This is a genomic window from Chitinophagaceae bacterium, from assembly GCA_016713085.1.
In the GTDB taxonomy this organism is placed as follows: Bacteria; Bacteroidota; Bacteroidia; order Chitinophagales; family Chitinophagaceae; genus Lacibacter.
In genome coordinates, this window is sequence record JADJPV010000001.1 from 1500344 (window position 1) to 1615686 (window position 115343).

The 115343-nt window shown below is 39.4% G+C and carries 113 protein-coding genes and 7 pseudogenes (2 of these 120 running past the window's edge); 53 read left to right on the top strand and 67 right to left on the bottom strand.

What is annotated here, in order from left to right; translation table 11 throughout:
* The 6 genes from IPK31_07285 to IPK31_07310 form a co-directional block, all read right to left on the bottom strand.
* A protein-coding gene (locus tag IPK31_07285) for a hypothetical protein (GenBank protein MBK8087747.1) crosses the window boundary here: on the bottom strand, nucleotides 1-69 show its start. The gene continues 180 nt to the left of window position 1, outside the view; only the first 69 of its 249 coding nucleotides appear in the window; it begins with the start codon at nucleotides 67-69; the stop codon falls past the left edge of the window.
* Nucleotides 70-247: 178 nt separating this feature from the next.
* Nucleotides 248-460 carry a hypothetical protein gene (locus tag IPK31_07290; GenBank protein ID MBK8087748.1) on the bottom strand — a complete coding sequence of 71 codons (213 nt, stop codon included), beginning with the start codon at nucleotides 458-460 and terminating at the stop codon, nucleotides 248-250.
* Nucleotides 435-2336 carry a hypothetical protein gene (locus tag IPK31_07295; protein ID MBK8087749.1) on the bottom strand — a complete coding sequence of 634 codons (1902 nt, stop codon included), beginning with the start codon at nucleotides 2334-2336 and terminating at the stop codon, nucleotides 435-437. Before IPK31_07295 ends, IPK31_07290 begins: the two co-directional genes overlap by 26 nt.
* Nucleotides 2270-2716, bottom strand: a complete 447-nt coding sequence (locus tag IPK31_07300) for a hypothetical protein (GenBank protein ID MBK8087750.1) — start codon at nucleotides 2714-2716, stop codon at nucleotides 2270-2272. Before IPK31_07300 ends, IPK31_07295 begins: the two co-directional genes overlap by 67 nt.
* Nucleotides 2717-2831: 115 nt before the next feature.
* Entirely contained in the window at nucleotides 2832-3518 is a 687-nt protein-coding gene (locus IPK31_07305; protein MBK8087751.1) for a response regulator, read from the bottom strand.
* Nucleotides 3515-4591: a DUF4118 domain-containing protein gene (locus IPK31_07310; protein MBK8087752.1), complete on the bottom strand. Its 1077-nt coding sequence runs from the start codon at nucleotides 4589-4591 to the stop codon at nucleotides 3515-3517. Before IPK31_07310 ends, IPK31_07305 begins: the two co-directional genes overlap by 4 nt.
* A 156-nt stretch (nucleotides 4592-4747) precedes the next feature.
* Between IPK31_07310 and IPK31_07315 the strand changes: the two genes are divergently transcribed.
* Nucleotides 4748-6718, top strand: coding sequence for a KUP/HAK/KT family potassium transporter (locus IPK31_07315; GenBank protein MBK8087753.1), 1971 nt, complete (start codon nucleotides 4748-4750; stop codon nucleotides 6716-6718).
* Between the two features lie 42 nt (nucleotides 6719-6760).
* Here IPK31_07315 and vsr read toward each other — a convergent pair whose 3' ends face one another.
* Nucleotides 6761-7174: a DNA mismatch endonuclease Vsr gene (gene vsr, locus IPK31_07320; GenBank protein ID MBK8087754.1), complete on the bottom strand. Its 414-nt coding sequence runs from the start codon at nucleotides 7172-7174 to the stop codon at nucleotides 6761-6763.
* Between the two features lie 255 nt (nucleotides 7175-7429).
* Here vsr and IPK31_07325 point away from each other — a divergent pair, with 255 nt between their 5' ends.
* The 6 genes from IPK31_07325 to IPK31_07350 all read left to right on the top strand — a co-directional run bounded on the left by IPK31_07325 (nucleotide 7430) and on the right by IPK31_07350 (nucleotide 12258).
* Nucleotides 7430-7765 (top strand): hypothetical protein, encoded by a 336-nt coding sequence (locus IPK31_07325; GenBank protein ID MBK8087755.1) that lies wholly within the window; start codon nucleotides 7430-7432, stop codon nucleotides 7763-7765.
* 551 nt (nucleotides 7766-8316) lie between these two features.
* Entirely contained in the window at nucleotides 8317-9063 is a 747-nt protein-coding gene (locus IPK31_07330; GenBank protein ID MBK8087756.1) for a histidine kinase, read from the top strand.
* Nucleotides 9056-9772 carry a response regulator transcription factor gene (locus IPK31_07335; GenBank protein ID MBK8087757.1) on the top strand — a complete coding sequence of 239 codons (717 nt, stop codon included), beginning with the start codon at nucleotides 9056-9058 and terminating at the stop codon, nucleotides 9770-9772. Before IPK31_07330 ends, IPK31_07335 begins: the two co-directional genes overlap by 8 nt.
* A 162-nt stretch (nucleotides 9773-9934) precedes the next feature.
* The gene (locus IPK31_07340; protein ID MBK8087758.1) at nucleotides 9935-10336 is read left to right on the top strand and encodes a hypothetical protein; all 402 of its coding nucleotides are present in this window, start codon (nucleotides 9935-9937) and stop codon (nucleotides 10334-10336) included.
* Between the two features lie 160 nt (nucleotides 10337-10496).
* Nucleotides 10497-11267: a fatty acid desaturase gene (locus IPK31_07345; GenBank protein MBK8087759.1), complete on the top strand. Its 771-nt coding sequence runs from the start codon at nucleotides 10497-10499 to the stop codon at nucleotides 11265-11267.
* 130 nt (nucleotides 11268-11397) lie between these two features.
* Complete coding sequence (locus tag IPK31_07350; protein ID MBK8087760.1) at nucleotides 11398-12258, top strand: HTH domain-containing protein; 861 nt, start codon at nucleotides 11398-11400, stop codon at nucleotides 12256-12258.
* Nucleotides 12259-12320: 62 nt separating this feature from the next.
* Here IPK31_07350 and IPK31_07355 read toward each other — a convergent pair whose 3' ends face one another.
* The 5 genes from IPK31_07355 to ybeY form a co-directional block, all read right to left on the bottom strand.
* Nucleotides 12321-13919, bottom strand: coding sequence for a TonB-dependent receptor family protein (locus IPK31_07355; GenBank protein ID MBK8087761.1), 1599 nt, complete (start codon nucleotides 13917-13919; stop codon nucleotides 12321-12323).
* On the bottom strand, nucleotides 13864-14781 hold the full coding sequence (locus IPK31_07360) for a TonB-dependent receptor (GenBank protein ID MBK8087762.1): 918 nt from the start codon (nucleotides 14779-14781) through the stop codon (nucleotides 13864-13866). The genes IPK31_07355 and IPK31_07360 overlap by 56 nt, the downstream gene beginning before the upstream one ends.
* A 154-nt stretch (nucleotides 14782-14935) precedes the next feature.
* Nucleotides 14936-16804, bottom strand: a complete 1869-nt coding sequence (mnmG, locus tag IPK31_07365; GenBank protein ID MBK8087763.1) for a tRNA uridine-5-carboxymethylaminomethyl(34) synthesis enzyme MnmG — start codon at nucleotides 16802-16804, stop codon at nucleotides 14936-14938.
* 20 nt (nucleotides 16805-16824) lie between these two features.
* On the bottom strand, nucleotides 16825-17547 hold the full coding sequence (locus tag IPK31_07370; protein MBK8087764.1) for a hypothetical protein: 723 nt from the start codon (nucleotides 17545-17547) through the stop codon (nucleotides 16825-16827).
* 13 nt (nucleotides 17548-17560) lie between these two features.
* A complete protein-coding gene (ybeY, locus tag IPK31_07375; GenBank protein ID MBK8087765.1) occupies nucleotides 17561-17995 on the bottom strand; it encodes an rRNA maturation RNase YbeY in 435 nt (144 codons plus the stop codon).
* Nucleotides 17996-18052: 57 nt separating this feature from the next.
* Here ybeY and IPK31_07380 point away from each other — a divergent pair, with 57 nt between their 5' ends.
* Nucleotides 18053-18280: a ferrous iron transport protein A gene (locus tag IPK31_07380; GenBank protein MBK8087766.1), complete on the top strand. Its 228-nt coding sequence runs from the start codon at nucleotides 18053-18055 to the stop codon at nucleotides 18278-18280.
* Nucleotides 18281-18298: 18 nt separating this feature from the next.
* Complete coding sequence (locus IPK31_07385; protein ID MBK8087767.1) at nucleotides 18299-18886, top strand: nicotinate-nucleotide adenylyltransferase; 588 nt, start codon at nucleotides 18299-18301, stop codon at nucleotides 18884-18886.
* Here IPK31_07385 and chrA read toward each other — a convergent pair.
* Both chrA and IPK31_07395 read right to left on the bottom strand, forming a co-directional pair.
* The gene (gene chrA, locus IPK31_07390) at nucleotides 18866-20083 is read right to left on the bottom strand and encodes a chromate efflux transporter (protein MBK8087768.1); all 1218 of its coding nucleotides are present in this window, start codon (nucleotides 20081-20083) and stop codon (nucleotides 18866-18868) included. The two genes, IPK31_07385 and chrA, sit on opposite strands and share 21 nt — an antisense overlap.
* Before the next feature lie 24 nt (nucleotides 20084-20107).
* Nucleotides 20108-21052, bottom strand: coding sequence for an isopenicillin N synthase family oxygenase (locus IPK31_07395; GenBank protein ID MBK8087769.1), 945 nt, complete (start codon nucleotides 21050-21052; stop codon nucleotides 20108-20110).
* A 70-nt stretch (nucleotides 21053-21122) separates the two neighbouring features.
* On the opposite strand from IPK31_07395, the gene IPK31_07400 reads away from it, so the two are divergent.
* Both IPK31_07400 and IPK31_07405 read left to right on the top strand, forming a co-directional pair.
* Entirely contained in the window at nucleotides 21123-21386 is a 264-nt protein-coding gene (locus tag IPK31_07400; protein MBK8087770.1) for a hypothetical protein, read from the top strand.
* On the top strand, nucleotides 21362-22171 hold the full coding sequence (locus IPK31_07405) for a DUF3089 domain-containing protein (GenBank protein MBK8087771.1): 810 nt from the start codon (nucleotides 21362-21364) through the stop codon (nucleotides 22169-22171). The genes IPK31_07400 and IPK31_07405 overlap by 25 nt, the downstream gene beginning before the upstream one ends.
* Before the next feature lie 9 nt (nucleotides 22172-22180).
* Here IPK31_07405 and IPK31_07410 read toward each other — a convergent pair whose 3' ends face one another.
* Together IPK31_07410 and asnS are read right to left on the bottom strand one after the other, a co-directional pair.
* Nucleotides 22181-22867 carry a hypothetical protein gene (locus IPK31_07410; protein MBK8087772.1) on the bottom strand — a complete coding sequence of 229 codons (687 nt, stop codon included), beginning with the start codon at nucleotides 22865-22867 and terminating at the stop codon, nucleotides 22181-22183.
* A 49-nt stretch (nucleotides 22868-22916) separates the two neighbouring features.
* Entirely contained in the window at nucleotides 22917-24353 is a 1437-nt protein-coding gene (gene asnS, locus IPK31_07415) for an asparagine--tRNA ligase (GenBank protein ID MBK8087773.1), read from the bottom strand.
* Nucleotides 24354-24645: 292 nt separating this feature from the next.
* Between asnS and rho the strand changes: the two genes are divergently transcribed.
* The 8 genes from rho to IPK31_07455 all read left to right on the top strand — a co-directional run bounded on the left by rho (nucleotide 24646) and on the right by IPK31_07455 (nucleotide 31662).
* Nucleotides 24646-26310: a transcription termination factor Rho gene (rho, locus tag IPK31_07420; protein ID MBK8087774.1), complete on the top strand. Its 1665-nt coding sequence runs from the start codon at nucleotides 24646-24648 to the stop codon at nucleotides 26308-26310.
* 9 nt (nucleotides 26311-26319) lie between these two features.
* On the top strand, nucleotides 26320-26643 hold the full coding sequence (locus tag IPK31_07425; GenBank protein ID MBK8087775.1) for a hypothetical protein: 324 nt from the start codon (nucleotides 26320-26322) through the stop codon (nucleotides 26641-26643).
* 55 nt (nucleotides 26644-26698) lie between these two features.
* Nucleotides 26699-27760 carry a tRNA 2-selenouridine(34) synthase MnmH gene (gene mnmH, locus IPK31_07430; protein ID MBK8087776.1) on the top strand — a complete coding sequence of 354 codons (1062 nt, stop codon included), beginning with the start codon at nucleotides 26699-26701 and terminating at the stop codon, nucleotides 27758-27760.
* Between the two features lies 1 nt (nucleotide 27761).
* A complete protein-coding gene (locus IPK31_07435) occupies nucleotides 27762-29270 on the top strand; it encodes a hypothetical protein (GenBank protein ID MBK8087777.1) in 1509 nt (502 codons plus the stop codon).
* A gap of 44 nt (nucleotides 29271-29314) precedes the next feature.
* The gene (locus IPK31_07440; GenBank protein ID MBK8087778.1) at nucleotides 29315-29719 is read left to right on the top strand and encodes a hypothetical protein; all 405 of its coding nucleotides are present in this window, start codon (nucleotides 29315-29317) and stop codon (nucleotides 29717-29719) included.
* Complete coding sequence (locus tag IPK31_07445) at nucleotides 29628-30176, top strand: hypothetical protein (GenBank protein MBK8087779.1); 549 nt, start codon at nucleotides 29628-29630, stop codon at nucleotides 30174-30176. Before IPK31_07440 ends, IPK31_07445 begins: the two co-directional genes overlap by 92 nt.
* Nucleotides 30177-30199: 23 nt before the next feature.
* Nucleotides 30200-31258 carry a selenide, water dikinase SelD gene (gene selD, locus IPK31_07450; protein ID MBK8087780.1) on the top strand — a complete coding sequence of 353 codons (1059 nt, stop codon included), beginning with the start codon at nucleotides 30200-30202 and terminating at the stop codon, nucleotides 31256-31258.
* A gap of 68 nt (nucleotides 31259-31326) precedes the next feature.
* Nucleotides 31327-31662: a hypothetical protein gene (locus tag IPK31_07455; protein ID MBK8087781.1), complete on the top strand. Its 336-nt coding sequence runs from the start codon at nucleotides 31327-31329 to the stop codon at nucleotides 31660-31662.
* Nucleotides 31663-31689: 27 nt separating this feature from the next.
* On the opposite strand, the gene IPK31_07460 is transcribed toward IPK31_07455, so the two are convergent.
* The 3 genes from IPK31_07460 to IPK31_07470 are packed head-to-tail and all read right to left on the bottom strand — an operon-like array spanning nucleotide 31690 to nucleotide 34046.
* On the bottom strand, nucleotides 31690-31920 hold the full coding sequence (locus tag IPK31_07460; GenBank protein ID MBK8087782.1) for a 4a-hydroxytetrahydrobiopterin dehydratase: 231 nt from the start codon (nucleotides 31918-31920) through the stop codon (nucleotides 31690-31692).
* A gap of 47 nt (nucleotides 31921-31967) precedes the next feature.
* Nucleotides 31968-32402, bottom strand: a complete 435-nt coding sequence (locus IPK31_07465) for an IPExxxVDY family protein (GenBank protein ID MBK8087783.1) — start codon at nucleotides 32400-32402, stop codon at nucleotides 31968-31970.
* A 3-nt stretch (nucleotides 32403-32405) separates the two neighbouring features.
* Nucleotides 32406-34046 carry a M28 family peptidase gene (locus IPK31_07470; protein MBK8087784.1) on the bottom strand — a complete coding sequence of 547 codons (1641 nt, stop codon included), beginning with the start codon at nucleotides 34044-34046 and terminating at the stop codon, nucleotides 32406-32408.
* A 192-nt stretch (nucleotides 34047-34238) separates the two neighbouring features.
* On the opposite strand from IPK31_07470, the gene feoB reads away from it, so the two are divergent.
* From feoB to IPK31_07490, 4 genes are all read left to right on the top strand, one after another.
* A complete protein-coding gene (gene feoB, locus IPK31_07475; protein ID MBK8087785.1) occupies nucleotides 34239-36359 on the top strand; it encodes a ferrous iron transport protein B in 2121 nt (706 codons plus the stop codon).
* 764 nt (nucleotides 36360-37123) lie between these two features.
* Entirely contained in the window at nucleotides 37124-39193 is a 2070-nt protein-coding gene (locus IPK31_07480) for a c-type cytochrome (protein ID MBK8087786.1), read from the top strand.
* A gap of 326 nt (nucleotides 39194-39519) precedes the next feature.
* Nucleotides 39520-40002 (top strand): hypothetical protein, encoded by a 483-nt coding sequence (locus IPK31_07485; GenBank protein MBK8087787.1) that lies wholly within the window; start codon nucleotides 39520-39522, stop codon nucleotides 40000-40002.
* A gap of 90 nt (nucleotides 40003-40092) precedes the next feature.
* On the top strand, nucleotides 40093-40890 hold the full coding sequence (locus IPK31_07490) for a DUF1080 domain-containing protein (protein MBK8087788.1): 798 nt from the start codon (nucleotides 40093-40095) through the stop codon (nucleotides 40888-40890).
* A 74-nt stretch (nucleotides 40891-40964) separates the two neighbouring features.
* On the opposite strand, the gene IPK31_07495 is transcribed toward IPK31_07490, so the two are convergent.
* Nucleotides 40965-41312, bottom strand: a complete 348-nt coding sequence (locus IPK31_07495; protein MBK8087789.1) for a hypothetical protein — start codon at nucleotides 41310-41312, stop codon at nucleotides 40965-40967.
* 106 nt (nucleotides 41313-41418) lie between these two features.
* Here IPK31_07495 and IPK31_07500 point away from each other — a divergent pair, with 106 nt between their 5' ends.
* Nucleotides 41419-41862, top strand: a complete 444-nt coding sequence (locus IPK31_07500) for a hypothetical protein (GenBank protein MBK8087790.1) — start codon at nucleotides 41419-41421, stop codon at nucleotides 41860-41862.
* A gap of 5 nt (nucleotides 41863-41867) precedes the next feature.
* Here the strand turns inward: IPK31_07500 and IPK31_07505 are convergent, their stop codons facing one another.
* Both IPK31_07505 and IPK31_07510 read right to left on the bottom strand, forming a co-directional pair.
* Nucleotides 41868-43010, bottom strand: a complete 1143-nt coding sequence (locus tag IPK31_07505; protein MBK8087791.1) for a hypothetical protein — start codon at nucleotides 43008-43010, stop codon at nucleotides 41868-41870.
* A gap of 214 nt (nucleotides 43011-43224) precedes the next feature.
* Entirely contained in the window at nucleotides 43225-43722 is a 498-nt protein-coding gene (locus IPK31_07510) for a hypothetical protein (protein ID MBK8087792.1), read from the bottom strand.
* Nucleotides 43723-43789: 67 nt separating this feature from the next.
* Between IPK31_07510 and corA the strand changes: the two genes are divergently transcribed.
* Together corA and IPK31_07520 are read left to right on the top strand one after the other, a co-directional pair.
* The gene (corA, locus tag IPK31_07515) at nucleotides 43790-44884 is read left to right on the top strand and encodes a magnesium/cobalt transporter CorA (GenBank protein ID MBK8087793.1); all 1095 of its coding nucleotides are present in this window, start codon (nucleotides 43790-43792) and stop codon (nucleotides 44882-44884) included.
* An 18-nt stretch (nucleotides 44885-44902) separates the two neighbouring features.
* Entirely contained in the window at nucleotides 44903-45421 is a 519-nt protein-coding gene (locus IPK31_07520; GenBank protein ID MBK8087794.1) for a RidA family protein, read from the top strand.
* 5 nt (nucleotides 45422-45426) lie between these two features.
* Here IPK31_07520 and IPK31_07525 read toward each other — a convergent pair whose 3' ends face one another.
* From IPK31_07525 to IPK31_07535, 3 genes and pseudogenes are all read right to left on the bottom strand, one after another.
* A complete protein-coding gene (locus IPK31_07525; protein ID MBK8087795.1) occupies nucleotides 45427-45768 on the bottom strand; it encodes a hypothetical protein in 342 nt (113 codons plus the stop codon).
* 6 nt (nucleotides 45769-45774) lie between these two features.
* Nucleotides 45775-46294: pseudogene (locus IPK31_07530) on the bottom strand (DUF2480 family protein).
* 161 nt (nucleotides 46295-46455) lie between these two features.
* Complete coding sequence (locus tag IPK31_07535) at nucleotides 46456-48591, bottom strand: SurA N-terminal domain-containing protein (GenBank protein MBK8087796.1); 2136 nt, start codon at nucleotides 48589-48591, stop codon at nucleotides 46456-46458.
* Between the two features lie 596 nt (nucleotides 48592-49187).
* Between IPK31_07535 and nadA the strand changes: the two genes are divergently transcribed.
* Nucleotides 49188-50198, top strand: coding sequence for a quinolinate synthase NadA (nadA, locus tag IPK31_07540; protein MBK8087797.1), 1011 nt, complete (start codon nucleotides 49188-49190; stop codon nucleotides 50196-50198).
* A 154-nt stretch (nucleotides 50199-50352) separates the two neighbouring features.
* Here the strand turns inward: nadA and kdsB are convergent, their stop codons facing one another.
* The 10 genes and pseudogenes from kdsB to IPK31_07590 all read right to left on the bottom strand — a co-directional run bounded on the left by kdsB (nucleotide 50353) and on the right by IPK31_07590 (nucleotide 56045).
* Nucleotides 50353-51072: a 3-deoxy-manno-octulosonate cytidylyltransferase gene (gene kdsB / locus IPK31_07545; GenBank protein ID MBK8087798.1), complete on the bottom strand. Its 720-nt coding sequence runs from the start codon at nucleotides 51070-51072 to the stop codon at nucleotides 50353-50355.
* Between the two features lie 53 nt (nucleotides 51073-51125).
* Nucleotides 51126-51623 (bottom strand): dCMP deaminase family protein, encoded by a 498-nt coding sequence (locus tag IPK31_07550; GenBank protein MBK8087799.1) that lies wholly within the window; start codon nucleotides 51621-51623, stop codon nucleotides 51126-51128.
* Nucleotides 51624-51654: 31 nt separating this feature from the next.
* Nucleotides 51655-52194 carry a hypothetical protein gene (locus IPK31_07555; protein MBK8087800.1) on the bottom strand — a complete coding sequence of 180 codons (540 nt, stop codon included), beginning with the start codon at nucleotides 52192-52194 and terminating at the stop codon, nucleotides 51655-51657.
* Between the two features lie 129 nt (nucleotides 52195-52323).
* Entirely contained in the window at nucleotides 52324-52809 is a 486-nt protein-coding gene (locus IPK31_07560) for a DUF4256 domain-containing protein (GenBank protein ID MBK8087801.1), read from the bottom strand.
* An 89-nt stretch (nucleotides 52810-52898) separates the two neighbouring features.
* Nucleotides 52899-53270, bottom strand: a complete 372-nt coding sequence (locus IPK31_07565) for a VOC family protein (protein ID MBK8087802.1) — start codon at nucleotides 53268-53270, stop codon at nucleotides 52899-52901.
* A gap of 294 nt (nucleotides 53271-53564) precedes the next feature.
* A pseudogene (locus IPK31_07570) lies at nucleotides 53565-53864 on the bottom strand (type II toxin-antitoxin system RelE/ParE family toxin).
* The gene (locus IPK31_07575; protein MBK8087803.1) at nucleotides 53857-54108 is read right to left on the bottom strand and encodes a type II toxin-antitoxin system ParD family antitoxin; all 252 of its coding nucleotides are present in this window, start codon (nucleotides 54106-54108) and stop codon (nucleotides 53857-53859) included. The pseudogene IPK31_07570 and the gene IPK31_07575 overlap by 8 nt, the downstream one beginning before the upstream one ends.
* Before the next feature lie 260 nt (nucleotides 54109-54368).
* Entirely contained in the window at nucleotides 54369-54827 is a 459-nt protein-coding gene (locus tag IPK31_07580; GenBank protein MBK8087804.1) for an RES family NAD+ phosphorylase, read from the bottom strand.
* Nucleotides 54828-55328: a DUF2384 domain-containing protein gene (locus IPK31_07585; GenBank protein MBK8087805.1), complete on the bottom strand. Its 501-nt coding sequence runs from the start codon at nucleotides 55326-55328 to the stop codon at nucleotides 54828-54830. It abuts the gene before it with no gap.
* Nucleotides 55329-55475: 147 nt separating this feature from the next.
* Nucleotides 55476-56045, bottom strand: coding sequence for a GNAT family N-acetyltransferase (locus IPK31_07590; protein ID MBK8087806.1), 570 nt, complete (start codon nucleotides 56043-56045; stop codon nucleotides 55476-55478).
* A gap of 493 nt (nucleotides 56046-56538) precedes the next feature.
* On the opposite strand from IPK31_07590, the gene IPK31_07595 reads away from it, so the two are divergent.
* On the top strand, nucleotides 56539-57516 hold the full coding sequence (locus IPK31_07595; GenBank protein ID MBK8087807.1) for an IS110 family transposase: 978 nt from the start codon (nucleotides 56539-56541) through the stop codon (nucleotides 57514-57516).
* Between the two features lie 6 nt (nucleotides 57517-57522).
* Here the strand turns inward: IPK31_07595 and IPK31_07600 are convergent, their stop codons facing one another.
* The 7 genes from IPK31_07600 to IPK31_07630 all read right to left on the bottom strand — a co-directional run bounded on the left by IPK31_07600 (nucleotide 57523) and on the right by IPK31_07630 (nucleotide 63358).
* Entirely contained in the window at nucleotides 57523-58389 is an 867-nt protein-coding gene (locus IPK31_07600; protein ID MBK8087808.1) for a hypothetical protein, read from the bottom strand.
* A 665-nt stretch (nucleotides 58390-59054) separates the two neighbouring features.
* Nucleotides 59055-61169 (bottom strand): DUF11 domain-containing protein, encoded by a 2115-nt coding sequence (locus IPK31_07605; protein MBK8087809.1) that lies wholly within the window; start codon nucleotides 61167-61169, stop codon nucleotides 59055-59057.
* Between the two features lie 661 nt (nucleotides 61170-61830).
* On the bottom strand, nucleotides 61831-61992 hold the full coding sequence (locus tag IPK31_07610) for a tyrosine-type recombinase/integrase (GenBank protein ID MBK8087810.1): 162 nt from the start codon (nucleotides 61990-61992) through the stop codon (nucleotides 61831-61833).
* Entirely contained in the window at nucleotides 61929-62279 is a 351-nt protein-coding gene (locus tag IPK31_07615; GenBank protein MBK8087811.1) for a tyrosine-type recombinase/integrase, read from the bottom strand. Before IPK31_07615 ends, IPK31_07610 begins: the two co-directional genes overlap by 64 nt.
* Nucleotides 62276-62548 (bottom strand): phage integrase N-terminal SAM-like domain-containing protein, encoded by a 273-nt coding sequence (locus IPK31_07620; protein MBK8087812.1) that lies wholly within the window; start codon nucleotides 62546-62548, stop codon nucleotides 62276-62278. The genes IPK31_07615 and IPK31_07620 overlap by 4 nt, the downstream gene beginning before the upstream one ends.
* 129 nt (nucleotides 62549-62677) lie before the next feature.
* Complete coding sequence (locus tag IPK31_07625) at nucleotides 62678-62926, bottom strand: hypothetical protein (protein ID MBK8087813.1); 249 nt, start codon at nucleotides 62924-62926, stop codon at nucleotides 62678-62680.
* Between the two features lie 81 nt (nucleotides 62927-63007).
* Nucleotides 63008-63358: a helix-turn-helix transcriptional regulator gene (locus IPK31_07630; GenBank protein MBK8087814.1), complete on the bottom strand. Its 351-nt coding sequence runs from the start codon at nucleotides 63356-63358 to the stop codon at nucleotides 63008-63010.
* A 293-nt stretch (nucleotides 63359-63651) separates the two neighbouring features.
* Between IPK31_07630 and IPK31_07635 the strand changes: the two genes are divergently transcribed.
* Nucleotides 63652-63870 (top strand): hypothetical protein, encoded by a 219-nt coding sequence (locus IPK31_07635; GenBank protein MBK8087815.1) that lies wholly within the window; start codon nucleotides 63652-63654, stop codon nucleotides 63868-63870.
* A gap of 59 nt (nucleotides 63871-63929) precedes the next feature.
* Here the strand turns inward: IPK31_07635 and IPK31_07640 are convergent.
* The 12 genes and pseudogenes from IPK31_07640 to dnaN form a co-directional block, all read right to left on the bottom strand.
* A pseudogene (locus tag IPK31_07640) lies at nucleotides 63930-67677 on the bottom strand (DEAD/DEAH box helicase).
* A gap of 171 nt (nucleotides 67678-67848) precedes the next feature.
* Nucleotides 67849-68569, bottom strand: a pseudogene (locus IPK31_07645) (2-phosphosulfolactate phosphatase).
* A 152-nt stretch (nucleotides 68570-68721) separates the two neighbouring features.
* A complete protein-coding gene (locus tag IPK31_07650; GenBank protein MBK8087816.1) occupies nucleotides 68722-70833 on the bottom strand; it encodes a matrixin family metalloprotease in 2112 nt (703 codons plus the stop codon).
* An 84-nt stretch (nucleotides 70834-70917) separates the two neighbouring features.
* Nucleotides 70918-71391, bottom strand: a complete 474-nt coding sequence (locus IPK31_07655) for an SRPBCC family protein (GenBank protein MBK8087817.1) — start codon at nucleotides 71389-71391, stop codon at nucleotides 70918-70920.
* 98 nt (nucleotides 71392-71489) lie between these two features.
* Nucleotides 71490-72575, bottom strand: a complete 1086-nt coding sequence (gcvT, locus tag IPK31_07660) for a glycine cleavage system aminomethyltransferase GcvT (protein MBK8087818.1) — start codon at nucleotides 72573-72575, stop codon at nucleotides 71490-71492.
* Nucleotides 72576-72699: 124 nt separating this feature from the next.
* The gene (locus IPK31_07665) at nucleotides 72700-73254 is read right to left on the bottom strand and encodes a hypothetical protein (GenBank protein MBK8087819.1); all 555 of its coding nucleotides are present in this window, start codon (nucleotides 73252-73254) and stop codon (nucleotides 72700-72702) included.
* Between the two features lie 108 nt (nucleotides 73255-73362).
* On the bottom strand, nucleotides 73363-73845 hold the full coding sequence (locus IPK31_07670) for a nuclear transport factor 2 family protein (protein ID MBK8087820.1): 483 nt from the start codon (nucleotides 73843-73845) through the stop codon (nucleotides 73363-73365).
* Between the two features lie 133 nt (nucleotides 73846-73978).
* Nucleotides 73979-76228 carry a PspC domain-containing protein gene (locus tag IPK31_07675; GenBank protein ID MBK8087821.1) on the bottom strand — a complete coding sequence of 750 codons (2250 nt, stop codon included), beginning with the start codon at nucleotides 76226-76228 and terminating at the stop codon, nucleotides 73979-73981.
* A 19-nt stretch (nucleotides 76229-76247) separates the two neighbouring features.
* Nucleotides 76248-76649, bottom strand: coding sequence for a PadR family transcriptional regulator (locus tag IPK31_07680; protein MBK8087822.1), 402 nt, complete (start codon nucleotides 76647-76649; stop codon nucleotides 76248-76250).
* A gap of 474 nt (nucleotides 76650-77123) precedes the next feature.
* Nucleotides 77124-77948 carry a sterol desaturase family protein gene (locus IPK31_07685; protein ID MBK8087823.1) on the bottom strand — a complete coding sequence of 275 codons (825 nt, stop codon included), beginning with the start codon at nucleotides 77946-77948 and terminating at the stop codon, nucleotides 77124-77126.
* Between the two features lie 39 nt (nucleotides 77949-77987).
* On the bottom strand, nucleotides 77988-78404 hold the full coding sequence (locus IPK31_07690; protein MBK8087824.1) for a DUF2007 domain-containing protein: 417 nt from the start codon (nucleotides 78402-78404) through the stop codon (nucleotides 77988-77990).
* 70 nt (nucleotides 78405-78474) lie between these two features.
* Complete coding sequence (gene dnaN / locus IPK31_07695) at nucleotides 78475-79590, bottom strand: DNA polymerase III subunit beta (GenBank protein ID MBK8087825.1); 1116 nt, start codon at nucleotides 79588-79590, stop codon at nucleotides 78475-78477.
* Nucleotides 79591-79715: 125 nt separating this feature from the next.
* On the opposite strand from dnaN, the pseudogene IPK31_07700 reads away from it, so the two are divergent.
* From IPK31_07700 to IPK31_07715, 4 genes and pseudogenes are all read left to right on the top strand, one after another.
* Nucleotides 79716-81041, top strand: a pseudogene (locus tag IPK31_07700) (hypothetical protein).
* Between the two features lie 61 nt (nucleotides 81042-81102).
* On the top strand, nucleotides 81103-81489 hold the full coding sequence (locus IPK31_07705) for a GxxExxY protein (GenBank protein ID MBK8087826.1): 387 nt from the start codon (nucleotides 81103-81105) through the stop codon (nucleotides 81487-81489).
* A gap of 51 nt (nucleotides 81490-81540) precedes the next feature.
* Nucleotides 81541-82641 (top strand): trypsin-like peptidase domain-containing protein, encoded by a 1101-nt coding sequence (locus IPK31_07710; GenBank protein MBK8087827.1) that lies wholly within the window; start codon nucleotides 81541-81543, stop codon nucleotides 82639-82641.
* Nucleotides 82642-82802: 161 nt separating this feature from the next.
* Entirely contained in the window at nucleotides 82803-84059 is a 1257-nt protein-coding gene (locus IPK31_07715) for a pyridoxal phosphate-dependent aminotransferase (GenBank protein MBK8087828.1), read from the top strand.
* A gap of 112 nt (nucleotides 84060-84171) precedes the next feature.
* On the opposite strand, the gene IPK31_07720 is transcribed toward IPK31_07715, so the two are convergent.
* The gene (locus tag IPK31_07720; protein MBK8087829.1) at nucleotides 84172-84636 is read right to left on the bottom strand and encodes a hypothetical protein; all 465 of its coding nucleotides are present in this window, start codon (nucleotides 84634-84636) and stop codon (nucleotides 84172-84174) included.
* Nucleotides 84637-84668: 32 nt separating this feature from the next.
* Here IPK31_07720 and IPK31_07725 point away from each other — a divergent pair, with 32 nt between their 5' ends.
* The gene (locus tag IPK31_07725; protein ID MBK8087830.1) at nucleotides 84669-85004 is read left to right on the top strand and encodes an MmcQ/YjbR family DNA-binding protein; all 336 of its coding nucleotides are present in this window, start codon (nucleotides 84669-84671) and stop codon (nucleotides 85002-85004) included.
* A gap of 172 nt (nucleotides 85005-85176) precedes the next feature.
* Here IPK31_07725 and IPK31_07730 read toward each other — a convergent pair whose 3' ends face one another.
* The 6 genes from IPK31_07730 to IPK31_07755 form a co-directional block, all read right to left on the bottom strand.
* Complete coding sequence (locus tag IPK31_07730; GenBank protein ID MBK8087831.1) at nucleotides 85177-86508, bottom strand: Gfo/Idh/MocA family oxidoreductase; 1332 nt, start codon at nucleotides 86506-86508, stop codon at nucleotides 85177-85179.
* A 69-nt stretch (nucleotides 86509-86577) separates the two neighbouring features.
* Nucleotides 86578-86997: a hypothetical protein gene (locus tag IPK31_07735; GenBank protein ID MBK8087832.1), complete on the bottom strand. Its 420-nt coding sequence runs from the start codon at nucleotides 86995-86997 to the stop codon at nucleotides 86578-86580.
* A 56-nt stretch (nucleotides 86998-87053) separates the two neighbouring features.
* Complete coding sequence (locus tag IPK31_07740) at nucleotides 87054-87506, bottom strand: hypothetical protein (GenBank protein ID MBK8087833.1); 453 nt, start codon at nucleotides 87504-87506, stop codon at nucleotides 87054-87056.
* A complete protein-coding gene (locus tag IPK31_07745) occupies nucleotides 87503-88114 on the bottom strand; it encodes a sigma-70 family RNA polymerase sigma factor (GenBank protein MBK8087834.1) in 612 nt (203 codons plus the stop codon). The genes IPK31_07740 and IPK31_07745 overlap by 4 nt, the downstream gene beginning before the upstream one ends.
* Nucleotides 88115-88262: 148 nt before the next feature.
* Complete coding sequence (locus IPK31_07750; protein ID MBK8087835.1) at nucleotides 88263-88457, bottom strand: hypothetical protein; 195 nt, start codon at nucleotides 88455-88457, stop codon at nucleotides 88263-88265.
* A 311-nt stretch (nucleotides 88458-88768) separates the two neighbouring features.
* Nucleotides 88769-90430 (bottom strand): putative DNA binding domain-containing protein, encoded by a 1662-nt coding sequence (locus IPK31_07755; protein MBK8087836.1) that lies wholly within the window; start codon nucleotides 90428-90430, stop codon nucleotides 88769-88771.
* 192 nt (nucleotides 90431-90622) lie between these two features.
* On the opposite strand from IPK31_07755, the gene IPK31_07760 reads away from it, so the two are divergent.
* Nucleotides 90623-91771, top strand: a complete 1149-nt coding sequence (locus IPK31_07760) for an aminotransferase class I/II-fold pyridoxal phosphate-dependent enzyme (protein MBK8087837.1) — start codon at nucleotides 90623-90625, stop codon at nucleotides 91769-91771.
* 82 nt (nucleotides 91772-91853) lie between these two features.
* Here IPK31_07760 and IPK31_07765 read toward each other — a convergent pair whose 3' ends face one another.
* Complete coding sequence (locus IPK31_07765) at nucleotides 91854-93404, bottom strand: hypothetical protein (GenBank protein ID MBK8087838.1); 1551 nt, start codon at nucleotides 93402-93404, stop codon at nucleotides 91854-91856.
* Between the two features lie 464 nt (nucleotides 93405-93868).
* Between IPK31_07765 and IPK31_07770 the strand changes: the two genes are divergently transcribed.
* On the top strand, nucleotides 93869-94792 hold the full coding sequence (locus IPK31_07770) for a DMT family transporter (protein ID MBK8087839.1): 924 nt from the start codon (nucleotides 93869-93871) through the stop codon (nucleotides 94790-94792).
* Nucleotides 94793-94804: 12 nt separating this feature from the next.
* Nucleotides 94805-95257, top strand: coding sequence for a hydrogenase maturation protease (locus IPK31_07775; GenBank protein ID MBK8087840.1), 453 nt, complete (start codon nucleotides 94805-94807; stop codon nucleotides 95255-95257).
* A 67-nt stretch (nucleotides 95258-95324) separates the two neighbouring features.
* On the opposite strand, the gene IPK31_07780 is transcribed toward IPK31_07775, so the two are convergent.
* From IPK31_07780 to IPK31_07800, 5 genes are read right to left on the bottom strand one after another with little or no spacing between them, the layout of a single operon-like run.
* Complete coding sequence (locus IPK31_07780) at nucleotides 95325-96764, bottom strand: Ni/Fe hydrogenase subunit alpha (GenBank protein ID MBK8087841.1); 1440 nt, start codon at nucleotides 96762-96764, stop codon at nucleotides 95325-95327.
* A complete protein-coding gene (locus IPK31_07785) occupies nucleotides 96757-97299 on the bottom strand; it encodes an NADP oxidoreductase (protein MBK8087842.1) in 543 nt (180 codons plus the stop codon). Before IPK31_07785 ends, IPK31_07780 begins: the two co-directional genes overlap by 8 nt.
* A gap of 43 nt (nucleotides 97300-97342) precedes the next feature.
* On the bottom strand, nucleotides 97343-98050 hold the full coding sequence (gene hoxU, locus IPK31_07790) for a bidirectional hydrogenase complex protein HoxU (protein ID MBK8087843.1): 708 nt from the start codon (nucleotides 98048-98050) through the stop codon (nucleotides 97343-97345).
* A 3-nt stretch (nucleotides 98051-98053) separates the two neighbouring features.
* Nucleotides 98054-99733, bottom strand: a complete 1680-nt coding sequence (gene nuoF / locus IPK31_07795) for an NADH-quinone oxidoreductase subunit NuoF (GenBank protein MBK8087844.1) — start codon at nucleotides 99731-99733, stop codon at nucleotides 98054-98056.
* On the bottom strand, nucleotides 99730-100248 hold the full coding sequence (locus IPK31_07800; GenBank protein ID MBK8087845.1) for an NAD(P)H-dependent oxidoreductase subunit E: 519 nt from the start codon (nucleotides 100246-100248) through the stop codon (nucleotides 99730-99732). The genes nuoF and IPK31_07800 overlap by 4 nt, the downstream gene beginning before the upstream one ends.
* A 319-nt stretch (nucleotides 100249-100567) precedes the next feature.
* Here IPK31_07800 and IPK31_07805 point away from each other — a divergent pair, with 319 nt between their 5' ends.
* The 16 genes and pseudogenes from IPK31_07805 to IPK31_07880 all read left to right on the top strand — a co-directional run.
* A complete protein-coding gene (locus IPK31_07805) occupies nucleotides 100568-102205 on the top strand; it encodes an NAD(P)H-dependent oxidoreductase subunit E (protein MBK8087846.1) in 1638 nt (545 codons plus the stop codon).
* 139 nt (nucleotides 102206-102344) lie between these two features.
* Nucleotides 102345-103481 (top strand): ferredoxin, encoded by a 1137-nt coding sequence (locus IPK31_07810; protein MBK8087847.1) that lies wholly within the window; start codon nucleotides 102345-102347, stop codon nucleotides 103479-103481.
* A gap of 11 nt (nucleotides 103482-103492) precedes the next feature.
* Nucleotides 103493-104943 (top strand): annotated as a pseudogene (locus IPK31_07815) (Ni/Fe hydrogenase subunit alpha).
* Entirely contained in the window at nucleotides 104924-105412 is a 489-nt protein-coding gene (locus IPK31_07820; protein ID MBK8087848.1) for a hydrogenase maturation protease, read from the top strand. Before IPK31_07815 ends, IPK31_07820 begins: the two are co-directional and overlap by 20 nt.
* Nucleotides 105413-105547: 135 nt before the next feature.
* A complete protein-coding gene (locus tag IPK31_07825) occupies nucleotides 105548-106957 on the top strand; it encodes a hypothetical protein (GenBank protein ID MBK8087849.1) in 1410 nt (469 codons plus the stop codon).
* Between the two features lie 95 nt (nucleotides 106958-107052).
* Nucleotides 107053-107412 carry a hypothetical protein gene (locus IPK31_07830; GenBank protein MBK8087850.1) on the top strand — a complete coding sequence of 120 codons (360 nt, stop codon included), beginning with the start codon at nucleotides 107053-107055 and terminating at the stop codon, nucleotides 107410-107412.
* A 12-nt stretch (nucleotides 107413-107424) separates the two neighbouring features.
* Nucleotides 107425-108264, top strand: a complete 840-nt coding sequence (locus IPK31_07835; protein ID MBK8087851.1) for an NADH-quinone oxidoreductase subunit H — start codon at nucleotides 107425-107427, stop codon at nucleotides 108262-108264.
* On the top strand, nucleotides 108261-108785 hold the full coding sequence (nuoB, locus tag IPK31_07840; GenBank protein MBK8087852.1) for an NADH-quinone oxidoreductase subunit NuoB: 525 nt from the start codon (nucleotides 108261-108263) through the stop codon (nucleotides 108783-108785). Before IPK31_07835 ends, nuoB begins: the two co-directional genes overlap by 4 nt.
* The gene (locus IPK31_07845) at nucleotides 108782-109123 is read left to right on the top strand and encodes an NADH-quinone oxidoreductase subunit C (GenBank protein ID MBK8087853.1); all 342 of its coding nucleotides are present in this window, start codon (nucleotides 108782-108784) and stop codon (nucleotides 109121-109123) included. The genes nuoB and IPK31_07845 overlap by 4 nt, the downstream gene beginning before the upstream one ends.
* Before the next feature lie 2 nt (nucleotides 109124-109125).
* Nucleotides 109126-110214 carry a nickel-dependent hydrogenase large subunit gene (locus IPK31_07850; protein ID MBK8087854.1) on the top strand — a complete coding sequence of 363 codons (1089 nt, stop codon included), beginning with the start codon at nucleotides 109126-109128 and terminating at the stop codon, nucleotides 110212-110214.
* An 11-nt stretch (nucleotides 110215-110225) separates the two neighbouring features.
* Nucleotides 110226-110684: a 4Fe-4S dicluster domain-containing protein gene (locus IPK31_07855; GenBank protein MBK8087855.1), complete on the top strand. Its 459-nt coding sequence runs from the start codon at nucleotides 110226-110228 to the stop codon at nucleotides 110682-110684.
* Between the two features lie 116 nt (nucleotides 110685-110800).
* Complete coding sequence (locus IPK31_07860; GenBank protein MBK8087856.1) at nucleotides 110801-111055, top strand: hydrogenase maturation nickel metallochaperone HypA; 255 nt, start codon at nucleotides 110801-110803, stop codon at nucleotides 111053-111055.
* Between the two features lie 334 nt (nucleotides 111056-111389).
* A pseudogene (locus tag IPK31_07865) lies at nucleotides 111390-112049 on the top strand (GNAT family N-acetyltransferase).
* A 134-nt stretch (nucleotides 112050-112183) separates the two neighbouring features.
* On the top strand, nucleotides 112184-113386 hold the full coding sequence (argG, locus tag IPK31_07870; protein ID MBK8087857.1) for an argininosuccinate synthase: 1203 nt from the start codon (nucleotides 112184-112186) through the stop codon (nucleotides 113384-113386).
* A gap of 92 nt (nucleotides 113387-113478) precedes the next feature.
* The gene (locus IPK31_07875) at nucleotides 113479-114456 is read left to right on the top strand and encodes an N-acetyl-gamma-glutamyl-phosphate reductase (protein ID MBK8087858.1); all 978 of its coding nucleotides are present in this window, start codon (nucleotides 113479-113481) and stop codon (nucleotides 114454-114456) included.
* Nucleotides 114457-114485: 29 nt separating this feature from the next.
* A protein-coding gene (locus IPK31_07880; GenBank protein ID MBK8087859.1) for an aspartate aminotransferase family protein crosses the window boundary here: on the top strand, nucleotides 114486-115343 show its 5' portion. 285 nt of this gene lie beyond the right edge of the window; the window shows 858 of its 1143 coding nt (coding positions 1-858); it begins with the start codon at nucleotides 114486-114488; its stop codon lies off the right edge, out of view.

Below are 115343 nucleotides of genomic sequence, written 5' to 3' on the forward strand. Positions count from 1 at the left end.
ACGAACTTTTAAATTCAAACGCCCATCGAAACCAATCTGCCCTTCAAAACGAGGACGGAAGCCCGCCACCCGGAGCTTAACCTTCTGCAGGTTAATGATGTTATTGGCAATGGTTGTTTTTAATTCAATGGTTTGTTTGGAGAGATCAGGATTATCAACTGCGTCCTTCCCTGTTTTTTTTACTGATTGCGCTGAATAATTTATAACCGCTGATGTTTGCGTTTTAATACTTACCGTGCCGCCCCCTTTAAACTTTTGTTACAGGATATAAACTGTCGTTGAGCATTCCGTTTAATGTATAATCAATGGAAACCTGTCCTTTTACTTTTGCTGCACTGGTAAGCATTTCACGGAAGAGCTGTATTTCTTTGTATGCTTTCTGTATGTCGAATTCTTTTGCATTGATATGATAACTGAACAATGCCTGCATGTTGTTAACGGGAGCATAAGTTGCTTCCATGTTCACCGGTGCACCAACCTATTGTAAACGCTGATTTGCTGATTTTAAGGTTGCCGTTTTTTATACCAGCATCTGCAATCCAGTTATGAATAGTTAAACCGTTATAATCAACTTTATCAACAGCAGCATGAAACTGAAAATCTAAATTGGCAGGAATGATGATTACTCCGGTTGCTGTTTCAGCAGGAGTTGTATTTGCTTTTTTTGCGGATGTGTTTGCTGCAGTGCTGTCTGTTGTACTCATGAATTCCTGTATGAGAATTTGCTTACCTGTTAAAGACAGGTCTCCCTGCAGAGGAGCATCCTTCTTCATGATATAATTAATGATGTTGCCGAATGTTCCTTTGAGAGAAACAGTGTTGCTGAGATAATGCATCACAAACTGATCAGCCTTTAGCTGATCGTTGTTAATATGAAAAAGACCTGAGCTGATTAAAAAACTGTTTGGGAAACAGGGTGTACGGAGGTTGACCTGCCTGATCTCAATGCTTCCCTTGTTATTGAGCTGATCATAACGTCCTGCAACTGCATCAGCCTGTGTACCGCTTAATGACAGATCGGTTTTAATAAATCCATTTATATCATACCCCTCTATTGCAAAGAGCTTATATAGTTTACCGATGTTGAGACTGCCTTTGGAACTGATGGTATAAACAAGGTTGTCGAAATTTTTTACATCAGCAGTCAATGTAAACGGCTGGCCTTCGAACTGAAGTGAAAGCGGTTTTATTTTTACCTGCATGGCTTCTGCTGTGCCCTTACTGTTAATGATGTTGAGATCTACATCAATATCCGTGATGGGTTGTGGATAGTAATTTGTTTGAAGAACTCCTTTCTTCCACTGAACTGCGGCGTTCATCAATGGATACTGATTCTGTGCCGGGTTATGGATTCCGATGAAATTTGCCTGCAACTGCAAAAAACCTTTTACATCTATTCCTGCTGTTTTCGGCAGGTCAAGAATCTTTGCCCATTTTTCAACATCAGCCGCCACCTGCACCGATCCTTTGATGGATGGTTTGCTCAATCCTTTTGTTTCAAAAGATGCCTTTACATAATCTTTACCAAGCCGGGCGTTCAATGTATCAGCACCTATGATCATTTTTTCTGTATTCAGTTCCGGTAATACAAAATGAAAGTTCAGATACAGATCTGTGATTTTTTCTTTCACCGCTGTTGTAGCAAAAGAACCTTTGCTCACTTTCATATTGAAGTTGAGATCGGGCATGCGGTTTTCACCTGCAATAAAATCGCCTTTCAGAGATGCGCCCATTTCAATTTTACCGCCCACATCTGTTTTATCGAGCCATGTTACAAAAGCCGGGGGCAAAGCAGTAAACAGGTTTTCAAATTCTGTTGATGGAGTTTTTGCATTGAAGTCCATCCGGTAACCATTTTTAAGAAATAGAAATGTTCCGGTAAGTGCAACGGGCAGTTTATTAATCATCAAATCATTTCTTCTGAAATCAAGTTCAAGCGAATGAGTGTTGATTCTTGTGCGCAGTTTTGCATTCAGTTTTTTATCGGTAAGGTACTGCTCTCCGTCATAAACGAAGTCAACACCTTCCATCCTGATCTCTGATTTAAGATTAAACACCGCTTCACTTAAATTTCCTTTACCCAGGTAATTGAAACGGTTTGCTTTGATGAGTATAGGAATGGACAGGTCGTTGTATAACAGTGCAGATTCCTCGATCTGTATCCTGTCTAATTTCAATGCAGCATCAGAAGCAGCTGTATCTGTGTCGGTACCGGATGTGGTTTTAGTTTCTCTTTTATAAATATTATAATTGGGTTGCCCTTCTTTACTTACAAGTACCTGTACGTTTCCACGGGTAATATAAATTTCATTGATACGGATGGCTTTATTGAACACCGTGCTGAGGTCAACTCAAGTGCAATTTCTTTTGCCGATACAAGTGTATCTTTTTCAAAAGGAGCAGAACCGGTTAAAGAAACATCATAGAGTGTTAATGTAAGCGAAGGGAAATGATTGAAGAAAGACAATCTTGCTTTGGAAAAATTCAGTTTACTTTCAATGGCATGGTTGGCCCAGTTTTTAATTTTATCTGATACAAATCCGGGAAACAGGTAAGGAATTGAAAACATAAGCACCAGTATAGTGCTCAGAGTGATGCCTGTATATTTTAACCCCCTGAATAATATCTTTCCTGCTTTAAACTTCACTTCCTTTTTTTTGAATACGAAACGGATTGTTTTTACACGGTAAAAAAACGAGGACAATGATGGCTTCATGCCACCTTATTTATGACTCATGCACTTTAAAACCCGTACTGCAAAGTAACTGCATTTTCAACAATTCCCCGTTGCCGGAAATGGCTGAGCGGAAAAGATTACACTGAAAAAAAGATTATTCTTTATTCACAAACCTATAGCCTACTCCTGATTCGGTGAGCAGGTATTCAGGACGGTTGGGATCGGTTTCTATTTTGCGGCGAATCTGTGCAATAAACACCCGCAGGTATTGTGATTGGTTAATAAAACCAGGCCCCCATACTGCTCTTAATAAATACTGATGGGTGAGCACTTTTCCTTCGTTGCGGGCAAGCAATGATAGTAAACTGTACTCTGTAGCAGTAAGCTTTACCGCTTCATTCTTTTTTTTCACGGTACGCACTGCCAGATCAATTTCCAGGTCATGCCCGGTTATCACCGGGTCAGTTTCTTCGGTTACAGCACTCCGTAACGCAGAGCGGATACGTGCAAGCAATTCACCCGTGCGGAAGGGTTTGCTTAAATAATCATTGGCACCATTATCCAATGCTTTAATGATTTCCTCTTCCTGCTGCTGCACTGATAAAATAATTACCGGATTTGTATACCATTGCCTCAGCTCCTGCAAAACTTCGTGTCCGCTTTTATCGGGCAATCCGATATCAAGCAAAATCAGGTCCGGAGGATGATTGGCCGCCATGATCAGCCCTTCTTTTGCTGTGGATGCTTCTGTAACGCTGTATTGATTTGAATGCAATGTAATTTCCAGCAGCCTGCGCATCTGTACTTCATCATCAATCACTAAAATTTCTGCTTTATTCATGGCTGTTGTTTCAGGGTTGAATATTCTGCCGGTATCTGAATGCTGAACTTTGCGCCGCCTGTTATTTTGTTCTGTAGCTGCACTGTACCGTCAAGTGCCTCAGTAAATCCTTTTACAATAGAAAGCCCAAGACCTGTGCCGCTTCCTATTGCATCTTTCAGCCGGTAAAATTTTTGAAAGACATAATGCATTTCTTCTTCGGGGAATCCATTTCCATTGTCTTCTACCTGCAGCAGCAATTGACGCTGCCGGTAAGAAGCTGTTACAACAATCAGGCTGTCTGCATCGGTATATCTCGCTGCATTCATTAATAAATTATACAGCACTTGTTCCAGTATTCCTTTATCTGTTTTCACTAATGGCAGTGCAGGATTAAGATTGATTTCAATATGCCGTGCAGTATGTTCTTCTTCCACTCTCCTGGTTACTTCATACAGCAGCTCGCCAACATCACACCAGTCTTTTTTGGGTTGCAGAAATCCCGATTCTATTCTTGACATGTTGAGCAGGTTTTCTACCTGCCTGTTTAACCTGAAAGAAGCTTTGGCAATTTCATTCACCAGTTGCTTTTTATTATCTGCTGTAAGGTTTTCATTTTCTGCCTGCAGATTATCGGTTGCACCAATGATGGCAGCAATGGGTGTTTTTAATTCATGCGATAAGGAATTAAACAGTGTATTGTACATTTTAACTGCATTGGATTTTTCCTTTCGTTGTCTCGCCAGTTTTTCGATCTGTTTTATTTTATAAGTGAGCACAGCATTCACCATTGCAATGATAAAATACATAATCAGCAGAATAGCATCTTCTGTTGAAGCAACATGAATGGTAAAATGCGGTGGTATGAAAAAGAAATCCCAGATAAAGGCAGATAATGCTGCAGCAATTAATACCGGCAGTATTTCATAGGAAACAGCAATAATAGAAACAGTTACAAGCAGAACCAGAGCCGATACACGGTAACCCATATAAGGTGTGAGTGCATAACAAACGGCAGCAACAAGAAGTACCAGCACAATACTGTATAAATATTGTTTCCATGGTTCTATTTTCCGCAAAAAGAATTTCTGCATATGCTGTATTCTGTTGCAAATGTAGCCTGCATAGCTATGCTTTATACACAAAAACCCGTATAAAGATTTTATAAAGATTTGTTCTGCTTACAACTGTTATGCATGCTTTGATGAAACTCCGTTATAATTTTACCGCTTCATCATTTTCTTTTTGAAATGAATCTTTCACATAATAAAGTAACTGCAGCAGGATTGCTGATTGCTTTAGGAATTATTTTCGGTGACATTGGAACATCTCCTTTATACGTACTCAATGCAATTACGAATGGAAAACTGGTTACAGAAGAACTGATTATCGGCGCCCTTTCCTGTATCATCTGGACGTTGACGCTGCAGACAACGGTTAAGTATGTTATCCTTACCTTGCGTGCAGACAATAAAGGAGAGGGTGGAATTTTTTCACTCTTCTCACTGGTGCGAAGAAGAAGAAAGTGGCTGGTGATTCCTGCTATGGCAGGTGGTGCAGCATTACTTGCTGATGGAATGATTACTCCGCCCATTTCTGTAACATCAGCCATTGAAGGCCTGAAACAGGTACACGCATTTGCAAGTATCAGTCAGCAAACAATTATCTACATTGTTATCGGCATTCTTTCTGTTTTATTTTTTGTGCAGCAGTTTGGTACAGAATTTATTGGCCGTTTCTTTGGTCCCATTATGCTCACCTGGTTTCTGATGCTGGCAGTACTGGGATTATTTCAGCTCTTTGACGAACCGGCTGTGTTGAAAGCCTTTAATCCTTACTATGCCATTAAATTGCTCAGCACTTATCCTAAGGGGTTTTATATTTTGGGGGCAGTATTTCTCTGCACAACAGGAGCAGAGGCTTTGTATTCAGATCTTGGTCATTGCGGTAAGTGGAATATCCGTTACTCCTGGATACTGGTAAAAACCTGTTTGGTTCTAAACTACTTGGGCCAGAGTGCATGGCTGCTCCATCATTACAATGGGGTAATCATCACATCAGAATTAATTGAAAAAGGATTCAATCCGTTTTACGGCATCATGCCTTCCTGGTTTTTATATTACGGAATTGGTATTGCAACCGCTGCAACCATCATTGCCAGTCAGGCATTAATTTCCGGATCGTTTACCTTGGTGAGCGAGGCTATGCGTTTGAACCTCTGGCCAAAGATGAAAATCAATTATCCTACCGAAACAAAAGGCCAGTTGTTTTTACCAGCTGTTAACCTCTTACTGTTTGTTGGCTGTGTTGGCATAACCCTCTATTTTAAAAAAGCAACCAATATGGAAGCAGCTTATGGTCTGGCTATCACTGCCACCATGATTGCAACTTCCATTTTATTTGCCAATTACCTTGTGCTGCACCGCACAGCTCCGTTTTGGGTTTATGTGTACCTGGCCGTATATCTTACAATCGAGATCAGTTTTTTTATCGCTAACCTTGATAAGTTTCCTCACGGTGGTTATGTTACCCTTCTTGTTGGTGGGTTACTGTTTGTTGTTATGTATACCTGGTACAGGGCAAGAAAAATTAAAAACCGCTATGTTGAATTTGTAAGGCTGGATGATTATGTTCTCAAGATTCAGGAATTGAGTAACGACTCAAGTATTCCGAAATATGCTACACACCTGGTGTATCTCACAAGTGCCAACATTCTAAAAGAGATTGAACACAAAGTGATTTACTCCATGTTAAACCGTATGCCGAAAAGAGCTGATATCTATTGGCTGGTGCATGTTGATACAATGGATGATCCATATACAAAAGAGTATGAAGTAACACATATAATTCCCAATGAAATCATACGTGTAGATTTCAGATTAGGCTTCCGGGTACAGCCCCGTATACATCAGTTGTTTAGAAAAGTTGTGGAAGAGCTAGTTGCTAATAAAGAGGTGAATGTAACAAGCCGCTATGAAAGTTTGAAGAGAAACCATGTAACAGGTGACTTTTCTTTTATTGTGATGGAAAAATTTTTAAGCCAGGACAATGAACTTCCGTTATTTGAAAGGCTGATTATGCGAATCTATTTTATATTAAAGGAAATAAGTCTTTCGGAAGAGAAAGCTTTCGGTCTTGATACCAGCAATGTAATTGTAGAAAAATTTCCGTTGATTGTTTCCCAGGCAACGGGTTTAAAACTGCGGCGTTTAGAAAATTAGTTTTATCTATATCTGGTGATGATGAGATTTTTTTTCTCATCATCATTCAAACTTTTTCACAAGCAGGGAAAGAGTCCGCTCATTTTTTTTCCCTTTTAATTTACATTCCCAAATTACAATCACGTTCCACCCTTTTTTCTTCAATGCTTTTACCGCTTTTGCATCATTGGCTTTGTTGGTATTGATTTTACTGGCCCACCATTCTGTTCTTGTTTTAGGGATGGTAAAATATTTACAATTTGTATGACCATGCCAGAAACATCCATGAATGAAGATGACGGTTTTGTATTTTGGCAATACGATATCAGGTTTACCGGGCAAGGTTTTCTTGTGCAAGGAATAACGAAAGCCATTGGCATGCAGGAATTTTCTCACCAACATTTCGGGCTTTGTATTGGCCGACTTTATCTGCTGCATGTTGTAACGACGCTGTTCAATGGTATGTACATCTGCCACAGTATGAAGATACAGCATGCCGGGTTTTGTTAAACTGTTTTACATAGTACTCCGCTCATCAATTCGCTTTGATCAATCATTACTTTTTGTCGGTAAAAAAGACCAGCGCCTCTTTTTAGTCGACAAGTTTGTCCGGGCTGCAGTTTGCTGTTGTATAACCGGTCAACTCCCAAATTTGTCCAGTATTAAAATTAAGATTTGTGCTTAGCGATAGGTTTGTGATTGAAATTATTTACTCATCAAAACCTTATTGTTATGAAACAACAACTCAAAAAATGGATCGCTGTTACGGGCTTCATGCTGCTTGTGTTTACCGGAATGGCACAACAGAACAAAAAATCACCCGCCTGGCTGCCTGAGAATGGTTATTGGATAGTGGAAAGCAATCTGCATACGCCAAAGAACCATATTGTCCGCTTTTACACCCTTGATAATGTGCTGATCTACTCCGAAAGAATCAGCGGTAAAAAACTGAATATCGATAAGTGTAAAGTAAAGATGAAATTGAAGCAGGTACTTGAGCTGACTGTTACAGCATGGAAAAAAATAAATATCCGGAAGCAGATAAAGATTACCTGGCAGTTCTTCTGAAATAGCCAGGATGTTAGTTTTACAATCCCCGGTTCTTTTAATGACCGGGTTTTTTTCGATGAAGGATTTTCGTCTGCGAAAATCAAGCGTATATCGACAAATACACAGGCGGATTAAATCGTTCTTTATTGCTTCTTAACTTTATAGAGATCATGCAGCAGCAACTTTTTATATTCTCCAACGAACGAAAGTACCGTCTCCAGCGGCATGCAGCTTTCTGGATATTCTGGTGGTTGTTTTTTGGTATTTTATATTCTTACACGGCAAAGTTCAGTCTGTTTCCTGATTTCAAAAGGATTCCTGTTTCAATGGTGGACTCTTTTTTCTTTATGATTCCCCATATGTTTCTTACGTATTCCCTCATCTATTTTGTTGTTCCAAAGTTTGTGGTTAGGGGAAAGTATATTGAATCGGCGATACTTGTGCTGTTCCTGTTTTTCCTGGTTGCCTGTATCTCTGCATTGATTGGAAAATTCATGCTGCCCTTTTTACGGTTTCATCTTTTTTCCGTTCCTTATAATGATTATGTGAACACTACTTTTCTGCTGTTCCTGCTGGCTGGCTTGAGAGGAGCTATCACGATTGGGGGGCTGGCTGCAGCAATTAAACTGATGAAATACTGGTACATTAAAGAACAACGAAACCTGCAGTTGGAAAAAGAAAATATGGAATCGCAACTGCAATTACTAAAAGCGCAGATTCATCCTCATTTCTTATTCAACACACTGAATAATATTTATTCCTTTACACAAACTACTTCTCCTGCAGCAGCGAAAATGGTAACCGTGTTATCAGACCTGTTGCGATATATTCTTTACGAAGGCACTCAGCCATTCGTTTCGTTGAGTAAAGAGCTGAAGATGATTGAAGATTATATCAACCTGGAAAAGATCCGTTATGGCAATAAACTGGAACTTCATCTTAATCTTCCTGCACAAACCAATGATCTTTTGATTGCACCTTTGTTATTACTGCCATTGGTGGAGAATTGTTTTAAACATGGCACCAGTAATGTACTTGAACAGCCCTGGATCCATCTGCAGGTAAGTATAAAAAACACAGAACTGCAGATTAAGTTGCTCAACGGAAAAGTAAATCATCCTGCAACCAATACAAACAGTGCCGGGATTGGAATTAAAAATGTGCAGCAACGACTTTCGCTGCTTTACCCAGGCAAACATGAATTGAATATTACCAGCGAAGAAGATGTTTTTATTGTAAACCTGAAGCTGGAACTGGGGCAGCAGAAAGAACAGCGAATCGTCCATCAGCAACTATCACAAGCAGCCAATGCATGAAACAAAGCCCATACAATGCCTCGTAGTGGATGATGAACCTCCTGCACGGGAAATCATTTCACGCTATATAGAAGAAACGCCTACACTGAAACTTGCTGGTGAATGTGCCAATGCGTTACAGGCGTTTGCTTTGTTACAGCAACAGCCTGTTGACCTGATGTTTCTCGATATCAGGATGCCACAATTAAACGGTACTGATTTTTTGAAGACTTTAAAACATCCGCCGAAAGTAGTTATCACAACCGCTTACCCGGAATATGCATTGGAAGGTTATGAGCTGGATGTGGTAGATTACCTGATGAAACCAATTACATTTGAACGTTTTCTGAAAGCATTGAATAAAGCTTTTCCCGGCGGTGCTTCCAAAACAGAAACAACCGCCTTGGCAGAAGAGAATAAAAGTGCAGCATTTGTTTATTTCAGGGTTGACAGGAAGATGGTGAAAGTGATTTTACAGGATATCCTGTATATCGAAAGCATGAAAGATTATATCAAAATCGTAACCGGTAAAGGAACGTATATTACTAAACAATCGATTTCTTCTGTTGAAGAAATGCTGCCTGAAAAAGACTTTATACGTGTCCACCGTTCTTATATTGTTTCGCTGTATCCTATCAAAACATTTACTGCTGAGCTGATAGAAATTGGTAATACTGAAATTCCCATTGGCAAAATGTACAGGAACACTGTGCTGAAAGTTTTGCAATAATTGATCTCGGTAACTGATATGTAATGATCAGTAAGAATTATTCCTTTCATTTTATGCAAAGAACGGCAACCATGTTGTATGAGTGGTATTAACGTATTCTTTGTAAACACTGTTTACATATACAGGTCTCAACTGTATTATTTACTACTTAAACAAAAAAACATGAAAAAGATTTTTACTCTACTCTTCGCTGCAACTTTATTCACAGCTGCAAATGCTCAGAATGGTAACCGTGATAATAAGCAGTTTGATCAACGGGATAATCAAAACGGTTATGGCAAAGGCTCAACAGTTAACAATGGCCGTTATGAAAAAGACGACCGTGACAATAACAGCAAGCGTTATAATGAACGGAAAAGAGATATGCAGATTGCACAGATCAACCGGGAATATGATTATAAGATTCAGAAAGTAAGAAGCAGTTTCTATATGAACCGTTTTCAAAAGCAGAGAGAGATCCGTTTCCTGGAAGACAAACGTCGCATGGAAATTAAAAAAGTTAACATGCAGTTCAGTAAAGGACGTTACAATGATCGTGATTATGATTCAAACCGTCACCATTAAAAAATAACAACCATTTGTAAAGCCCGTCGTATGACGAGCTTTTTTCTTGATGCAGGGGCTCTTATCAGGTTAATCTGTCAAAATCAGATAAAAAATCTTAACAACTCGTGGAGAGAACTATTAATAGCTTTTCTTTGTTGTTATTACTCAGATTTATATTATGACAGCTATTTTATTGTTCTTTTTCCTGCATTGGTTCTTATCGTTGTTCTTTCACTCATTCTTTTTACACCGTTATGCTTCCCACCAGATGTACACTGCCCGTAAAGGATGGGAAAAAACCTTTTACTTTTTAACCTGGTTTGTACAGGGTTCTTCATTTTTAGTTCCCCGTGCATATGCTGTAATGCACCGCATGCACCACGCCTATAGCGACACAGAGAAAGATCCGCATTCTCCGCATTTCTTTAAAGACATCTACCAGATGATGAAGCATACAGCTAAAATATTCAGCGGGTTTGTAACCGGCAAAAATATTCCTGATGCAGAATTTACCCGTGAGTACCTGCCCATTTGGGATAAGCTGGATCGCTTTGGTCATAATAATATTACCCGTGGTTTCTTTATCGTTGCTTATGTCAGCTTCTATTTGTTTTTTGCCCCCAGCTTCTGGTGGTTTCTGTTGCTGCCCATTCATTTTCTGATGGGACCAATCCAGGGAGCGATTGTTAACTGGTTTGGTCATAAACTTGGTTACCGTAATTATAATATTGAAGATCATTCTAAGAATACAACACCATGGGGAGTTTTGCTGATGGGTGAATTGTTTCAGAACAATCACCACAAAGAAAAAAACAATGCCAATTTTGCCCGTAAATGGTTTGAGTTTGATCTTACTTTTTTGATAATGCGAATACTGCATACTTTCCGCATTATCCAGTTGAAGCCTGTTCACCTTCACCAAAAATCAAGTGAAGCAGAATTGAATTGATAAATTTTGCCCCTTACAGTTAAATCATCAACTATTAAAAAGGTTATGGTATAATAATCTGTTTGATAAACGGTTCACCATTCATACATAATTGTGTTTTTTGTGCCCTGTTGTTTTCTAATTTGTTTCCGTGCAGCATATTGAATTTTTTCACCAGGATCACTTTGAGAAAAATTATCACCGGCATTACCCGCTGGGCAGGCTTTCGTTGTTCATTGATTTTTTCTGGCAAACAAATTTTGATCATCTCTGGAAAAAGCACCCGCAGGGTTTCAGTGATGTATTGTTTCCCAATATTGGTTACACCTACCTGGTAAACCTGGGTACTCCGTTTGTAATGCAGGTAGAAGAAAATAAAACGGAAATGAAGGGCGATGGGTTTTTACCCCGGTTGAATCATATTGAATGTTATCATCAAACCGGTAACTGTATATTCGGGATTAAGTTCAAAGTAAGTCCCGTTATTTTTGAAAAGAAAGTCAATTTCTCTGAATACAGCGGAACGATTTTCCCGCTGAGTTATTTGCTGGATCAGCCAGTCATCAGCAGTATTAAAAGATCCACTTCATTTGAAAAAAGAGCATCTCTTCTATGCAAACATTATGAACAGATTCTTGAACAATATGAAGGATCGCTTCAACCCATTGAAATTGTTACATCCATTCTTGCAGATTGTTTAAAACAAAATAAATTTGATTTGTCGGTTGAAGAACTGGCAGAGAAGTACGCTATTTCAACAAGAACATTGCAAAGGTATTTTGAAACCTCAACAGGAATCAGCAGCAAAAAAGCATTACAGGTTTTACGGATCAGGAAAGCCGTCAGCCATATTATTACAGCCCCGGAAACATTTCATTATGGTATTTACGGTTATTACGACTTCAGCCATTTCTATAAGCATCTGAAAAAGTTTTTTCAGAAAGATACTCTTCTCCATCTACAGCCACATCTGCAGCTACTGCAAACTTTACATAAAAGAGAGGGCCGATAAGAATACCAGCCCGATTAATCAACATGAGAAAACTTGTCGACAAGTTCAGAATCAGTTAAACTCTACTGCGCCCGTTGTCTTTCTTCTTCTGAACCCAATGCTCTTCGTCTTGCCTGTTGCACTTTATTATTTCCAAAGCGATAGGTGAAGCTGAGGTTGGCTACTCTTGTTTCACGGTATGCTCTCCAGTATTCGATGTAATTATTGTATGTAATGGTTGCCCTTGGCAGGTTGGTCCAGAAAATATCGGTGATATTAAATCTTACCTGCCCTTTTCCTTTCCATAAAGTTTTTTGAACACCTGCTCCTATGCCCCATTGCGGTCTTGTAACCATAAATCCATATTGCCCGCCAGAGTTATAATTGACGTTCATCTCTGCAGTCCATCCTTTTTTCAATGTAAAGGTTTGGTTGGTGCTTAAGGATGCAACCATCTTTCCATTGTTCAACGCTGTACCTGCAAGATTGCCATTGAAATGATTGTAAAAAATATTGGCGTTGTTCATCATGTTCCACCAGCCGTTAATACGTACCGGGGCAGCAACTGTTAATCCAATATAATCAGATGAAGAAAGATTCACGGGAATCTGCACAGTTACATTATCATCGGATGGAATATTCGGGAATACATCTTTGAATCTTGTGATCACTATGTTCTGATTATTTTTTGTATGGCTGTATCCCAGCGTAAGGTTGATATTCTTAACCGTATAATTTAATTCATAACTCCAGGTAAACTGTGGCAGCAGTGAAGGATTACCTGTTGAATAGGTGGTTACATCAATTAAAAACAAAAACGGATTGAGTTGTGAATAGTTAGGTCGATCAATTCTCCTGCTTACAGAAACGCCAATTGTTTGATTCTCTTTTAATTTATAATTCAGGAAGGCGCTTGGAAAAAGTTGCGTGTAAGAGGAATCCCAGGTGATATTTCCTTTTACCTGTTTTGTTTTTACGTTCGTATTTTCTGCCCGGAGCCCGATTTGAAAATCAATTTTTTGATATTCTTTTTTATAGTTGAGATAAGCGGCGTTGATGTTTTCATCATAATAAAAATGATTGGTCTTATTCACATCATCTTCAGGAGTTCCGCTGCTCATATTATAAAAAAGGGCATCATTGTCTGTTTTTACAAAACTTGTTTTAAAGCCTGCTTCCAGCCTAGCTTTCTTTTTCAATGGATTCACATAATCAGCCTTAACTGTTGCGAGTTTTAAATTTCCCTTCTGATAGGAATCGAGAATATAATCCGGTTGAAGCGGAGTTCCATTCAACTGATAATACTGTGTATTGACAGATGAAAAATTGTTGGAGCTAAAATATCCTAGATCCACGTCGGCAGTTAATTCTTTTCCTGTACTGTCGAATGTATGTTTGAAATTAAAATTAGCTACAGCATTTTTATTCTTATGCCTGTTTCTTGTTTGCGTATTGAACGTAAAGATTGGCTGCTTTGATTGATCAATAACAACAGAGCTATTATTATTAAACGGGCGGACAGAATTGATATTGCTGTTCACTACAAATCCAAAGATTGTTTTCTTTGAAGGGAAAAAGTCTGCTCCGATCCTGAATGTATTCAGCTCAAGGGGAATCTTTGTATAGTTATCTTTTTTCATCCTTTCCTGTAAATTGGCCATTGCTGAAAAAATTTCGATCAAGCAGAAGGTGGTTGAGATTCATACGGTAGGCATAATTATATCCGCCAAATAAATTCATTGCTTTATTCCTGTGGTTGAAATTAATTCCAGCATTGGCTTTGGGATAAACTCCCTGCCCGTATCCTGTTGTAACAGATCCGTTGGTACCATAGCGCTGATCTTTTTTCATGCGGATATCAATAATGCCTGCATTGCCGGCAGCGTCATATTTTGAAGATGGGTTTGTAATCAGATCAATCCTTTCAATGGCATTGGAAGGAAGGCTGCGTAAATAATTCACAAGATCAGCTCCACTCATGGGACTTGGTTTTCCATCAATCATAATAATAACACCAGATCTTCCACGCATACTGATATTATCGTTGGCATCAATTAAAATTCCGGGAGAACGTTCCAGTACATCAAACGCTGAGCTTCCTGCATTTATAACACTGTTATCAACATTCACCACAATTCGATCAGATAATCGCTGAATAAACGGTTTACGTCCTGTTACTTCAATTGCCTTTAATTGGGTAACGGATAGTTGTAAAACTGCATCTGCAACTGTTAGCGAAGATTGTTCCGCAGATAAAATAACTGTTGCTGAAAATTGTTTTTCATAATTCACTAAACTTGTTTTGATGAAGTATGAACCAAAAGGAATGTTTTCAAACTCTGCAAGCCCAGATTTGTCTGACAACGCTGTTTTAACTAAAGAAGAATCTTTGCTTCGTAAAAGTTCAGCTGTTGCATTTTCGATTGGCTGCTGTTGCTGATTCAACACTTTCAATGAAATTTTCCCACGCTGGCCGTTTTGTGCAAATGAGAATGCAGCACAAAAAACTAAAGGGATGATAAGGTTTAACAGTCGTTGTTTCATTACGGAAATCGTTTCAACAAATATTGTTGAAAAACGATCCAAGTCGTAGTGATTAATGACAGAGAGTAAAACGAAAAAGATAAATGGAGTTAACGATTGTTAACAGCTGTCAGATTTTTACAGTAGATATGAAAATAAAAAAAGCAGCCATTTTTTACCTTCCCATAAACACCATGAGTATTTGCACATCACTTGGATTAACACCGGAGATACGTGATGCCTGTCCAAGTGTTCGTGGTTTTATTTTCTTGAATTTTTGTAAGGCTTCATTACTTAAAGAAGATATTTTATTATAGTCAAATGATGAAGGTATCTCTAAGTCTTCCAGCTGGCTCATGCGCTGCACAAGCTCTTTTTCTTTTTCAATATACACATCATACTTGATCTGTATTTCTGCCTGCTCCAAAATATCCTGGCTGTTCGTTCCCGTTAGTTGCTGTAAGGTTGGTGAAGCCTCAATCATTTCTTTCAGTGGAATTCCCGGGCGCAATAAAATCTGAATCGCTTTTTGTTTTTGTGTTAATGCGGCACTGTTATTATCAACAAGGAATTGATTGATTTCTTCAGGAGTAAGTGAAACTTCAGAAAGAGTTTGTTTGATTTTTTCTACAGCGCTAAGCTTGGTCTTTGTTTTTTCCATTCTCTCCTGTGATGCCAATCCCATTTTATAACTCTTCTCTGTCAGGCGTAAATCAGCATTATCCTGGCGAAGTAATGTTCTGTATTCTGCTCGACTGGTAAACATGCGGTATGGTTCATCTGTTCCTTTGCTGATCAGGTCATCAATCAATACTCCAATATAAGCATCGCTTCTTTTTAAAATGAAGGGGTCTTGTTCATTGGCTTTTAGGTGTGCGTTGATTCCCGCCATCAAACCCTGACAAGCGGCTTCTTCATATCCTGTTGTACCATTGATCTGTCCGGCAAAAAACAAATTCTGAATTTGCTTTGTCTCTAAGGAATAAGTTAACTGTGTTGGCGGGAAGAAATCATATTCTATTGCATAACCGGGACGAAACATCCTCGCATTCTCAAACCCCGGCACAATACGAAGCGCTTCGTATTGCACTTGTTCCGGTAACGAGGTTGAAAAACCGTTTACATAGATTTCCACTGTATTCCATCCTTCCGGCTCTACAAATAACTGATGACGATCCCGTTCTGCAAAGCGGTTGATTTTATCTTCAATGCTTGGACAGTATCTTGGGCCCGTCCCCTGAATTCGACCTTGGTACATAGGACTTCGGTCAAATCCTGTCTTTAATACATTGTGAACCTCGGTATTTGTATAAGTGATGAAGCAACTTTTTTGCGCCTCTGACTTAATTTTCGGTACATCCAAATAAGAAAATCCTGTGATTTCTTCATCTCCTTTCTGTTCTTCCATTTTACTGTAATCCAGACTTCGTCCGTCAATTCTTGGAGGAGTTCCAGTTTTTAGACGATCGCTTTCAAAACCTAACTCAACGAGTTGCTCGGTAATTCCAGTGGAAGCTTTCTCTGAAATTCGCCCACCGCCCAATTGCTTTTCCCCAATATGAATTACCCCGTTTAAGAATGTACCGCTTGTTACTACAACTGCTTTTGATCTGATTTTATGCCCGAGCCCTGTAACAACACCATAACATCTTCCATCTTTTACCAACAAACGACCAACCATATCCTGGTAAAAATCAACATTTGGTGTCTGTTCCAGCATCTCTCGCCATGTACTTGCGAAAAGCATCCGGTCATTCTGGGTTCTTGGGCTCCACATTGCAGGACCTTTTGACCGGTTCAGCATACGGAATTGAATCATACTCTTGTCGCTTATAATCCCGCTATAACCACCTAACGCATCAATCTCCCTCACAATTTGGCCTTTTGCAATCCCGCCCATTGCAGGATTACAGCTCATTTGAGCAATTGTTTGCATATTCATTGTTATCAGCAAAACCTTACTGCCCATATTTGCAGCAGAAGCAGCCGCCTCACAACCGGCATGACCTGCACCAACCACTATTACATCGTATTCAGGAAACATGATTTACTCGACCTTTGATTCTAAAAGGCCTGCAAAGATAACTTGGAATCCCGAGTTAAGAAGGTCGCTGTTTCACGTGGAACATTACTGGCAGGCAAAGTCCTGCACCAACAGCCCTCGTTTCTGATTGATTGAAGGAAACGATATGCCCATTTTCCAAACCTTGAATCAAGAAGATTCATTCGATGCCCTTTATCTGAAACACCATAATCAACTAAAAGAGCTATCAATGCTTCAAGAGGGTCAAAGACCCCGACATAAATATTCTCTGCTCCGCATCGGTATAAACCGGCATCCCTTATTCTCTGAACAAAGTCTTTTCCTTTTGAAGATCTGTGAGAAATAATGTTGCCACGCCTTGCTAAATCAGCACTGTGAACCTCTGCCATTTGCATTAATCCGTTATCTGGTAATAAGACAGGCAATAGGCTTTTCGCATTCTTAATGTCTCTTTCGAGGCTTTTAATTTCAGAAGTGTTTGCCTCTGGAAATTGCCTGATAAACGCTTTTATGATTTGCTTATAAAAGCGAGAAGGGTCATTTCGAAAATAATTTGTCCAATAAAACATTAGCTGCTCACTTTCTCCCAAAGAAGAAAACCCCTTTTCAGCCATCAGCTTTTGCCACAAGGCTTTGTCCAGAGTTCTGTCATAAACAAAGGGTTTATCCTGTAAAGTGAGAGTTCCTTGTGCCTTTGCAACAGATATAGAGAGAAAAGAAATAAAGAGAAGGATGCGTTTCACGTGGAACATGGGCTTATTTGTTAAAGTATAAACGTAAATAATGATCTTCCCGTTCACGGATCTTCTTAATTTGTTGTGAAGACTTGTCGTTATACCCAGTAAGGTGGAGACACCCGTGTAATAAAACACGGTGAAGCTCGGTCGAGAAAGGGATGTCCTGCTTTTTTGCATTTTCCCTCACTCTGTCAACACTAATATAAAGCTCAGCCTCAACAGCTTGTCCTTTTGTAGAAAGAGGAAAAGTAATAATGTCGGTATAATAATCATGATTTAAAAACTCCCTGTTGATTGCTAAAAGAGCGTTATCTGTACAAAAAATAACGTTTAGGTTCTTCAGATTTTTTTTCTCTAAACGAAACAGCGTTTCCACAAACAACTTCAAAGCGGTTCGCCTCAAAAAACTAAATCGGACTTTCTGGTAAAAAAATTGAACTTTTCTGTTTTGCATCACCCTTCAAAAATCGGTAAAGTTTCCATTAGGGAAATGATACTTTTGCAAACGATTATGAAAAGATTATCAGATTTGGAACAGGGAGAAAAAGCAACGATACATTCTTTTGAAAATGACGAGCTTCTTTTGAAATTGATGGAAATGGGCTGCGTTCCCGGGGAAGAAATACTAATGGAAATGAAGGCCCCTCTCGGAGATCCAATCAGTATAAAGGTTGCCGGTTACCAGTTAAGTCTTCGTCTGGAAGAAGCAAAAAGCATTTTAGTAAACCCACACAAGTAATTATAATTCAATTAGTTAATGAAAATTGGTTTATACTTTGGCTCGTTTAATCCAATACACAATGGTCACCTGATTATTGCCCAGCATGTGTTAAATGAAACGGATTTAAACCAAGTGTGGTTTGTCGTTTCACCACAAAATCCTTTTAAGCAACAAAAGCATTTGCTGAATGAATACGACCGTCTGCACCTTGTAAACTTAGCAATTGAAAAATCAACCCAGCTTAAGACTGTTGATATTGAGTTCAGGCTTCCGAAACCTTCCTATACAATCAACACATTGTCTTACCTGAAAGAAAAATATTCGCAACATGCTTATTCAATTATTATGGGAAGCGACAGTTTGCAAAACCTAGATCAATGGAAGAATGCGGATCAAATCATGCAAAACTATCCTGTTTATGTTTATACACGCCCGGGCTTTGAAATAAAAAAAGAGGGCGTTAAACATCTGATGGTTGTAAATGCTCCACTGTTAGAAATTTCGGCTACTCATATCCGTGAGTTGATTCAGTCCGGCAAATCAATCCGGTATCTTGTTCCTGATATAGTTTGCGATGAAATAGAAAATGCTGGTTATTACAAATTAAAAGACCCAACCAAGTAATAAACAGGCAAGCGCAATAAAAGGGGGCGGAATTTTAGTGACGCTTAACAAAACCGTTGTAAAGAAAATAACAATCAGGTTTACATAGCTGATTGCATTCAATTCCAATATAGAAATATCTCTTGCCAGATAAAATGCCGAAGCAATCATTAAACCAACTGTTGCTGCATTAATTCCTTCAAGTGAACGATACACAACCGCATATTTTTTAAGATTATTCCAAATAGGATAAAAAAACAAAACAAGTAATGCACTTGGGAGGAAAATAGCGATGGTTCCGATTACAACACCCAATGCCTGTTTTCCTTTTCCTTCATTGCGCATTGCCATTCCGCCTGCATAGGCAGCCATAGAAAAAACAGGACCAGGTGTTGCCTGAACAAACCCTGCACCTGTTAATAATTCTTCTCCTGTCATGTACTGGGTTTTCTCCCTGATTACAAACTGCTCGTACATCATAGGAACCAATACCTGGCCTCCGCCAAAAACAAGGCTTCCAAAACGATAAAAATTTTCAAAAAGATTAAAAGCTCTTTTGTTTTCCCAATTCTGCTTACGTGCCGTTTCACTGAGAAATCCAGCTAAAACAAAAACAAACACAAACACCCACAAATTCCTCCATTTGATTTTTTTCCTTGGAATCTCCTTTTGAGGAATGCGTTTATTATTAAAGTTTGTAACAATTCCGGCAGAAATTAAAATTACTGGAAATACCCAGGGTGTTTTAAAAAAAAGATATACAGCCAGTGCGGCAACAATCATGATTACACGGGTGATTGTATTATTAACTGCAATTTTATATGCATTCCATGTAGCATAAACAAGAAAGCCCACAGCCATTGGCTGCAGAAATTTAAAAATATCGGTTTGCAATGCTTTTCGATCGAAATAATGTACAAGGAAAGAGAGGCCGCCCATTATTAAACAGGCGGGCAATACCCAAATAATAAACGTAACAACAGAAAGCAGAAAGCCGCCACGTTTATATCCAATTAATGTAATTGTTTGAGTTGAACTTGCTCCCGGAAGAAGCTGGCAAAAAGACATCAGCTCGGTCAACTCAGCGGCAGTAACATCTTTTCTTTTATTGACAAATGTTTTCATCATCATCCCCAAATGTCCCTGGGGCCCGCCAAAAGCAGTAAGCGTATAAAATAATACAGCTTTTAAAAACGGGATATGGCGGATGAATTTCAGTTGACTTGTTCTTTACTTGTTGCTCTATTTCTTTAATCCAATTTCTCTTAACCTTTCATCAAGATACTCTCCTGCTGTTGCATCCGGATAACCTTTCGGGCTTTCCTTAGTTACACAACTATCTAAACAGGCAAGCGACATGTTCCCTTTTGGATGCAAGAAGAAAGGTATGGAAAATCTTGAGGTATGCCATAGTTCTCTTGGTGGATTTACTACACGGTGAGTAGTTGAGCGAAGTTTGTTATTTGTTAAACGCTGCAGCATATCACCAACATTTACAACAATCTGTTCAGGTAATGATGTAACGCCTACCCATTCATTTTGCTTTGTAAGAATCTGCAATCCATCAGCCGAAGCGCCAACCAGTAATGTAATCAGGTTAATATCTTCGTGCTGTTCGGCACGTATAGCGCTTTTAGGTTCACTTGTTATTGGCGGATAATGAATTGCCCTCAGAATAGAATTTCCATTTCTCACCCAATCGTCAAAGTAAAACTCATCAAGGTTGAGATATAAAGCAATCGACTGTAGTAATTTCTTTCCCGATTCTTCAAATGCACGATACGCATTTTGAAAGGTGGGGTTAAATGCTGCAATTTCATCAACCTGTACATTTTCAGGATATTCTTCAGGCACAAAATCTGTTCCTTCGGCTTTTTGTCCAAACTGGAAAAACTCTTTCAGATCCGGGGCATCACTTCCTTTTGCATGCTCTTTTCCAAAAGAAGTATAGCCACGCTGTCCTGCCAGTTCCGGAATTTCATACTCTCGTTTTTTAGTAAGCGGTAATGAAAAAAACTGCTGTACATATTTATACAGATCCGCAATCAGGGCATCAGGAACACCATGATTTTTTACGGCCACAAAACCAACTTCTTCATACGCTTTTCCCAATTCGTTTACAAACTTTTGCTTGCGCACAGAATCGCCACTTGTAAATTCGGCTAAGTCAACTACAGGAATTGTCATGTTAAAAATGTTTAGTTGTCAATAAAGTTTCGGCTAATTCATTTAGGTTTGAGTTGCAAAAATTACAAAATTGATTGATTCAAAGAAAGCTTTTTTATTTATACCTGTTATTAGTTGTTTTATTCTGATTGCATGTTCACCTGCATATAAGTCATATCAAGAATCATATGAACATGAATTTACGGGTAAAGCTTTAGTACCAGACTATGCAGATCTGCGATACTGGGCCGCACATCCCTGGAAAAAAGACCCCTCGGATAGTATTTCAACAGGAATTAAAGGCGAGACCATTGATACTTCTGTTGATGTATTTTTCTTCATCCAACAACATTAACTGATAAAGAATCGCAGGGAAAAATCTGGAATGCTGACATTAATGATGCAGAGCTAAATGCAAAAACAGACTATTCATCTATTCTATACCAGGCAAGTGTTTTTAATAAAAGTTGTCGTGTATTTGCACCCCGTTACCGGCAGGCTCATCTCTATTCTTTCTTTTCGAAAGATACTGTTTCTTCAAAAGCTGCGCTTGAATTAGCTTACCACGATATTAAGGCAGCCTTTGACTATTATCTGAAATATTATAATAACGGAAGACCCATCATTATTGCTTCACACAGCCAGGGAACATTTCATGCAGGCAGACTTTTAAAAGAATATTTTGAAAACAAACCATTACAGAAACAATTGGTTTGTGCATATATTATTGGGCTTTCGGTACCAACAAATTATTTTTCTTCTCTTAAACCCTGTGCCGACTCTTCTGCGACGGGCTGCTTTGTAAGCTGGCGAACCTTCCGGGAAGGTTATTTGCCCTACTATGTAAAAAATGAAACGACCAGCTCATCGGTTGTAAATCCATTGACCTGGAGAATGGATGAACTGCCTGCAACAAGAAAAGAAAACAAGGGGTCAGTATTGCTGAATTATAAAAAAATTTACAGGCATACTAATGGAGCAAGAATTACCAATGGTGTACTCTGGATCAACAAACCAAAAGTTCCCTTCGGTTTTGTTTACAACCGGAAAAATTACCATGCAGGCGATATCAACCTGTTTTATCTCAACATAAGAGAAAACATAGAAGTGAGAAAAAAGCAATTCTTTTCACAACGGTAACCAGAGATTTTATTTGATTGTATAAACTCCGAGTTTTGTTTCTGAGCTTGCATTAATAGATGCTGCAGGAATGGTTAGGATTGTTTTGCTGTAAATTAACCCGACATTTTTTGAATAAAAATACTGCAGATCAGAAGTGCTGGGAACAGAAGTTGGTGTTCCAAGAACAAGTACAGAGAACGCAGGTTCTGCTTTGATCTTAATAACATCTTTAAACGTAACCCCGTCAACGATATAATCAATTCCTTTATCAACTACCGTAAACAAAAACTGGACGGTTCCCGGAATAGTACCTAAAGGTGGTCCCATATTAATGTTCACCGTCTTTGTTTCAGTCCAGGTTTGACCCTTTGCAAGATTGTCCTTTAAATATAAAACCTCAACTAACTGATTATTCAATTCTTTAATGCTGTTATACCTGAAATAATCGCCTGAAGATTTGTAATAATATTCATTGGCAGCACCTGAGTTAGTGAATACTTTATAAGTACGGCCGCTGATGACAGAATCCTTGCTGGTAGCAGTTACTTTAAAGGTTCCGGCATTTGTTCCGGTAACCGTATAGTTCCATTCGCTTCCTGCAGTAAGAGGCTGATAATCGGTTGTAACCGGAGGTGTTGGATCAGTATTCTTTTTGCATCTAACCGCAGAAAGGGTAATGAGCAGCAGGGTAAAAATGAGTAGATTTTTTTGCATAGATATTGATTTCAGAATATCTATAACGCTGAATCAACCTCATTGTTGCCTAAAATTCGCAGTTCTTGGGGGTTCGGGGGAAGGCAATTACGTCACGGATATTACCCATACCTGTCACAAATTGCACCATTCGCTCAAAACCAAGACCGAAGCCGGCATGTGGCACAGAGCCAAAACGCCTTGTATCGAGGTACCACCAGAGATCTTCTGTTGGCACATGCATTTCCTTCATACGTTGCTCCAGTTTTTCCAATCGTTCTTCTCTTTGTGAACCACCTACAATTTCACCAATACCCGGGGCGAGAATATCCATGGCAGCTACCGTTTTACCATCATCATTCTGACGCATGTAAAATGCTTTAATGTCTTTCGGATAGTTGGTTACAATCACTGGTTTTTTAAAATGCTTTTCCACCAGGTAACGCTCATGTTCACTCTGCATATCAATTCCCCATTTTACATCGTACTGGAATTTTTTCTTTTTGTATGCAGGCGATTGAATTAAAATGTCAATTGCTTCAGTATAAGTGATACGTTCAAATTCATTGTTCAGAACAAATTCAAGCTTCTCAATTAAACCCAATTCACTGCGTTTGTCCTGCGGTAATTGTTTTTCTTCATCAGCCAAACGCTGTGCAAGAAATTCCAGGTCTTCCCTGTTATTTTCCATTGCATAACGGATGATATACTTGATGAATTCTTCAGCAAGATTCATATTGTCTTCCAAATCGCAGAAAGCCATTTCAGGTTCAATCATCCAGAACTCAGCAAGATGTCTTGCAGTGTTTGAATTCTCTGCACGGAAGGTTGGACCGAAGGTATAGATCTCCCCAAACGCAGTGGCGCCAAGCTCTCCCTCTAATTGTCCGCTTACAGTTAGGTTGGTAGCACGACCAAAAAAATCTTCTTTGAAGTTGATGGATCCATCTTCATTGCGTGGTGGATTATCAAAGGGTAATGTTGATACACGAAACATTTCTCCTGCGCCTTCTGCATCACTGGCGGTAACGATTGGTGTGTGCAGGTAAATGAATCCCTTTTCGTTATAAAATTTATGAACAGCAAAAGCTAATGAATGACGGAGACGAAAAACAGACCCGTATGTGTTGGTACGAAAACGGAGGTGGGCAATCTCCCTTAAAAATTCGAGGCTGTGTTTCTTTGGTTGCAGCGGATATTTCTCTGCATCACTGTCACCTAATATTTCAAGTTCTGTTGCTTTCAGTTCAAGCTTTTGCCCCTTTCCCTGGGAAGCCAGCATGGTTCCGCTTACTTTCAGGGAAGCAGAGGTGGTGATCCTTTTCAGCAACTCATCATCAAACTTACCCAGCTCCAGCACAACCTGCAGGTTATTATTGGTACTCCCGTCGTTCAAAGCCACAAATTGGTTGTTGCGGAAAGTGCGTACCCAACCCATTACCGTTACCTGCTGTTCTGATGGTTCCCAACTGAGAAGCTCTTTGATCTTCACTCTTTTGTTAAACATAGCCTGAAATTTTGAGCGGCAAAGATAATTACTAAGCCATCAGCAAGGTTGTTTCATTCTGTGAAATCCGGAAAAGGCCTCAACCCCCTGCTTTTTGAAATCTTATATTTTTTTTGCTTTTCTTAATATTACCGTAATATTGCAGTGGAATCTGACTGGTTTTTAAAATCCGATCTTCAAATAAGCTCATCAAATTCAGTCGTTCCAGGTCCCTTTAACTTATTTCAATACAAACTTTCAGATTTAAACAATCCTCGTTTTTTGAATTCGTGTTAACTGAATTAAATTTTATATGTACGATATCTTACAATTGAACGACATGCTCGTTCCCGAACTGCTGGACATTGCTGAGCAGTTAAAGATCACAGGCTCCAAGAAAATGGACAAACAACAACTCATTTACAAAATCCTCGACAAGCAGGCAGTTGTTGAAAGCGAAGCAAAAGAAACTCCTGAAGAAAAGGGTAAACGAAGACGTATTGTAAAAACAACCACCGCTTCAGGTACAGAAGAGGCCGTTGTAGAAAGCGGCGATCCTGAACCCGTTGTAAAAATCCGTAAAAAGAAAGAAGAAGCACCAGCCCCCATTCCGGTTCCGGTTGTACATACAAAAAAGCCAATCAAAAAAGCAGAGAAAGAAGTTGTAACTCCCGTTATCCCTTCTGGTTTTACCATACCGGGCGAAGATGATTTTGTAGCAGGTCCTGAAATTGAAGTTGGAGAACAACAGGCTGCAGAAACAGAAACAAGCCAGGAAGCAGAAAATACATTACCTGACGAAAGACCGGCTCCGCAAAAACAATATCCTGTTAACCGCAGAGAACAAACCTTCAATATTGAATTTGATGGTGTAATTCTTGGTGAAGGTGTATTGGAAATGATGCCTGATGGATATGGTTTCCTGCGTTCAAGTGATTATAATTATTTATCAAGTCCTGATGATATTTATGTATCTCCATCACAAATCAAATTATTTGGTTTGAAAACAGGTGATACGGTTTATGGTGCAGTTCGCCCTCCGAAAGAAGGTGAAAAATATTTCGCTTTATTAAAAGTGGATACTATCAATGGAAAACGTCCAGATGAAGTTCGTGACCGTGTACCGTTTGATTACCTCACACCATTGTTCCCTTTTGAAAAATTAAATCTCTGCACATCTTCCAGCAATTACAGTACACGTATCATGGACCTGTTTACACCAATTGGTAAAGGTCAGCGTGGATTAATTGTAGCCCAGCCAAAAACGGGTAAAACAATGTTGCTGAAAGAACTGGCCAATGCAATTGCAGAAAATCACCCTGAATGTTATTTAATGATTGTACTGGTTGACGAAAGACCGGAAGAGGTAACTGATATGGAGCGCAGCGTAAAGGCAGAAGTAATTGCCAGTACGTTTGATGAGCCTGCTGAAAAACATGTGAAGGTTAGTACCATCGCTTTACAAAAAGCAAAACGCTTGGTTGAGTGCGGACATGATGTGGTGATCTTACTTGATTCTATTACACGTTTGGCAAGAGCACATAATACAGTTGCACCTTCAAGCGGTAAAGTATTAAGTGGTGGTGTGGAAGCAAACGCCATGCAAAAACCAAAACAGTTCTTTGGTGCTGCACGTAAAATTGAAAATGGCGGATCGTTAACCATTATTGCAACAGCCCTTGTTGATACAGGAAGCAAAATGGATGAAGTGATCTTTGAAGAATTTAAAGGAACCGGTAACATGGAATTGGCGCTGGATCGTAAGCTGGCCAACAGGCGTGTATTCCCTGCAATTGATATTGTTGGATCAAGCACACGCCGTGATGAATTACTTCTCGATAAAGATACCGCCAAGCGTATGTGGATTTTGCGCAAGCATATGGCTGATATGAATACAGAAGAAGCAATGAATATGCTTCTGCAGAATATGAGAGGCACAAAAGATAACAGTGAGTTTCTTGTAAGTATGAACAGTTAATTTCTTTTTATGAAAAAGATTATTCCCGCATTTGCGCTTTTTCTATTGCTTAGCTGTGAAGACAATTCACAAAAAACAGATAAAGAAAAAGTGGAGAGTGAAACAAAGATTGAAATCAAAACAGATTCAGCTGAAGTAAAAATTGGAGAGAATGGTGTTTCCATAAAAGGAAAAGATGATAACAATGATTCTGTAGATATTAAGATCAATGCCGACGATGGAATAAAAATAGAAGGCAAAGACGGGAAGGTTGAAATTAAAACAAAAGATGGCGGCAACCTCAAGATAGAGAAGAAAGAAAAAGGAGTAAATATTCAGATCAAAGAAAATTAATCATAACAGGTCCTGCCCCTTAAAGGCGGGACTTTTTTTATACATACAGTTCTGTATGGCAATACAAAAAATTACTGTTGAAGAATTCTTAGCATTATCAAAACAGCATCCGGTACTTGATGTTCGCAGTCCCGGAGAATATACCCATGCACATATCCCTGGTGCTTATTCGTTCCCGTTATTTACTGATGAAGAAAGAAAAGTTGTTGGTACTGCTTACAAACAGCAGAGCAGGGAAGTGGCTATAAAAATTGGTCTTGACTATTTTGGTGTGAAGATGCGGAAGATGGTGGAGGAAGCGGAGTCGTTAGTGATTAGTCATAAGCCGGTAGTTAAACCAGAAACAGGTAACACAAAAACAATTTTAGTTCACTGCTGGCGAGGCGGTATGCGGAGTGCAGGTGTAGCATGGTTACTTGATTTATATGGTTTCAAAGTATATACACTTGTTGGCGGCTATAAAGTTTTTCGTCATTGGGTATTGGAGCAGTTTGAAAAACAATACACATTTAACGTACTGGGTGGATATACAGGCAGTGGAAAAACTCCTGTGCTGGAAGCTATGCTGAAGAAGGGAGAAAATGTAATTGACCTCGAAGGGCTGGCACATCATAAAGGCTCCGCCTTTGGTGCTTTGGGTATGCCCAAACAACCCAGGCAAGAAATGTTTGAAAACAAACTTTCCCTGAAACTGTATGATGCGGCACAGCAACAAAAACCCATCTGGGTGGAAGATGAAAGTCAGCGGATTGGAGAAGTAAATATTCCCATCAATTTATGGCGGCAGATGCGGGCACAAACGCTATATTTCCTCGATATTCCCTTTGAAGAGCGGCTGAAACATATTACTGCCGAATACGGCAAACAGGAAAAGGAAAAACTGGTAAACGCCATCATCCGGATTAAAAAAAGGCTGGGTGGGCTTGAAGCCAAAGAAGCCGTTGGCGCCCTGATTGAGGACAGGACAGAAGACTCCTTCCGTATCCTGCTCAGTTATTACGACAAACAGTATTTAAAAGCAATGCATAATAGAGAAGGTCTGGAAGCGTTATTACAGAAGATTCCCTGTGTTTCTGTTCACGAATCCAATATGAACCAACTATTACAACCGCTTTAGCATGAAAAACTTATTCGTACTCCTGTTCTTTTCCCTTTGCGCATTCAACACAAAGGCACAGGATATAACAGGCAGCTGGAAAGGCACAATGGTTCAGGACAGCCCGAGACGTGCTATAAATTTTGAGCTGGCAATTAAAGAAAAAGATGGCAAATATTATGGTTACTGTTACCGCCTGTTTATTGTAAATGACTCCCTGATTTATAACACCGTTAAAATTGAAGCAAGAATAACCGACTCTGTACTTATTATAGAAGATGAACAGTCTGTATCAAAAAACTTTGAAGAAAAAGCAAATAGAATTAAAGTTGTTTATTTCTTTAAGCTGAATAAAAAAACAGGTGATCCCAATTCTTTAAGCGGTGAATGGACCACCAACCGGTACAAAAAATATATGGCCATTACCGGTACTGTTCAAATCAACAGGGAACAGGATTTTACAACTACTCAATTATTCAAACGGCTGGAAGAAAAAAAGCTTCATAAGGAAATGACCTTTGAAGTAAAAAATAATGCCGGTTCACTTGCAGGTGTAACTCCATCGCAAAGTTCACCGCCTGTAATTCCTGCTGATACTATTCAAACCATTGCGGGAAAAGTTGGCAACGAAACAAAACTGCAGAATAACAAACCTTCAGACGCAGCGAATCAACCGAAACAAAATTTACCATCAGCTCCGGTTGTAACTGCTCCTGTAATCATACCGTCAGCTGATACAGCAAAAACCATTGCAGGAAAGATCGGCAACGAAACAACAATTAAAAACAATCAGCCTTCACAGGCGGTAAACCAGCCAACACAAAAACTTCCTGTTGCACCTGTGGTTAACAAACCAACGGTGGTGCCGGTAAAAGATTCAACACAGACAATTGCATCGAATCAAAATAAACCTGTAACCAATCAACCCAAACCAATTGTTACAGCTCCCGTTGAAAAACCAAAACAGCAACCTGTTGTTACTGTTCCGCCAACTCAACAGCCAACAGTTAAAACAGAAACAAAACCTGTTGTACTAAAACCAACAGTTCCCGTTGTAACTCAACCTTCAACTGTTGTAAATGATAAGCCACAGATTGAGATTAATAAAGTAAACGAAACCACTAATACAACGGCAACAAACAAACCGGTTGTAATGGCGCCGCCACCGGTTATCAACAATCCAACGATAACAAAAAGAGAAACCGAAATTATTCAGGCAGTTGATATAACCGAAGACAGTGTTACTCTTTCCCTATATGACAATGGTGAAATAGATGGCGACACAGTAAGTGTGTTTGTCAATAATGAACTGGTTGTTGCAAAAGTAGGATTGAGTGCAAAAGCTTTTAAGAAAACCATTTATTTTAAAGCAGGAGAAACTGTACAGCTTACCTTCTTTGCAGAAAACCTTGGATCAATTCCACCCAATACCGGTTTGCTGGTAATTTATACATCTACAGAACGTCACCAGATCTTTTTCAGTTCCAACTACAATAAAAGTTCATCTATTCTCCTTCGGAGAAAAGAATAACAGAAACATAAGGTTTGATGTATTTTCTTTGCAGTATGAAAAGAATGCTGTTGTTCCTTTTTGTTTTGCAAAGCCTTGTTTCTTCTGCACAAAATGCAGCAGGATTATGGATGGGCCGTTTTACAACAACAAGCATTCTGCAACAGGGAATTCCTTACAAATATGAACTGTTGCTTTTCCAGGATGGAACCTCTCTCTCCGGTTATTCTTATTCCACAGCAGGCACCGCCGACTTTTATGCCGTGTGTGAAATAACCGGAGCCGTATTTGATGGCTACATGGTTATCACCGAGAAAAAAACATTGTATCAGAATCCCCCCGAACCATCCGGTGTTATGCAAAGTCATATTCTTTTCTTTGGTGCTGATAACAAAGAAGCAACAGGCGAATGGAAGCAAACAAATAAAACAACCATACAGCTTACTCTTCAACAGGGGAAAACTTTTTGAAAAAGAAGATGACCCGTCCAAATCCGGGTTGATTAAAATTCTTGAACGGAAAAATACAGTGAAGGTTGATGATGGAAAAACAACAGCACCCGCTAACCGTGATTCAGTAAAACTTGCATCAAGACCAAGAAATATTCTGCGAACAATTGTACTTGATACAGATTCTGTAACAATTGAATTATATGATGATGGGTTAATTGATGGTGACAGTGTTTCTGTTTTCTTCAACAACAGTGTGCTGTTAAACAAGGTTGGCTTAACCGATAAAGCTTTGAAACAAACCATTCAGCTTCCTGTTTCAGCAGATGGAATTGTTCTCACCATGTTTGCAGAAAACGAAGGGAGTATTCCTCCCAATACAGGACTGCTCATTATCCGCAGTGCTGATGCCAGACATGAAATCCGTTTCAGCTCCGATACAAAGAAAAGTGCTGCGATTGAACTGCGGAGAAAATAAACCGCTTCAGCTACCTTTGCGGCATGGAATCAGAAATTATCCGGCTAACACAATACTCACATGGCGGCGGCTGTGGTTGCAAAATTGCACCGGCCGTTTTAGAACAGATCCTTCAATCAACCCAAACAACTATTGTTGATAAAAATTTATTAGTTGGCAACAGCAGTAAAGATGATGCAGCAGTGTATGATCTCGGTAACGGAACAGCTGTTGTTTCAACCACCGATTTCTTTATGCCGATTGTAGACGATGCGTTTTCATTTGGACGGATTGCATCAGCCAACTCCATCAGCGATGTATATGCAATGGGCGGAAAACCAATCATGGCCATTGCTGTTCTTGGCTGGCCTGTTAATAAACTTCCGGCTGAACTTGCCCAACAGGTTTTGGATGGTGCAAGATCTATTTGTAATGAAGCGGCAATTCCATTAGCAGGCGGACACAGCATTGATTCGCCGGAACCGTTTTTTGGTTTGGCTGTAACAGGATTAGTAAATCTTGAACATCTCAAACAAAACAATACGGCACAGGAAGGAAATGTATTGCTGATTACCAAATCAATTGGTGTTGGAATTTTAACAACAGCCGGTAAAAGAAGTTTGCTGAAAGAAGAGCACAAAGAACTGGCACCAGCGCAAATGATGAAGCTCAATAAAATTGGTGAAGCGCTTGGCAAGCTGGATGCAGTTACTGCCATGACGGATGTAACCGGTTTTGGCTTGCTTGGTCATTTAATTGAAATGACAGAGGGCAGCGGATTATCTGCTGAATTATTTTATAACAAGATTCCTTTTCTTGAACCGGCAAAAGAATATGCGGCGCAAAGTATTATGCCCGATGCTACAACCCGCAACTGGAACAGCTACAGCACAAAGGTTGCTTTTGAAACAGGAGTGAATGTAATGGAAGCGTTCAGACTGTTACCCGATCCGCAAACCAATGGCGGAATACTGATTGCTGTAAAAGCAGAGAAGCTGGCAGAAGTGCAGCAATTGTTTGCAGAACATCAGCTTGCATCATACATTGAACCAATTGGCCGACTTATACCCAAAGCAGAGAAAGTAATACAGGTTTTGCAATAGCCTGTTGTGAAAGCAGTACGAAGTAAGTATATTAGTATTGTTCTTTCACACACTAAACCAAATCTGTTATGGATGCAAAAACTACGTCATGGGTAAGTTACCTGTGGTGGATCGGCTGGATTATATCCCTGGTCACAAGTAATAACACAACTCCAAAACCTTCTTTAGTTGTTTTTCATTTACGTCAATCGTTTGGACTGATGGTAACCTGGACTGCATTGTGGCTGATCAGAATGTTTACACTCTTCTCTTTTTCCGGAATGATTTACTGGCTAATCACCGCATTGTTTATTGGCCTGTTTGTCTTTTGGATTATCGGCTTAATTTCTGCCGTACAGGGCGAAGAAAAACCGATTCCTGTTTTAGGACCACTGTTTCAGCAATGGTTTCAGTTTATTAAATAATTGATGATTGAATTATTCGTCAGACGATTACAAAAGCTTGTCGATTTTACCGGCAAGCTTTTTATCTTTCTCCGTAACAATATCTCCCGCATCATGTGTGCTGAGCCAGATCTCAACCCTGTTCCACACATTGGTCCACAAGGGATGATGATTCATCTTTTCTGCTTCCATCGCCACACGGGTCATGAAAGCAAACGCTTCTGAAAAATCGTTGAACTCAAATTTTTTATAGAGCGTGTTGTTTGTTTCTGTCCACATGGGAAATTAATTTGATGATGAGTAAAGTTGAAGAGTTAGAAATTTCTTCACAGTATCAGATGCTGCTTATTCTTAATCTTCTCATTTGTTAATTCAACTACCAGCTGCACTCCCTGGATGGTGCGGATACCGGCAATCAATTCTTTTTCTTCTTCTGCAGGTGGTAAGTCTCCTTTTGTTAACCAGAGATAATCAAGGTGTTTGAATTCGGGCAGTAAGTATTCCCCGTCAAACTGGTTCTTGTATAAAAAATAACTCAGTGCAATATTGGGCTCTTTGTATTCAAACACAGAAAAGAAATACTGCCGGTTCTTTTTGTTGAGATGAATTTCTATATCGTTGTTCACCCTGAAATCGAAACGCAAACCATGGTTCACCTGCCAGACAAACTGATGACTGCCCAACGGAGCCATGATGCCCAGCAGGTGAGTATCTTCAAAAAACTCTTCAATCAGTAATTCATTATCGATCTTCAGTTTCATGTACTAGAAATTGATATCAAACACCAGCTCTTCTGCACCTCTTTTCACTTTCACTTTTGTTGCATCACCTTTTTTAAATTTGCTCAGCGCCTGCATATAGCTTTCAACAGAACTGACATTAAAATCACCAAGCTTCACTACAATGTCACCGGCTTTTAACCCTGCTTTCTGAGCAGCCTTGCCATCACTTACTCCATCAACTTTTACACCACCGCCACTGAATGTATAATCAGGCATGATTCCCATGCTTACTGTAAACCTTGCAGAGGTCGTTGTTTGCTGTTCTCTTGTTTTAGTGAAAGCAAGTTTGGGTGATTTACTTGTCCGGTCAATCAGACGTTCAATATATTTTACAATCATTAACTCTCCCTCATAATTGATCTTATCAAAATCATCACTGGGCTTATGATAATCAGTATGCAAACCGGTAAAGAAAAACAGCACAGGAATATCTTTTCTGTAGAAAGAAGTATGATCACTCGGGCCGGTACCGCTGCTGTCAACCTTAATACCAAACGCAGGTTTCTTTTCATACAGCAATGTTGACCATGAGGGTGATGTACCAAAACCACCAATGGTAATTGCTTTTGATGAATCATTATAACGACCAACCATATCCATATTGATCATATAATTCACATCCGTAAAAGAAACGGTTGGATGTTCTGTATAATATTTTGAACCAAACAATCCCAGCTCTTCACCGCTGAAAGCAACAAAGAGATAATTGTTGTTTTTATTTCCAGCTTTCTTCAGTATCCGGCTCAATTCAATCAACGCTGCTGTACCGCTTGCATTATCATCGGCTCCATTATGAATGGCAGGTAATTCTGTGCTTCTTGAATTATGATCTTCTCCATAACCCAAATGATCAAAGTGTGCACCGAGAATAATGGTTGATGCTGCATTGTTGTTGATATACCCAACCACATTAATTCCTTTTCTTGTTTTTTCGCCCTGCTCAACTTTGAAATTAATATCCATCATATGTGATGGGTCTTTGGCAATTTTATCAGCCATGCGTTTCTGCAGCCAGATCACCGGAATGGTTGAAGCTGCTGAACGGTCCTTTCCATCATACTTTACTCCGGCATCTTTTTTTCCACTGTTGAAAATAATTAATACCGTTGCACCTTTCTGTGCTGCATCTTTTTCTTTACTGCGGATGGAAGTCATCAAATCAAAATGCGGACTCTTTTCATTTTCAATCAGCAACTCTTTAATATCCCAGAACCAGGCACCGCCGCTTTCGTGCAAACTGGGGCTGGCTATTGCTTCTCCCTTTCCATTTACACTCCAGCTGAAAGGAAAAAAATCTTTGTCCACTTTTAAATGCTCACCATCAATAATAAATAAAGAAGAAGAAAGGACTTCTTTGCCTTCATTCATTTCAAACGGTTGCAAATAACCGCCGTTATCACCTTTTGGGGTAAGACCGTTTTTTTCAAACTGCTGAACAATGTATTGCGATGCCAGCTGCTCGCCTTTTGTTCCTGTTCTTCTGCCTTCCAGTTTATCATCAGTCAAAAAGCTTACATGGCTGCGGATGTTCTGTACACTCAGTTTATCTGATTTACTTAATTTCTGGGCAGCAGCGCTGAGGGTAAATACCAGCAACAGGAAAAAGGAAAATAACTTCGACATATGATTATAAAATGAATTTGAAAGCCAAAGGTAAACAGGGTACAGTTTGATTCAAGAGATTAATCCATGAATTATGCGAAAATTCACAAATTGTTCTTTCCGTGCATTCCGTGCCTCCGTGGCACTCAACTATTCTTTCCAAACTTCGTAAATGCAACTTCATAATTGAGGCTACATTTGCACTTCGCTTACATGGCCACCAATAAATTACATATTGCTTTAGTCGGAAATCCCAACAGCGGAAAGACCTCCCTCTTCAATAACCTCACCGGTTTAAACCAGAAAGTGGGCAACTTTCCCGGAGTAACGGTTGATAAGAAAACAGGCGAGTGCCGCATTTCTGAATCGCTCACTGCAGAGATCATTGATCTGCCCGGCAGCTACAGTCTCTATCCACGCCGTGCCGATGAATGGGTGAGTTATAAAGTACTCATGAACCAGGACCAGGAAGTAAAGCCCGAACTGGTAATTGTGGTGGCCGACGCAAGTACATTAAAAAGAAACCTGCTCTTTGTTTCGCAGGTAATTGATTTAAAAGTGCCCGTTGTTCTTGCGCTTACTATGATGGATGTAGCAAGAAAAAAAGATATCATTGTCAACATCCGCTCGCTTGAAAGAGAACTCGGTATTCCCGTAGTTCCGGTAAACCCGAGAAAGAACAAAGGAATTGCCCAGTTGAAAAAAGCAGTGGATGATACTGCCAATAAATTCTACCGTCCGCCAGCCTTTGATTTTATTTCGAATAAAGCCCTGGCAACGGAAGCGGTAACTGAGGTAAAAGAATTACTGCCGCACTTAAGCGACTATGCTGCTATTCATCATCTTATCAATCATGAATCGTTTTTGCTCAGCAATGATCAGCAAAACAAAATAGAAGCCATTGAGCAGAAGAACAAAGTTCAGCATACACGTATCCAGGCCGAAGAGATCATGCAGCGTTACCAGCGCATTAAGCAGATTGTTCAAACTTCTATTACAGAAGTATCGCCCATCAAAAAACAAATGATTGCAGAAAAGCTCGACCGCATTCTGCTGCATAAAGTGTGGGGTTATGCAATTCTTCTGTTTGTTTTATTCCTGCTGTTTCAAAGTGTGTTCTTGGTGGCACAGTATCCCATGGACATGATTGAACTGCTCTTTGTAAAAACAGAAAACTGGTTCAGCAGCTGGTTACCCGGTGGATGGTTAACGGATCTGTTTTTGAATGGAGTACTCGCCGGGCTCAGCGGCATATTTATGTTTGTTCCGCAGATCATGATCCTGTTTGGATTAATTACCATCCTTGAAGAAACCGGCTATATGGCACGTATTGGTTTCTTAACCGATAAGATCATGCGCAAGGTTGGACTGAACGGAAAAAGTGTAATGCCCATGATCAGCGGTTTTGCCTGTGCTGTTCCCGCCATCATGAGTGTGCGGAATATTGAAAACCAGAAAGAACGTTTACTCACCATCCTTGTAACGCCGCTCATGAGTTGCAGTGCAAGGCTTCCTGTTTATACCATCCTTATTGCTCTGGTCATTCCAAAAAAACTGGTGCTGGGTTTTTTAAGTCTGCAGGGTTTGGTGATGATGGGACTATATTTATTCAGTGTGCTGATTGCATTGATTGTTTCGTATGTAGCCAAACGTTTTATCAACCTCAAAGAAAAAAGTTTCTTTATACTGGAATTGCCGTTATACCGTCATCCACGTTATGCAAACGTGCTGGTTACCATGATTGAGAAAGCAAAGATTTTTGTGTTTGATGCAGGAAAGGTGATCATGGTTATCAGTTTATTATTATGGGCATTAAGCTCCTACGGGCCGAAAGATCATATGCAGAACGTTACTGCAAAGTATGACCAGCTGAAGCTAGCAAACCCCGAACAAACTGCTGCACTCGAAAAAGAAAAACAGGCTGCTCTTTTACAGAATTCATATGCAGGGCAGATGGGAAAATATATTGAACCCGTCATCCGCCCACTGGGTTACGACTGGAAGATTGGGATTGCCATTGTAACTTCCTTTGCTGCCCGTGAAGTTTTTGTTGGTACCATGGCAACGCTGTATTCTGTTGACAGCGATGGAACAGATGAACAAACCCTGCGGCAGAAAATGCATGCTGCTGTAAAACCCGATGGAACCAAAGTATATACATTAGCCACCGGTGTATCGCTTATGATTTTTTATCTTCTCGCCATGCAGTGTATGAGTACACTGGCTGTTGTAAAGCGTGAAACCAAAAGCTGGAAATGGCCTTTGATACAACTGGTTTATATGACGGGGCTGGCTTATATCTTAAGTTTTGTAGCGTATCAGTTGTTGAAATGAGGTTGTATAGATTACACTTGATGAACAGACTTATTTTATATAAGAAGTGACGTATATTTAAATGTAAACCGCCACGTTAAACAAACAGTCTGTGGAACAGAAATACATACCAAGAACTATGAAACAGAAAGTAATAGTATGAGCGACGATTTAAAAACAAATAAAAGTCAACATCCGACTCCTTCACTCATTTATGCAGCTTGTGCTTTAGGTTTTTGGGGACAATTCCTGCCCTTTTACTTTGGACAACTGAACTTTCTTATATGGTTGGACAATGGTATAAAAGTTTCTTACTACTATCTTCGTTTTCGATTTGGATTAGTTTAGCCGGGATTTGGTATATGAAAAAGTGGGCTGTTGTAACATACACTCTTATAATCATTACGACACAAGTTATTTTATTCAAGTATAACGTAATGTGGAGTTACACTTCCGTAATTGTACCAACTCTTGTGACATTAGTAGCTTGGTTTTATTTTAGGGAAATGGCTTAGTTCAACTTAAACTCAAATACTCCAAGTGTCGTCGGCCCGGGGTCTGGCCTTAGCCGACCCCGGGAGTTTGATCGTTTATGTTTTAAAGAAAACATTCTGCAACTCAGCTATTTTTTCTTAGCCTTGTGTCGTTAATAAAGTTTCTGTTGGTCAACTGTACTGCTTTATCCTTCTTCCGGTACAGTTTGGTGAGGTTGAGATCTGTCATGAAAACGTTTCGGTTCAGTAGCAGTAGAACGTATTTTTTTCATAACCCAAAACCAACCCCCAGTGAAGCCACGCTTTCATTCAGCATTGTTTTTCCTTTTTGCAATTGTTTCATCGTGCAATACCAAACAGGACGAAGAACTTAAAGACAGTCCGTTACTTGGAGAAGGATTTGGTATCAGCACTGCAACAATACTTGTAAAAGACTTAGACAGCACCCGAAATTATTTTACAAAAGTTCTCGGGTTTAAGATGCCTGAAAAATTTCAAAAAGGAATCTATGACGGAACGCTCAGCGCTGCGGTTAGCTTTGCAGATTTTTCGGCCATTGAACTTCTTTCACTTAACGATACCGGGAAGGTTGTACCAAAGGATTCTTTTCTTATTTCTTTTGCAAAGCAATATGAAGGTGTGCGGTTGTATTCGTTCTTCACATCGTCGGTTGATACAACACGTAACTGGCTCCATACACAGGGATTTAAAATAGACACGCCCAGTTCTGGCCGTGTTGCCACTGAAATGCCAAAGGGTTGGGACTGGGATGATGGTGGTCCGCAGTGGCGCAGCATAGACTTCAACACAAAAAATCCGCCGGCCTATCTCCCCGCTTTTATGGAGATCACAGGCATGCCTTACGAGGAAATAAACAGCCAATGGAAACCGTACTCCTGGCGTAAATACTACGATAATAATCCTAACGGAGTTATTGGCATATCTTTTTTACGGGTTGTTGTCAAAGATCTGAATGTTGCACGCAAAGAATTTAAAAAGATCGGGTTGAAGGAATTGCAGGCAAACGACACGATGGCGAGTTTTAAAATTGCACATAACCACGAGTTGCATGTAATTGCTCCCTCATCACCCGACGATAAGCTGAGCAAGTTTTTAAAAACACGGGGGCAAGCTGTATATGCGATAGGTTTTGAGGTAAAGAACCTGAAAGAAACACATACGTTCCTGAAAAAAAACTTGCCGGCCAAAGCTTTGGTAACTGATACCTTACTAAAACGATTGATCGTATTACAAGAATATACCCATGGTGTTCAATTTGAATTTATAGAAGAATCAAAAGAGCAGGCGGCCTTAGCGAAGATCTACAGTTTTAAAGAGGGCACTAAACTCGACAGTGCTTCGGCAAAATATGCATCAAACATTTATACAAAATATTGTGCCTTGTGTCATGGTAAAGATCGTGAAGGCCATGCTGCAGATTATGCGCCCTCTTTACGTTCGCATTCTTTAATGGCAACAACGCAGTTGCCCCGTGCCAGTTACAATTATCTCAGGCATGCAATTAGTTATGGACGCTCAGGAACTGCTATGGCACCTTATGCAAAAAAACAGGGCGGGCCATTAGATGATGATGACATCGAGCTGTTATTACAATGGCTTCACGAGTTAAGCGGAGTAAAGAAACCAATTGACATGTCAACCAAACCTGTTACCGGAAATGTAACGCTCGGCAAAAGATTGTATGCAAGAAATTGTGCTGTGTGTCATGGTGTAAAAGGAGAAGGCGTTCGTGGGCCTGCGTTGGGAAATCCTATGCTGTTGGCCACTGCAAGCGATGCGTTTTTACGTTATGCAATTTCAGAAGGCAGAGACAGCACAGCAATGCCATCATTCAAAGACAGTCTTAGCAAGTTTGAAATAAATGCGATCACTGCTTATCTCAGAAGCAGGGCTTCAGGATGGAATGCGCCCGAAGCAATTGCAGTAACAAAACCGCTGCCGAAAGACTATATATTAAATCCAACCAGCAAAGCACCAACGTTTACTTTGCGTGAAGGCCTTTACGTATCTGCCGAACAACTTGCGAAAGCATTAAAAGATAAAACACGCATGATCATACTTGATGCAAGGTCTGAGGCCGGCTGGCATCAATCACATATTCCTGGTGCTGTTTCGGTGCCTTACTATAAAGAGCCTGATAAGTTTATTAAGGACATTCCTAACGACAGTACGTGGATTGTTGTTTATTGCGCTTGTCCGCATGCTGCATCTACGCAGGTCGTTAACACGCTGAAGCGTTTTGGTTATAAACACACAGCCATTCTTGATGAAGGTGTTCTTGTATGGGCTCAGCGTGGGTATCCTGTACAACATGGGCAGGGAGAGAAGAGCAAAAAGTGATATGATCTTTTTTTACGGTTTTGCTGAACAGTAGTTTGGTTGATACCGTGTATTGTTTTTCTTGCCCCAGTTGGTATGCTGCAAAGAAAAGCATGCCGTCGACTGGTGTTGTCACCAACGACATAAAAATTTTCTCGTGATATCACTGTGGCGCAAGGTCTCTTCCGTCTGCCCGGGGTCTGGCCTTAGCCGACCCAGGATTTTGAAATCCTGCCGTATATTTAAGTTGCCGGTGCAGTTTCAAAAAACAATCTGAAAGGAATCAATGTAGAAATCAGGGCCCGGGTTCACTTAAAGTTTACTACCACACCATGAAACTATTTCTGTTGACGATATCTTTGGCTGTTCTTCTTTCATCCTGCTATTCATACAGAATTTTCCCAAAGGAATACCGAAACTTTACTTATACCGGTGAAAAGAAGGACGCCTTTATTCTTAATCCTGAATTAACAAAGGAGCTTCAAATTTTTAAACAGGCCGGGGTTTTTAAACTTGTAACAGACACAGTAAACAAACCGGTTGTTAAAATAAAATTATATCCTCTTCAACTAAATTTTGCATGCGGACAGCCCATTATTGGATCATTCATAACACTTGGACAGGTTCCTGTTCTCCTGCCCGACAAATATCAATACAGGTTTGACGAAGTACAATCAACTGATACTATCCCCCGATATTATGAGTTAAAAATAGCCACCCGCTATTGGTTCTGGGACATGTTTGCTGTGAAAAAAAAATTCAATCAAAAGACCGGGCAAACATTGCTTGCTGAATATTATAATCCTCAGTTGTCTGCAACGTTCAAATAATAGCAGAATGCTAAATTGCCTCATGAGTACAGTTGATAAATGCCTGTTATTTCAATTTGCATTGGCAAACTTTATCAATAACTTTATCCCATGCAGAAAATCTTCTTTACAATAACCATTGCATGTGTTGTAACGCTTGCCTGTCATACCACACAAAAAACAACAGCCAACAAACAATGGGTTTCTCTCTTCAACGGAAAAGACATCAACGACTGGATGGTAAAAATTCAGCATCATGATGTAAATGTAAATTTTGGAAATACATTTCGTGTAGAAGATGGTATAATCAAAGTGCGTTATGATCAGTACGGCGATTTCAATGATCAGTTTGGTCATCTCTATTATAAAACGCCTTTCTCCTTCTTTCATCTCAAAGTTGAATACCGCTTTGTTGGTGAACTGCAAAAAGGAGCGCCTTCTTATACCTTACGTAACAGCGGAGTGATGTTTCATTCGCAGGATCCACGAACCATGCCCAAAGAACAGGACTGGCCCATCTCCATTGAAATGCAGTTCTTAGGTGGTCTCAGCGATGGCAAACCCAGACCAACCGGTAACATGTGTTCGCCCGGTACTGATGTTGTGTACCAGGGAAAAATTGCAGATTCGCATTGCATTAACTCTACTTCAAAAACCTATGATGGTGAACAATGGGTAAGAGCCGAACTGATTGTATTAGGCGATTCACTGATTACACATATCATTAATGGCGATACCGTGTTACAATATTCCAAACCACAAATAGGTGGCGGCGTTGCAAACCGCTATGATCCGAAAATTAAAATAGATGGTAAAGCGCTTAAGAGCGGATTCATTGCTTTGCAGAGTGAAGGCCAACCGGTTGATTTCAGAAAAGTAGAGATCATGGATTTATCGCCCGTCAAGTAACGAAACCTCCGGGGTTTTTATTTGATTATAACGAATGAGCAACATCTGTTTTAAACCCCGGAGGTTTTTCAGCACTATATCAGTTTGTTCTTCTCTGCATACTTCAACACATAAGGTTTTAAAAAAGCTTCCCTTTCAGTAACACTCATTTTCGGCACAGGTTCTAAATTCCGGAAGTGTGGCCAGCCGGTATCATCCACCCACATCAGTTCAAAATATCTGGCAGGCGCAAGTATGGTGCAAAGAGCCATCTGTTTTAAATCCTGTATCTCTTTTTCTGTAAATATTTTTGGAGGCCGCCCTGATTCATACACGCCAATAAACAACAACACATCCTCCAGATCGGGTTGTTTTCCCAATCGTTCTGTCAAATTGCTTTCTAATTTCTGCCAGCGTTGTTGCAGCTCATCTTCGGGGGGCATGGCTCAAAGATATTACGCCAACCTTTTTTAAACGATTCGCCGAATATGAGAGATATCAGTTGTTATTATGAAATTCTCCTTTCTTAGAGTATCTTTCTGACTGGTCATGAAAATATCAAACATAATTGGCGCCGGTTTATTGGTTGGCACATTGGATATCATTGCGGCCTGCCTCCAGTATTTTATTAAAACAGGCAAGGGCCCGGAAAATGTTTTAAAGTTTGTTGCCAGCGGCGTATTTGGAAAAGAAGCGTTTACCGGAGGTATATTGATGAGTGTATGCGGATTGCTGTTTCACTTCCTGATTGCGTTTACTTTTACAACCTTCTTTTTCTTTATCTATCCCAAACTGAAATTTCTTTCCTACAATGTTATCTTAACTGCCATCCTGTATGGAGTATTCACCTGGGCTGTGATGAACAGAGTTGTGCTGCCTTTATCTAATACTCCTGCCATTCCGTTTACATTGGCAGGTGCTGCAATTGCTGCCGGTATTCTTTGCCTTTGCATCGGTTTGCCGCTTGCAATAATAGCTAAGAGAGAATATTAATTTAATTACCAGTTTGCTGCATTCCTGATCCTGTTCACCAGGTCATTATAAATTTTCTGCATCATTTCGCCCATAGCATCTTCTTTACCTGGCATGGGTTGGTTGCGCCTGCGGTTGATCAGCTCCCGGTCTTCATCAGTTAATGCATCCCCATCACCTTCATAAGTAGCTGTCTCAAAAATATACCGATACTCAGATGGAAGTCTGTCCCATTTTATCTGGGTTCGGTTAACTGCATCACTTACAATCAGGTTCATATCACCGCTTGCAGTGAATTCATGCACCGTTACGTTAACGGTTGCATTAACTGATTTATAAATGGGCCTGTTTGCGGTATCAGTTCCGGTTTGAATTTGCTGGCTTCTTCCATATTTTCTAGTGCTTTCTTTCGGGTAATCAAAACGGAGGTTTTTCCAAACAAGATCAACAACAAGATCGGGAGCCCTGTTTTCCCTGCGTAAGGCATACTCATCATAGAAGCGTGCAGGAATTGCAGATGCTGACTGTCCGCCAAGATCACGAAGAATATTGCTGTGCGTCATCCTGTCTTTGTTGGCGTATTGATTCCATCCCCAGTTGCCGCCCATTCCAAAATCATCGTATTGAATATTATTCACCAGCACATTTACAATACTTCGTTCATAAGCCTCCCTCATCAGTAGTTTTGCATCTTTATAGTTCGGTACAAAACGGATGGCACTTTTAAAAGCATAATAAGCATCTTTTGAATCTTCCCGGTTGTTCCGCTCCAGCTGCTGTTTGCCATACTCATAATTATCAAACGCTGCAGAATCTTTTGTTGCAATCAGCTGCGGATAAAAATTAATTGGGCTGACCATTCGTAATGCATATGCACTTTGGCTGATGGTTTCGTACATACGTTGCAGGCCTTCGACTTCGGGAACAATTTTATCCCATTTCTGCGGGGCCGGATCGAATCGATAATTTTCCAGACGCTGTGTTGATTTATAGTAAGCGTTATTGTACACTTCTTTCAGATCTGCAATGACTTTTTCATCGCCGCCTTTTTTATTCAGCCGTTTGATTAGTGTAGCCAGGTCTTTTTCGTCAGATCTCGTGCTGTATTTGCTTCCCTTGCACGCTGCAAGAGAAAGAAGAAGAATGATTACAGGTAAAAGTTGTTTCATGGTGATGGCTTTGGGTTCAATATTTACTTGTTCAAAGCAAATACCAACATATCTGCTGCTGAAAGTTTTAACAAATATAAAAGCTGAATTGTAATTCTGCCGGAGCATTCCTTTAGGGAGTTCTCTGTTTACAACCAACCCTTTGCTCGGTTATGTATAATAACAACACAGAATGCCCAAAGGCAATCAGACAATGTAAAATATTACAAGAGTATTATTTCACCGACGTTGTATCTGTTTTCCAGTCATTAAAATCAAGATCGGTCCATGTAGCAGCACGGGCATGTGCACCGCTGGCAAACACAAAATCAACATGATTGATTCCTTTTGTTTCAAGGAGATTTAATGCAGCGAAAGTGAGATACTGTTCAGCCCCTGCATTGCCTGCCCGGTCAGTTAACCATTCAGCTTTAGGAATGGATACATAGAGTGTGTCGTCTGAAATATGATCGAAGCTGAGTTTTACCTCGGCATAGGTTTTATTAATCCCGTTGATTAATGCCTGTGGTACAGTTACAGAATCCCTCGGTTCAAAAATCTTTTTACGGGAGCGGTCTTCAGCTGTGCAGTCCCACACTAATAGAGTATCTGTTTCAAACCACTGCTGGGGCGGAGTGGCGGTTTCGTTGCCCTGTTTCTTGTCTGTTGATGCTTCATTGTTACAGGAAATCACCAATGCAAGAAACATGATGGCTGTTACATATCGGATCATATCCTAAAGCTACACAACAGTTGGCAAGATGAAGAATGAATGTTTAAATTCGTTCAAATTTTATATTATGGGGAAACGGAGCTCTTATCTCGACCTTGTTCTCAATCCATTTAACCTGTTGCGGACGAAGAAAATACTAAGTATAAACCCTACTGCCCCCCCCGAACGGAGAGAGCCAGAACAGATTAACCTGTTTGTGTATGATTATGATGCAGAAAACATCCACGAAGAAAAATTGAAAGATGTAAAGGATTGTTTTATGTACAAGCATTCGTCCCGTGTAACCTGGATTAATATTGATGGCTTGCGCCGCAAGGATATTGAAGAGGTTTGTAATCATTATAATATACACCAGCTGGTACAGGAAGATATTCTAAGTCTTGGTCAGCGTCCGAAAATGGATGATATTGATGACGTAATCTTCTGCCTGCTGAACATGCTGTATTTTAACGAACAGAATTCAACTGTTGAAACAGAACAGATCTCTATTATTCTGGGTGATAAGTTTGTGCTGAGTTTCCAGGAAGATGCCTCAAGGGATGTGTTTAATCCACTGCGGGATAAGCTTCAGTTCAGGAATAATAAGATCCGCCAAAGTGGAACTGATTATCTCTTTTATACACTGATAGATTTAATTGTAGATAATTACTTCGTAGTAATGGAAAAGTTGAGTGATAAAATTGAATTACTCGAAGAAGACATTGTGAAAAACTCCAACAAAAGATCACTCGCAAGAATTAACCAGCTGCGCAAAGAAATGATTGTACTGAAGCGGAACATTGCACCGGTAAGGGATATGGTAAATGGCATCCTGAGGAGTGAAAGCAGCCTTCTGGAAGAACGCACAGAAAAATACTTTAAAGATGTGTATGATCATATTGTACAGGCTAATGATCTTGCAGAGAACTACCGTGATATGATGATGAACTTACATGATCTGTATCTCAGTAATGTAAACCTGAAAATGAATGAGGTAATGAAAGTGATGGCGGTGGTAACCTGTTTACTTGCGCCTGCAACTGTGATTGGCGGAATCTTCGGAATGAACTTTGAAAGCATTCCCTGGCTGCACAACCCTTATGGGTTTTTTATTGCCATGGCATTAATGCTGGTAGTTCCTGTTGTGATGATTTACCTGTTCAGAAAAAGAGGATGGTTTTAATTATAATTTTCACGCACCATGAAATATCTATTTGCCTTTTTCTTATCAGCTTTGTTTGTAACGTCAAATGCGCAATCTTCTCCTGATGATAATCTGAAGACACTTGGATTGCAGCTACCACCTGCAACAAAACCTATTGCCAACTATGTAAAATATGTAAGAACGGGCAACTTGATTTTTCTGTCTGGCCATGGCCCCACAAAAGCCGACGGAACAAATATTACAGGTAAAGTAGGTAAAGACTTAACTCCTGAACAGGGTTATGAAGCCGCAAAAATAACCGGCTTGAGTTTGATAGCAACATTGAAGGATGCGCTGGGTGGTGACTTAAGCAAGGTAAAGCGGATTGTAAAAGTAAACGGTTACGTAAACTGTATGCCCGACTTCACCGAACATCCAAAAGTAATCAACGGGTGCAGTGATTTACTGGTTGCTGTATTTGGTGAAAAAGGAAAACATGCAAGGGCTGCTATGGGAATGGTGGCGCTGCCTTTAAATATTGCCGTAGAAATTGAACTGGTAGTTGAGGTAGAATGATCTGATTAAAAATGCTCCATACTTTTGAGCATTTCGTATTCTGTTTCATAGCTGCGGTGCTTGAACCATCCAATAATTGCTCCGCCGCCTAACCAGAAACAGATTTCAAGAAAAAGAAAAAGAAAGCCCATCAAATTAAAATAAAACCCGGTGAAGGCTTTTGGGTCAAAGAACAGCTGAATGAGTTTAATGAACAGCATACAAATCAACCCTTCACGTAACACGCCATTATAGAGGATATACTTCCATTTAGGAGTTGCTCTGCGCTTTTCCCATTGTTTTAAAAATTTCCGTTGTCTCGGAGTAAGCCGGTAAGGATGGTAATTACGAAACTCGTTGAATGACACCGTGGTTTATGTGGTTGGTTTTGGTTGTTTAAAAATCGGTACAGTGCTGCAAGGCTCTCCATACATTATGCTTTTCACAATTGGTCTTAAACGGTTGGTTATTTCAAGATATGCTGCTTCAGGTACAGGTTCATCGCCACATCCTTTGATCACTATACGCTGGTCTTTATAAACAGACAGATCAATTGCTGCTATTGCATCCAGTAATTTTTTCTTTTTCCATTCATCCTTTGTTCCTAAAAACAATTCCTTTGCTGCAGGTTGCAGATGAGCCGCAACTAACATATAAGCCCACATAGGAATAATTGCATCGGCAGTGCAAACAACCAACACTGTTTTATCTCCGGAAAGTATCAATGGCTGTTTGCTGCAAACCCGCCCTGAATTCTTTTTCCTTTACAATCAATCCCATGAAGAGATATTCCTTCAAATCAAAAATAACCGGCTCTTCATGTGGAAAGTAATCTGCCAGGTCAATGGTTACCAAAGAACTTTCTGCCACCTTATTTACTATCACTTCACTCATACTGTTTTTTTTGATGACAGTAAATTTACTCCAAATATGCGTTATACATTTTACTCAAACAATGGCCCCGTATTTTTTCATAGTGTCATTAGTAAAACTACTGTGCATAAAAATGGGCATAACTTCTGTTATGCCCATCGTTAATGTGTTAATCTATGCTGTTAATAGAACTTAATTCTGTTGTCTTTTACTTTCGCTGACTTGCGCAAAGCCTGTACTGATGCTCCACCGGCACTTTGCTTCATATTCTGTTCCATCTGCATACGTCTGAAACTGTAATCCATATCACCAGCCGGTTTCATGCTTACATTTTCTGTGCGGATTACAAATACAGCACTGTTACCAACAATGGGTTCCCCGGCCTTTCCTTTTAGTTCAGGGTTAAATGCTGCACCGCTTAGCTTTGGTTCCATACCAACACCCGGAACAAATGGAGCCACAAATCCAATGCTATCTGCACGAAGTACATTTGTTTTAAAAGATGTTGCAATTGCATTCAAATCCTTATTGCTGCCGATTTTTGAAATAATTTCTTTTGCTTTTTTCTCATTGCGAATAATCCCTTCTACTTCTGCTCTTACTGTTTTAGCACTTGGCACCCCTTCTTCTTTTTCTTCTGCAATCAGCGCAACAATAAATTTATCACCAATGCTTGTTGGTTCAGATACGTTACCCACTTTATTTTCATACACCCACTTGATCAGGCTTCTTGCATTTCCAATTCCCAGGATACTGTACTCGTTCGGTTTGATTTCTGCAATGCGTGGTGATAGTTTTTTCTTAGCTGTTGCTGCTTCAAACTGTTTTGCATTTCTGCTTTCTGCTGCAAATTGTGCAGCAGCGGTGCTTGCAGAATTTGTTGTTTCATCGCTTGGTTCAACTGCCTTTGAGAAATAAGCAATCTTATAAGCCGGTTCAACTTTCTTCTGATCCATTATTTCAATATAATGATACCCAAAGCTTGTCTTCACAACTTTCCGTTCTCCTTTCTTACCATCGAATAAAATAAACTGTCCAAACTCTTTCGCAAAGTTTGGCTCCTGTATTTGATTTGCAGTAAAAGTCATTTCTCCATTATTCTGTCGGCTACCATCAGATTGAGGGTTATATTTCTGAACCATTTCAGCCCAGCTTGCACCACCCAAAACTGCATTCTTAATACTGTCAATTAATTTAGATGCAACACTGTCACTTAAAATTACCTGGCCTGACTGCTGGTCTGTTGTACCAATTAATATGTGACGGCATTTTACAGAATCCGGCAGATCTCTTTTTGCAATCATCTTTGCAAGTGTAAAATTTCCTCCATCGACATATGGTCCAAAAACTCCACCGATTGGCAGGTTGCGGATTGAATCTGCATTAGGAACCTGCATCGCAGATTTTAATACATACCCATCATAAAAAGGAATGCTTGAATTATTGGCAACAGTAAACTGTGCCGCATCTGCTGATTCATAAAAAGCCTGTTTTTGCTTAATCACAGCATCTAATGCAACTGCTGTGTCTGCTGCCGTTGGAGCAGCATCAAATAATACATAAGAAATTACACGGCTTTCTTCCTGTTTGAATTCATTTTTGTGCTTCCGTACGTAGGCATTAATATCATCATCAGTTACTTTAACAGAGCTGTCGCTGATGGTTGAATAAGGAATAGCCACATAACTGATCGAAGCTATGCTGTTCTGATCAGCCACTTCTTTATCGCTCAGCCATTTTGGATAAAATATACTTCCTGCAAGCAGGGCGCTGTACTTTGTACGTAAACCATTGCGGATGATATAATCAATCAGGTTACGTTCAATATATAAACGTTGTGGATCGTTGGCTTTCTTTTTGCGCATTGAGTTAATGTACTGTCTTGCGGCATTGGCATCATAAGCACCCGTTTGTGCATCTTTAAACTGCTGGGCTAAAACCGGCGGAGGGTTATCTCCATATAATGCATTCGTGAGGTCGGCTGAAGTAAAGGTTAATCCTAACTTTTCATATTCATTCGTTAACACAGTCTCTTCCACTTCATTGTTCCAGAGCATTTCAATGATTTGCTGGCGCATTTCATCGTTTATATCCATTCCCTGCTGGCGATAACCATTTTCCATTTCATTAAGCTTGGCATCAAACTCGTTAATCTCAATGCTGTTACCATTAACTACACCAAGTGCGCTGGGCTGAGAACCTCCCACATTGTTTTTTCCTGCAAAGTAATCGGTAAGAATAAATCCTACAAGGCTTAAAGCAATCACAGCAATACTCACAGCTGCATACTTTTCACGGATCTGCTGAATAATCGACATAATAGTATATTGTACGTTATAAAAGTGAGCGGCAAAAATAAGGGGAATTGAAGGTTTGAACAAATTGTGGAAAACTCCTCTAACCAGCACAGGATAAAGGATTTAGGAAAAGAAGAGCCTTAAATTCCAAAAAGAGGAAAAAAGAATACACAATAACGGTGTGAATAAACAGTAAAACCGGTGGATATCCCCCGTTTTATGCAGGATAAATTCGGGGACGCTTGGTTAAGACATAGGTTCCGGACAAGGTGCTTCCAAAAAGGCCTTTATAAACCCCTCTTTATCCTCGCTTCATTCACATAGAAAAATTGATTCTCTGTGCTTTCACTTTTACAGCAGCTTTTTAATCCACCGATGTGAATAAACGGGTAAACACTTTACTCCTGTTATATATGCTGATGTGCATTATTTGGGAATTACTGTGCATAACATCAGCTAACCTTATTAATTATCAGAAAAATGAAAATGAGATATCCACCAATTCACACCTATAGTAATAATAGTTTATTAAATAAATAATAGTCTATTAAGAGTTACTACGGAAAAACAGCTTCAAAAATTTGAAGTAGCTTGCAGCTGAAATTAAAAAGAAAAAAATGAGCACAACCATCATTACCGATACAAAAGCAAGCGTCGAAAAAAATGGTTTTTTAAATATAGAACTTGATCCTGAATTAGATCTGTTTGCAGAAATTGAACGGCTGAAAAAAGAAAAAAATGCAATCATCCTGGCGCACTATTACCAGGAACCGGATATCCAGGATGTGGCAGATTATATCGGCGACAGTTTAGGGCTGGCACAGCAGGCGGAAAAAACAAAAGCCGATATGATTGTTTTTGCAGGGGTTCATTTCATGGCCGAGACAGCAAAAATTTTAAATCCCTCCAAGAAGGTTGTTATCCCTGATTTTAAAGCAGGATGTTCGTTGAGCGACAGTTGCCCTCCGCCATTGTTTGCGCAGTTTAAAGCACAGCATCCTGATCACCTGGTGATTTCTTACATCAACTGCAGCGCAGGAATTAAAGCTTTGAGCGATATCATTTGTACCAGCAGTAATGCACAGCAGATTGTTGAAAGTTTACCTCCAGAGCAGAAAATTATTTTTGCACCGGATAAAAACTTAGGAGCCTACATCAACAAAGTAACAGGAAGAAACATGGTTTTGTGGAATGGTGCCTGTATGGTACATGAAATTTTCAGTGTTGAAAAAATGACCAAACTAAAACTGCGTCATCCGCAGGCGAAAGTAATTGCACATCCTGAATGCGAAGAACCTGTTTTACGCCTGGCAGATTTTATTGGCAGTACAACACAGTTGCTGAAGTTTACAGAGAAGGACAGCAGTGCAGAATATATTGTGGCAACAGAAACAGGGATACTGCACCAGATGATCAAATCAAATCCGCATAAAACATTTATTCCTGCACCACCAAATAACAGCTGTGCATGTAACGACTGTCCGCACATGAAACGTAATACACTGGAAAAAATTTATCTCTGCATGGAATATGAAACACCTGAAATTACAATGGATGAAGAATTGCGTTTGGCTGCAAAAAAGCCGATTGATAAAATGCTGGAGTTAAGCGCATCTTTCGGTTTGTAATAGAGTAAGGAAAGGACATAAAAAAGGGGCCAGATAGAAATCCTGCCCCGTTTTAAAATCCAATATCCTATGAAAAACCGAGAGTAAGATAGAAATGTTTTTTAAAAAGTTGCATGATTTTTTATTTTTTTCTTTGTTAAAAATTACACAAGCCTTATTTCAATAATTTTTTTGCTTTTTCCAGGTCCTGCGGCGTATCAATCGAAACACTCCATGGCTCTGTTACCGACATCCTGATTGAAATCATATTTTCCAGTAAACGGAGCTGCTCCAGCTTCTCTGTTTGTTCAAGAACCGAAGGAGGAAGCGTTGTGAACTTCAGTAATATATCTTTCCGGTAGCCGTAAATGCCAATATGTTTAAAATAGTTAACATGAGTCTTTTCATCTCTTTGATACGGAACGGCGCTTCTGCTGAAGTAAAGAGCGTCCATATTACGGTTAACAACCACTTTTACACAGTTAGGATCACGAATCATTTCTTTATCAGTAATAACATGCATCAGTGAAGCAACCTCAACCAATGGATCTTTAAACCGATTGCATAAAATTTCTAACGGTTCTTTTTTTACAAATGGTTCGTCGCCCTGTACATTAATAATCACATCCACATTCATATCTTCCACTGCTTCTGCAATACGATCAGTCCCGCTTTCGTGTTCCTGTTTACTCATAATAGCCTTTCCACCTGCAGCAGTAATTGTATTGAAAATAATTTCGCTGTCGGTTACTACAAAAACATCCGCAAACAAACCGGTAGCAACCGTATTACGATAGGTATGAAGAATAACCGGCTGATCACCGAGCAACTGCATCAGCTTGGCAGGAAAACGGGTAGCAGCATACCGGGCGGGAATAACAGCAATAATCCGCATGTAAAAAGTTTTAGTGAAGATAATGAGAAGCCAGAATAAGAGGGGTAGTGCAATTATACATCCACTTCATTAAACGAGAGTACTATATTTTCAACGTTAACCTTCACCTGCCTGAAAGAAATACCCGCTTTATTCAGCATATTTTTTGAAGCAATGGAGGTATCTGTTGTTGCATATTTATCCGACAGGTAAATAACTTCTGTTATGCCAGATTGAATAATTGCTTTAGAACACTCGTTACAGGGGAACAGGGCAGTATAAATTCTACAGCCATGTAAATCCATCCCAATATTATTTAAGATGGCGTTGAGCTCTGCATGACATACATACGGATATTTCGTCTGCAGAAAATCGCCCTGCTTTTCCCAGGGAAACTCATTATCATCACAACCAATAGGCAAACCATTGTAACCCGCACCAACAATCTTGTTTTTTGTATTTACAATACAGGCGCCAACCTGTGTTGCCGGGTCTTTACTTCTTTTGGCTGATAATAAGGCAACACCCATAAAATACTCATCCCAGGAAATATAATCTGTGCGCTTACTCATTTCTTTCTGTTTACCGTTGTTTCAAAGATATTTAAAAACTGTAACCGGCAGCAACAGTAATACCGGGAAGCAGTTTGGCGTCCATCTTCCAGAAATTATCCGAACGGGGATCAAGAAAAACAACAGGAGCAACAATCGTTCTGAAGAAAAAACCTCCATCCGGTTTCTGAAAGCGGTAACCGGCCCCGGGAATGATATATAATTTTTTGTCTGATTGGTTGCCTGCTGAAAACAGATACTTATAATCTTCAGCAAAAGGAACAACCACTAAACTGAATTCTGCATGTGAATTTCCCTGCCCGTTAAAAAAACTGATACCAATAGGAAGACCGATAGTGTTTTTTGCTGCAGAGAAACCAACTCTGTATGCTGCAGAAAAAGAAGCCCCTTTCCTGAACACACGTTCATAATTAACCGAGAAAAAATTTCCTGGTGAAAGATATTCTGCAAAAAAAGTGTTGCGGGCACCCCCGCCAGCAGAAGGTGATTGAGCAGACAATGTAACAGCCGTAAAACAAACAGAAACGGGAATGCAGATTTTGTAAAAGAGAAAAGCAGTTATTTTTTTCATGAAAGCAGAAGCATTATGAAACAAAGTTAACCGAAGCGGCACAGCAGAAAATGTTTTCTCAAAAGCTTCAAAAGTTTAAAAAAATCAACCCTCACATTCATTTCACTCTTTGTCATAGTTGTTCGTTTGTTATACTCTCAGCAAACCACGGAAACCCCTCGCAGCATAATAAGAATCTGCTCCATTGTGATAAAGAAAGATTGTATCATAGCGCCGGTCGCAAAAAAGAGCACCACCCAGTTTTCTGATGGCAGCAGGAGTTTTTACCCAGCTCGATGTTTTTAAATCGAATTTCCCAAGCTTCTGCAGCTCTTTGTATTGTTCTTCCGTTAAAAGCTCAATGCCCATGTCGGCTGCCATATTCATGGCACTGTCCTGCGGTTTATGTTCTTTTCTTTTTTCCAGTGCTTCATGATCGTAACAAATACTTCTCCGTTCTTTCGGACTTTCAGCAGAACAATCCATGAAAATATATTCACCCGATTTTTTATCAAGCCCAACAACATCCGGTTCGCCACCGGTGCTTTCCATTGCATTGAGCGACCACAGTTTTTCATCCATCCCGCTTAAGCGGGACTGTACCTTAGCCCACTCAATTCCCTTATGGAGGCTCATGTTTTTTTCAAAACGGGCTTTCAGCGTTTTGAGTAACTCTTTTTTTTGGAGTTTTTATCAAACGAATTTGTCAGCAAATTAGTTAAACACTAAACATGCTGATCAAAAAGAAGCTGATTACCATCGGGGTCAGCAATCATAAAGCTGGCCGGCCCTTTCGTTTTTTCATCAGCTTCAAGTGAAAATTGAATTCCTTTGCTTTTCAGCTTTCGCTGAATTTCCCGCACATCTTCAAAACTTTCTAATTTAACGGCATTTTCATCCCAGCCGGGATTAAACGTTAAGATCGTTTTTTCAAACATTCCGTAAAACAATCCGATCAGCGAATTACCGTTTTTCATGATCAGGTAATTCTGTTTCAGATCGCCTGCAAAAACAATAAACCCCAGGGCTTCATAAAATTGTTTTGATGCAGCAAGATCTTTTACATTCAAACTCACTGAAAAGGCACCGAGCTTCATATTGTCTGCTGTATTCAAAAAGCTCCCGCCCGGCAATGCAAATGAGTTAACTTTTGCAAAACCCATACCGGCAATAGCGAATCCAATTTTCATCAGCCAGTTTCTTCTGTTCTGTTGCATAGCATTTTGGTTTAAGGTGATTGTTTAAATAAAATGGAGGGGTATCAGAGAAAGGGCAGGACTCTTATTGAATGTACAAAAGTTTACGCTTTTTTGTAAACCGGTTTCAGGCAAGACACATACTTTATGATTTTGGTTGGCGGGACACCAACCGATAAATAAAAGGCAGTTGTTCTATTCCTGAATTCGATTTTTCAAATCCATTCTGCCATGCAGTATTCTTGCAACTTCAATTCCTGTTCCTTTGGCTTTTCTGTAAAATATGATGTGTCGTCCTGCTTTAAATCCTGGAATTTCTGCATTGATTTCCGGATAAGATTTTCCTGAAATATTTCCGTCTGCTAAATCCTGGCAACTGTCCAAAAGCATGTAGTAGTATTTTTCTGCCTGGAGTTCTGACCAGGCTTCATAGGTTTAGTTCCATATTTTAGAAAGGTCTTCTACTGCTTTATTAGAAAGGGAGTGCTTAGCCATTTTTTTTCTTTGCGGATTTTAATTTTGCGAGATGTTTCTCAGGATTAAAATTTTTAACAAATCCGCTTTCAAAGCCATCCTCAATAGCTTTTCGAAGAGCAATTATTTTAGTTTCTTCCTCTTCCAGTAAACGAAGCCCGGCCCGTATAACTTCACTGGCATTTTTAAATCTGCCGGTAGATACTTTGTTATCCACAAAAGTTTCAAAATGATCGCCCAATGAAATTGAAGTATTTCGCCCCATAGATTTTTATAAAGGTACCAAAATTTGGTAATTTAAATTCCTTTTTGGAGAGGTAAAACACAACGGACACGGCTTGGCGATGTGGCGGTATTTGAAAATCGTCAGCCCGTAACCGCTGCTAAATTAATAAATAAAAGTTCATTGTTTATTCTATTGCTCGGCTTTATTCGTCGGCTGGAACTGAAGCCGAATAGCGAACAAAAAGTTGAGAATATATTTGTCGCCCAGCCATATTACCAAACCGAGTGTTGCCTGCAGTTTTATTTGAAGATTCGTTTGTCAAATGGGAATTTGTCAGTTTCTATAATTTTTATTCGTTTGAAATCTGAGTGATTAGGATTAATAAGCAGATTGTAATCTCCTTGGGTCACTGCTGATGGGATTTGAAGAACACAAAATTTATTGTCAGCAATAAACTGGTCACCTATTGCTTGTGTTGTTGAAGGATGAGGGAATGTATTCCAATCAGTCGGTAAATCGGAGATATTTAGTTTTACAAGTGATATGTCGTCAGGAATGAAAATGCTTATCATCATATAGTCGCTTGGGAGTGTTGCTAAAGTAAAATGAACGGCTACTTCAGCCATTGCCAATGACCTGTTGCTTGCAGTATAAATAAGCTCTACTCCAATTGAATTCCATCTTGCTCCTTTAAGTGCTGCACCTTTACCGGACAACGTTGCTGCAAACTTTTCTCTTGATAACCTGTATGCTTCCATTTAGGATAGTATTCCGTAATTAATTCTTGTTAACTCACTTATTACTAATTCCTTTCCATATGAATCTTTTAAAAGTTCTAATGGCTTCAAATTGCCTAACGAAAAATTAGGTGTTTCTAACCATAGTTTAAACTTTTCCATATCGCCAAATACATCAAGCCCAACATTAGTAACTTCTGCCATTTCAATAATCTTCTCTGACTGAATGGATTTAAAACTCTTTGAAGTTTGCTTATACCTTTGAAGTGATTTTGTAGAAATATCTAAAAAGTCTGCCCAATTATCATCCGTAAATGGCGTAAAGTGTTGAATTAAGTTAAACAAAGAATAAGGTACACCCTCTCTGATTATGAAAATCATAAGCATTTTATTGGAGAGAAAGTCTGAATAGGTAATCTCTTTTGTATTAGATATAAACTTTTTGTCAAATCTTGAACGCTTGACTATATTTGAAATTTCTTTGTCAAGCCTTGTTGTAATATTTGTTGGTGCGGTTGCCATAATATTTAATTTAGACATTTGTCCCCAAATTTAAGACAAATTTCCAGCCAAAACAAATTTTCTTTTGTTAATTCTTCGGGCATGAAGGGGTATCGCAACAAAATAGCAGACAGCGTTAGGTATTTGTTGAATTGACTGCAATAATACTTAGTTAATGAGCCTTAGTTTATACACAAGTCTTTCACCGTTTTTTTCTGTTTCTTTTATTTCAAATTCAAAGGAGTCTAATATTTTTATTGATGAAATATTGTCTTTGTCAACCAGGGCATAGACTTCTTCAACGTCCATGAGTTGTAAGTATTGTAACAAGTTAGAGATTGCAGATGTCATAAGTCCCTTTCCTCGATGTTGTTTATTTAACCAAAAGTCAATACTCCATTCGTTAAGTCCTGATGAAGAAATAGGTGAGTTTAGCATGATATATCCTAAAGGAAATTTGTCACGGATAGACCTGATTGAATAAAGAATACCATTATGCAATATCATTCTTTGGATATATTCATTCAGTTTAGTTTTCGCTTCTTCTTCTGTCGCAACATAAGCCCCTGGTAAATATTTTTTGACACCGTCGTCTTGACTGTTAAACCAATAAAGCATTGCTTCACTGTCTAAAGCTTCGGTAAAAATGGGTGTCATTACATAATTGTGCGGAATGTCAATATTCCGTATTTGCTCAAAAATGTCAGAGTTTGCTTTTAGATGTTCAATAAATGGCATAGGCGGTTGTTAAATAATTGCAGGCAACGGGCAGGGCTTAGCGAAGGCGGGGCATTGTTGTTGAATGTCCATAAGTTTACTTTTTTGTGTAAACCTATTTCAGGACGAGACAATATGAAGATGAAAATATATTTTGCTGCACATCTGTGTTCGGTCAGCCCGATATGCCGCTGATAGTAGCACTAAGATGAGGATTTATTCGTCAGCCAGCATAGCAGCAAACCCCATCCTATGTTTACAATTGAATAAATTTATAGAGCGAGGAAACAATCAATTTCGAAAGAACAAAGGGCGGAGTAAGACCGTAAAACCCAATAGGCCATCAGCCTTTCTAACATGAAAGTCACCGCCCCTTTTCTTACCCGATGCTGAACAGTTCAACAAGCTTACAGTAAAAGCCTGCATTAGGATAGATAGCACAGAGTAAGGTTGTTCTTCCGTTTGTTTTTTCCCTGTTTAAAATTACAATCATCACATCAAAAAAAAAACGGTTATGGAAACAAAAAAATTATGCTGCGGCATTGATGTTTCACACAGCACGCTGGATGTTTGTTACCAAAACAATTTAGGCGAACTCTTTCACCTGCAGGTGGGCAACAACAACCAGGGCTTTGCAAAAATTCTGGAACATACAGGAGTTGGTTATCATTTTGTAATGGAAGCAACGGGAGTGTATTACATCCGGCTGGCTTTTTATTTACATCACCGTGGTTGTGAACTAAGTGTTGTAAATGCGATTGCCATTAAGCGTTACATACAAATGCACCTGGAGCGAAACAAGACCGATAAGAAAGATGCTGCGTGGATCTGCCGCTATGCCATAGAGCAGCAGCCAGCCTACTGGCAAATGCCCGACAGTGCTTACTTTGAGAGTAAGCAGCTGTACAATACAATAAGAGAATATACCGAACAGATTAAGCGTTTTCATAACCAGTTACACAGTTTGGGTTTACTTCCTGTACCGAGCAGAGACACGATTAAATCGATTGAAAAAGTAATTGAGAGTATGAAAAAGGAAATCAAACAGCTGGAACAAAAACTGCAGGTGTTGCTTGAGCAATGGCAACCCGATCAGTTGAAAAACGTAAGCAGCATCAAAGGAATCGGTAAACGGGCAGCAGCGATGCTGATCGTGTTTACACAAGGATTTAAACACACAGAGAACCACCGTCAACTGATCAGCTTTGCGGGCCTTGCGCCCACACAATACAGCAGCGGCAGCAGTATACAGGGCAAGCCGAGAATATACAAACGGGGAGGGAAAAACTTACGGGATGTGCTTTATATGTGCAGTATGAATGCAATGAAAACCAATGCAGCCTGCAAAGCACTTTATGAACGATTAAGAGCCAATGGTAAAACCGGAAAACAAGCCTTGATAGCAGTGTGTAATAAACTGTTGAAACAGGTATTTGCAGTAGTGAAAAATAATACGATGTATCAACCAAACTATTGTTCAGCAAAACCGTAAAAAAGATCAAAATTTATTTGGTTTTTTACACAGTTCATGTTGGTAGCAGTTATTCGTCCACCACTTTTGAAGTTGCTCTTTTTTGGGAGCCCAATCTATTATCTCTTGCTTCATTGAACTTAAATATTTCGGTTTTATTCTACTAATGTCTTCGTCTGTAAGTTGTTTAATTTTGTCGCTCTTATGAATTATGAAAGAGTTTATAATTTCAAAATATTTTTTCAATTGCTCTTCAATTTGAGCTTTACAATGGATTGAAAGATTTTGCTGAATCGAGTCTGTCCATTCATCAGGTATTTTAAAAGTATCAACAAATTGTTTGTCGAAATAAAAAAGCTGTGTCTCCTTATAATATTTCGGTGTGCTGCTAAAACCTTTTGGTGTCTTTTTTAATAAGCCTTTTTTTATTTGTGAATATTGAGAACTGTCTATAGGAAAAAACCAAAAAAGAAAATTTGGATTTGGGTTGTTGTGTCCTGAAGAAAAATATATTTGTTGAGGTGTGACTGTCAAATAATATTCCCCATCATTGCAAATTGAGTTCCATTGAAAGCAAATTGGTCTATTGTTTGGGGCAACATATTTTAAGCGACTGTCTTTGCTTAAAATTCCTAAAACAGAATCATTTAAAGCGTCTTTCGGAAAATAGTAGTAGCCTTTTTTTTCAATACTATTTATAATTACTTGCCCTCCCTTTGTCTGCCCAAAAGCTGTAACTGTGAAAGTTAGAAAGGTCAATATTGTTATTAGTAAACGGAATGTCATTTTATAATTGCTACCAACGAGCAGGGCTCCAAACCCAATGTTACCTGCATAGCCTTCGTCGCCTTGAATAGAAAATATGTGAAGTTGAAAAGTATTTTCTGTCTGCAAAATGTGTCCTCCGAAAAGTTTTTATATGAGCGGAAAACTTTTTTTATACTTAAAAAAAACGAAGTGATTAAGCATTTAATTGCCATACTTTTTGATTGTCGGTTATCAAATTCGTTATACTTTTTTTTAACGCTGTATTTTCCTGAATTTCCCGTAAAGTCTCGCCATGGCTTTCCATTAACTCTAACTCAAGCTTTACAATTTTTTTACTAAGGGTTTCAACTTTTATTTTCCTTAGAAAAAATGCAAACAGAAACGAAAGAATATTTGACACAAGAAATAAAAGTATTACTTCAATAAATGAAAGGTTTTCCATATAAATATTACAATTTAGATATTAAAAGGTGAAAGGACGGAGTAATCCATCCTTTCAGTGTATGTGTATAACGCTTGAACCAAAACTATGCCTGTTACTTAAATATCACCTTGCTCAACGTGGTTTCATTATAATGTCTGCTTACAATTTTTAAAATATACACACCACTTGCAAGCCCTCCACTCTTATGGTTATCAACTGGTTGCTTTGAGCATTGGTTACAATTTTTGTATTTACTGTTCTGCCAGGCATCAATTAATTGTAGGCGCTAATCACCTTTGCATTGCTTCCTAATTCTGCATTTACAAAATCACTTGCAGGGTTAGGGTAAATGTTAAATTTTTTTTCCTTACATTCTTTCCACCACTATATTGCTGTATTTAAAATTGCCATCAATATCAATCATTTTAAGACGGTAATAATAGATTGAACCGGAAGTTAGATTTATATCTGCAAAATTGTAGAGGTCATTACCTGATAAGGCAACATTTCCAATTGTACTAAAATTTCTGCCGTCTGTGCTTCTCTCAATTTCAAAATGTGAAAAACCAGATTGCGTTTCTATTTTCCAATATAATTTTACAGCATTGTTATTGTATTCGCCTTTAAAGTAACTTAAAATAACAGGTAATGTACAAGTTATAGTCATATTCATCTGAATAGTGTCATTACACCCCGGATATAATTGCTTAATTGCATAGTAAGTTCCAGTAGATGTCGCATCGGTAACAGTCGCCCAACTGCTGTTGTAATATTGATTGTATCCCGGCCTGAATGGCAAAATGTTTGAAAGCGGATAAGGTGAACATCCGGTAATTGAAGTATCTGCAGGTGGTGTACATGGGGGAACATTTACTACAAGTGTTGTTGGGCCTATTGCCGGGCATCCATACTCGTCTAAACCAGTTGGGCTGCTGTAAGTGCTACGGCTGGCACCAGATATGTTTCCAACAAATGTTACGAAAGCTTTATTTACAATATTGGAATTACAATGAAAAATCTGGCAGTCGGTTGTTACTGTAACTTTAAATTCCATAGTGGTAAGACTGTCTGTTGCTGCCGTAATGCCCATAGCGCCACCGGTAGTAGCATTAGCGCCGGCGCCTAATCTGAATTTTACAAAATTAACACCACCGGATAAAGCAAATTCAGCCTGGTCGTCACCAGCCCCGTCAGTTTTAATACCTGCATTTGCGCCGGTATTTATTTTTAAAGAACCGGGTACATAATCCATTGCTCCATATAAGCTATCATGTAAAATTACATTGGTAGCAGGGTCATTCCCTTTGTTAACCACCTTTAAGTCAAATTTCAAGGTATCTCCCAGTTCAACTAATCCGCCATTTATATCCAAAACTTCTTTAGTTATTTCTATATTAGGCTCAAAAACATCTATGGCTGTTGAAATCATAAATGGGGCATATACATCGCCGGAGGATGTCATTCTTATTGTTGCTGACGTTGCACTGTTGAGTAAATAATTATATGTTGTATTATCAGGAACAAAAATATCTGCATCAATGCCTAAAGTATTTGGATAAGTTGGGTTACGGGTAATTTCTGCTGTATTGTTATTAATCGTGCTGTTAAATGCATTGTTATTGGGGTTCTTTGTGTCAAATACAGAAAGAAAACCAAAACCCGGGTTACCGTTAAATTTCAAACTATCTCCCAATGTACCTCTGTCCCCTTCCAAAGAAAACACCCCCAATTTTAAATTAACAGAAGCCGGAGATGGCGGAGTAAAGAAACCAGAAATTGGAATGTTTTGTGGATTTGCAGCATTAATTGCTGAAATACCTCTGAATATGGTTAGGTTACGTAATGGTAATGTTGGGTCATTATAAATTACAACCAATGCCCAACCGCCACAACGGCCAGTTGCCCCTGTTTGTGTTACTTGGTTTGCTAACCAATATGTACCTGTTCCCCCTTGTCTTACTAAATTGGTTACATCTTTATAACAATAATAACCATTAAAAGGAATTGCCGCATCAGTAAGTATATCAGCTTTTAATCCGGTGTAACCACCAATGGGAGTTTTAAAATAAACAGAATCTCTTTTAGCATAGTTTGTTGTTCCGGTTGTAATAGTTCCACCCCAAAATAGTACAGCGTAAATTACTCCGCAACCACCAGTTGTGCCCAAAGTTAAATCAGCATTGGTGCGGCTGAAACGGGGAACCGGGTCGGTGGCATCAGCAATATTATTGTAAATCATGGTAAAACCATTGTTATTGAAATTATTGCCACCGCCATTACCGGTTGGTGATACCGCTGTCCGGCCAGTATTGCAAAGTGCCCCACCATTACAGGTTAATGTGGTATTACCCGTAAAAGTAATATCGCCTCTCTGTGTAACCTGTTTCCAAATTGTAAAAGGTGTTATAGATTGGGCATGTAGAAAGTTACTGCCAAAAACTAAGGCAATAATAAAAAGTAACTGTTTTATAAAATTATTCATGGTATTGGTTTTGTTAAGAAAACAACTGGGGTAAAGCTACTACCCATAATTATTATATTTTAGATTTTAGCCGAAACGGGAATTTTGCAAGTTGAAAGCCGTTAACTCTGTCTTCAAAGTGAATTACCATAACAGGGAAATGCAGATGGGCTGAAATTCTCGAAAACGAACTTTCTTGATTTTCAACAAATTGAAATGGGGGGGGGGGGTAAAAAATTTTTCATTTTAAAATTTTGGTTTTGTAAACTGTCTACTAAGGCTTTAGTCGCACATAAAGACAATTTAGTTGCAAAGAAACGATTTTTTTTGAGTTTTAGTTTGTCCGATTGATATATTTTCTGCAATAATTTTTGCTGTTTCTTGTCAGGTCGCTATTGCAAACGTTTGCTGTATTTTGTCTGCCCATTATTAGTACTGTCGCTGAATAGGCTTGCAGGTAACAAAATTATGCGTATTGAACAGGCTTGGAAAAAAATACCCGCCTTTGAAAATCAAAATTTTGTTTTTGTATTTAATTTTATTTGTGGTAAAATCTAAATCAACATTCACCCAGTTTCCTTCGCGACCTGGTCATCGCGGGGGCTGTAATATTTAGCTGCTGTTTTTGTTACATGCATATATTCTTTCGTTGGTTTTAATTTCAAAATGCCCGAGCAGATCTTTAATAGGGTGAATCTGTTCCTTTTTCCAGTAAATGTGTTGCAAAACTGTGTCTTAATGAATGTACTCCAACGTCTTTCTTTATTCCGGCCTTTATTTTTAGCCGATTCGAAATATTTTTTGAATAGTTCGTACAGGGTAAGCAGCACCTGATTGCTCTGATTCAAAAAGAAAAATTCCTGGCTTTGGCTTATAGGTTTTAATATATGCCCGTAAAATATCAAGAAGAACAGGACTCAGATTTACATAACGGTCTTTCTTGCCTTTTGCGTTTTCAATAAAAATCTGCATCCTCCCGCTGTCTATATTCTTTATTTTAAGTGCTGCAATTTCACTCACCCGCAAACCGGCACTGTAAGCAGTAAAAAGCATTGCCTTGTGTTTAAGATTATCAAGTCCGTTAAATAATCTTGCTAACTCATCTTCACCCAAAACCTTAGGTAAAATCAATTGTTTCTTTGGTCTTGGTATTTCCCAAAAAACTTTTCTCTTTGTAATACCTGTTCATAATAAAACTTCATGGCATTAATGCGGCTGTGAAGTGTATTCTCTTTCAAACCCAGTTGTTCATAACAATAAACAAGATACCGTTTCAGGTGGTCTGCTTTCAGTTCATCGGCAGGTACATCTTTTAAGGTAAGCAGCAGCTGCGTCATTTCGTTCAGATAAGTGCGGATGGTTGAAGAACTGAAAGCTTTCAGTTTCAACCGCTGTTCCATTAATAGTAATACATGTTTATTTACAGGTGAAACAGATACTTTCTGTTTTGGAACTGCAGCTCCGGGATTTTTTACTTCTGTTTGTTGATGAGATTTCTGAAGAATTGAAGTTGCCGTTTTTTAGCTGTCTTAACCTTTTTTCTGCTCAAGATAGTTCTTCAACTCTGCCGTTTCAAGAGTGGCCGGTTTTTGTAAGGCATCTTTTAATTGCTGAAATGATTCTTTGCTTAACGGAATATACCAGCAGCCATGAGTTTGGCTCCACCTCGCCTTCAATTGATTGCGGAGCACTTTGTTAACATCAGCATGATGCAGAAAGTAAATACCAATCCATTCTTTGGCCTGGTGCTGTAAAGGCTTCAGCTGTACTTGAATCATAAAGAAATGTACAAAAACAAGTTCTTATTTTTTATACCAAAGGTTTTATGCTGCACGGCAACTCTTATAACCACCATTGCCTCACTTCTTCTCCAGCTCATTAATAAACTGCTGCAGTAGTTCCAGCTGTTCAGCCGATAAATTTTTCATCCGTTCAGCAGCACTCAGCGGCTTGGGTTTTGGTTTCAGCTTTTCCAGCGCAACAGGTTCCGTTAACTGCAAATCAGCATCAGCCACCCACACAAACAAATCATCAGGCGTACACTTACAGATCAGGCAAAGCTTTTCCAGAGTAGCGTAAGTAATGTTTTTTGTTTTGTTGGTAACAAGGCGGCTCACCGTATAATAAGGGATGCCATTTTTTACTAAGTAAGTTTGAGGATTGACAATACCCCTGTCTTCCAAGAGCTTTAATACATTTAAAGCGAGCATAAAAAGGTGTTTTAGAGCAAAAAGATACAAAAACAGGTCAAAAAAGCCAATAAACCGACATTTACATTGCAGCGATTGCAAAGCGCATTCAAATAACTGCAAAGCGAGGTTAAATAACTGCAAGAGCATTTGAAATATCTGCAATGAACATTGCACGAACTGCAAATTGCATTCGCAAGACTGCAAAGGCATTTCAATTTACTGCAACAGGCATTCAATTATCTGCAAATTCCATTCGCACAACTGCAAAGCGCATTCAAATAACTGCAAATAAGACTCGCTAAGACTCCAACATGCAAAACAAGAAAAACCACAAAACCGAAATAAGTCAGACAGACGAACAAAGGATGATTGTGCAAGTACAAATGCAATTAACCACAGTAGTAAGCAAGCTTAATCAGGGAATCATCCCGCAATCGGCCGTCTTCGATTGCGGGGGTCCTTTTTGTTTCTTTTTGGACAAGCAAAAAGAAAAGAAAGAACAGCAAACTGTTTTTAAAGAAGACAGCTAAAAAAATCAAAAAACAAAAAAGGGTGCAAAGCACCCTTTCATTATCATCAAATAAAATCTTTAACTGAACAAATACTCCACATCCTCCCTCGTCAAACTCTTCACAAATCCATTATCATCAGCAATCAAATCTCTTGCAAGCGAACGTTTCCGTTCCTGCAGCTGAACAATCTTATCTTCAATCGTATCCTTACAAATCATACGGTAAGCAAAGATGTTGTTGGTTTGACCAATACGGTGTGTACGGTCAATCGCCTGTTGTTCAACAGCCGGGTTCCACCAGGGATCAACGATATATACATAGTCGGCAGCCGTTAAGTTTAAACCCACACCACCCGCTTTTAATGAAATTAAAAACACACGTACTTCTTCATTGTTCTGAAATTCCTGTACCGCTTTTTCTCTGTCGGCAGCAGACGTGCTTCCATCAAAATAAAACAAAGGAATATTTAACTCTTCCAGTTTATGTTTAATGAGCGCCAGCATTCCCAGGAACTGTGAAAACACCAATGCTTTATGATTACCCATATTCTCTTCCAGCTCTCTTGCAATTTCATCGAGCTTGATAGAATGGTTGGGAAATTTTTCTGTTTCGTTTAAGATAGAAGGTGAATCACAAATCTGCCGCAGTTTCATCAATCCCTGTAAGATCGTTAATTGCGATTGACCAATACCAACATCTTCAATGGTACCCAGAATTTTTGAACGGTATTCATTCCGGTAAGCATCATAGATCTTACGCTGATCGTTTTCCATTTCACAGTACAGAATGGTTTCTGTTTTTTCCGGAAGATCTTTCGCTACCTGTTCTTTGGTTCGGCGGAGGATGAAAGGAAATAATAATTTACGTAAATGATCTTTTTGTTCTTTCTCACCAAACTTATCAATGGGAGTAGCAAAATCGTTACGGAAATGTTCTACACTGCCCAGCATACCGGGGTTGAGAAAATTCATCTGCGCATAAATATCAAATGTATTGTTCTGCAAAGGAGTACCGCTCATGCAAATGCGGTTCTTGCTTTTCAGCAAACCTGCTGCTTTCGCAACCTTGCTGTTTGGATTTTTAATTGCCTGGCTTTCATCTAAGATCACACAATCAAAACCCTGCTCACTTAATAATTTTATATCGCTGCGCAGTGTACCGTAGGTTGTAATGATCACGTTAAACTGATCAAACTGTTTTTTATCTCTTGTGCGTTGTGCTCCATGATGAATATGATAGGTTAATTCAGGAGTAAACTTCTTGATTTCATTTTCCCAGTTATACATCAATGTTGTAGGGCAGGCCACCAACGCTTTTAAATGTCCGTTCTTTTCACGCAGATGATGCAGGAACGAAAGTGCCTGGATGGTTTTACCCAAACCCATATCATCGGCAAGTATTCCACCCCAGCCAACTTCACTTAAAAAGTTGAGCCAGTGAAATCCGCTTTCCTGGTAAGGACGCAGGATGGGCATTAAATGTTTCGGCGGATCAATTTTTTTGATGTGTTTGAATTCACGCAGACGTTCATACTTTTCTTCCAGCTCAATCATCAGCTCAGCTTCATCTCTGTTTTCGTACAACTCATCAATAACGCTGATATGATATTTTGATAAACGCAGTTTGTCGTGTTTGTTTTCACCCACACGGAACAGCATAGAATATCGTTTAATCCATTCTTCAGGCAACACACCCAATGAACCATCAGCCAAATGCACCAGTGTTTGTTTGTTGGCCAGGGCTTTTTTTACTTCAGCAATACTTACCTGCTGATCGCCAAACACCACATTCACTTTTGCATCAAACCAGTCAACACCATTGCTGATATAAATCTGTGTTTTTGGTTTGGATGTATTGAAACGGAAATTCTTCAGCACATCCCATCCTTCAACGGGAACCTTCATTTCCTTCATGGCATCCACAAACAAAAAGAACCAGTTGTTCTTTAACACTTCTGCACCTTTCAATGCAAGCTGTGTTCCGCCTTCAGGTTTAATAAACTGTGAGTGCAGTTTTTCAACCTTACCAATGAATTCGTTTTCTTTTTCTTTGTTGCGGTTTACAATGACCAAACCATCTTCACTTGGAAGAATGATTTCATCTTTATCGCTTGGTCTTACTTTATATCCTTTGTAACTGAAGGTAGGAATCATCACCAGGTATTCGCCACGCTCCTGCAACTGCAAGGGTTACTTCCGGCTCCCCCGATTTTACTTCTTTGATCAATGCTTCATCAAACTCCACATGATATTCCCTTGCAATCTTCAGCGCTTCTTTTTCAAGAAAGGAAGGAAGATCAGTGTTACCGATCAATCGGTTATTGTTATTGGCGAAATCAATGGCATGCTGTGCATCTTCCTGCTTCTCCCATGTTCTTGCTTCATCATTCAGGAAAAAAATCAGCGGACTGTTCCAGTCATTATCATGCACATCAACAGGTGCGCCGTTTATTTTTACTTTACAGCTCCACTCCCATTTATTTTTTTTCTGTGTTAAGGCAAAGAATGGTTTTAAGAAAGTACCGGATGTTGAAACAGGAACAAGATTTTTTGTTTTAAACTCTTTTCCTTTCGGCAGAAGTAAAACAGGTGAACTTGTTTCTGCAAATAATTTCTGAATACGTGGAAGAAGATATTCCAGCATCAGTGTTTTGGTATCTTCCGGTAAATCATCTTCATCCTGGTGAATAATATTTTCCCAGATGCCCGAGAAAGGAGAGTTGCGGTTTACAAACTTGCTGATCTCCGCAGGCTGCAAACGACGCAGCAGTTGCAGCAACAGCTTATCATTTTCAGGAAAGTCTTCTGTTTCAATAAACTTGCTTACATCTAATTTTTCAACCACACCAATATACTCTGCACCGTCTTCATTGGTTTCACCTTTCACCACATCAATACTGAAATAGGGAAACTGTTTGGTGTTATTGTTTAATACAATTCCCAAACGCTGACTGGGTTTCAGATCAACAGCCACTTCCACTTCGGGTTCATTTGTTTGAGTAAAGAAGGGCTCTGGTTTTTTGATGGTGGATGGTTCTACTCTTTTTACACCGGGATCAAGCACACGTAAAAAAGGTTTTCCGTCTTTATAAATAAATTCAAATTTCTCCTGCCAGTTATCAGTTAAGGAATAACCATAAATGCCGAGCAGCTTTCCTTTTTCTTTATCCATGTTGCGGATGCTGTCGAAATACATCGGCCCGTGTGAATTCATGAGTTGAATAAACACAACGGCTTTATGTTCACAGATGGCATGTGCGCTTTCGGCACAGTTGCAGGAAGTATCAAAATTACGCTCGTCATTTTTCTGAATAGTTACCGGCCAGGCCTCACCATTCATGATTACTTCGGCTTTTACACTTTCATCTTTGGCAGAAAGAATAGAGGCTTTGTTGGTACGCAGAAAAATTTCCGCATCATCCAGTGCAGCTGCAGCTGTTAATGAACGGATTGTTTTCAGCTCAATGTTTTTCATTTTCACAACGGTGTGCCGCTGATCATAGCGCAGATCTTTGATGCCGAGAATATTCCTGTCAACTAAATCCTGTAACTGAAACAGTGAAGCAACTTCGTGCCTGCAGATATCGCCTAAATTATACGGACAGCTGCAACGCACATTCATGGCGTTGGCATCCTTATACTTTTGAATATAGACTTTGTAAAAAGTAGCATAGGAATCATCTCTTACACGGAATACAACGGTGCCCATCAATTCATCGTGTTCAACCAGTTCGGCAAAGCCAATGGCATGAATTTTTTTTCCACGACGGACTACTTCTTCGGTTCCATGATTATAAGCAAACTTCAACAGGTGTGGTAACGCCATTCTCTTCTCTGGATTAATTTTTTTAAGCAGCCGTTGCGAAAGGGCCAATCTGCAAAAATAAAAGGATTCTATTCACATTTCCAGAGAAAAGATGAAAGAAATAAAAACATTGCTGCGACAAACAGAATACAGAAAAACTAAGCTATCTTTAGTAGTTTTTCTTTCCGGAAATTATTTCCCCGCAATCAGCATTCCATCTTTATAAACCGGCAAAACATTGGCAATGTCTTCTGTTAAGCAGAAGCGGATATCTTCAATCAAACCATAGCGGTCTACAAGGCGATGATAGTGTGTAAGGTTGGGTGAAAACCCATAGAGATCGTCTTTCACCAGCAGGTATTGCTGTTCAGCAGTTAAGGAACTGTCGCAATGAATAGTGAACTGTTCTTTAATACGGTTAATGACTGCGCCTGCAAATAAAGTGTCTTCTAAATTATACCTGTCTTTCCATCCGGCACAACCAAGAATTACATTTTTATTCTGGAAAATCACAAACAGCAGAAAGGTTTGGAAAGGAGCCGGTGATAATGGTATCAGCTTTATTATCCAGAGCCATGTGGAGCAATCTTGTTCCATTGGTGGTTGTAAGAACAAGTGTTTTACCTGCAACAAATTCTCTTGAATATTCTAAAGGAGAATTACCATGCTTTAAACCTTCGGCAATTTTTCCATCACGTTCCCCGGCAGAAATGCCATCAATTTTTTTTCCGATTTCTACAGCTTTGGCAACTGTATCAACCGGTATTACACATTTAGCACCGTTAAACAATGCAGAAGAAATGGTTGATGTTGCACGGAATACATCAATAATTACAACAACGGCATTGTTGAGATCATACAAATGCAAAAGGGCCGGCGAAAGACAGGTATAGAGCGATGGTTTTGTACTCATAATGTAAGTAGCAAAAATAATGAAGTACAGCGAATGAAGCTAAATGCAAAAAAAGAATGCAGAAACATGTGCCGGAAAGACGGTAAGAAAGGAAAAGAAGAATTTTTATTCCCGTCTTCCCGGCAAAAAATATTTTTTGTTCAGTATAAATTTTAACGGCTGCCTAAAACCAGTTTGCCTGAAACAGGCTGATTACTGTCAACAACCCTGTAACTGTACACCGCTCTTGGTAAATGCTGAAAATCAAATTGTGCCCGGCCGGAATTTATTTGAGTTGAAAAAACAACCTGACCTGTGTTATTGTAAAGTATAAACTGTACAGGTTTATTTGAAGCTGATTTATTGTAAACATAAACAGAGCTTCCCGCCTGATCGGTCCATACATCCCATTGTTTACTTTCTTCACCTTTTACAAATACAACAGAGGAGTTTAATGAATGACCACTGAGATCTTTTTGAACAAGACGGTAATACCAATCGTACGGTCCGGCAGTTTCATCCTTAAACAAATAGGATTGTGGTAACAGGGAAAGCTCTTTGCCTTTCACAAAACCAATCGCTTTAAAATTCTGTGCGTTATCGCTTCGCTCAATAATAAATCCATCGTTGTTAAGCTCCTGCACAGTGTTCCAGGAAAGTTCATTAAAAGCCTTGTTGATTCGTTTTGCTTTTAGTTCTCCCAAAGTAATTGGCAGAGTAAGACAACTGCCACCCGGAACCGCTGTCATTGGCGAACCCGAACCGCCGGGATCAAAACAGGTAGCTGCAACTGAATAAGTTAATTTATCTGTTGCAGCTAAAATATCATTGGCGGATAAAATTCTTGAAGTTGCGCCATTTGCAATTGCAAAGTGCATCACTTGTCCGGAAGCTATGACATGTCCCAAACCAACAGCATGTCCCAGCTCATGTAATGCCACTGATTCAAAATCGTATTCTGTAAAGGAAGGAGTTGCTGTTCCATATTCCCAGGTTGTACCGGCGGTGGGCACATCTCTGAATGCGATATCAGCATCTGATAACCACCAAACCGTATTCTGCAAATTACAGCCACCAGTTGCTGAGCCGGAAAAATTACTTGTACAAACAGCAAGGGTTCCTGCCGAAATGGATGGATCAAAATAAATACAATTGATTCCATCTGCCGTAGAAGATGCAACAGCTGTTGTTCCGGCAGCCCTGAAGTTTACACCTGTTTCACAACGCCAGGAAACAATGGCACGGTTAAATGATGCAACAGCTGATGTGTTTGCTGCAAAAGCAGTATTGAACTGAAAGGTATATCCTCCAAGTGTATTGAGGTTACGTAAATAGTAACGCTGACGTGTTGAGCTTCCAAAACCGCTGAAAGTACTGTTGATTGCTGTATGGGCATATTGAACAGTAAGATTAGATGCAGAAGTAAATACGCCGTTTACATTGATGGGCCCGGTTCCTGCACGGGATGCAACTTTCACCGTAATACTTGCATCGCTCCACGAAAGAACATCACTTGCTACACCTGAAGATGTAAAGGTGGCACCACCATCATCTGCATTTGTAAAAAAAACAGTTCCGGCTGCCGCACCAAAACCACTGCCGCTGATCGTTATCTGATCACCCGCAACAATGGTTCCTGCTCTTGTTGTGGTTGGTGAAAAAGAACCAATAGCAGTTATACCGCCGGGCTTATTGCTGATCGGTTGCTGCGGTCTTGCTTTAAATAATTCTCCTTTTGGTGTGAATGCTTTTTGCCCGGTGATGTTTTGTATTTTTTGAAACAGGGTTTCTTCATTTTGTTTCGGCTGATCCAGTACATCAACATATTGTTCAAATGATTTTACCAACGCACCCTGTGCATCTGCATAAGCGATTGCCTGAATGGCAGAAGGCTGTTGTATTCTTAGCTGTTTGTTTTCAAATTTTGCAGGAGCTGTTTGAAGAAATAAAACATATTCTGTCCGGTTCTCCATTTGAAGCGAAGGATTGACAATTGTTGCTCTGTCTTTGTATATACCACCGTTGGTAATAACATAAACAGAATTTGCAGTCTGCTGATTTTTTAACCAGGCAGTTACTGAAATTTTATTGAGTGTTAATACCTGCATGGTTGATGAATCAAGAAAGGTTTCTTTTTCAACAACCGTTCCCAGAATAACAGATTCAGCATTGCTGACACGTTCCTGTAAGGAAACAGGATACATCATACATTGGGAAAAAACAGAGCCCGAAAAAAAAGAGAAAAAAATTACAAGCGTAAGCAGTGTGGATTGCTTTGGTTTCATCTGGATATTATTTGGTGTACAAGTTTAATCAATAAAGTTCTTTTTGCCTAAAGAATCAACTTGTTTTTTGCGAAAATAGATGGTTTAACCGAGCAGAGCTTCCCATTTGTTGCTTTCTGCATACAGCCGGATTGTTTTATTTCTTTTTTGAATAAGCGACTTCATGTATCCCGTAAGATAAAAACGGTTGACCACCTTGCCCAGGTATCCATGAGGTGATTCAAACGAAACCTCATCGATCATGATTGTGCCGTTATCAATTTGTTTGAAATGATGTTTGTGTGCATAAGAAACAAAATCACCCTTGCTCATTACATCTTCAAAATAATCAGGCTTTTTCATGTCGGTAATTTCCACCGTCATGAATCTTGTTTTAAATAAATGCTTTGCTTTCCATGTTACAGATTCTCCCTGCTGTATTAAACCGGATGTAATGCCGGCAACAGCTTCTTCTTTATGATCCTGCTGCGAAATTTTGTGCAGACCGATATGACGGCTGAGATTAAATACAATATCTATGGGAGCAGCAATAAATGTGGTTACATGAATGGATGGCATTGGATTTTATTGAGTGATGAATATCCTGCAATGTTTATACCAATATATGAAAAACCCAGCCCAGTCTGACGCCATCGTCTGAAGGAGAGAGGGTTAGGCTACAAAAAAGGAACCGTTACAACCCTTGCTTTCAGCAGCTTATCCCTTACTTCTACAAAAATTTCCGAATCAAAGTCAGCATGTGCCGTTGCCACATATCCAAGGCCGATTGCTTTTTGCAGGGAAGGTGATTGGGTTCCGCTGGTAACTTTCCCGATTTCGTTTCCACTGGCATCTTTGATTTTGTAATCATGACGTGGAATACCACGGTCGATCATTTCAAAACCAACCAGCTTGCGTTTTACCCCTTCTGCTTTTTGCTGTTCAAAAATTGTTTTTGAAGTAAAGTCTTTGCTGAATTTGGTGATCCATCCCAAACCGCCTTCTAATGGAGAGGTTGTATCATCAATATCATTACCGTATAAACAAAATGCTTTTTCCAAACGGAGCGTATCTCTTGCGCCAAGTCCAATTGGTTTAATACCAGCTGATGCGCCTGCTTCAAAAATGGCATCCCAGATTTTATCAGCAGCTCCATCAATATCTTCGAAATAAATTTCCACACCACCTGCACCTGTATAACCTGTTGCACTCACCAGAACATTTTCAACACCTGCAAATTTTCCTTTGGTGAATGTGTAATATTTTAAGTTGAGAATATCCATATCTGTCAGTGGCTGCAAAACTTTTGTTGCGTTCGGCCCCTGGATAGCGAGCAGACATGTTTTGTCGCTGATATTATGCATCTCAACATTCTTGCTGTTGAATTGCTGAATCCAGTTCCAGTCTTTTTCAATATTGCTTGCATTCACCACCAGCATGTATACTTTGTTTTCTTCAATACAATACACGAGCAGATCGTCCACAATTCCGCCTTCTTTATTTGGTAAGCAACTGTATTGTGCTTTTCCGGCTGTAAGCTTTGAAGCATCATTGGTTGTCACACGCTGAATTAAATCCAGCGCATGTTCACCTTTCAGAATAAACTCACCCATATGACTTACATCAAACACGCCAACACTGTTGCGAACCGCAGCATGTTCGTCATTGATGCCCGTATAAGAAATGGGCATATTGTATCCTGCAAATTCAGCCATCTTGGCGCCAAGAGCAATGTGTTTCTGTGTAAAGGGAGTTGATTTCATATTCAGTTCTTAAGTGATGGTTGCAAAAGTAAATGAAGGAAAGGATTGATGAAGAGAAAAGTTTTTGGAGAAGAATACAAAAGGATTTTAAAGATAAACCGCCAGTTGATGACAGGTTTGTTTGTCAAACGGAACGCCAATATTTTAAATCGAGATTTACCCTTGCCACATTTTCTTGTTTCGCAATAATAAAAGCCTGACTTTGGTATATCTCACTTAAAGCAGGAGTTAAATGTTTTATATTAATCCATTTTGGCAAATGTCCGATTGAGTCAATAATTAAACCGTGTGCAACTTCTTTGTCAAGCGGCACTTCCATAAATTTTACTAGCAGATTAAAGTCATCAAAATTACCTGGCAATGAAAAACGAGTAGAGAAAAACTTGCTGTAAACAACTTCCCTTAAAAACAAATTCAAACCTTTTCTTGCTGCTCCCCAACTTTGTGCTGTATCAGGAAAAAGCGATAAAATATGGGAAGTGTGTCCGTCTAGAAAACCTCTATATTGAGTTTCATCAACCAAAGATTTTATAAAGTGTTCAAGGTTAACTTCTTTTTCAAAATACTCTCGAAGAATTTTTATAAGTCCACCTGAACCTTGATTTCGAATTGCTGAAGCACCAATAGCAATTTGTGAAAGCCGCCTATGTAAAAGCTGATAAAATTGTTCTTCTGTCATTTTTTAATGGCGTGTCTGGTAAGGTTACAGCCAAATCAAAAATAGACGAAAAAATTCTGTGCCTAAAAAACTTTCGATTGCATATCTCTTAGGAAGTAAAATAACCTGCTAATGATCCACACTCACAATTCTTGCAATCTTCCATCCTTCAGCAGTTCTTTTCCAGATATGAATGAACTTGAATGTGCCGCAATCGGGCTTGCCATTTTCAGTATGACAAAAACGGTGTGATGCAATCTGTACTGCTCCGTAATTGGGAACAGGAAATACTTCCATGTCTTCTTTTACAAGCGTTCTTGTTAAATCGCCACCCCTTGCAAAATTGGTTTTAAATACATCAATATTAAAGGCATAATCGGTAAGACCTGACTTATCATGATAAAATTCCAGGTCTTTATCGAAGTACTTAATAAAGGCTTCGGTGTTTTTTTCATTGAAGGCTTTAAACAAGATACTGTCGAGATGAAAAATAGTATCATACAACTCTTTTGATACCGGAGACTTTTTTTCTTTGGCAGATTGTGCGACAGCAGCGGATAAGCTGAAAAGAAATACTATTGCGGAGAAGAATAAAAGTTTAATGCGAGACATAAAAATAGATTTATTAATAAAAAATAGTGTTGTTGAACCCGCCCCTAAGTCCCCTCCCAGGAGGGGATTAAAAAAAGCCCCTCCGTTTTTTTCAAAACATCGGGGCCGTTGGCTGTTCCAACTTTAACCAAGGTTACAGTGCATTTACCGTCATAGGTAAAAACGGCCCGTCACTGTTTGTATTTAATTTCTGTACAATCTGCTTCGTGTTTTTCTCTGGTGCTTTTGGTGAAGCAGGAGTATAACGGTAGCGATTGGTATCAACATCTTTTGCTTTCTGTTTTAATTCCTGTTCTTTTTTATCCAGTTCAGATTTCTGTTCCTGGATATTTTTCATTTCTTCATCAATTTGCTCCTGGTCTTTATCGTTTGATTTGATGTTTTTATCTTTTCCATCAACCCTTTGCAAACCATCGGCTGTCATGATATAATCTGTATCCTGATCATACTGGAAAGACATATCAACATCAAATTCATAATCCCTGTCATAGTCTTCATCCCAATAGCGGTTGTTGCGGCCACGGTTGATGTGTACATTGAAAGGATGTAATTTGTTTGAAAGCGATTTGTCGAAACGAATTTTACTGCCAACAGGAACATTGATCACCACTAATACTTTCTGTCCACGGAACTTGCTGACTTTGTCAATTGCAATACCATTTCCAAGATCAAGCACACTGTCTTTATAGTTTGTGTTGAACGCTATTTTACCGGCTTTTGTTTCTGCATCAGTCCTGTTCTGCCCGTAACTGTAACGGATTGTTTTTACACTGTAAGCAGAATCTTCACTTTTTTCAATACGTACTTTTATATTGCTGATCCACAAAGTATCATCATTTACATCCCAACCCTGATCATCAGTGTCGATCCAGGAGTAGTGACCGCTGTAACGTAAAGCAGGTTCTGAAACTTTTACAAGCATTTTTTTAGCAGCAGGCTGTGTAACAGGAATCGATTGTTCAACCCGTTCGTATGATCTGAAGTTTTTGAAAACACTTCCTACCAGCATAATTGCACAGATCCATCCAATGGTCCAGAGACTTCCGAAGATCCATCCGAGATAACTGTTTTTTGAACGGATACCGAAAATGCGGCGGATCGTCCAGATAAAAAATCCAATTACGGGAACGAATAAGAAGAATATCAACGTGCCCCATACTGCGAAGTTCTGACCTGCACCTTCAAAGAAGAAATCTTTCAAAGGCCAAACGGCAATTCCACCCATTGTAACAGCAAACAGGGCTACGAGTAATGCAAATGCAATGATGATGGCAATAAAGAGAAAGAATGCTTTAAATAAAATACCTATTGCGTTGCCAATTCCGTTACCTGCATTTCTTGCAACAGGGCCGGCTTCAACAGCAAAGGCTTTACTTTTTGAACTGATTTCTTCACTCATTCGTTGTGCACCTTCACTGATTGTTGCACTCATTTTCTGTGCACCTGTTTTTATTTCTTCACTCATTTGTGCTGCACGTTCTTTTACAGTGCTGCTCATTTCTCCCTGTACAGTATTTTTAATACTGTTTACATCAATCTTTTCACCACGCATCTGTAATTTATCTGTGGCACTGCTGGCCAATGGTAACACGATCCATAACACTACATAGGTTAAAAACAGGGTCCCGCCAAATCCTCCAAAAACAAACCTTGGCTCAAAATCAAAATTAAACCACATGTTATGGAACACAGAAGAGAAAACACCCAGGATCAATGGTAAACAAAAGATCACACGGGGTATCCACACGGGAATATTGAAATAGTTAGCAATACCACCTGCTACACCAGCCACTACTTTTTCATCGGGGCTGCGGAACAGACGCTTGCGCACATTTGTTTTGAGATCTCTTACCGGAAGAATCACCCACATAATAATATAGATCAGCACACCTGCACCAAAACCACCGAATGTGATCAACGCAAACAGGATACGAACAATAGAAGGATCTATTTTTAAGTTGTGAGCAATACCACTGCACACACCACCTAAAATTTTATCATTGGCATTGCGGCTTAAACTTCCTCTTGGTTCATCGGCTGTTGCATAAGCAGATGAAGTTGCTGACGATTTGCTGCTGCTGTGACCGTTTCCGTTACCTGCTGTACCGGGTTCATTATCCAGTTCTTCAAATTCTTCCACACTTCCCATGCTGCTTGTAATGCTGCTTACACTTGCTTCGGTAATACAAGTTGCACCTTTTTTCAGTTCTTCATCAAAGAGCTCGGCAATACGATCTTCAATATCATTGATGATCTCGTCTCTGCCTTCTTCATTGGCAAAGTACCGGCGGAGGCTCTCGGTATATTTTTGCAATTGTTCAAAAGCGGCTTCCTCAATTGGAATCACCCGGCCTTTGAAATTTATATTAATTACCTTTTTCATAATAAAGACAGTTTAATGGTTAAAGTGGGTTTTCAGATTCCGATGAAGGGTGAACCTCAATTGTTTCGCCTGTAACTGTTGCATTTGACCTGCCGTTCTGTTTGGTTACAGCTTGCACTGCTCCCGACATTTCGTTCCAGGTTTGTTCCAGCTCTTTGTAGAAGGCTGCACCTTTTTCGGTTAATGAAAAATATTTGCGGGGCGGGCCGCTGCTGCTTTCAATCCAGCGATAGGTGAGAAAGTCGGCGTTTTTTAATCGGGTAAGAAGCGGATACAGGGTTCCTTCGAGGATGTTAAGGTTTGCCTTTTTCATTTCCTCAATAATGTCACTGGGGTAAACTTCGCCCCGCTTGATAACGGAGAGAATGCAAAACTCCAGTACTCCCTTACGCATCTGGCTTTGTGTGTTCTCGATATTCATAACCTGAGGAGTTTTTTTTGATTCGATTTGTGTTGATGGCAAACAATATTAAGAGAGCTCTTCCTGATTCTGTTTTCCACTTTCTACAAACCTTAATTTCATTGACAATACAAATCTATGTATAAATTCAGTACTATGCAACACAAAGTACCATCTTTTTTTTAGTAGTTGGCAGAAAAGGATAGTGATTTTAAACAAATCAATTGAAATTCAATCATTTAGTTTTAAAACTATTTTTTAAAATCGAGAAAATTATTTTTGATTCGCTGAAAAAATATAGACGAAAGAGCCAAAAAAGACAAATATGAACAGTTTTTAGTAGTTGTCATGGCTAAAGCCTACACCCTGTTAATGATTTAACCCCAGCTTTAAAGCTGGGGTTATGTTTTTAAGAAAGATGGCTTTAGCCATGATTTATCAAAGAGGGGGAAAAGAATCAAAACCAAGAAAATGATTGATGAAACACCTGCCAGCTTATTTTTCTAATTTTTCAAACGGCTTTTTCAGCAACATCAGCACATCCTCGTCTTTATCTTCAGGGTAATACCGATCAAGCCCGTACCGAACCTGTTTAATATCGAGACTTTTAAACGTTCCCAGTAAACGATCCCAGATAGAAAAAACGGCACCGTAATTACTATCGGTATAAGGTTGTTTCCAGTGATGATGAATTTTGTGCATGTTGGGAGAAATAAGGATAAAGCTTAAGGCCTTGTCAACCGATACGGGCAAACTTATATTGGCATGTGTGAATGCTGTTGCAATAACTACCAGTGTTTGATAAATCATAACACTGTACATCGGAGCACCTGAAATAAAAATGAGCAACAGAAAAAAGATACCACGCAATAAACTGTCGCCAGGATGATGACGGAGACCGGTAGTTACATCAACATTGGTATCGCTGTGATGAATGAGATGAAAGCGCCATAACAACGGAACCTTGTGCATTACCACGTGAACAAGCCAGCTGCTGAAGTCGAGTGCCAGTACTCCAATGAAAATGGTTGCAATGATATTTGCATTGGTCCAGTACGTAATACCAAAACTGTTTTGCAAACACCAGTCAGATAATTTCACTATCAGAATTGCAAGAAACGTATGAATGATTAAATGAATAACGGTGAATACAAAGTTGACACCTGCATGGCGCAGTTTAGTTTTTTTATATTTTAACGGAAACAACGGAATCGCTCCTTCAATGATCCAGAAGAGCAGTAATCCGCCAACAAGAATAGCCATCCGTTCAAGCGGACGTTGTTCAAGGGTTTGAAAATGTTCAAGCAATTCGTTCCACATATAACATGATGATTAAAGGGAAAAGTTACGAAGGAAAACCTATTCGTTTTCTTTCTTTTCTGTTACAGTTTCAAATTCATGACGGCAATCAAAACAATGATAAACTTTACCACCTGCCATTGCATAATCGCCAATAAAGAAAGTAAAGATAGCACTAACCCAGTTCGACGGTTTTCTGTTGGTTACAATATATTCTACATTGAGTGAGCCGCAGTTGGGGCAGGCTCTGTTCTCTTTTTCTTTGTTCATCATGGTACGCAACAGATCAGCCGCCCGTTCCTTTTGTGTTTCGTGTACCATGAGTTTAATACCGCCGATGGCATTGCTTAAGATGGGATCAATCGTAACCGTGTTTTCATCTTTCAGCCAGCAGCTGATTCCCTCTTCCTGTAATTGCATCATGCGGAGGTTGGCATTAATATAATTATCAAAGGAGAAAATGATGATGTAGCTCATGATCATGTAAAATAAAAAATCCCGCTCTTTCAAGCGGGACTTTCTTTGTTCGTATTGGTTTCTTCGTTCGTTATTGATTCAACATCAATGGCATTACCAGCATCAACACATCTTCACCATCGTTTTGTTCGGTTGGTTTAATCAAACCGGCTTTGGTTGGAGTACTCAGTTCCATGCGTACTTCGTCTGTTTCAACGGCAGTTAACATTTCTACTAAGAATTTTGCATTGAATGCAATCTGCATATCCTCTCCATCGTATTGACATTTCATCCGTTCGTTTCCTTCAAAACTAAAATCAACATCCTGCGCTGCCAGTTGCAACTGGCTTCCGCCAATGCTTAATACTACCTGGTTGGTGCTTTTGTTACTGAACACACTTACACGGCGCAAAGCACCTGCCAGATCGTTGCGGTTGGCAATCATATTATAAGGATTGTCAGCCGGAATCACTACTTTGTAATCAGGGAATCTTGCATCAATCAACCGGCACACCAGCTCTGTTGTACCATGCACAACAAAAAGATGGTTGCTGTTATAAGAAAGAGTGATTTCGTCGTCTTTATCGGGCAAAGCTGTTTTTAATAAGTTCAATGGCTTTTTTGGAACAATAAAATTTTCACTTTTTGGGCAGCTTACATCAGTGCGTCTGTAACGAACCAAACGATGGGCGTCAGTTGCAACAAATGTTAATCCTTTTTTATCAAGTTCAAAATACACACCCGTCATTGCAGGGCGCAGATCATCATTACTCACTGCAAACAAGGTTTTGTTGATGGCAGTAACCAATGCAGAAGAAGTGGTTGTAAAAGAAGTGGTATCATCAGAAACCGGTTCTTTCGGAAAATTGTCCGGATTTTCGCCCATTACCTTATACTTACCATTATCGCTGGTAATTTCAACACCAAAATTCTTATCAATATTAAAAGTCAGTGGCTGATCGGGCAGGTTTTTTAAAGTATCCATCAAAATACGGGCAGGGATACATACCCGTCCGTTGTCTTTTGCTTCAATATCCATGTGGATCTTCATCACTGTTTCCAGATCTGTTGCCACCACGGTCAGTTTGTTCTTGTTGATCTCAAATAAAAAGTCTTCGAGAATCGGCAACACAGTATTGGCGTTGATAACACCATTAATCTGCTGCAGTTGTTTCAGTAAAGCTGATGACGAAACGATAAACTTCATAACTCAGTTCTGATTTATAGCGTGGAAGGTAATGAATAATTACCTGTTAAAGCTGCAAGATAAGGGTTAAATTATCAACTTCTTTTTTCAACCTTTTGTACATTCACCCTCTTAAATAAAAGGAGATGCTGGATAAGTTATTCGGATGGGGAAAGAAAAAAGAAACACCTGAAGCGGTGGCTCCCCCGGTTATTTTTGGCCGCTACAGCGACAACAACAAAACCCTGCAAAAGACACAAAGCTGGACAGATGCTGACAATCTCTTCAAAGAGAAAAAGCATCATGAATGTATTGCCACTTTTTTTAACTACCTGCGGGATGATGCTGCACAGAATGTAAGTTCAGCAAAAAACGGAGCTGAGTATGAATTCAGTTTTTACCAGGGAAGCAAGATTGTTCGTGGCAGGTATGATGATAAAAGACTTACGGCAGAAGTGACACTGGCAAAAATGCCTTCACCTTCCGTACCTGTCATGCGCCGTTTACTGGAACAGAACTTTAACTTGTACTACAGCCGGTATGCATTGGAAAACGAACGGCTCTGCATGCGTTTTGATACAGATCTTGAAACTGCCAATCCCAACAAGCTTTATTATGCGTTTAAAGAATTAGCCACCAGAGGCGATAAACAGGACGATTTGCTGGTACAGGATTTTGCCACCTTGCAAACGCTCGATACAGATCATGTTGAAACAATTCCTGATGCAGAGAAAGAAGTAAAGTATAAATATTTACTTCAATGGATCAAAGAAACCATTGATGTGGTGGAACCGCTTGATGCCGAAAAAATGAGCGGAGGAATTGCTCACCTCTTACTTAATCTCGCCTACCGGATTGATTATTTACTTGTGCCGGAGGGCAGGCTTTTATACGACCTTGAAGATTTAGTGACCATGTATTTTGTAAAGGACGAAAAACCGGTTCCTGAAAAAAACAAGGCAATGCTGAATGCATTTAAAAAGGTGCAAACGAAAACAAAGGACGATGTGTTTCCTTACCTGTTTCGAAGCAAGCATACATTCGCCATTACCATGCCGCAAACACAGAAAACAATTTCTGATACGATTTTTGGTGCCAATCAGAACATGGCCTGGTACAGGGATAACGACTATCCGTATATAGCCCAGCAGGTAAGTGAGTATGGATTTGGATATTGCCAGTATAATTTCAGTTTACCAAAGCCAATTACAGAAATGTATCTCATCTTAATGAAAGTGTGTTATTCTGATTTCTTTAAAGAACTTGGCTTTAAAGATGAACTGTACAACAGCAGCACAAAGCAGTTTAACAGGGAGCTGATTTAACCAAAGATCAATGCTATCATACAGCAGTGGGCAGAAAAATTTCCGCCGATCACTTTTAAGACAGAAAACCTGAAGTATGATTCGTTGATGAGTTTCACATATTCCTATACTGCAGAAGTTGAGTTTGTAAATACAGAATCCAAATAAAAACCGCTGATGTTGTGATACAAATGATGGCCATGATCTTGCAAAATTAAAGTGCTGACTGATGATAAAACCTGAGTACAAATATTCTGAAATAACAGAAAGAATCATTGGTTGTGCAATGAGGGTGCACAGCAAGATGGGGAATGGGTACAGAGAAGTGATTTATCAACGATGCCTTGCCCTGGAGTTTGAAAAGGAAGGATTGTCGTTTGAAAGAGAATTTGAAATAAGTGTTTATTATGGAGAAAATATTGTGGGAAAACGAAGAGTGGATTTTCTTGTGCAGAATGTAATTTCTGTTGAATTAAAAGCAGTAGTTGAATTGGATAATGAAAACCTGAACCAGGCTTTGAATTATCTCGAAGCCTATAGAAAAGAAGTTGGATTATTGATAAATTTTGGAGCAAAAAAATTTCAGTTCAAACGACTTATTAATTCTAAACTGTAATATCGATTAAACGAATCGCTTAATTAAAACATCATTAAAATCATTTCATCAATGCCATCAACGGTCGAGATAGTGGATAGTTATAAAGATGCCATCATCCAAATAGCCACACAAACAGGAACAGGCACCGGTTTTTATTTAAAACAATACAACCTGATTGTAACCAATAATCATGTAATAGATGGAAATGCAGAAGTTACCATTGCAGGGAAACAGTTTGAAAAAATTCTCAGCCGTGTATGGTATACCGATCGTAAACATGATCTTGCTTTTTTACAACCACCGGCCGTTAATTTACCCGAAATAAATTTAGGAGAATATCAACGGTTAAAAGATGGTGATCCTGTAATTGCAATCGGTCATCCATACGGATTGAATTATACAGCTACACAGGGGGTAATTTCAAAAGTTGACCGTGTACGGGAAGGATTGAAGTATATCCAGATTGATGCTGCCATCAACCCCGGCAACAGCGGCGGACCATTGGTTAACATGAGCGGCGAAGTAATTGGTGTAAACACATTTGTGATTCGTGGCGGAGATAATCTAGGCTTCGCTTTACCGGAAAATTATTTGCGAACTGCATTACAGGTTTATTTGCCGCATATCGGCAAACCATCAACACGTTGCCATGCCTGCGAGTTTTTGGTATTACCTGAAAATCTTGACAGCGGAAAATATTGCCCCGCCTGCGGAAGTGAAGTAAAGCTTCCTGAACTACCGAAAGAAGAATACGAACCGGTTGGTGTTGGTAAAACCATTGAGAATATTTTAAAGGAACTGGGAAAGGATATCAAGCTTGCACGAGAAGGCGCCAATATATGGAGTGTAAAAGAAGGCAGCGCAAAAATTATCATTCGTTACAATCCTGAGAATTATTTTATAGCAGGCGATGCGTATTTGTGTTTGTTACCAACCGATGCATTAAAAATAAAACCACTGTACCAGTATATGCTGCAGGAAAATTATAAAGGAGAAGGGTTGGTTTTAAGTTGTGTGAATCAAAATATTGTTCTCAGCCGAATCATGTACGATCTTGATCTGTTGCAGGAAAATGGTGTTCGGGTATTCAAAAACCTGTTTCAGAAAGCAGACAGCTATGATGATGTATTGAAGAAAGAATATGGTTGTCTGGAAAGAATAGAGGAGTAGTTATTTAACCGCTAAGATAGCAAGCAAGGTATGCCATACTTATCTTTATTTTAATGAATTTCAAAATCCTGTAAAAAGTATGGCATACCTGTTAACTTCTGAGAAGCAAAGCTATTTCTTCAGGAACAGTTACTTTTGCGCTTTCTATAAACAGGCATTTCATGAAATTATCTCATCTCTCCGAAACATTAGTTGGCTCTGAAATTGTAAAGCTTGGTAACCAGATCAAAGAACGTATCCGTTTGGGTGAACGTATTTATAATTTTACAATTGGCGATTTCGACAGCAGCGTGTTTCCCATTCCCAAAGAACTGGAGAATGAAATTGTTGATGCCTATAAGAATCATTTCACCACTTATCCGGCAGCAGAAGGTGTTCTTGATTTAAGACAAAGTGTTTCTGATTTTTTAAAAGAGCGTGAAGGGCTGGAATATGGAGTGAATGAAATTCAGATTGCATCAGGTGGCCGTCCGCTCATCTATTCTATCTTCCGTGCAATTGTTGATCGTGGAGATAAAGTAATTTATGCTGCTCCCTCCTGGAACAATAATCATTATACCCATTTCACCGAAGCACAGCATGTAATGATTGAAGCATTGCCTGAAAATAATTTCATGCCAACAGCAGAAGAAATTAAACCGCACCTGAAAGGGGCAACCTTGCTTTGCTTATGTACGCCGCAAAATCCTACCGGCACCATGTTTCCCAAAGCAGAGCTGGAAAAGATCTGTGATTTAATTCTGGAAGAAAATAAATCAAGAAATGTCAATGAGAAAAAATTGTTTCTCATGTTTGACCAGATGTACTGGACATTAACCTTTGGCAATAATGAACATTATAACCCGGTTAGTCTTCGACCGGAGATGAGAGAGATCACTGTGTTTGTTGATGGCATCAGCAAAGTATTTGCAGCAACAGGAGTTCGTGTGGGCTGGTCCTTTGGTCCTGAGCTGATCATTTCAAAAATCAAAGCAATTCTTTCGCATGTGGGTGCATGGGCACCAATGGCTGAACAGAAAGCGACTGCAAAATATTTATTGCAAAAAGAAAACATCGATCGCTACCTCGTCAATTTCAAAGAAGAAATCCATTACAGACTGGAGGAAATTGCAAAAGGATTTATGCAGTTAAAAAAAGAAGGATTCAAGGTTGATGTGCTTGCTCCGCAGGGAGGGATTTATCTTACCATTAAAGTTGATCTGACGGAAAAGAAAAAAACAGATGGTACAATACTTGAAACACAAGCCGACGTTACACAATATTTACTGGAAGAAGCAAAGCTTGCAATTGTTCCCTTCACTGCATTTGGTGCTTCAAAAACTTCTCCCTGGTACCGCTTAAGCGTTGGCACCTGTAAAAAAGAAGAGATCCCTGAATTTTTAGGAAAGCTGAGGGAAGCGATGCTGAAGCTGAATTAATAGAAACACAGATGAGGCAGATTTAAACGGATAGCTACGGATTGTTTATTTAGTGATTATACACAGATGTAAATTAGATCAGCTCTCATCCGTGTCATCAGCGTTTCTATCCTCATCTTTTTATCCTGAAAACTTTATTCTTATCAGCAATCAGCAATTGCCCTTCATATACAAGCTCAACAGCAGTTCTGCTGCAGCATTCGTTTGTGCAGAACCATTTTACAACAATATATTGGAGCGGTTCACTTTTAATCTGAATCGCCATTGTATCGCTGGCTGTCATTGTCCGCATGAGATTAGAAGAACTGTCTGCAAAGGTTGTGATCTGTCTGTATGGAGAATTTGATTTTACAAATAATTTTACATCAGCCGGTGTAAGCGTTGGGTTGGCTCCAAAGATCAAATCCTGACCTGTTGTTTTGTCAACAATGGAAAAGCTGAGGTTGCTCCAGAAAGCAATACACATCATTTCGGCACACATAGGCGTTGGTCCGCAATCATACCTGTTTTCTTCCTGTTTTTCGCAGGAAGCGAACAGCAGGCAAAAAGCCAATAGGGGAAATAAAATCCTGTTCATACCTTCATGACCCATAAAAACAAAACCGCTGCATGCATATTGAAGCTATCCGTGAATATTGTTTATCAAAGCCCGAAGCCGAGGAAACACTCCCTTTTGGACCGGATGTTTTAGTCTTCAAAATCAACAACAAGGTTTTCCTGTTATTACCGCTTGATGGAGAAGACCTGCGAATTAATGTGAAATGTGACCCTGACCTTGCACTTGAATTAAGAGAACAGTATCCCTCTGTGCTGCCCGGTTATCACATGAATAAAAAACACTGGAATACAATCATTGTTGATGGCTCTGTTTCTTTTAAACTCATTAAAGAATGGATCGATCATTCGTATGAACTGGTGAAGGGAAAGAAGAAAAGTAAGAAATAATTGTAAGGATGATTATGCGTTGGAATTTTTACTCAACAAGGCTTCGACAAGCTCAGCCTGACAGCCTGCTGTCACATTGAGCTTAGCCCGCCCTGAGTTTTTCGAAGGGTCGAAATGTTGACAGGCTTAGCACCAATGCTGAGAATAAAATCAACGGCTCATCAACAAAGAACTAAACCTTCGGCAGCTTATATCCATTATGATAGCTGCTCAGTAAATATTGCTGATTGATGGCTTCGTCTGTAAATTTTCCTTTTGCTTTATCCCAGTTTAATTTCTTTTTGCTGCGGTAAGCAATATTTCCCATTTGAGAAACGGTTGCTACATGAGCACCGGCTTCAATAGGGCAATGCAGATCTTGATATTTTCTTGAACGGACAGCGGCAATAAAATTTTCCCAGTGTTTATTTAACCCGTTGTCAACAGATTTGGCAAAAGGCACCAAAACTTTATGTTCGTTCTTTTTCTCCTCTATTACTTCCCATCCGCCACGGTTCAGCACAAGAGTTCCATTATTACCAATGAATGCAATACCATGATCACGGTTATAATTACCATTGCCGATACCAACCGCATGATCCCACACAATATTAAAATGATCAAATTCATACAGGGCCATTAATGTGTCTGGCGTTTCATCTGCTGAATTTGGCATTGCAAAGTTTCCGCCAAGTGCAACAATTGATTTGGGAACCTCTGCTTTCATTCCCATCAATGCATATTCCATTAAATGCACACCCCAGTCAGTCATTAATCCTCCTGCATAATCCCAGAACCAGCGAAAAGTAAAATGATAACGGTTTTCATTAAAGGGCCGCATTTGTGCCGGACCTAACCAGCTGTTATAATCAACTCCTGCAGGAACAGGTGAATTTGGTTTTACTGACAGCGGCTGTTTCCAGTCAACATAACTCCACACTTTGGCTGTACGGATATTTCCCAGTTGTCCGCCATGCACAAAATCAATGGCATCTTTAAAATGCTGCTGACTGCGTTGCCATTGCCCCGCCTGTACAATTTTATTGTAACGTTTTTGTGCGGCAACCATCCTGTTACACTCAATGATGGAGTTGCCAACAGGTTTTTCTACATATACATCCTTACCTGCTTCGCATGCATGAATCATCATCAGTGCATGCCAGTGATCGGGTGTGCCAATGATCACTGCATCAATATCTTTCTGATCGAGAAGTTTCCGGTAATCGCCGTAAGTTTTTATTTTAGAAATATCTACATTCTTTTTACTCAATTCGCCGAGCCGCCTGTCAATAACATTCTTATCAACATCACACACCGCAACAAGATTTACACCGGGAACATTTAACGCTGCCATTACATTACTCCAGCCCATTCCATTAATACCGATGGCACCAATATTTACCTGGTCGGCAGCAGAAAAACGATTGCGGAAAATGGCGAAAGCTTTATTATCAAAAGCAGGAAGAAGAATACTTCCTGCTGCAAGCAAAGCAGAGTTTTGCAAAAATTTACGGCGGGCAATCATGGCTGTTGTTTTATTGATACAGAAAGATAAGATTTTTTACTTCTGTAACAACAGTCTCCCAAACATCAATTACTTACTGGTGAACTTTGCAAAAAAGTAATAAGCTAAAAAGCTCACCGAAATACTGAATGCCATGGTTGCCAGTGAATGAATCCCCAATGGTTGTGTATAATTTACAATCATTAGTCCGCCGCCGATACCCGCTAAAATGCAGACCCATTTGATAGTTGTAAGCTGATCGTTTTTAGGCGTTGTCTGCAACAGAGAAGAAGCGGCGCTTTCAGAAACACCTTTGTCGATGATTTTATGTTTCATGCGGTTTTCAAGAAACATTTTCAGAATGTTTACAATAAAAACCATAAAAAGGATGACGACAAAAATAACAGAAATGGTGTTGAATATACTCCTGTCGAATTCACTTTCTCTGTGCTGGGCATTTGCAAGGAAGGCCGTAAAAATCAATGCTGCTGTTGAAACTATTTTTTTCATTTTATATTTTGTTTATAGATGATGAGACGAATGACTTGTATTTATGTTGCAGTTTTTTAATAGAAATCAATGGCTTTCATTTTCTGCTGATACGTTTTATACTGATCAATACAAAGAAAAATAAGCAGAACCACTACTGAGACTACCGTTAAATAAACAGCGAAATTGCCTGCACTGCTGAACAGTTCAATCAGGTATGCCCTGAAGAAATAAAGCATTGCGCCTGTTATAGTAATTATCACAAAAGAAAACAGGTAGATGAAAAAATCTTCCGGAAGCAATTTTGGTTTAGGCGATGGCTGCAGTTGTTTTACCACTAGTTCAGAAAGATCAAAATCAAAAGCAGGAACGTCCTGTTCGCCAATGCCTGTAAATAATAAGCGATAGGTTTCAACGGCTGCTTTACAATCTTCGCAGAAATGCACATGTTCAGCAATGGCTGCATCACAGTCTGCACTGTTCAATGCATATTGCTGTAGTTCATCATCGGTAAGATGTTTTGTATTCATAAATCATCTTTTTTATAAGTAACTAATAATTCGTTCTTCAGCATTTTTCTTGCACGGAACAGATAGTTTTTTACTGTTCCATCGGGCAGGCCCGTTATCTGCCCAATCTCTTCATAACTCATTTCTTCCTGGTGATATAAACTGATGAGGGTATTATATACAGGAGGTAATTTACTGATGGCTGTTTTTAAGATAACCGCTAATTCCTTTTTGTGAATCATTGTATCAACTGTAATTGCCGGAGAAGTTGAAAGAAATTTACCGGCGAACCAGCCATCATCTTCGGCTTCATTTCCTTCCGGCCCATCACCCGGCAGGAGCAGTTTTTTCTTCCGCAGGTAATCGAGACAGGTATTGTAACTCACCTGTGCAACCCATGTACTAAGTTTTGACTGAAAGCTGAAGGAAGGAAGTTTCCGGTGAACCTTCAGATAAATATCCTGGGCAATGTCTTTCCTGTCTTCAGAATTGCTGATCATTTTAAAAACGATCTGTGCCACCAGTCTTTCCGTATGCCGGATAAGCTGGGTATATGCATGCAGATTGCCATCCAGCACCTGCTGAACCAGTTCCTTATCTGCCGGAATATTCCTGTTGCTGTTCGTCACTTGTCAAGTTAGACGGGTGAGTGAAAAAATTGTTGCAGTAAAGGTAGAAGCCCTTTTTTGAGAAAGAAAAGAAGAAAGGCAACTCATGGAGAAGAGAGCTGTTGACCTGAACGTAATGGAAGAAAAAGAATAGAAGCTCTGAGGGATGTTAAGTTGCTTTATCGTTGGTGTTTCTCACCAGGCCGATGCCTGCAAAAAAGAACATGGAACCAAGCACATCCGAAACAATAATAAGTTTAATATTTCTTGTACTTGATCCACCATTTAAAAAACTGATGGCAGAATAGATGACCCCGGCTATTCCAAGGATAGATAAAATAATTCCCAGTATTCGTTTTTCCATACCTGTTTTTTTACAAGGTAAGCTGATTCAACAGCAGTATATCCGAATGTGTGAATGTTGTAAAAAGGGAAGGGAATTGTGTAAGAGTTGGTGTAATTGTTTGATAACTAATATCGTTAGTTATGGGTTGAAAAGGCTGTGGTCTATTCTATACATAGAACATAAAAGAAAAAGACTATCAGAGCTAAATCTTTTTCAGGAGTAGGTAGGGACAATTTGTTAGACACATATGTATACAGCCTATATGGCTGATTATCAGTCGGTTTCGGAAAAAACTTGTTTAAACTTGTTTAAACTTGTTTAAAACTCATTTAAAACAACTCCCAGGCCCCATAGCTGGTGCTTTTTATTTTCTTATCAATTCTTAATGAGCTTAAAAAATTTGTGACTTTATTTTTTCTTTGGTCATCAGTAAGAGTAGCCGAGAGCTTTGGAATAATTAAATTATCTATAGCATTTCTTTTCGTTTTTCCAAACCGTTTAAGATATTCCAAAATCATCTCTTTAAAGTGCGCATCATCAAAACTCCGATTCGCAATATATTCAGCTTTTAAACCTTCATTGTTTGTAGGTTCAATTACTTTGAACGAAAGATAAATGTTTGGTCTTCTTCCTTCAATAAAACCAAGTTTTTTAAGATATTTATATTCATCTTCTGAAATATGTTTTCTTTTTTGAACCTTATCCAGTACTATTATATCTTCTAATTTAAGATCAGGGTTTTTAACTAAAATACGTGCAAAATCTTCATTAAGTATTTTTCCTGTGATAGTAACCTTTACTTTTCCGTCTGTGAAATCATAATCAGGCATTGGAAAAAACCGAAGTCGTTGAAAATTGAAAATTTTCCGAATACCCCCACCTTGCGTTTCAATCATATCAAGGTTTTTCATAGCCTCTACTAAGAAAGGATTTCGATAAACTTCTTCAGGGGTATCTTTTAAAACAACCTCTTCAATAGATTTTGGAAGAAAAGAACCGTAATTGGAAAAGACTAAATGATCGTCTTCGAACTCAACTAAGTTTATTCTTGCGCTTTTTGTATAATCCTGATGAGCAATAGCATTATTGAGAGGTTCCCTAATACTAAAAGGATCATAACGCAACACCTCGTCAGGAAACAAAGTACCACTTCTTAAATATCTATATTTAAGATTCCTGACTTTTTTAAACACCTCATCAACAGTAAGAATAAGCGGGATGGAAAAAATTTCAAAATCTTTGTCTTGATTCTCGACTGTTTTAAGATTCCAGCGAATTTTTACAAAAGATCCAAGGTAATGTTCAGACTCCTCCTTACCAAGAAGAATAAGCGTCGTTCGTGTAATTTTTTCCTTAATAGTTAGCTTTGCTTTATCTAAAAATTTTACATTATCCCAGTTATCAACCTCATCTTTATATTTTGGGTTCCTTTTTTTGAACTCGAAACGTGCTTTTTCAATAGCCTTTTCTTCTAAGTCATCAATATTTGCTTCTGGGATAACTACTGCAGTCCAATCCTCTGATATTCTAACTTCCCCTAAAATAGCTTCCAATCTGGATTGTGTCATTTCAACAAGACTGTCATTAATGCGTTGCCATAATTTCTTGTGAGCATATACAGGTAATCGATACAAATGCTTTGGAATTTGAAAAACCCAAACAATTTTATGTGTGTCAGTAGTTTTGTATTCCTGAACATCAAACCCTTCTGAACTTAGATTTGGGCAATCAGAAATAATTTTAATTTTTACGTTTTTTGAGTTATAGGAATGAAAGTCTTGAATGCCAACTATATTAAGGGTATTATCTTCTACCCCAATAATTAAATGCCCACCCTTCATGTTTGCAATTGCAGAAATATAAGAAATGACATCATCGCTTTCTCTGCCAGATATTTGATGTTTTAATGACTTAAATTCCTTCCACTCACACTTTTCATTTTCCTGTGGGTAATTATTTTTTAAAAAAATATGCAGTTCTTGTTCGGTCATATTAGTATTATATCTTTTACAAACATCCGAAAGTATTTCAACTTTTACTGGCGTATTCCATTTAAAATACTTAACCGATAGGTTCGTACCGTTTTTTCAATGCTAAATCCTTTTCCAAAATCTATACATGTGAATATATTAAAACAACAAGTTTCTCCAATCCCCTAATTTTATATCCTCACATTACAACACATGAGTCCACAGATCAATTCCAAACTTCCCAACGTCGGCACCACCATCTTCACCGTGATGAGTGCATTGGCAACAGAACATAAAGCAGTCAATCTCGGACAGGGGTTTCCTGATTATCCCATGAGTGAAGAACTCACAGCCAAAGTGTATGAAGCCATGAAGCAGGGACATAATCAATATGCACCCATGCCCGGCCTGGTTAGTTTGCGTGAATCAATTGCAGAGAAAGTACAGCATCTGTATCATACATCCATCAACCCCGATACAGAAATCACTATTACTCCGGGCGGTACCTATGCTATTTATTCAGCATTAACAACCATTGTACGCCCCGGTGATGAAGTGATCATTTTTGAACCGGCTTACGACAGCTATATTCCCAACATTGAAATCAATGGAGGTATTGCCATTCCATTACCATTAACTTATCCTGATTATAAAATCGATTGGGACTTAGTCCGCTCATCCATTACTCCAAAAACAAAAGCAATCCTGATCAACTCGCCGCACAATCCAACAGGAAGTGTACTTGATAAGAATGATATTGAAGAACTGAAACAGGTTGTTGCAGGTACAAATATTTTCATCGTCAGCGATGAAGTGTATGAACATTTGATTTATGATGAACTGCCGCACGAAAGCATGTTGAAATACCCTGAATTATTTGAACGGAGTTTTGTTTGTTTTTCATTCGGCAAAACCTATAATTGCACAGGATGGAAACTAGGTTATTGTATTACTCCGGCTGTACTGATGAAAGAATACAGGAAAGTGCATCAGTTTAATGCATTTAGTTGTTTTACACCTGCGCAGGCTGCTTTGGCTATTTATTTAAAAAACAAAGAAGCTTATTTATCACTGCCACGTTTCATGCAGCAGAAGAGAGATTATTTTATAGCATTGATGAAGCAGACAAAGTTTGATCTGCTTACAACACATGGAAGTTATTTTATCTGCGCCAGTTATGGCCGCATCAGCGATGAAGCAGATAAAGATTTAGCCATACGCTTAACGAAGGAAGCAGGTGTTGCCACCATTCCCCTTTCAGCGTTTTGTCATAATGGAAAAGATGATAAAGTAGTTCGCTTTTGTTTCAGCAAACAGGACAGAACATTGCAGCAGGCTGTAGAAAAACTGATGAAGATTTAGTTGTCATCCTGAGGTACGAAGGATCTGTTCAGCTTTTGTACGAATGTCCGGCAGATCCCTCCTTCGTCGGGAGGACAAAAACTCAATACTTCCTCTTCTTACTCTTCAGGTATTTACCATGTATGATTTCACTCATGGTTTTGTTTTGCACTTTACTTTCTAACCATGAGATGATATCGAGATAAGCAAACGATCTTGTTTCAAATCTGTTTTTTTCCAGGTGTTTGATCTGATCAAGAAATTTCTTCAAGGCCTCCTTAATCTGATCAGGAGATTTATAACTGTTCTTCAGAAATTTAAACATCGCTTCTTCAACCACAGTTAGGTTTTTCATCTTGGCCATAAAACGGTGAACAGACTTTGCCAGCGAATCAAGGATTTCATAATTCCCCAGTTCATAATGACAAAGCATATGCATCAGCCTTGCATAACTCTGCAGATCAATACGCAGGTTCATTGGCCCGTTGATGATGAGCTGCAGATAATCAAGAGCTTTTTCATAATTGCCGCTGCCAAAATAAAGCGATGCAATTTTATAGTTGAATACAAGAATGCGGTGCTGATCAACATACAGTTCATATTCATGCAGCTTCTCTTCAATTTCTCCAACCACTTTCAATCCTTCTTTAAAGGTTCCTTTCATCAGGTAACCGTTGAGCTTTGCACTGTTGATATAAATAGAAGTATGTGTGCGGAAATTATCGTGTACCTGTGCTTCCTGTGTTTTGCCGTAATCTTCAAACTGTTTTAATGTTTCATCAAACTTTTGAAAATTGCGCAGATCAAAATGTGCGTTCAGCAAGGTATGCATGCCTTTAATGTAATGCCCGGTTTCAACGGTTTTTAGAAAAGGGTTTTCATTGTACAGATCAACCCATTTCTGGCTGTAACGGTAATACATTAAAAAATCCTGGCGTATAAATGCATACCAGCAATAGCTTTGATAGAGATACATCTTTTCATAAAAACCACTCACCAGTTCAAGATCCTTAGGCAGGTAACTTTTAAAAAATGTTCTGATATCTTTTTCATCATCCACATTTCTTGCATGTCCGTTGAGTACATACCAGCGGTAAAGCAATAAGGCAAGATTGGACAGACGTGTAACACGATCAATATGGCTGCTGATATCCAACGCCTCTTCAGCCATCTTTTCTGTTTTCTCTGTCGTGCTCCGGGTAATATGCAGAATTTCTATTTTCTTTTCAAGAGAAATGAGCTGTACCAGTGTATTAAACTTTTGATTGGCCCTTGCCACCTCTTTTGCTTTTTCAATAATGCGCAGACTTTGCTGCTTTAATCCTTTATTATAAAGGAGACGGGCATTGTCTAAATGCTCACTCAGCTGCAGATCCACATTTTCACCGGTTTTCAATAAACGTAAACTGGCCAGAAGTTCCCTGTACAGATGGGTTTTGAGATTTGCCAGCTTGGTTTTGCTGTTATCGGTTAATTTCTTCAGCAAAACCTGCTCATCATACTCCTGCATTTTGTCCAATGCGTCAAAAAGCTGGATAATTTTGAGGTCTTCTTTGGAGGAGCTTCGCTTTATGTAGAGCTTGAAATGCCGCTTTTCGGCTTTTTCAAGGGAGTGAACTAAATGAAATAATGTATCGGAAAAACTGTTGGCCATAATAATTTTTTTTCGTGAAAGCCTTTGCCAATCTACGTTTCCCTCTTTCAGGATGCCTTAGGCATCATATGAAGAGGCGTATTTTGATTTGATGTGTAAACACCGTTGGGCTAATTTTACATCATCATTAAGGCTTGAAAAATTATACAGCAAGCAATCGTTAAAAGTTGGAAAAGCAATAGTAACGGCCTCGATGACAACAGCTTTGAGCTGTTAAGAAAAACTACTTCGAACTATTTTTTTATATGGCAAGCAATCGTTAACGGTCAACTGTTTCTACAGATGACCTTTTTTTTTGCAGAAACTTCGCTAAGGTAACATAAAATTCCATTTAACAAACTCTTAAGATCAGTCTTTTTCCACATGCTGTTAAAGTAGGCTGTATTACATTCGGGGAACCATTGCAATTTCAACACAGAACGAAGGAGTTAGGCAATAAAACTTACAGATGTTATTATAAGTAAATGAAGATTTCTCCTGCATATCGTGGTATTTTCTTCATGCTGCTGGCAGCGTTGGGCTTTTCAATTATGGGTGGCGCAGCCAAAGCTCTAAAAGGAAGTTTCAATGCCGGGCAGTTGGTTTTTTGGCGTAACACAGTTGGCATCCTGGTATTGGCCATAAGTTTTGCTAACCGGAAACCGGTGAATAATGGCGGCAATCTTCCCCGTCTCATTTTTAGGGGGTTGATGGGAACGACGGCACTTTATACCCTTCTTTATTGTATTCTGCACCTTCCGCTGGGTACAGCCATGAGTTACAGTCTTACTTCAGCTTTATTTATTGCCTTATTTTCTTTTTTGCTGTTTCGTGAATATGAAGGCAGATGGGTTTTGCTGGCGGTGTTTATCGGGTTCACCGGTATGCTGTTGATTTATAAACCCAATATTCATCTGCCCTGGTATTATCATATTGCCGGACTGATCAGTGGTGTTTCTTCTGCCATTGCTTATTTAACCATTGGCAGACTTACAAAGTTTTATGATACAAGAATCATTGTGTTATCATTTGTATTAACCGGTGTTCTTGTTCCTTTATTATTTGTATTGATCCGTTTATTATTTCAACTGCCGGAAGATGATTTGCTTTTTATTGCCTGGAAATGGCCGCAGGGAAATGAATGGTGGTTGATTTTGTTGTTAGGATCGGCTGCGTTGTTTGGACAATTCTTTGTTACAAAGGCTTATGGTGCAGACAGGGCAGGAATTGTTTCTGCTATCGGCTATGCCAATATTATTTTCAGCATTTTTATTGGTATGATGCTGGGCGATGCTTTTCCTGATAACATTTCATTACTTGGTATTGGCTGCATCATTGGAAGTGGATTGATGATTTCATTCATTAAAAAGGAAAAAGAAAACATTTCTGTAAAAGATAACTTGCAGTAATATTGTTTTTTCATGAACAGCACTCCTACCTTTTTAATTGCAGGCATAGGTAACACTCTCCGTTCAGATGACGGAGTTGCTGCATTTGTGTGTGCTGAAATTGAAAAGAAGAAGCTGCAGAATGTAACTGTGATTATCAGCCAGCAATTGCAAACAGAGTTCATTGATCAGTTTCTGCAATATGATTATGTAGTGGTGATTGATGCCTCTATTATTGCAGAAGGAATCCTTTTTGAAAAAGTTCCTGATACAACCAAAGCCGTTCTTCATTCTTCACATCATATCAATTTGGCAACGCTTAACTCATTGGCAAAGCAATTGCACGGAAGAGCAATCAATTTGTATTCGTGCGGAATAGAAACCGAATGTTTTGAAACAGGAGAACAGCTTTCAGCAAAGGCCAAAGCCAATGCTGAGAAAGCTGTTCTGTATATAACTGATTGGGTAAGTACCTTGAGAGAGTAAGGTATGCCATACTTATTTCAGATGCCTGAAATTTATCAACATGCCTGATAAGTATGGCATACCTGTTTTAATTTCTTTCAATGCGTTTGATTAAATCTCCTGCTGCATCTTTTACTTCAATGATCATCGGCATTTGCCCCATGGCATGTGTTGAACAGGATAAGCAGGGATCGTAACAGCGAATGGTTGATTCAACCCTGTTCAGCATTCCTTCCTTCAAATCATTTCCTTTTACATATTGTTTGGCCACTTCTGTAATAGAACGGTTCATGGAAGGATTATTCTGCCCGGTAGCAATCAGCAGGTTTACATTTACCAGTTTACCGGTGTTATCTGTTTTGTAATGATGAAACAGTGTACCTCTTGGTGCTTCTGAACTGCCGATACCTTCTTCATAATTCCAGCGGCCGTTATGCTGTATATGTAATGATGTAACCTGTGGATCATTTAAAATCCGTTGTGCATCTTCTACATCACTCAACGCTTCAATTAAACGTGTATAGTGAAAGTAAAAAGTTCCATGTACAGGTTTTCCGCCATTCATTGCTTTGAAGAGTTCAAATTCTCTTTGTGCTAAAGGGGTGCGCATTTTACTGGCAACATTCAATCTTGCCAATGGCCCAACTCTGTAAAATCCTTTGTCGAAACCGAAGGGCTTATAATAAGGAAACTTCAGATAGGAAAAATTAACAGAACGTTCTGCTATATAGTCGAGATATTTTGCAGGCGATAACTGATCGTGTAAAATTGTACCGTCTGCATCCATGAAACGAAGTTTACCATCGTATAATTCATGTTCACCATTTGGACCAACTGTACCGAGATATAAAGTAGGGGAAGTTGCAAATGTTTCCACCATCTCTGCATTTTCATCATGAAAATGCTTGATGATTTCAATTCCCTTTTGTACTGTTTCAATTGCTTCAGGTATCCAGTCAAGCAATGCTTTCCTGTTTTCTTCTGTTAACGGATAAGCCATACCACCGGGAACAATGCCCATGATATGAATTTTTTTACCCGTGATACGTTCACTTAATTCCTGCCCGAATTTGCGTAACCGGATTCCACGTACTGCGATGTCGGGAAATTTTTCAGCAATACCGAGTATATTTCTTTTTGCAGGATCACTATCGTAGCCCAGCAAAAAATCGGGGGAGGAAAGATGAAAAAACGATAATGCATGTGAAGAAAGATTCTGACCGATATGCATTAATCTTCTTAAGAGGTTTGCTGTGTAAGTTGGCTGAATACCCTGGATCATTTCGCAGGCTTTTACACTGGCCAGTGTATGACTGGTTGGACAGATGCCGCAAATGCGTGGAGTAATCGTTGGCATTTCAGTATACATTCTTCCTTCACAGAATTTTTCAAAACCCCTGAATTCATTTACATGAAATAATGCATTCTCCACTTCACCGCTATTGTTTAGTTCAATGGTGATTTTTGCATGTCCTTCAATTCTTGTAACAGGAGAGATAAGGATTGTTCTTTTATCTTGATTAACCATAACGCAATTTTTTTACTTTGCTTAAATCGGGAACACGGTCGTTTAAAAATTCAAACAGTACATAAAAGATGGTATCAGCATCGGGAGGGCATCCCGGAATAACAAAATCAATGTGTACTAATTCCTGCAGGGGAACGACTTTATCATTCAGCTTAAGCAGTGCAGGATGATTGGGAACTTCGCCTTCCTGGTCGTTGCTGATGGCATTGACATAAGCGGTATCAAATACATCTTTCAGGTTGAAATAATTCCGCATGCCGGTAACATTGGTTGTTACAGCACAGTCACCCAGGGCAATCAGAATTTTTGAATGTGCACGCATGTGCATTAACTCGTGCTGGTGTTCATCACTTGTTACAGATCCTTCAATCAAAGCAATATCCACATCGGGAAATTCTTTTCCATCTACAACAGGCGACTTAACGATATCGGCCAGCTTTGCAACATCGAGGATGCGTTCATCAATATCCAGCAAAGACATATGGCAGCCGGAACAGCCACCCAGCCAAACCGTTGCTAATTTTTTCTTAGCCATTTTATCAATTCATTTTTAGTATCAACATTAATAAAAGAAATGATCAGAGTTTCATTGCTCTTTTCTCCATCAGTTCGTTAATCATTCCCGGATTTTTTTCAAGCTGTCCCTGCACAATTGCTTTCGGCCAGATAGCACCGGTAGGACAGGCATGCAGACATTTACCGCAGGATGTACATGTTTCAGATTCGCCCCATGGCGTATTGAAATCAGAAATGACCCGTACATTATAGCCACGGTTCATCACATCCCAGTTGTGTGCTCCTTCCACTTCATTACAAACTCTTACGCAACGGGTACACATGATGCAACGGTTATGATCAATTACATACCATGCATGCGATGTATCCACTTCACATTGAGGAAAGAGGAATGGATAACGGATACGGTCCATACCAACTTTGTAACCAAGCTTCTGCAGCTCGCATTTACCATTGGCAACACAAACAGAACATACATGATTGCGTTCTGCAAAAAATAATTCTGTTGTAATGCGTTGGTATTTTTTGATCCGTTCTGTATTGGTGCGGATGATCATGTTGGCTGCAATCTTGGTTGTACAGGCAGACAGTAATCTGCTTACACCTTCAATTTCAACAAGGCAAAGACGGCAGGCACCGATATCCAGCACTCCTTTTAAATGACACATGGTGAGAATTTCTATATCATGTGCACGGCAAACATCAAGAATAGTTTTGCCTTCTTCAACCTCCAGTTTTTTATCATCGATCTCTATGGAAATCTTGTTCATACATCAGGTTGTTGGTTGTAAATCTGTTTTCATTTTTTCTTCAGGATTGCTGATCCTGTTTTCATACTCTTCTCTGAAATGACGAAGAGTGCTCAGTAATGGATTGGGAGCAGATCCGCCAAGTCCGCAAAGACTTGATTCTTTTACATACACCGCCAATTCTTCCAATCGTTCAAGATCAAGTGCGGTTGCTTTATTGTCACAGATTTTTTTCAGCAGATCGTGCATCATCTTGGTGCCCACTCTGCAGGGAACACATTTACCGCAGCTTTCATCCATGCAGAACTCCATAAAGAAACGGGCGACATCCACCATGTCTGAACTTTCATCCATTACAATCAATCCACCCGATCCCATAATAGAACCCAAGCTGATTAATGATTCGTAATCCATTTTTACATCGAGATGTGCAGCAGGAATACAACCTCCGGATGGGCCACCTGTTTGTGCAGCTTTAAATTGACCACCTCCTTGTATACCGCCACCGATATCATAAATAATTTCACGGAGTGTTGTACCCATGGGCACTTCAATTAAGCCGGCATTGTTGATTTTACCTGCCAGTGCAAACACTTTTGTTCCTGCACTTTTTGCTGTTCCTATTTCACTGTACCATTCACCGCCATTATTAATGATGGGAGAGATAGCAGCCAGCGTTTCTACATTATTAATAAGCGTTGGTTTTCCCCAGAGCCCGCTTTCAGCAGGATAAGGAGGTCTTGGTTTTGGTGTTCCTCTTTTGCCTTCAATAGAAGCGATCAATGCAGTTTCTTCGCCACAAACAAAGGCACCCGCACCAATACGTACTTCCACATCAAAAGAAAACTCACTGCCGAGAATATTATTTCCGAGTAAGCCTAATTTCTTTGCCTGTTTAATGGCCAGCTCAAACCGTTTAATGGCCAATGGATATTCACCACGGATGTAAGCGTATCCTTTACTTGCACCAACAGCATAACCTGCAATTGCCATTCCTTCCAGTACCCTGTGCGGATTACCTTCCAAAACACTACGGTCCATGAATGCACCGGGATCACCTTCATCGCCATTACAGATTACATATTTTTGTTTACTTACATATTTATATACTGTTTCCCATTTAAACCCTGTTGGATAACCGGCACCCCCACGACCTCTGATACGGCTTTGTTTGATCTCTGCAATCACATCTTCGGGACTCATTTCAAACAGCACTTTATCAAAAGCTTTATATCCATCATGTACTAAGTAATCTTCAATTTTTTCTGGATTGAGATGACCACAATTTTTCAAAGCAATTTTCTGTTGCTTTTTAAAATAGGGATCTTCCTGTGCGTCAATAAATGGTTTAGGTCTTGAGTCTGCAAAAAGCAACAGGTCTTCAATTGGTTTTTTATCAATCAGCTGGCTTTGTACAATGCGGGAAATATTAGAACAGTCTACCTTTTGATAAACAGCATATTCAGGCAGGCATTTAATTAATGGCCCCTGGTTACACGGACCCATACAACCCGTGGGAATAATATCTATTTCACTTTCAAGCCCACGGTTCTTTACTTCTTCCTGTAATTTTTTCAATACATCTTCAGAACCGGAAGAAATACAGCCTGCACCACAGCAAACGCATAATTTATGCCTGTGTTTATTACTCTGATCTTTCGCTTTTTCAGCGTAGATAATCGTTTTTAAATCATGCCTGTTCATACCGTTTCCATTTTAGATTTAAGTTTGGCTATAATGGCATCTGCATCAGCTTTTGCCTGCACCTCATCATTAATGATTACGGCAGGAGCCAGTCCGCAGGCGCCGATACAACGGGCAACCTGTACGCCGAGCTTATTATCAGCACTCACTTCACCGGGTTTTAAATTGAATGCCCTTTCTACTTCATTCAGAATTTGCTGCGCACCTTTTACATAACAGGCTGTACCGGTACAAACCAGACAGGTATGTTCACCTTTTGATTTCAGTGAAAAGAAATGATAAAAGGATACGGTTGAAAAAACCCTTGAAGGCGGCAGATGCAGCTTTTTGCTGATATATTTCAACACGTTCATCGGTAAGTGTCCGTAGCTGTTCTGTGCAGTATGAAGAATTTCAATTAAAGCATCGGGCCTGTAATTTTCTTTTTTCATTTTAGCTGCTATCAGCTTTACACGGGGGTCTGTTGCAGAAAGCTCATTTTCATGAGCACGGTGGTGATGTGTATGAGCAGTCATATCACTTTATGATTTAAATCAAACAATGAATTTTTTCGAAAAACATCAATACAGGATACTCTGTAATAAACTATTATAGGAGAAGGGCTCAATCGCTTTGACACAAAATGTCATTTATATTTTCAGGTGCCTAAAATAGGATGTACTTTAAAAAAGAGATATGATGAATATCATCAGTATTACTGTTTGTTAACAATGGTAGTTTCGATTAACCCAATTTTAAATTGATATGAATCATATTACAGCATGACGCAACTGTGCTGTTTTCTCGTTCACAGTCTGTACTTTGTTATCCTCTTCAACCTTTCAATACCTTTCAATGAAAGAGCTGCTGCAAACCCAAATGATGAATCATCTTTGGGAAATACAATTAAAAGGTGGTTATATTAATGATGAAGATGTAAAAAGACTTGCACATCAGTTTAATCTTTCCGAAACAGAAGTAGAAGGCGTGGTATCTTTTTATCATTTTTTTCACCGCAAACCAACCGGCAAATACACTATTTATCTTAACAACAGTATTGTGGCTGATATAAAAGGATTCAGCCGAATTAAAGAAACACTCGAAAGGGAAACGGGTGCCGTTTTTGGATCGGTTGACCGCACAGGTACATTTGGATTATTTTTAACTCCATGCATTGGCCTCAGTGATCAGGAACCATCAGCATTGATCAACTTCTATCCTTTTACCAATCTGAACGCTATTAAAATAAAGGACATTATTGCCTCGCTGAAAAAAGGAGCAGACCCGGCAGCTATTTGTGATACACCTGCCGTTAATATCCGCTACTCACCTCAAGGGTCTAAGTCATTTTTCTTTAAAGAATTTATTGATGGAAAAAAATGGGATGCTGCAAAGAGCCAACCGTCGTTACCTAAGTATGTAATATGTAATGCTGATGAAGGAGAGCCGGGTACATTTAAAGACAGGGTATTGATGCAGACACAGGCAAAATCGCTGATTGAAGGAATGCTTATTTGCGGATATACCATCGGATCTGAATATGGTATCATTTACCTGCGGGGAGAATATAGATGGCTGAAAAGCAAACTTGAAGATGCGATTCAGGAATACAGAAATTCCGGTTTATTGGGAAGAGAATGCGGTGGGATAAAAGGCTTCAACTTTGATATACGTGTGCAAATGGGAGCAGGCTCCTATGTATGTGGAGAAGAAACCGCTTTACTTGAATCATTGGAAGGTAAAAGAGGAGAGCCGAGAACCAAGTGGTTTTTTCCTGTAGAAAAAGGGTATTTGCAACAACCTACTGTTATTAATAATGTAGAAACGTTTTGTGCGGCAGCAAGGATTATTGAAATGGGCACAGAAGAATATTTGAGCCTTGGAATCCCGGGTTCGCCCGGAGTAAAACTGCTCAGCGTTTCCGGTGATTGCAAAATACCGGGCATTTACGAAATAGAATTGGGTATGACGGTTGCAGAACTGCTTGAGCTTTGCGAAGCAGAAGATCCTTATTATATACAGGTTAGCGGCCCGTCAGGAGAATGTATTTCCATCAAAGAAAAATATCGCCGCATCTCTATGCTTGATCTGTTGGCCCGTAAAGACATACGCTGCGGAGGAGCCTTTATGATTTTTAATAAACAAAGAGACCTGGTGAAAGTGCTGTTGAACTTTACCGAATTCTTCAAATCAGAATCATGCGGCATCTGCACTCCATGCAGAGCCGGCAATTTTATTATTCAGCGAAAATTAGAAAGGCTGGATAACGGACTTGCGAATGAAAAAGACCTTGAAGAATTAAAAAACTGGGGAATGATTATGAAAAACACAAGCCGTTGCGGATTGGGTAAAACTGCCACCAACAGTTTGATTTATGCAATGGATAAATTTCACAGTTATTTTTCTTCTAAACTGGATAAAGAGTTTAACGGACTTAATCTCAAGTTTGACATAGAAGCCGCAACAAAAGAATACGAGAAATATAAAATATGAATGTTATGTCAAAGATGGTTACCATAACAATTGATGGAAAAAATATTGAAGCAGAAGAAGGAAAAACCTGATTCTCGCTGCAAAAGAACATGGAATTTTTATTCCTTCTCTTTGTTATTTTGAACATATTGAGCCGCCATTGGGTACATGCAGGTTGTGTACATGTAAGATTAATGGAAAGTTTGCGCCTGCCTGTACAGAAAAGGTAGCAGAAGGTCTTTCGGTAGAAGTAAATTCAGAGGAGCTGATTGATACCAGGAAGGCGTTGGTGGAAATGATGTTTGCAGAGGGGAACCATATTTGCCCTGCCTGTGAAAAAAGCGGTCATTGCGATTTGCAGCATATGGGATATGAATTGGGGGTTTCTTCCACCCGTTTTCAGCATTTATTTAAAGACCGCATCATTGATTTCAATCCATCCCGGATGGTACTGGAACATAATCGCTGCATTAAATGCATGCGTTGTGTTGTAGATGTAAAAACAAGCGATGGTAAAAAAGTATTCAATTACCAGAACAGGGGCAATGAAACATTTGTTGGAGTCGATTATGAACAGGAAGAAAGGCTTACTGAAGAACAGGTAGTTAATGCCATGAAAATTTGTCCAACAGGCGCCATTATCGTAAGAGGTGTCAGCATGTCAGAACCTTTTGGTGACCGAAAATTTGATATGGAATCTGTTCAGGAAAACTATCATAAAAAGAAATCAAAAAGAACTCATTCTGAAGAAATGAGTAAAAAAATTATAGCCACCGTATCTCTTGCCGGTTGTTTTGGTTGCCATATGTCTTTACTGGATGTGGATGAAGAAATACTTGATCTGGCTGAATTGGTTTCATTCGACAAATCGCCACTTACAGATTTCAAAGAGTTTTCTTCACGTTGTCATATTGGGTTGATTGAAGGAGGTGTTTGCAATTCAGAAAATATAGAAACACTCCGCAAGTTCAGGGAGCATTGCGACATTCTTGTTGCACTTGGTGAATGTTCCATCTGGGGCGGATTGCCTACCATGAGAAATTCAATTCTCTTAAGCGAATGTCTTGAAGAAGCCTATTTCAATTCGGCAACAAGCGAACCCGGTGCAAATGTTGTTCCGTATCATGAAGACTTACCAAAAATCCTTGACAGGGTGTATGCCTGTAATGAAATTGTAAAGATTGATTATTATATACCGGGATGCCCCCCTGATGCCAATCATATCTGGAAAGCGGTAAAGAATATTCTTTGGGGAAATGAATATTCCATTTTGTATTCAGAGTTTAAATACGATTAACGCATTTACTTATGAACAGAAAAATAACGATAGATCCTGTTACAAGAGTGGAAGGGCACGGAAGGGTTACGATTCATCTTGATGAATACGGACAGGTGAAAGACTCTTTTTTCATATTGTGGAGTTCAGGGGTTTTGAACGGTTTGTTCAGGGTCATCCATATTGGGAAGCACCAGTGCTTGTTCAACGATTATGTGGCATTTGCCCGGTGAGTCATCACCTTGCCGCTGCAAAAGCAATTGATCAGCTTGTTGGCATTGATCCGAAAGATCTTTCACCCACTGCAACAAAACTCCGTCGGTTGATGCATTTTGGACAAATTTTCCAATCACATGCATTGCATTTCTTTTACCTGGCATCACCCGATTTATTATTTGGTATGGATGCTCCGGTAGAGAAAAGAAATGTAATGGCCGTTGCTGTTGAAAACAGAGAGCTTGCAATAAAAGGTATTACCATGAGGAAGTTTGGTCAGGAAATTATCAAAGCTGTTGCAGGTAAAAGAATTCACGGAATACTTGCTGTGCCGGGCGGTGTTTACAAAACATTCACAGAAAAAGAAAGAGATTATTTTCTTGATGGGAAAGAAATCGAGAATATCGATACCATGATCGAATGGTCGCTGGCTATGATCAATTTTATAAAAGGATATCATGAAAAGAACAAAAAATTGCTCGATGAATTTGCTTCTTTCCCTTCCGGTCATCTTGGTATGGTGAATGAGCAGGGTGCACTGGATTTGTATGATGGAAAGTTAAGGGCTATTGACAGCGAGGGAGAAATTACGCTCAATGATATTTCTACTGATTTGTATCAGGACTATTTTTCTGAAGCGGTAGCACAATGGTCGTACATGAAGTTTCCTTATCTGAAAAATGTTGGCCGTGAAAAAGGATGGAACAGAGTAGGCCCATTGGCCCGGATGAATATTTGCAGCTCCATTCCTACTCCATTGGCCAATGCAGCAAGAAATGATTTCATTGCATTTACAGGAAAAAAAGTAAATAACAGTACCATGTATTCGCATTGGGCTAGATTAATTGAAATGCTGCATAGTGCCGAAGAAATGAAAGAATTGCTGAATGATCCTGAACTGCTGGGAAACGATCTCATCCGCAAAGGCACACCACGCTTGAAAGGGATTGGTATTATTGAAGCACCCCGTGGCACACTTACCCATCATTATGAAGTGGATGAAAAAGGAATGATTACACGTTGCAACCTGATTGTTTCCACCACACATAATAATGATGCAATGAATACCGCAGTGAAATGGGTGGCCAATAATGTTATCAGCCGGAAAGGAACCATTACCGACAGCATGCTGAACCAGGTTGAAGTTGCCATAAGAGCGTATGACCCCTGCCTGAGTTGCGCAACACAATCATTGGGCAGGATGCCATTAAAAGCTGAAGTATATAATTTTAAAGGCGAGCTGATAGATGAACGATTCAAAAACTGAGAAATCAGGTATATTAATTATAGGAATTGGCAACAGTGGCCGAAATGATGATGGCCTTGGTTGGAAATTCGTTGATATTGCCAGCCAGACAATGCGGGGTTATTTTGATGTTGAATACAGATACCAGCTCCAGATAGAAGATGCAGAACTTGTAAGTAAGTATAACAAAGTAATATTCGCCGACGCCTCTCAGGAAGCAATACAAAATGGATTTGAAATCACGATGTGTAAAAAAGCGGGGCATTATTTTTTTTCATCGCATTTGCAATCACCCGAAACAATTCTGTACCTGGCCGAAATGCTGTATAATAAAAGGCCTGAAACATTTACTCTTGCAATAGAAGGCAAAAACTGGGGGCTGGGTAAATCCATTAGTAAAGAAGCAGAAAAAAATCTGGAAAAGGCACTTGCATATTTTAAAAAAACATTTTTGCCTTCCATCCGGCCATTTATAATGGATTATCAGTAAAGGCAAGCTTTTGTTAATGAGTATGGTTCATTTTATTAATAAGCCACATCATGCTTTTAAGTGACAGTGATCATTCTCTGCCGAAAAAGTAAGGACTAATATAGCAGCCTCTTTTGACAATTAAATTGCTCAGCCATGTATTCCCTTATTGCCGGCTTGTTTATCCTGCCGGTTATTGTCAGCGGATTGTTGCTTGTATTGTCTAAAAAAGCCGCAGGTGCTTTAGTTATTATTTCTGCAGTGCTATTATCGGCACTGTCTCTCTACCTTTTTATTAATGCAGACAAGCCATTCTATTTCAGTGTACCTCATTATGTAAACGAAATTGTTGCAGGAGCTGATATCCTGTTGCTGCTTTATTTTGGCTGGGTAGCCCTGCGCAAAAAAAGCTGGCTGGTTGGCCTCATGAGTGTTTTACAGCTTGGCGGTTTACTCTACCTGCTGAAAACATTACCATCCGGGGAAGCCATGCAGTTCATGGTTGATAGGCTGAGTGCATTTATGTTCCTGCTCATCAATATCATCAGCGGCATTATAGCTATTTATTCGCTGCGGTATATTGCGGAAGAGGAATGCAGCAAGTTCCGAAAAAAATATTTTCTCTCCACCATGTTCTGGTTCATAGCAGTCATGAACCTGGTTGTTTCATCAGATAACATGGAATACTTTTTCCTGTTCTTTGAATTAACCACACTCGCTTCCTTCCTGTTTATCGGTTTCAGAAAAGATAAGGAATCAGTTAAAAACGCCATAACAGCTTTATGGATGAACCAGCTTGGCGGTTTGGCAATACTTGTTGCTATCTTCTTCATTGCATATAATGGATACGGTGAAGCAACATTCACCAACCTGCTGGCACATGCAGGAGAACCCGGCATTCTGCTTCCTCTTGCTTTACTGGCAGTTGCTGCTTTAATTAAAGGTGCACAGATGCCGTTCAGTAAATGGCTGCTTGGTGCAATGGTGGCTCCAACTCCTGTGAGTGCGCTGCTCCATTCTTCTACCATGGTGAAGATTGCTCCTTTTATGATTCTTCGTTTAGCACCTGCATTAAAAGAAACACCTGTGGCAACAGTTGTAATTGCATTAACAGGGTTTGTTTTTGTGGCAGCAGCTGTTCTCGCTCTGTCGCAGGATAACCTGAAACGAATTCTTGCCCATTCAACAATTGGGTTGCTTTCATTAATGATTATGATGGCAGCCATTGGTACACCAGTTACCATCATTGCTTCACTTGTACTTATCCTGTTTCATGGTATTTCAAAATGTATGCTGTTCCTCAATGCAGGGGTTTTGGAAAGAGTATTTCATCTCAAGCAAACTTCTGATATGGATAAGCTGGGAGAGCTTGGACCATACACTTCACTGGCGGTAACCATTGGTTTTATGTCGCTGCTGCTGCCACCATTTGGTGCATTTGTAGGGAAATGGATCAGTTATTTAACACTGGGGGTTTTTCTGCATGAGCAAAGAATATTTGGTGCCTTGGTAATTGTGTTTGTGGCCATTGAGGCGCAGTTTTTTCACTGCTTTATTTTAAAGTGATGTGAACGCTTATTTCAAGAACTGGGAAGAACGATCATGTTGTTTTTGAGCATACAGGCAAAACATATAAAGCAATCATCAACCTGTTAATGATTATGATTGTATTGTGTATGGTTGGCTTGCCATTCCTGTTAACTCATATATTTTCACCCGTAGCCGCTGATCTTATCGGCTCATCTATTCCTATTGTTACTGAAGGCTGGAATTATTATATCGGCTCAATGAAACTGCCAATGGTGCCTTTGCTGGTTGCATTCTTTCTGCTGCCGGTTACAATTGTTGCTGCCATGTTTGTGCAATTTAAAAAAGTTGACAGGGCCAAAGAATACATGTGCGGCGAAAAAATTAATTATTCTTTTTCTTCATTCTATTTCACAACCGATAAAGCGACTCCTTATTTTTCAACAGCAGGTATTTTGTTTTTTATTGCACTGATAGCTGTGGCTTTGATATAAAACGATCTTGTTATGAACAACGTATTGCTTCCAGTTTTACTCATCATCCTCGCTCCATTTATTGGCGGATTGATTTATGGATTTGAACGCATCGTTAAAGCACGCATGCAGAGAAGAGTTGGTCCGCCATTACTGCAGCCTTTTTATGATTTCTTAAAACTGGCAGATAAAAGAAGAATGATGGTTCACTCCGCTCATGCTTTCTTAGGAATTATGCACTTTGTTTCATTATGGTTTGCACTGGCTGTTTTGCTGCTGGGCGGTGATTTGATTTTAGTGGTGTTCCTTCACCTGCTTTCATCTTCACTCATGATCCTGGCGGGCTACAGTACACGTTCCATCTTCAGTCATCTTGGCGCCAACAGAACTGCGATGACCCTGCTTGCTTACGAACCTGTGCTGATATTGATTGCTGTTTCCATGTACCTGGTTACCGGCAGTTTTGATGTTTCATCTGTTTACAAAATGAGTGAACCCTTATTATATAAAATGCCGCTGGCCTTTATTGCACTGCTGCTTATACTTCCCATCAAACTGAAAAAATCACCTTTTGATATTGCCGAAGCTCACCAGGAAATAACAGGCGGTACAGAGATTGAGTTTTCAGGAATTTTCTATGAAGCCGTGTATACAGCTAAATGGCTTGATTATGTTTTTTGCTATACATTGGTATTCCTTTTTGCTGGCAGTAATATTTTATTAGGTGCAGCATTGGTTGTGTTTACATTCTTTTATCTGAATGCATTAGATAATTCAAGTGCGAGGGTGAACTATCGTCAGATGCTCCGGTTTTCATTAACAGTAGCATTTTCTCTTGCCTTTATTAATTTATTAATAAACAGTTTAACATGAACCTGGCTTCTTTCAGAAAAAAATCACCCTGGATTCTGCATTACAATGCAGGCGGATGCAACGGCTGTGATATTGAAATCCTTGCCTGTCTTGGGCCTAAATATGATATTGAACGTTTTGGAATGATCAATACAGGTAATCCAAAGCAATCAGATATTTTATTAGTAACCGGTCCGGTTACCAAACGCTCCCGTGAAAGACTGGTAGAGATCTACGCACAAATGCCCGAACCAAAAGTTGTGATCAGTTGCGGTGCCTGCGCAAGTACAGGCGGTGTGTTCAGGGGAATGTATAATTGCGAAGGTGGTATTGATCAGTTCATACCCGTAGATGTATATGTATGTGGCTGCGGTACAAGACCTGAACAGATTATTGATGGTGTCGTACAGGCACTTGCAATTTTAGAAACAAAAACAAAGGAAATAGAAAAATCAGTAAGGCTGAATAAAGAAGTGGTGAAAGAAGGAACACAGATCAACAGAAGAAATATTGCGGATGAAATTAAACCGTTATTAGCATGAAGAAGATTGAAACATCAATAGAAAAATTAAAAAGTGATATCGCTGATTATTACAAACCCGATCAGCATCATTTCATTGTAATGAATGCGGTTGACCTGGGAGAGAAGATGGAGATACAATGGTTCTTCAGCGATTATGCCTATCCCTGCGATACAACCTGTTTTTTTGCAATCGTTAATCCTGCTGAAGAAATTCCAAGCATCAAAGAGATTGTTGTGTCAGCATGGGTTGCAGAAGCTGAGCTGGTGGATTTGATGAATATCAAAATCGAAAACACCGAAAAAGGATTTGTACTGGAACCAGATTTTGAAAGCGGACCATTAAGAAAGAAAAAATAATTATGGGAAAGCAATATGAAATACCGGTAGGTGCCCAGCATATTTCACTGCTGGAGCCTCTCCATTTTAAGTTCACCACGGTGAATGAAAAAATTAAAAGTACCGAAGCGAATGTGTTTTATGTACACCGTGGTATAGAACTTGCCTGTTGTTCAAAGTTTAAATTCAGGCAGGTAAGTTTTGTGGTTGGACGTGTATGTGGTTTATGTTCAATTTCACATTCTACTGCTTATTCACAGGTAGCTGAAAAATTACTGAAGATTGAAATCCCAACAAGAGCAAAGTATTTGCGGATGCTGGTAATTGAACTCGACCGTATTCATTCACATTTATTATGTCTCAGCCATGTGGCAGAAAACTCCGGCTTTGAAGCATTGTTCATGAAAACCATGCAGTACAGGGAGTTTTCAATGGAAGTGTTAGAAGCTGTTTGCGGCAACCGTGTTCAATACGATTTTGCAATTGTGGGCGGAGTATCCCGTGATTTAAAACCTGAGATTGGCAGGTGGATTTTAGAGCGAATGAAAAGTTTTATGCCGCAGTTAGAAGAACTGGTTGACATCTATCAAAACAACTGGACACTGTCTTTAAAAAATAAAGGCATTGGCGTTCTTACAAAAGAAAATGCAATGCGGCTGAATGTAGTTGGACCGTTTGCAAGAGCTGCAGGTTTAGCAATTGATGTGCGTAACGAAACAGAAGACCTGTTACCGTGGAAAGAAGTTGGTTTTGAAATGATCACAGATACAGCAGGAGATGTACATGCAAGAAATATGCTGAGGCTTCGTGAAATCTATGTTTCTATCCGCATCATTGAAAACATCATTAACGGGTTACCGGAGTCAGCACTCATCACTGAAACAAAAGCATTTCCTGATGGAGAAGCAACCGTTCGGTTAGAAGCACCAAGGGGTGAATTGTTTTATTATGCCAAAGGAAATAAAACGCAGGTGCTGGAACGGTTAAAAATTAAAGCACCCACATTCTCCAATGTAGGGGCTATGGCTGAAACATTCAAAGGAAATGAATATGGAAGTGTTCCCGCTATTATTGCATCATATGACCCATGCCTTTCATGTACTGCGAGATAAAAAAGTAAGAAATGAAAACATTTTTTAAAGCACTTGGAAACGTATTAAAGAAACCGGTAACAACAAAGTACCCGTTTGAGCAAACCTATAAGCCCGATGACTACCGTGGTTTAATTGGTTTTGAAGAAAACCTTTGTATCTGGTGCCGCCGTTGTGAAACGGCCTGTCCTCCCGGAGCTATTGTTTTTTCACAGGATATGGAAGGGAAACAAACTTATCATTATAACAGGGCGGTTTGTATTTATTGCGGCGAATGTGTTCGTTCCTGTCCAAAAGAAGGAGCACTTTTCCAAACTGCTGAACCGGCTCCCTGTGCATTAAAAGCAGAAAACATCAACAACGGCTGGAACAAATTATTTGATGAAGCAATTGCAAGCCGTGAAGAGTATGCCGCTGAAAAGAAACGAAAAGCAGCAGCAGCAAAATCTGCGGAGGTAAAAAAAGATACAGAAAGCAAGGAAGGTTCTTAGTTATTCGTTCAACAACCTTATCCAATTCCTATGCATGAACTTTCTATAGCACACTCCATCTTATCCATTGCGGAAAATCGGCTCCGGAAGGCAAAGGAATTATTACAGCTGTATCCATGCAGATTGGTCAGCTCAGCAGCATTGAAATTGATTCTCTCCGTTTTGCTTTTGAAGCAATCAAATCAAATACTGTACTTGAAAAAGCCGAACTCAATATTGATATAATAGAAGGCGAAGCAAAATGCCTGGACTGTCAAACTGTGTTTCATCTCAACGCTTACGGCACTGCCTGTCCCAATTGTAAAAGCTATGGCGTCACGATTTTGAAAGGAACAGAAATGAAAATTCTCAGTCTTACAATTGATGAATAATTTCTTTTGGTGACTAAAGCATCTTCTGCAACAAAAAACTAACGATTGTACTGAAAAGGGAAAGATTACAGGTTTCAAAAAATTTTATGTCTTTCTTTTAATTATATCAATTACTTTTGTTCCTCAATTTTTTAAAGCAGTTGACAAACACAAATACATATCAAATTCAGGAAGTAAGTGCCAATAACAGCACTGCTAACTTCCATGTATTTTCCCCACGACCTCGACGCATCGTCTGATAGGACGAGCCCTTCACCAAGGCCCCTGTCAGTGAACAACTCCCCGGTAATACTCTTAGGATTGGTCATCCCGTTTTTGTTAAGCAATTACAGACATGGAACATCAGGATATTATTATACGTGTAGCCAATAGTGGCGATACCCAATATGCAGAAACTATCACCAGGGAAATGGAGGAAAGTGCCAAAGCCCGTGGTACAGGAATAGCCAAAAGAAGCCCCGAATATGTAGCCAATAAAATGGATGAAGGAAAAGCGGTGATCGCTTTAACTAATGATGGTGTATGGGTTGGCTTTTGTTATATTGAAACATGGAGCCACGGAGCATTTGTTGCCAACAGCGGATTAATCGTTTCTCCGGCTTTCAGAAAAAGCGGTGTGGCTAAAAGTATTAAAGAAAAAGTCTTCCAGCTTTCACGCCAGTTATTTCCCGATGCAAAAATCTTTGGTTTAACAACAGGTCTTGCAGTAATGAAGATCAACTCCGATCTTGGTTACGAACCCGTTACTTACAGCGAGCTTACACAGGATGAAGAATTCTGGGCCGGTTGTAAAAGTTGTGTGAACTATGATATCCTCATGAGCAAGGATCGAAAAAACTGTATGTGTACCGCCATGCTCTATGACCCAAAAGATCATTACGAGCCCGCTGAAACAAAACAATACTTCGAAGAAAATAAAAAAGGATTTGAACGCCTGCTCCGTTTCAAGGAATGGAAGCTGGTGAAAGCTTTTCTGCGCAAAGACAAGGATGAGAATGGCGGCAGCGAAAGCAGATCAAAAAAATCCTGCATTATTTTTTTCATTTATAATATTTGTAACCGGCAACTGTTCCCTGTTTGGACAGTTGTTGTGTCACACCCTTCTACGTTCAATAATTCTATTCTACTATGGTAAACAAAAAAATTGTACTCGGATTCAGTGGCGGACTTGATACTACTTATTGCGCCAAATACCTCAGCGATGAAATGGGATATGAAATTCACTCGGTAATTGTTAACACCGGGGGATTCAGTGAAGAAGAGTTGAAAAAGATTGAAGCACATGCATACAAGCTTGGCGTAAAAACACACACAACAGTTGATGCGGTGAAAGGTTATTACGAACGCATCATTAAATACTTAGTGTTTGGCAATTGCTTAAAAAATAATACATATCCATTAAGTGTAAGTGCCGAACGTTTAAGCCAGGCTTTACATATTGCAGAACATGCAAAGAAATTAAATGCTGATGCAGTAGCACACGGAAGCACAGGAGCTGGCAATGACCAGGTTCGTTTTGATATGATTTTTCATATCATGATTCCCGGAGTGGAAATCATCACACCCATCCGAGATATGAAACTGAGCCGTGAAGATGAAATCACTTACTTAAAAAGTAAGGGAGTGGAAATGAACTTTGAAAAAGCAGCTTACTCGATTAATAAGGGACTGTGGGGAACAAGCATTGGCGGAAAAGAAACCCTCAACAGTAAAGGCATGTTACCCGAAGAAGCATGGCCAACGCAAGTAACTAAAACCGGAAGCGAAGAAGTTAAACTTCATTTCGAAAAAGGAGAACTGAAAGGAGTAAATGATCAGCAGTTTTCACACCCGGTTGAAGCCATCAACTATTTACAATCATTAGCAGGTCCTTATGGTATTGCAAGAGATATTCATGTGGGAGATACCATCATTGGTATTAAAGGAAGAGTTGGTTTTGAAGCAGCGGCACCAATGGTGATTTTGAAAGCACATCATGCGCTGGAGAAAAATGTACTTACCAAATGGCAGTTGCAATGGAAAGATACACTGGCGCAATTTTATGGCAACTGGATGCATGAAGGACAGATCCTTGATCCGGTGATGCGTGATCTTGAAGCTTATTTTGAAAGCAGTCAGCGGAATGTTACCGGTGATGTATTTGTGCAGCTGATGCCTTACCGTTTCCAGGTAATTGGTATTGAAAGCAAATATGATCTCATGAGTGCAAAGTTTGGTAAGTATGGTGAAATGAATACCGGGTTTACTGGAGATGATGTTAGAGGGTTTTCAAAGATCTTCGGCAATCAGACTTCTATCTGGACTGCTGTTCAGGCAGAGAATGAAAAATAACGAATGAAAAATTAAGAATGAGAAAGGATGTGCAGAGTTGTCTTCCACTTTTTCATTTAACATTTTTAATTCTTCATTTCTAATTACTAGTTATGAAAATAAAAGTTGGAATTATTGGCGGTGCAGGTTATACCGGCGGAGAATTGATCCGTTTACTGATCAATCATCCTGCTGCTGAACTTTCTTTTATTCACAGCAGAAGCAATGCAGGTAAACCTGTTTATACTGTTCACCAGGATTTATTTGGTGATACAGAGTTGAAGTTCACCGGTGAGCTTTCAAATGAAGCAGATGTATTGTTTTTATGTTTGGGTCATGGTGAATCAAAAAAGTTTTTAATAGAGAACACGATTGACGAAAAGATAAAAGTCATTGATCTGGCAAATGATTTCAGATTGCAGGTAGGTTCTCAAATCGGTAACCGCAAATTCATTTATGGATTACCTGAATTAAACAGGGAACAAATTAAATCTGCACAGAACATCGCCAACCCCGGCTGTTTTGCTACTACTTTACAACTTGGTATGTTGCCGTTGGCAAAAGCAGGTTTGCTGAAAGATGTATATACAACCGGTATCACGGGCACTACAGGTGCAGGGCAGGGTTTATCTGCTACCTCACATTTCAGTTGGAGAGCTAATAACATCCAGGCATATAAAACATTAACTCATCAGCACCTGGGAGAAATCGGCGAATCTCTTTTGCAGTTACAGCCCAACAGTGATATCACTGTCAACTTTGTTCCCTGGCGTGGCGATTTTACAAGAGGAATTTTTATCAGCTCACAAATGCATTGCAACTTGAGTTTAGTTGAGTTAAATAAACTTTACGAAGACTACTATGCAGGTGCTGTGTTTACACATGTAACAAAAGAGGCTGTTTTTTTAAAGCAGGTGGTGAATACAAATAAATGTATCATCCAGCTGGAGAAAGTTGGAGACATCGTGGTTGTACATTCAGCAGCAGATAATTTATTAAAGGGGGCAAGCGGTCAGGCTGTACAGAATATGAACCTGCTGTTTGGTCTCGATGAAAGAACAGGACTAAATTTAAAAGCAAACTATTTTTAATACGCTGAAAGCAGCATTAAGTAACAATTATGAATTTATTCGACGTTTACCCGCTTAACAATATCGCCATTACAAAAGCCAAAGGCAGTTATGTATGGGATGATAAAGGCGAGCAGTATTTGGATCTCTATGGCGGGCATGCTGTTATCAGTATTGGACATACTCATCCGCATTGGGTAAAACGAATTGAAGAGCAGTTAAATAAGATTGCTTTCTATTCCAACTCTATCAAAATTCCATTGCAGGAACAACTGGCAGAGAAATTGGGGAAGATTTCGGGAAAAGAAGACTATCAGCTCTTCTTATGCAATTCAGGTGCAGAAGCAAATGAAAATGCATTAAAACTTGCAAGCTTTTACAACGGAAGAAAAATGATTGTTGCCTTCAGCAAAGCATTTCACGGAAGAACATCGCTGGCTGTAAGTGCAACAGATAATAAAAATATTATTGCCCCGGTGAATGAAACCGACAACGTGATCTTTCTTCCGTTCAATGATCAACAGGCACTGGAAGATTGTTTTAAAGAGCAGGGTAAAGAAATTTCATCTGTTATCATTGAAGGGATACAGGGAGTTGGCGGTATTAATGTAGCGGACAGTTCTTTCCTGAAAAAAATCAGAACACTCTGTGATGAATATGGTGCTGTTTATATTGCCGACAGTGTGCAATGCGGTTATGGAAGAAGCGGAAAATTTTTCAGCCATGATTTATCCGGGGTCAATGCTGACATCTACAGCATGGCAAAAGGAATGGGCAACGGCTTCCCCATTGGTGGAATTATTATTGCTCCGCATATCAAGCCTAAGCATTTTATGCTGGGAACAACATTCGGTGGTAACCATTTAGCCTGTGCGGCAGCACTCGCTGTACTGGAAGTGATCGAAGAA

Excerpts from the sequence above, each read along its gene's own strand:
- IPK31_07290 (MBK8087748.1), bottom strand. The coding sequence starts at position 460 with ATGGAAGCAACTTATGCTCCCGTTAACAACATGCAGGCATTGTTCAGT.
- IPK31_07300 (MBK8087750.1), bottom strand. The coding sequence starts at position 2,716 with ATGAAGCCATCATTGTCCTCGTTTTTTTACCGTGTAAAAACAATCCGT.
- IPK31_07305 (MBK8087751.1), bottom strand. The coding sequence starts at position 3,518 with ATGAATAAAGCAGAAATTTTAGTGATTGATGATGAAGTACAGATGCGC.
- IPK31_07310 (MBK8087752.1), bottom strand. The coding sequence starts at position 4,591 with ATGCAGAAATTCTTTTTGCGGAAAATAGAACCATGGAAACAATATTTA.
- IPK31_07315 (MBK8087753.1), top strand. The coding sequence starts at position 4,748 with ATGAATCTTTCACATAATAAAGTAACTGCAGCAGGATTGCTGATTGCT.
- IPK31_07325 (MBK8087755.1), top strand. The coding sequence starts at position 7,430 with ATGAAACAACAACTCAAAAAATGGATCGCTGTTACGGGCTTCATGCTG.
- IPK31_07335 (MBK8087757.1), top strand. The coding sequence starts at position 9,056 with ATGCATGAAACAAAGCCCATACAATGCCTCGTAGTGGATGATGAACCT.
- IPK31_07340 (MBK8087758.1), top strand. The coding sequence starts at position 9,935 with ATGAAAAAGATTTTTACTCTACTCTTCGCTGCAACTTTATTCACAGCT.
- IPK31_07345 (MBK8087759.1), top strand. The coding sequence starts at position 10,497 with ATGACAGCTATTTTATTGTTCTTTTTCCTGCATTGGTTCTTATCGTTG.
- IPK31_07360 (MBK8087762.1), bottom strand. The coding sequence starts at position 14,781 with ATGAAACAACGACTGTTAAACCTTATCATCCCTTTAGTTTTTTGTGCT.
- mnmG (MBK8087763.1), bottom strand. The coding sequence starts at position 16,804 with ATGTTTCCTGAATACGATGTAATAGTGGTTGGTGCAGGTCATGCCGGT.
- ybeY (MBK8087765.1), bottom strand. The coding sequence starts at position 17,995 with ATGCAAAACAGAAAAGTTCAATTTTTTTACCAGAAAGTCCGATTTAGT.
- IPK31_07380 (MBK8087766.1), top strand. The coding sequence starts at position 18,053 with ATGAAAAGATTATCAGATTTGGAACAGGGAGAAAAAGCAACGATACAT.
- IPK31_07385 (MBK8087767.1), top strand. The coding sequence starts at position 18,299 with ATGAAAATTGGTTTATACTTTGGCTCGTTTAATCCAATACACAATGGT.
- IPK31_07395 (MBK8087769.1), bottom strand. The coding sequence starts at position 21,052 with ATGACAATTCCTGTAGTTGACTTAGCCGAATTTACAAGTGGCGATTCT.
- IPK31_07410 (MBK8087772.1), bottom strand. The coding sequence starts at position 22,867 with ATGCAAAAAAATCTACTCATTTTTACCCTGCTGCTCATTACCCTTTCT.
- asnS (MBK8087773.1), bottom strand. The coding sequence starts at position 24,353 with ATGTTTAACAAAAGAGTGAAGATCAAAGAGCTTCTCAGTTGGGAACCA.
- rho (MBK8087774.1), top strand. The coding sequence starts at position 24,646 with ATGTACGATATCTTACAATTGAACGACATGCTCGTTCCCGAACTGCTG.
- IPK31_07425 (MBK8087775.1), top strand. The coding sequence starts at position 26,320 with ATGAAAAAGATTATTCCCGCATTTGCGCTTTTTCTATTGCTTAGCTGT.
- mnmH (MBK8087776.1), top strand. The coding sequence starts at position 26,699 with ATGGCAATACAAAAAATTACTGTTGAAGAATTCTTAGCATTATCAAAA.
- IPK31_07435 (MBK8087777.1), top strand. The coding sequence starts at position 27,762 with ATGAAAAACTTATTCGTACTCCTGTTCTTTTCCCTTTGCGCATTCAAC.
- IPK31_07440 (MBK8087778.1), top strand. The coding sequence starts at position 29,315 with ATGCTGTTGTTCCTTTTTGTTTTGCAAAGCCTTGTTTCTTCTGCACAA.
- selD (MBK8087780.1), top strand. The coding sequence starts at position 30,200 with ATGGAATCAGAAATTATCCGGCTAACACAATACTCACATGGCGGCGGC.
- IPK31_07455 (MBK8087781.1), top strand. The coding sequence starts at position 31,327 with ATGGATGCAAAAACTACGTCATGGGTAAGTTACCTGTGGTGGATCGGC.
- IPK31_07460 (MBK8087782.1), bottom strand. The coding sequence starts at position 31,920 with ATGTGGACAGAAACAAACAACACGCTCTATAAAAAATTTGAGTTCAAC.
- IPK31_07465 (MBK8087783.1), bottom strand. The coding sequence starts at position 32,402 with ATGAAACTGAAGATCGATAATGAATTACTGATTGAAGAGTTTTTTGAA.
- IPK31_07470 (MBK8087784.1), bottom strand. The coding sequence starts at position 34,046 with ATGTCGAAGTTATTTTCCTTTTTCCTGTTGCTGGTATTTACCCTCAGC.
- feoB (MBK8087785.1), top strand. The coding sequence starts at position 34,239 with ATGGCCACCAATAAATTACATATTGCTTTAGTCGGAAATCCCAACAGC.
- IPK31_07490 (MBK8087788.1), top strand. The coding sequence starts at position 40,093 with ATGCAGAAAATCTTCTTTACAATAACCATTGCATGTGTTGTAACGCTT.
- IPK31_07495 (MBK8087789.1), bottom strand. The coding sequence starts at position 41,312 with ATGCCCCCCGAAGATGAGCTGCAACAACGCTGGCAGAAATTAGAAAGC.
- IPK31_07500 (MBK8087790.1), top strand. The coding sequence starts at position 41,419 with ATGAAAATATCAAACATAATTGGCGCCGGTTTATTGGTTGGCACATTG.
- IPK31_07505 (MBK8087791.1), bottom strand. The coding sequence starts at position 43,010 with ATGAAACAACTTTTACCTGTAATCATTCTTCTTCTTTCTCTTGCAGCG.
- IPK31_07510 (MBK8087792.1), bottom strand. The coding sequence starts at position 43,722 with ATGATCCGATATGTAACAGCCATCATGTTTCTTGCATTGGTGATTTCC.
- corA (MBK8087793.1), top strand. The coding sequence starts at position 43,790 with ATGGGGAAACGGAGCTCTTATCTCGACCTTGTTCTCAATCCATTTAAC.
- IPK31_07520 (MBK8087794.1), top strand. The coding sequence starts at position 44,903 with ATGAAATATCTATTTGCCTTTTTCTTATCAGCTTTGTTTGTAACGTCA.
- IPK31_07535 (MBK8087796.1), bottom strand. The coding sequence starts at position 48,591 with ATGTCGATTATTCAGCAGATCCGTGAAAAGTATGCAGCTGTGAGTATT.
- nadA (MBK8087797.1), top strand. The coding sequence starts at position 49,188 with ATGAGCACAACCATCATTACCGATACAAAAGCAAGCGTCGAAAAAAAT.
- kdsB (MBK8087798.1), bottom strand. The coding sequence starts at position 51,072 with ATGCGGATTATTGCTGTTATTCCCGCCCGGTATGCTGCTACCCGTTTT.
- IPK31_07550 (MBK8087799.1), bottom strand. The coding sequence starts at position 51,623 with ATGAGTAAGCGCACAGATTATATTTCCTGGGATGAGTATTTTATGGGT.
- IPK31_07555 (MBK8087800.1), bottom strand. The coding sequence starts at position 52,194 with ATGAAAAAAATAACTGCTTTTCTCTTTTACAAAATCTGCATTCCCGTT.
- IPK31_07560 (MBK8087801.1), bottom strand. The coding sequence starts at position 52,809 with ATGAGCCTCCATAAGGGAATTGAGTGGGCTAAGGTACAGTCCCGCTTA.
- IPK31_07565 (MBK8087802.1), bottom strand. The coding sequence starts at position 53,270 with ATGAAGCTCGGTGCCTTTTCAGTGAGTTTGAATGTAAAAGATCTTGCT.
- IPK31_07575 (MBK8087803.1), bottom strand. The coding sequence starts at position 54,108 with ATGGGGCGAAATACTTCAATTTCATTGGGCGATCATTTTGAAACTTTT.
- IPK31_07580 (MBK8087804.1), bottom strand. The coding sequence starts at position 54,827 with ATGGAAGCATACAGGTTATCAAGAGAAAAGTTTGCAGCAACGTTGTCC.
- IPK31_07585 (MBK8087805.1), bottom strand. The coding sequence starts at position 55,328 with ATGGCAACCGCACCAACAAATATTACAACAAGGCTTGACAAAGAAATT.
- IPK31_07590 (MBK8087806.1), bottom strand. The coding sequence starts at position 56,045 with ATGCCATTTATTGAACATCTAAAAGCAAACTCTGACATTTTTGAGCAA.
- IPK31_07595 (MBK8087807.1), top strand. The coding sequence starts at position 56,539 with ATGGAAACAAAAAAATTATGCTGCGGCATTGATGTTTCACACAGCACG.
- IPK31_07605 (MBK8087809.1), bottom strand. The coding sequence starts at position 61,169 with ATGAATAATTTTATAAAACAGTTACTTTTTATTATTGCCTTAGTTTTT.
- IPK31_07620 (MBK8087812.1), bottom strand. The coding sequence starts at position 62,548 with ATGGAACAGCGGTTGAAACTGAAAGCTTTCAGTTCTTCAACCATCCGC.
- IPK31_07625 (MBK8087813.1), bottom strand. The coding sequence starts at position 62,926 with ATGATTCAAGTACAGCTGAAGCCTTTACAGCACCAGGCCAAAGAATGG.
- IPK31_07630 (MBK8087814.1), bottom strand. The coding sequence starts at position 63,358 with ATGCTCGCTTTAAATGTATTAAAGCTCTTGGAAGACAGGGGTATTGTC.
- IPK31_07635 (MBK8087815.1), top strand. The coding sequence starts at position 63,652 with ATGCAAAACAAGAAAAACCACAAAACCGAAATAAGTCAGACAGACGAA.
- IPK31_07650 (MBK8087816.1), bottom strand. The coding sequence starts at position 70,833 with ATGAAACCAAAGCAATCCACACTGCTTACGCTTGTAATTTTTTTCTCT.
- IPK31_07655 (MBK8087817.1), bottom strand. The coding sequence starts at position 71,391 with ATGCCATCCATTCATGTAACCACATTTATTGCTGCTCCCATAGATATT.
- gcvT (MBK8087818.1), bottom strand. The coding sequence starts at position 72,575 with ATGAAATCAACTCCCTTTACACAGAAACACATTGCTCTTGGCGCCAAG.
- IPK31_07665 (MBK8087819.1), bottom strand. The coding sequence starts at position 73,254 with ATGACAGAAGAACAATTTTATCAGCTTTTACATAGGCGGCTTTCACAA.
- IPK31_07670 (MBK8087820.1), bottom strand. The coding sequence starts at position 73,845 with ATGTCTCGCATTAAACTTTTATTCTTCTCCGCAATAGTATTTCTTTTC.
- IPK31_07675 (MBK8087821.1), bottom strand. The coding sequence starts at position 76,228 with ATGAAAAAGGTAATTAATATAAATTTCAAAGGCCGGGTGATTCCAATT.
- IPK31_07680 (MBK8087822.1), bottom strand. The coding sequence starts at position 76,649 with ATGAATATCGAGAACACACAAAGCCAGATGCGTAAGGGAGTACTGGAG.
- IPK31_07685 (MBK8087823.1), bottom strand. The coding sequence starts at position 77,948 with ATGTGGAACGAATTGCTTGAACATTTTCAAACCCTTGAACAACGTCCG.
- IPK31_07690 (MBK8087824.1), bottom strand. The coding sequence starts at position 78,404 with ATGAGCTACATCATCATTTTCTCCTTTGATAATTATATTAATGCCAAC.
- dnaN (MBK8087825.1), bottom strand. The coding sequence starts at position 79,590 with ATGAAGTTTATCGTTTCGTCATCAGCTTTACTGAAACAACTGCAGCAG.
- IPK31_07705 (MBK8087826.1), top strand. The coding sequence starts at position 81,103 with ATGATAAAACCTGAGTACAAATATTCTGAAATAACAGAAAGAATCATT.
- IPK31_07710 (MBK8087827.1), top strand. The coding sequence starts at position 81,541 with ATGCCATCAACGGTCGAGATAGTGGATAGTTATAAAGATGCCATCATC.
- IPK31_07715 (MBK8087828.1), top strand. The coding sequence starts at position 82,803 with ATGAAATTATCTCATCTCTCCGAAACATTAGTTGGCTCTGAAATTGTA.
- IPK31_07720 (MBK8087829.1), bottom strand. The coding sequence starts at position 84,636 with ATGAACAGGATTTTATTTCCCCTATTGGCTTTTTGCCTGCTGTTCGCT.
- IPK31_07725 (MBK8087830.1), top strand. The coding sequence starts at position 84,669 with ATGCATATTGAAGCTATCCGTGAATATTGTTTATCAAAGCCCGAAGCC.
- IPK31_07730 (MBK8087831.1), bottom strand. The coding sequence starts at position 86,508 with ATGATTGCCCGCCGTAAATTTTTGCAAAACTCTGCTTTGCTTGCAGCA.
- IPK31_07735 (MBK8087832.1), bottom strand. The coding sequence starts at position 86,997 with ATGAAAAAAATAGTTTCAACAGCAGCATTGATTTTTACGGCCTTCCTT.
- IPK31_07740 (MBK8087833.1), bottom strand. The coding sequence starts at position 87,506 with ATGAATACAAAACATCTTACCGATGATGAACTACAGCAATATGCATTG.
- IPK31_07750 (MBK8087835.1), bottom strand. The coding sequence starts at position 88,457 with ATGGAAAAACGAATACTGGGAATTATTTTATCTATCCTTGGAATAGCC.
- IPK31_07755 (MBK8087836.1), bottom strand. The coding sequence starts at position 90,430 with ATGACCGAACAAGAACTGCATATTTTTTTAAAAAATAATTACCCACAG.
- IPK31_07760 (MBK8087837.1), top strand. The coding sequence starts at position 90,623 with ATGAGTCCACAGATCAATTCCAAACTTCCCAACGTCGGCACCACCATC.
- IPK31_07765 (MBK8087838.1), bottom strand. The coding sequence starts at position 93,404 with ATGGCCAACAGTTTTTCCGATACATTATTTCATTTAGTTCACTCCCTT.
- IPK31_07770 (MBK8087839.1), top strand. The coding sequence starts at position 93,869 with ATGAAGATTTCTCCTGCATATCGTGGTATTTTCTTCATGCTGCTGGCA.
- IPK31_07775 (MBK8087840.1), top strand. The coding sequence starts at position 94,805 with ATGAACAGCACTCCTACCTTTTTAATTGCAGGCATAGGTAACACTCTC.
- IPK31_07780 (MBK8087841.1), bottom strand. The coding sequence starts at position 96,764 with ATGGTTAATCAAGATAAAAGAACAATCCTTATCTCTCCTGTTACAAGA.
- IPK31_07785 (MBK8087842.1), bottom strand. The coding sequence starts at position 97,299 with ATGGCTAAGAAAAAATTAGCAACGGTTTGGCTGGGTGGCTGTTCCGGC.
- hoxU (MBK8087843.1), bottom strand. The coding sequence starts at position 98,050 with ATGAACAAGATTTCCATAGAGATCGATGATAAAAAACTGGAGGTTGAA.
- nuoF (MBK8087844.1), bottom strand. The coding sequence starts at position 99,733 with ATGAACAGGCATGATTTAAAAACGATTATCTACGCTGAAAAAGCGAAA.
- IPK31_07800 (MBK8087845.1), bottom strand. The coding sequence starts at position 100,248 with ATGACTGCTCATACACATCACCACCGTGCTCATGAAAATGAGCTTTCT.
- IPK31_07805 (MBK8087846.1), top strand. The coding sequence starts at position 100,568 with ATGAAAGAGCTGCTGCAAACCCAAATGATGAATCATCTTTGGGAAATA.
- IPK31_07820 (MBK8087848.1), top strand. The coding sequence starts at position 104,924 with ATGAACGATTCAAAAACTGAGAAATCAGGTATATTAATTATAGGAATT.
- IPK31_07825 (MBK8087849.1), top strand. The coding sequence starts at position 105,548 with ATGTATTCCCTTATTGCCGGCTTGTTTATCCTGCCGGTTATTGTCAGC.
- IPK31_07830 (MBK8087850.1), top strand. The coding sequence starts at position 107,053 with ATGATTGTATTGTGTATGGTTGGCTTGCCATTCCTGTTAACTCATATA.
- IPK31_07835 (MBK8087851.1), top strand. The coding sequence starts at position 107,425 with ATGAACAACGTATTGCTTCCAGTTTTACTCATCATCCTCGCTCCATTT.
- nuoB (MBK8087852.1), top strand. The coding sequence starts at position 108,261 with ATGAACCTGGCTTCTTTCAGAAAAAAATCACCCTGGATTCTGCATTAC.
- IPK31_07845 (MBK8087853.1), top strand. The coding sequence starts at position 108,782 with ATGAAGAAGATTGAAACATCAATAGAAAAATTAAAAAGTGATATCGCT.
- IPK31_07850 (MBK8087854.1), top strand. The coding sequence starts at position 109,126 with ATGGGAAAGCAATATGAAATACCGGTAGGTGCCCAGCATATTTCACTG.
- IPK31_07855 (MBK8087855.1), top strand. The coding sequence starts at position 110,226 with ATGAAAACATTTTTTAAAGCACTTGGAAACGTATTAAAGAAACCGGTA.
- IPK31_07860 (MBK8087856.1), top strand. The coding sequence starts at position 110,801 with ATGCAGATTGGTCAGCTCAGCAGCATTGAAATTGATTCTCTCCGTTTT.
- argG (MBK8087857.1), top strand. The coding sequence starts at position 112,184 with ATGGTAAACAAAAAAATTGTACTCGGATTCAGTGGCGGACTTGATACT.
- IPK31_07875 (MBK8087858.1), top strand. The coding sequence starts at position 113,479 with ATGAAAATAAAAGTTGGAATTATTGGCGGTGCAGGTTATACCGGCGGA.